This is a genomic window from Streptomyces sp. GDS52 (assembly GCF_052246875.1).
In the GTDB taxonomy this organism is placed as follows: domain Bacteria; phylum Actinomycetota; class Actinomycetes; order Streptomycetales; family Streptomycetaceae; genus Streptomyces; species Streptomyces cathayae.
Genome location: NZ_CM125966.1, coordinates 794,602 through 907,120 on the forward strand (window position 1 = coordinate 794,602; position 112,519 = coordinate 907,120).

Here is a 112,519-nt window from a genome sequence, read left to right on the forward strand (position 1 = left end):
TCGTCGAGGCGCCGGACCACGGGCACGAGACCACCTCGGAGGCGTACAGCTATCTGATCTGGCTCCAGGCGATGTACGGCAAGGTGACCGGTGACTGGTCGAGGCTCAACGAGGCCTGGGACATCATGGAGCGGTACGCGATCCCGACCCACGCCGACCAGCCGACCAACGCCTTCTACAATCCCTCGAAGCCGGCCACGTACGCGCCGGAGCACGACACCCCGAACGAGTACCCGTCGCAGCTCGACTCGGGTGTCTCCGTCGGCCCCGACCCGATCGCGGCCGAGCTGAAGTCCGCCTACGGCACGGACGACGTCTACGGCATGCACTGGATCCAGGACGTCGACAACGTGTACGGCTACGGCAACTCGCCCGGCAAGTGCGAGGCGGGTCCGGCGGACACCGGGCCGTCGTACATCAACACCTTCCAGCGCGGACCGCAGGAGTCGGTGTGGGAGACCGTCCCGCAGCCCACCTGCGACGCCTTCAAGTACGGCGGCGCCAACGGCTATCTGGACCTGTTCACCAAGGACGCCTCGTACGCCAAGCAGTGGAAGTTCACCAACGCCCCGGACGCCGACGCACGGGTCGTGCAGGCCGCGTACTGGGCGGACCTGTGGGCCAAGGAGCAGGGCAAGGGCTCCCAGGTCTCCGCGGTCGTCGGCAAGGCCGCGAAGATGGGTGACTACCTGCGCTACGCCATGTACGACAAGTACTTCAAGAAGGTCGGCAACTGCACCCGTCCGTCCTGCCCGGCCGGTACCGGCAAGGACGCCTCGCACTACCTGCTGTCCTGGTACTACGCCTGGGGCGGTGCCACCGACACCTCGGCCGGCTGGGCCTGGCGCATCGGCTCCAGCCACGCGCACGGCGGCTACCAGAACCCCCTGGCGGCGTACGCGCTGAGCAACCACGCGCCGCTGAAGCCGAAGTCGGCGACGGGCGCGGACGACTGGGGCAAGTCGATGCAGCGGCAGCTGGAGTTCTACCGCTGGCTGCAGTCCGACGAGGGCGGCATCGCGGGCGGCGCGACCAACAGCTGGGCGGGCCGGTACACGTCCCCGCCGTCCGGCACGCCGACCTTCTACGGCATGCACTACGACGAGAAGCCGGTCTACCACGACCCGCCGTCCAACCAGTGGTTCGGCTTCCAGGCGTGGTCGATGGAGCGGGTCGCCGAGCTGTACCAGCAGACCGGCAACGCACTCGCCAAGTCGGTCCTCGACAAGTGGGTGGACTGGGCGCTGTCCGAGACCACCGTCAACCCCGACGGCTCGTTCCTGATGCCGTCCACGCTCCAGTGGTCGGGCAGGCCCGACACCTGGAACGCGTCCTCGCCCGGCGCCAACAGCGGGCTGCACGTCACCGTCGCCGACTACACCGACGACGTCGGGGTGGCCGCGGCCTACGCCAAGACGCTGACGTACTACGCCGACCGCTCCGGTGACACGGAGGCGGCGGACACGGCGAAGGCGCTGCTGGACGGCATGTGGGAGAACAACCAGGACGCACTCGGCATCGCCGTCGAGGAGACCCGCGCCGACTACCACCGCTTCGACGACCCGGTGTACGTCCCCAGCGGCTGGAGCGGCACCATGCCGAACGGCGACAGGATCGACTCGTCGTCGACCTTCGCGTCGATCCGGTCCTTCTACCAGGACGACCCGGCCTGGTCGAAGATCGAGTCCTACCTGGCGGGCGGAGCCGCGCCCACCTTCACGTACCACCGGTTCTGGGCCCAGGCCGACATCGCCCTGGCCATGGGCTCGTACGCGGAGCTCCTCGAATAGCCCCCGCCGGCGCTCCGTGTGCCGGCCCCGGCACCTGACGCCGGGGCCACGGCGGCCGGGCGGGTCCCCTCGCGCACGGGGGACCCGCCCGGCCCTCGCACGCCGCCCTCTCTCTTCCCGTGCCTCTTTCCCTGCCTCTCCCCCCACCCCGAGGAAGGACCTCACCGTGCGAAGAACCCGCGTCCTGACGGCCGTGCTCGCACTGGCGGCCGGCCTGCTCACGGGCGGCCCGCCCGCCCTGGCCGCCGACGCCCCGGAGCCGGCCACCACCCTCGCCGCCGACACCTACACCTGGAAGAACGCCCGCATCGACGGCGGCGGCTTCGTGCCGGGCATCGTCTTCAACCGCAGCGAGAAGAACCTGGCCTACGCCCGTACCGACATCGGCGGCGCCTACCGGTGGCAGGAGTCGACGAAGACCTGGACCCCGCTGCTGGACTCGGTCGGCTGGGACGACTGGGGCCACACGGGCGTGGCCAGCATCGCCTCCGACTCCGCCGACCCCGACCGGGTGTACGCGGCGGTCGGCACGTACACCAACGACTGGGACCCGGGGAACGGCGCGGTGCTGCGCTCCACCGACCGGGGCGCGAGCTGGCGGAAGGCCGACCTGCCGTTCAAGCTGGGCGGGAACATGCCGGGCCGGGGCATGGGGGAACGCCTGGCGGTCGACCCCCACCGCAACAGCGTGCTGTACCTGGGCGCGCCCAGCGGGAAGGGGCTGTGGCGGTCGACGGACTCGGGGGCGAGCTGGTCGCAGGTGACGGCCTTCCCCAACCCGGGCACCTACGTGCAGGATCCGGGCGACACCTCCGGATACGCCAGTGACAACCAGGGCATCGTCTGGGTCACCTTCGACGAGTCCACGGGCACGCCGGGAAGCGCGACCAGGACGATCTACGTCGGGGTGGCCGACAAGGAGAACGCCGTCTACCGTTCGACGGACGCGGGCGCGACCTGGCAGCGCCTCGCCGGCCAGCCGACGGGCCACCTGGCCCACAAGGGCGTCCTCGACGCCGAGAACGGTCACCTGTACCTGGCCTACAGCGACACCGGCGGCCCGTACGACGGCGGCAAGGGCCGCCTGTACCGGTACGCCACGGCGACCGGCGCCTGGACGGACATCAGCCCGGTGGCGGAGGCCGACACCTACTACGGCTTCAGCGGGCTGACGGTGGACCGGCAGCGGCCGGGCACGGTCATGGCGACGGCGTACAGCTCCTGGTGGCCGGACACCCAGATCTTCCGCTCCACGGACAGCGGTGCGACCTGGACGCAGGCATGGGAGTACACCTCGTACCCGAACCGGGAGAACCGCTACACCATGGACGTCTCGTCCGTGCCGTGGCTGACCTGGGACGCCCACCCCTCACCGCCCGAACAGAGCCCGAAACTGGGGTGGATGACCGAGGCGCTGGAGATCGACCCGTTCGACTCGGACCGCATGATGTACGGGACGGGCGCGACGGTCTACGGCACGGAGAACCTCACGGACTGGGACGACGACGCCACGTTCACCGTCACGCCCATGGTGCGCGGGCTGGAGGAGACGGCGGTCAACGACCTCGCCTCTCCTCCCTCGGGCGCCCCGCTGCTCAGCGGGCTCCTCGACATCGGCGGCTTCCGGCACACGGACCTGACGAAGGTGCCGTCGATGATGTTCACCCAGCCCGCCTTCACCGCCACCACCAGTCTGGACTTCGCCGAGGCCGGCCCGGACACGGTGGTCCGGGTGGGGAACCTGGACTCGGGCCCGCACATCGCGTTCTCGACCGACAACGGCGCCCACTGGTTCGCGGGCACGGACCCTTCGGGCGTCAGCGGCGGCGGTACGGTCGCGGCGGGCGCCGACGGCAGCCGCTTCGTGTGGAGCCCGCAGGGCGCCGGGGTGCACCACACCACCGGCTTCGGCACCTCGTGGTCGGCGTCGAGCGGCATCCCCGAGGGAGCGGTCGTCGAGTCCGACCGGGTGGACCCGAAGACGTTCTACGGCTTCACGTCCGGGAAGTTCTACGTCAGCAAGGACGGCGGCGCCACCTTCACCGCCTCCCCCGCGACCGGGCTGCCGAGCGGTGACAGCGTGCGGTTCAAGGCACTGCCGGGTGCGAAGGGCGACATCTGGCTGGCCGGCGGGGCGAGCGACGGTGCGTACGGGCTGTGGCACTCCACCGACGGCGGGCAGAGCTTCACCAGGCTGCCCGGTGTCGACGAGGCGGACACCGTCGGCTTCGGCAAGGCGGCCCCCGGCGCGTCGTACCAGACCGTCTTCACCAGCGCGAAGATCGACGGCGTGCGCGGCATCTTCCGCTCGACGGACCAGGGGCGGAGCTGGACCCGCATCAACGACGACGCCCACCAGTGGGGTTGGACGGGTGCGGCGATCACCGGCGACCCGCGGGTGTACGGCAGGGTGTACGTGGCGACCAACGGCCGCGGGATCGTGTACGGCGACACCTCGGACACCGGGGGCGGGGACGACGGCGGCTCAGGCACCGATCCCGGCCCGGATCCGGAGCCTGAGCCGACGGGTGCCTGCGTCGTGACCTACGAGATCACCAACCAGTGGCCCGACGGTTTCCAGGCCCAGGTCCGGGTGACCAACACCGGGTCGAAGACCTGGAACGGCTGGTCGCTGAGCTGGTCGTTCACGGACGGCCAGCGGGGCTCCCAGCTCTGGAACGGGGCCCACACACAGTCCGGTTCGGCGGTGACGGTGCGCAACACCGACTGGAACGGCACCGTCGCGGCGGGTTCGTCGGTCGGCTTCGGCTTCACGGCGAGCCGTTCGGCGGCGAACCCGGACCCGGCCGCCTTCCACCTGGACGGGCGGGCCTGCACGGTGACGTGATCCGGCGGGGAGGACGCCCACGGGGCACGTGCCGCGGACCGCTGCGAGCTGGTCGAGTTCAACGGCGAGAACAACCACGTCCACCTGCTCGTGAACTTCCCGCCGAAGGTCGCCCTGTCCAAGCTGGTCAACAGCCTCAAGGGCGTCAGTTCCCGCAGGCTCCGCCAGGAGTATCCAGAACTGGTCCAGCACTACTGGCGCGCACAGCGCCTGTGGTCCGGCTCCTACTTCGCCGGGTCGGCCGGCGGGGCTCCGCTGTCAATCGTGAAGCAGTACATCGAGCAGCAGAACCGGCCCGTCTGAGCCCAGGTCGACAGTGCGGACCCATGCGCACAGCGCGGGTCAGAGCACTCCTCAGAATCGCTTCACCACCGGGCTGAAGCCCGATGCACTGCGATTAGAGCCGGTAGCGGTCCCGGGACTCCCGCAGCAGCTTCTGGGTGTGCTGGGTGGTGGCGGCCCGCGCCACCATGTGGTCCAGCACCTCCAGATGCGCCGAGACCTCCTTGCGGGAGTCCAGGTACAGGGCGCCGGTCAGGTACTCGGTGACCACCATGTCCGGCAGCTCCGGCTCGGCGAAACGGAACAGCGAGAACGGCGCATACGTCCCCGGATGCGGGCCGTCGGCGAACTCGGCGACCTGGAGCGTGATCCGGTCCCGCTCGGACCACTCCAGCAGCTTGTCGAACTGATCGCGCATCACCCGGCCGTCCACGCTCACCGGCCGCCGCAGCACCGTCTCCTCGATGATCACCCACAGGTGGGGCGGGTCCGGCCGCTCCAGGAGCCGCTGCCGCTCCAGACGCAGCGACACATGCCGCTCGACCGCCTCCGGCCCCTGGTTCCCGATCGTCCCGGCCTCCAGGACGGCACGCGCGTAGTCCTCCGTCTGCAGCAGCCCCGGCACGAAGTGCGGCTCGTAGGACCGGATGATGCGGGCGGCGCCCTCGAGACTCACATACAGGCTGAACCAGTCGGGCAGCACGTCGTGGAACCGCTGCCACCAGCCCGGACGGTTCGCGTCCTCCGCGAGCCCGATGAACGTGGCCGCCTCGCTCTGCCGCACCCCGTAGGCCGTCAGCAGGATCTGGACGTACGGGATCTTCAGCGCGACCTCGGCCGTCTCCATCCGCCGTACGGTCGCGGGTGCCACCCGCAGGACCCGGGCGGCCTCCTCACGGCTGAGGCCCGCCGTCTCCCGCAGTTCCTGCAGCCGCCTGCCGAGCACCACCTGGCCCACGGTGGGTGCGGCCCGCCGTTCACTCACGCCACGTCTCCCCAACGCCCCCGGACACCGGTTCAGGCCCCCGGACATCGGTTCAGTCTGCCATGCCGGACCGACCCTCTCACGGGCCGCGGGCCGGCGCCCTCGTTCCCGGCGGTCCCGGTCCTCGGCCGGGAAGGCACCGTACGGGGGAGCCGCACCGCCTTGACCAGGGTCTCACCGCTCCTCCTGTGGCACGCTGGGACAGAGCCCCGCCACCGCAGGAACCGGCCCGCAGGAGACCGAAGAGGAGCGCGCCCATGTCCGACGAACCGCTGTCGCCGCAGGAGATCGAGGAGCGGCTGGCCGACCTGCCGGGCTGGGCGCTCGACGGCGGCCGCCTCACCCGCTCCTACCGGCTCGGCTCCCACTTCGCGGCGACGGCGATGGTCGTCCACGTCGCCCGGGTACAGGAGGAGCTGAACCACCACTCCGACCTCACCCTCGGCTACAACACCGTGTCCCTCGCCGTCCAGACGCACAGCGCGGGCGGCGCCGTCACCGAGAAGGACCTCGAACTGGCGTGCAGAGTACGGGACTTGGCAACCGGTCACGATGCACACTGAGGTGTGTGCTCGACTACGACGAGGAAGCGGAGCGGTACGACGCCTCACGCGGCGGTGAGCCCCGGGCCGCCGCGGCCGCGGCGGCGGTACTGGACCTGATACCGGCCGACGCGCGGGATCTGCTGGACACGGCCTGCGGCACCGGCATCGTGACCCGGCGCATCCCCGCCGCCCGGGACGGCCTGCGCGTGACCGGTGTCGACCTCGCGCCGGCGATGGCCCGGAGGGCGGCGGCCCGGCTGCCCGGTGCCGTGGTCCGCGCCGACGGCCGCCGACTGCCGTTCGGCGACGCCCGGTTCGACGCCGTGGTCAGCGTGTGGCTGCTGCACCTGCTGTCCGGCCCGAAGGACGTACGGGCCATCGTCGGCGAGTGCGCCAGGGTCCTGCGGCCCGGCGGGGTCTACGTCACCACCGTCGACAAGGGCGCCTCGCACAACGTGGGCAGCGACATCGACGCCGTCCTCGCCGCCCGCCCGCGCAGCCCGGTGCACGACGCCGCCGCACACGTGACGGCCCACGCCGCCGAACACGGCCTGGTCCCGGCCGGACAGGGCGTGTTCCGGGGCCACGGCCAGGGCCGCAGTCCCCGCCGTACCATCGCCGACCTGCGCCGCGGCTGGTTCGTCACCCTGCCTCCCGGCGATCCGCGCGCCGACGGCTTCGCCGCCGCCCTCGCCGCCCTCCCGGGCCAGGACCGCCCCCGCCCGGACCCGGTCTTCCGGCTACGGGCGTACCGGAAGCCGCCGGTGCCCGGGAACGGGTGAACTCCCGTGCGGGGGGGCGGCGACCCGGGCGGGGCCGGTGGTGACTGAGGGGCGAAACCCCTTCGTCCTTTCTGGAGGTCCGTCTCGTGCAGCATCCCCACAGGCAACGCGGACGCCGGTTCGCCCTCCCCGCGGTCCTCACCGCCGCGGCCCTCGCCGCGGCCGGGCTCACCGGCCTCGGCACCGGCACCGCCGAGGCCGCCACTGCACGGCAGGTCAAGAGACTCGACCGGGGTGTCGTCAGCGTGTACAACGGCAGCGGAAACCTGGTCAGCCGGCGCCGGCCCGGCACCGTCCCGGACAACGTCTCCTTCACCGTCCACCGGGCCGGTACGAAGGTCAACTCCAGCCCGGTCACCGGCTCCACCACCTTCTTCCACTCCGGCGCCCCCTCCCACGCCGACTAACACCGTCCGCGCCGTCGCGAACGGCGTCGAGCAGGGCGACTCTGTGCACGCCGTCCAGTTCCGCGGCGGCTACCGGCTCTAATCGCAGTGCATCGGGCTTCAGCCCGGTGGTGAAGCGATTCTGAGGAGTGCTCTGACCCGCGCTGTGCGCATGGGTCCGCACTGTCGACCTGGGCTCAGACGGGCCGGTTCTGCTGCTCGATGTACTGCTTCACGATTGACAGCGGAGCCCCGCCGGCCGACCCGGCGAAGTAGGAGCCGGACCACAGGCGCTGTGCGCGCCAGTAGTGCTGGACCAGTTCTGGATACTCCTGGCGGAGCCTGCGGGAACTGACGCCCTTGAGGCTGTTGACCAGCTTGGACAGGGCGACTTTCGGCGGGAAGTTCACGAGCAGGTGGACCTGGTTGTTCTCGCCGTTGAACTCGACCAGCTCGCATTCGAAGTCCTCGCAGACGGCCCGCATGATCTCCTCCATGCGCGTCAGGTGGGCGTCCTTGAAAACCTTGTGCCGGTACTTCGTCACGAAAACCAAGTGCACGTGAAGGACGAAAGTACAGTGTCTACCAGTACGGATGTTCTGATACACGGTCATAACCCAACTTTAGTAGGGTGATCGGCATGCAGCTTCGGTACAGCTTCCGCCTGTACCCGAACGGTCCTCAGCGCTCAGCGCTGGCCAGGGCGTTCGGGTGTGCGCGGGTGGTCTACAACGATGCGCTCCGCGCCCGTGAGACCGCCCGCGCCGCAGGCGAGGCGTTCTTGAAGACGGGGGACCTGTCCAAGCTGCTGATCACCGAAGCCAAACTCACCGAAGAACGCGCGTGGCTCGGTGAGGTCTCCGCCGTCGTGCTCCAGCAGGCCCTGCGGGACCTGGACACCGCGTACCGGAACTTCTTCGACAGCCTCAGGGGCAAGCGCCCGCGTATGGGCGCGCCCCGCTTGAAGAGCCGCAGGGACAACCGGCAGGCTGTACGTTTCACTGCGAACGCCCGTTGGAAGATCACCACCGGCGGGGACCTGTCCTTGCCGAAGGTCGGGGACGTGCGGGTGAAGTGGTCCCGCAGTCTTCCCTCGGTCCCCTCCACGGTGACCGTGGTCAAGGACGCGGCCGGAAGGTACTTCGCGAGCTTCGTTGTGGAGACCGGGCCCGTCACGTCGGCCGAGAGCGATCAGGCCGTCGGCATCGACCTGGGGCTGGGGCACTTCGCCGTCCTGTCCGACGGCACGAAGATCGAAGCTCCTCGCTTCCTGCGCCGGGCCGAGAAGAAGCTCAAGCGCGCACAGCGGGCCCTCAGCCGCAAGGCGAAGGGCTCGAACAACCGGGACAAGGCCCGCATCAAGGTCGCCCGCGCTCACGCGCAGGTCGCCGACGCACGGCGCGAGTTCCACCACCAGCTCTCCACCCGGCTGATCCGCGAGAACCAAGCGGTCGCGGTGGAGGACCTGGCGGTGAAGGGACTCGCCCGTACACGCTTGGCCAAGTCCGTGCACGACGCCGGATGGTCCGCGTTCGTGACGATGCTGGAGTACAAGGCCGCGAAGTTCGGCCGCGGCTTCCACCGCATCGGACGGTTCGAGCCGACCTCCCAGGTCTGCTCGCAGTGCGGCGTCAAGGATGGCCCCAAGCCCCTCCATGTCCGCGTATGGGAATGCGGAGCTTGCGGGACCGTTCTGGATCGGGACATCAACGCGGCGGTCAACGTCGCCATGGCCGCCGGACTGGCGGTGTCAGCCTGTCGAGCGCAGATAAGACCGGTACTCGTGCCGGCACAGCGCGTTGAAGCAGGAACCCACCGAGACGGTCAGGCGACCGTGGTAGGAATCCCCGGCCCCTAGGCCGGGGAGCGGAAGTCAATGAGTACCGCCGCGCCCCTCCTTCCCGCGGTCCCCGTCACCTCCGCCGTTCTCGTCGTCGACGATCTCCGCGTCGACGACGCCCTCCTCCTCCTGCGGTGAGGTGTGCTGCCCGGCGTCACCGGTGGACGCCTGCTCCGCCTGGGCGTACATCGCCTGGCCCATCTTCTGGCTGACCGCGGCGAGCTTCTCGACGCCGGCGCGCAGGGCGGCCGTGTCGGCGGACTGCTCCAGCAGGGGCTTGAGCTCCGCGACGGCGGCCTCGACCTCGGACCTGGTCTCCGCGGGGATCCGGTCGCCGTTGTCCCGGATGAACTTCTCGGTCTGGTAGACGAGTTGCTCGGCCTGGTTACGGGTCTCGGCGGCCTCGCGGCGCTTGCGGTCCTCGTCGGCGTACTGCTCGGCCTCGCGCATCATGCGGTCGATGTCGTCCTTGGGCAGCGCCGAGCCGCCGGTGACGGTCATCTTCTGCTCCCGGCCGGTGGCCATGTCCTTGGCGGAGACGTGCATGATGCCGTTGGCGTCGATGTCGAAGGCCACCTCGATCTGCGGGACGCCGCGCGGCGCCGGGGGCAGACCGGTCAGGTCGAAGACGCCGAGCTTCTTGTTGTACGCCGCGATCTCGCGTTCGCCCTGGTAGACCTGGATGCCGACCGAGGGCTGGTTGTCCTCGGCCGTGGTGAAGGTCTCCGAACGCCGGGTCGGGATCGTGGTGTTGCGCTCGATCAGCTTGGTCATGATGCCGCCCTTGGTCTCGATGCCGAGGGACAGCGGGGTGACGTCGAGCAGCAGCACGTCCTTCACGTCGCCGCGGATGACGCCCGCCTGGAGGGCCGCTCCGACGGCGACCACCTCGTCCGGGTTGACGCCCTTGTGCGGGTCCTTGCCGGTGAGTTCGCGGACCAGGTCGGTCACGGCGGGCATCCGGGTGGAGCCGCCGACGAGGATGACGTGGTCGACCGCGGAGAGCTTGACGCCTGCGTCCTTGACGGCCTGGTGGAAGGGCGTCTTGCAGCGCTCCAGCAGGTCGGCGGTGAGTTCCTGGAACTGGGCCCGGGTGAGTTTCTCGTCCAGGTGCAGCGGACCCTCGGCGGAGGCCGTGATGTAGGGCAGGTTGACGGTGGTCTCGGAGGAGGAGGACAGCTCGATCTTGGCCTTCTCGGCGGCCTCCCGCAGCCGTTGCACGGCCATCTTGTCCTTCGCCAGGTCGACGCCGTACTGGTTCTTGAAGCGCTGGGCGAAATGGTCGAGGAGTCGCTGGTCCCAGTCGTCGCCGCCGAGGTGGGTGTCGCCGTTGGTGGCCTTCACCTCGATGACTCCGTCGCCCATCTCCAGGAGCGACACGTCGAAGGTGCCGCCTCCCAGGTCGAAGACGAGGACGGTCTGCTCGCTCTCCTTGTCCAGGCCGTACGCGAGGGCCGCCGCCGTGGGCTCGTTGATGATCCGCAGGACCTTCAGCCCGGCGACCTCCCCGGCCTCCTTGGTGGCCTGCCGCTGGGCGTCGTCGAAGTACGCCGGGACGGTGATCACGGCGTCCGTGATGTCCTCGCCCAGGTAGGCCTCCGCGTCCCGCTTCAGCTTCTGCAGCACCCGGGCGGACAGCTCCTGCGCCCGGTAGCGGGTGCCGTCCACGGAGCCCTGCTCGGGGAAGTGCCACTGGCCGTCGCCCATGTGCCGCTTGACCGAGCGGGCGGTGCGGTCGACGTTCGTCACGGCCTGTCGTTTGGCGACCTCGCCGACGAGCACCTCGCCGTTCTTGGCGAAGGCCACCACCGAGGGGGTGGTGCGCGCGCCCTCCGCGTTGGCGACGACGGTCGGCTCACCGCCCTCCAGCACGGCCACCACCGAGTTCGTGGTTCCCAGGTCGATTCCGACCGCACGTCCCATCGTTGTCCCCTTCCGCCAGGGCACACCTCTTCGGACCTCAAGGTATCCAGCACAAAACTTGAGCGGGCTGTTGTCAATAGTTTATGCGGGCTGTTTGTCAACCGCTCGTTCGGACGGCCACACGGCGCAGGCCGCCCCGGCGGGGGCGGCCTGCGGGTGTACTGCGGTGTGCTGCGGGGCGTGGAGACGACGGGTCAGGAGAGCTTCGCCGTCAGCGTGATCTCGGTGCCCTTCAGCGCCTGGCTGACCGGGCAGTTGACCTTGGCGTCCTCGGCCGCGGACTGGAAGGCGGCCTCGTCCAGGCCGGGGACGGTGGCCTCGACGGTGAGGTGGATCCCGGTGATGCCCTCGCCGGGCACGAAGGTGACGTCGGCGGAGGTCACCAGGCGGGTCGGCGGGTTACCGGCCTTGTCGAGGATGTTGGAGAAGGCCATCGAGTAGCAGCTGGAGTGCGCGGCGGCGATCAGCTCCTCGGGGCTGGTCTTTCCGTTCGCCTCCTCCGCGCGCGACGCCCAGGTGACCGGCTGCTCACCGATGCTGCCGGAGGAGTCGAAGGTGACGACCCCGCTGCCCTTGAAGAGGTTGCCTTCCCAAACGGTGTGTGCGGAGCGCGTGGCTGCCATGACGCATCCTTTCGAAATGTCCGGCCGTGTGTCCGGTCCGTACTCTGTCCGGGGCCGCCCGGGTCACCGGGATTCCCGACCCCATCCGATCACACTACGGCCCGGCTCACCCGCAGGACCGGCTCCCCGGCCGGAAGGCCGGCCCGCCCGGGGTCAGGCCGCGCGCTCCTGGCCGGGGTAGGTCGGACGGGCGAAGTCGCCGGACTCGGCCAGCCAGCGGCGCAGTACCCGGTGGACGTGTTCGGCACCGACGGGTCCGGCTGCGCCGGCGACCGCGGGGGACAGCGCGACCGGGGACAGCAGGAAGGGACGGGACTGGGCGCCGCCGAGGCCTCCGTGGGAGCCGATCTGCTCCTCGAAGGCGTGGACCTCGCCGGTGGCGGGGTCGTGGAAGGAGTTGACCATGATGTCGGCGGTGTGCGGGAAGGAGTGGGTGCGGCGCACGGCGTCGGCGGCGTACGGCCCGAACGCGGCCAGGGGCCCGGGAGCGTCGTCGAGTGCGTCCAGGGGGATCTCCACGCCGTGCGCGCCGAGGACGACACCGCCGTGCCGTTCGCTGCGCACCAGCAGGAAGCCGATGCCGGGGTGGTTGGCGAGGGTCGGCAGCAGTGCCGGATGGCGGGCGTCGATCTCCTCCTTGGTCATCCGGTGCGGCACGTCCGGGAAGGAGACCAGGCCGAGGTTGCCGGAGGCCAGCACGACGGGCTCGGAGCCGCGCGGGGGACGGTACTGCTCGGCGCCCTCCTCGACCGGCCGGTGCAGTGCCGCCCGGACCGCCGCGCGGGCCTCGGCGCCGCTGTGGGTGCGCCGCGCGCGGCGCGGCACGGGCAGCCCGCACCCGGCCCGGACCAGGTCGCCGAGGGTGAGTCCGTAGCGGGCGCGGAAGGTCTCGCCGGGGCTCTGGCCGTGGTCGGAGAGGACGACGATCCGGTACGGGCGGGGGGCGTGCTCGGCGACGTGCTCGATCAGGGCGAGGGAGCGGTCGAGGCGTTTCAGGACCTTCTCGGCGTCCCGGCTCGCGGGGCCGGAGTGGTGGGCCACCTCGTCGTAGGCGACCAGGTCGGCGTAGACGGAGGTGCGGCCGGCCAGCAGGTCGCCCATGACGGCGGCGACGACCACGTCCCGCTGGACGACGGTCGCGAAGGCCCGCACGAACGGGTAGAGCCCGCCGCGGGACACGCGCGGGAACTGCTCGGTCCACCGGGCCCGGGTGGACTGGGCTATCTCGCGGACCACCTCGGCACCGAAGGACAGGGCGGTGCGCACGGCGTTGGCCGGGTCGGAGAAGTAGGCGAAGTAGCCCGAGCGGGAACGGTTCTCCCGGGTGCGGCGGCGTGCGGTGATGGACAGCACCAGGGCCTGTTCGCCGGCGCCGCCGCTGAACAGGTTGCCGCGGCTGGCGCCGTCGTCGGCCAGCAGCCCGGCGTGGCCGGTGTGGCGGGCGGCCCGCCGCTGCAGCTCCACGGCGCTGGTGGGCCGGTTGCAGACCATCACCTCCCGGCGGTCCTTCTCGTACCAGCGGAAGGCGGGGACGTCGTGGTTGCTGCCGTGCAGGATGCCGAGCTGGCTGGCGCCGGTCTGGCTGGACCAGTCGGTGTGCCAGGAGGTGAGGCGGTGGGAGGGGGGACGGGTCTCGCCGGCGCCGAGCCAGCGGGCGACGGTCGGCATCAGGCCCCGGTCGACCGCGTGCAGCAGGACGTCGTGGCCGACGCCGTCCAGTTGCAGGAAGACGGTGCCGTGGGTGGCCGGGACGGGCGGTGCGGAGCCGCGGCGGCGGTAGGCGAGCCGGTAGAGGCGGCGGCGGTAGGCGTCGTCGTCGCGCACCGCGAGGGCGCCTCCGGTGGCGGAGGCGACGGCGGACATCACGGCGGCGACCACGACCGCGGTCTCCCACGCGGCGGTCCCGCTTTCGATCGGGTTGAGCCGCAGTGCCAGCAGCAGCAGTGCGCCGTTGAGGAAGAACACCAGCAGGCCGAGGACGAGGGCCGGTACCAGCAGCAGCAGCCGCACCAGCAGCGGCCACACCAGAGCCGACAGCAGACCGAAGGCACCGGCACCGAGCCCGGCGGTGACCGCGATGTCGGTGGCGCTGTCACCGTCGGCGGAGCGCAGCCGGAAGTCGGGGAGGAGGCCGGCGAGCACCAGCATGGTGAGGGTGGCGACCGCCCACACGGTGACGCTCCGCCCGATCTGACTGGCGATCCGTCGCCACCGCACGCCACCCACGCCCAGTCCACCTCACGTCCCGGCTCGTCGCCGCCACCAGCCGGGGTGGCCCGCGAACCGGCCCCTGCCCGTACTCACCCTGCCACAACGCCCGGAAGTGCCGATTCGTCCCCGATGGTCCTCGGCGAACGGGCCGCGGGGCGGTTCAGCGGCCGTCGTAGCCGGCCGTCGGCATCGACAGCCGGCGGTGCACCCGGGCCTTCATCGCGGCGTCGTACGACGGTTCGGCGTGGCCGACGGTCTCCACCCGTACCCCGCGCCGCGCGCACTCGGCGGTGAACTCCTCGACGGAGGCCAGGGCGCTCTCCAGCACCCGGCGGCTGGGCGTCACGAACAGGTCGGTGCCCGGCCGTACGCCGTCCCACAGCAGGCCGTGGTCGAAGCGCACTCCCCGCACCAGCAGTTCCCGGGCCACCACGTAGCCGCGTTCGCGGGCCCAGTGGGCGCACATGGCGTGCTGACTGCGGGAGTCCACGAGGAAGGGATCGACGTCCAGTTCCGCCAGCGGTGTCAGACTCGCGATCGCCGTCACCCGCACCGGCCCCATGGCGCCCCCTCACCTCCGGACTGCGTCGCCGACCCTACTCCTGCGCGTAGGCTTCGGGGAGTCGCGGAGGGAGGCGAAGAGGTGCCGGTGGAGATCACCTGGTGGGGTCACGCCACTTGCACGGTCGAGGACTCGCACACCCGCGTGCTCACCGATCCCCTGTTCGCCCGTCGCCTCGCGCATCTGCGGCGGCGGCGCGGTGCCGTGCCACCGCCGGGCGCCCGGCACGCGGACGTGGCGCTGGTCTCCCATCTGCACGCCGATCATCTGCACCTGCCCTCGCTGGCGCTGCTCGCCCCGGGCACGCTCCTGCTCGTGCCCCGGGGCGCACACCGTGCGGTGCCGAGGCTGCGCCGGCTCACGCACCTCGAGGTGAGCGAGGTGGCGCCCGGCGACGTGCTGGCGGTCGGCCCTCTGGCCGTACGGGTCGTGAGTGCCCGGCACGACGGGCGGCGGCTGCCGCTCGGACGGCACCGGTCCCCCGCGCTCGGCTACGTCGTGGAGGGCGAGGCGCGCACGTACTTCGCGGGCGACACCGGCCTGTTCGACACGATGGCCAAGGAGGTCGGGCCGGTCGACGTGGCACTGCTGCCGGTGGGCGGCTGGGGCCCGTACCTCGGCGAGGGGCACCTGGACGCGGGGCGCGCGGCCGAGGCGCTGGCCCGGCTCGAGGCGCGCAGCGCGGTGCCGGTGCACTACGGCACGTACTGGCCGATCGGCATGGACGCCGTGCGTCCGCACGAGTTCCACTCACCGGGCGACGAGTTCGTACGGTGGGCGGCCGAGCAGGCGCCCGGGGTGCCGGTGCACCGGCTGGGGCACGGTGAGCGGCTCCGTCTGGAGGGCCCACGGTGACGCTGCCCGCCGCCCTGGTCCAGGCGGCCGGTGCGCCCGTGTCGGCCCTGGCCTCGACGGCCGCCCCGGTCCTGGTGTTCGCCGCGTCGACGACGGTGGCTCCGGTGTCCACCGAGCAGGCGATCGGGTATCCCTCGCTGTTCCTGCTGGTGCTGATCGGTGCGCTGGTGCCGGTGGTGCCGACCGGGGCGCTCGTGAGTTCGGCGGCGGTGGTCGCCTTCCACCGGACGGCGCCGCTCTCGATGCTGCTGGTGTTCGCGACGGCGTCCCTGGCCGCGTTCCTCGGGGACGTCGCCCTGTACTGGCTGGGGCGGCGCGGGATGCGGTCGCGGAACGGTTCGCGCTGGCTGGAGGCGATCCGGGCGCGGGCGCCGGAGGACCGGCTGGCGCAGGCGCAGACCAAGCTCGCCGAGCACGACGTGACGGTGCTGGTGCTGTCCCGGCTGGTTCCGGCGGGGCGCCTTCCGGTGATGCTGGCCTGCCTGATCGCCGAGTGGCCCCTGCGCCGCTTCGTCCGCGGCAACCTGCCGGCCTGCCTGGCCTGGGCGCTGACGTACCAGTTGATCGGGATCCTCGGCGGTTCACTGTTCGAGGAGCCCTGGCAGGGCGTGCTCGCGGCGGTCGTCCTGACCGTCCTGATCAGCGTGACCCCGAGCCTGTGGCGGCGCCTGCGGGGCTGACCACCACCGGTCGGGTCCTTTCGGGTGCTCCCGGCTCCTCCCTGATCTTCCCCGGTCCTCCCCGGTCCTGACGGGAGGACTCCTATCGCCGGGCTTCGTCGCGGAGGCCGTCGAAGACCGTCCTCAGACGGTCCAGCGCGCGGCGCACGTGCGGAAGTTCCAGCGGCGCGGACGAGGCGAGGCCTTCCGCCCGCTGCTCGGCGGTGTCGCCGAGCAGGGGCGCGGTGGACAGCCGTACGCGCGGTGCCTCGAGGTCGTCGCCGAAGCGGTGGCCGCCCGGCGCGGGCATGCCGAGCCGGGCGGTGAGGAAGTCCTCCAGTTCCTGGGCGTCGCCCACGCCGTGCGCGGTGAGTGCGGGCGCCAGCGGTGTGAGGTCCACGTAGAGGTGCCGTCCGGCCTGCGGGGGGTGGGCCAGGGCTCCCGCGGCGACGACCGCCTCCCGCGCGGCGGCGGCCACCCGGGCGTGCAGGCGTACGGCGGCGGCCGTCCGCGCGGTGACCGCCTCCGGCTCGGCCAGCGCGTGGGCCACCGCGACGGCGACCGGGGCGGCCACCCGTGCGTCGAGCGCGGTCAGTACGTCGAGCACCCGCGCGTGGAGCGCGCCGCCGTCCGCGCCCGCCGGGAAGCGGCCGATCGCGGCGGGCCAGCCGGACGGGAGCAGGGCGCCCGCCAGGTCGGTGACCACGGTGACGTGTTCGGGCAGCATCTCAGCGGGGCTGAGCAGCACGGTCTCGCGCGGTGCGTGCAGGGTGTCCCGCCAGGTCTCGTCACTGACCAGGTGCAGCCCCTCGGCGACGGCGGCCTCGATGGTCTCGTGCAGCAGTTCGGGCGGGGCGACGGTGGCGGTGGGGTCGTCGGCGACGGAGAGCACCAGCAGACGCGGGTCACCGCCCTCGGCACGCACCCTCCGCACGGTCTCCAGCAGGGCGTACGGATCGGGGACGCCGCCGCTCTCGTGGGGCGTCGGCACCGGGAAGGCGGGGCGACCGAGCAGCCGGGCCTCGGGGGCCCACCAGGCGGCGCAGGGCCGGGGCACCAGCACGTCCCCGCCGATGGCCGCGGTGAGCGCCATGAGGAGGGCGGGCGCGCCGGGGGCGACGGCCACCCGGTCGGGGGCGGCGGGCAGACCTCGCCGGTCGCCGTGGCCGCACGCGGCCTCCAGCAGGGCGGGGCCGCCGCCGACCGGCTCGGCCTCCGCACGGGACGCGGCGGCGGCGAGGACGGCGGAGAGTTCGGGCAGGACGGGCAGCCCGTCCTCGGGCAGTGCCGGTCCGAAGCGAACAGGGCCGTGCCCCCCGGGGTCCGTCCGCCGCATACGCACCTCCGCGCAGTGTCTGGTGACCCGGCGTGCCCACGGGGGTCATCCGGGCCGGTCACCCCGGTCAGTACCCACGGTGCCACTTCGCGCGGACGGCTGCGGGCCGCTCGGGGAACATCAGCGGCCCGTACGCGCGGTCCTGTCGCGGTACAGCCGGTGGGCGGCGGCGCCGAACGCGCCCGCGACCAGCAGGCCGCCCGCGGCCAGGGCGGGGACGGAGTCGGTGAACCCGCCGCCCGTGCCGGCGTGGACACCGCCCGGAACCACCGTGCCCCCGCAGCGGGCGCGCTCGCGTTCGGGGCAGTGCGAGGGGGAGGGTGAGTGCGAGGGTGAGGTGGCGCCGGAACCGCCGGGGTGGCGGGCGACGGTGAAGGAAGCACTCCACGGTTTGCCCTTCTTCCCCGGCGCGGCGGGACACCTGCCCTCGACGGTCCGCGCGGAGCCCTTGCCGGCGGGGGCGGCCTCGTCGACCGCGGAGAGCGGATCGATGTCGTAGAGCGGGTCGGCCTCGTTTGACGGGCCGGCTTCATCCGACGGGCCGGTTCCTTCCCGGGGGTCGGGGCCGTCCAGGGGGTCGGTCTCTTCCAGCGGATCGAGCTCGTCGGACGGGCCGGTCTCGTCCTGCGGGTCGCCGCCCGGTCCCCCGGCGCCTCCGGCGCTCCGGAGGTCCGCGGTGCCCCGGTAGGCCGGGCCGGACTCCTCCTCGTCGGAGGCGGGCACCTTCTTCAGTTCGACGATGCCCTTGGCGAAGGCTTCCGAGGCGGCCTCGAGGGTCTCCGGCGGGCGGCCGCCGGCCGGATCGCAGAGGACCGAGACGGTGACGGTGCCGCCCGGGGCCGGTCTGCCCGGAGTGACCTCGGCGGACGGATCCGCGGACGGAGCGGCGAACGCGGCCGGTGCGAGCGCGCCGAGTACGGTGCCGGCGACGGCGGCGAGGGACAGGGCGCGGGCGGTGCGGCGCATGGTGCGGGCTCCTTCGGGCGGCGGCCGGGGCCCGGCGATCCCGTTCGCAGACGTCGCGCCCCGTACCCATCCCAGCCCGTCGGCCGCGGCACCGCGCGCGGCCTGCCGCCGTCGGAGGGGCGGGTGCACCCGAGTGGGTGAAGGGCCGGGCACCCGGCGCGCTCCGGGCCCGGCCGGTCGGTCAACGGCTGTCGGCGCCGTCCCTGTCGTGCGGCGCGGGGAGGCCGTCGGGATCCTGTTCCCGCACACCGGTCAGCACGAGCTCCTCGTAGCGGCCCAGCATCAGCAGCACGCCGAGCATGAATATCGGAATGAGCACGGCGAGCACCGCCATGGCCGGTCCTTCCGCAGGGGGCGCGGGGGGTGAGGGGGCCGGGTCTCCCGTCGTTCGCGGGACAAACCCGGCGGTACCCGGCGCCCGGCGGTGACGATCCGCCCGCCGAACCCCGTGTCGGTGTCCGTCGGCCGGGTACGCGGTGCAGACCCCGAACCATCTGGAGAGAGACATGCAGCGAGGCAGTGACCGGCTGAGCGTTCACCGCGACGACGAGATGAAGCACGAACTGCAGGGTCTGCTCAGGTCAGGGCATCCCACCCGGACCGAGGAGTGGAACGACCCGGAGCCGTTCGCCGAGGACGACCCCGCGGTCGCGCACGGCCCGGTGACGCCGAACCGTGGACCGACGTCGCTGGAGTCGGTGCGGCTGGAGCTGGCCCGGCTCCTGAGCCGGGGGGCGTTCCCCGCGGGTCCGCGCGAGCTGATGCGCACCCTGGACCGGCGGTACGCGCCCGACACCCTCGTCGAGGCGCTGGGCCGGCTGCCGCGACAGGCCCGCTACGACAGCCTCCAGGAGCTGGCCGAGGCACTGACGCGGCCCCAGGAGACGAGCAGCCCGTAGCCGGTCGGTCCTGACGGACCAGAGCGTCTTGCACGAACTGCACGAACTGAAGGAAAGGACGTAGTCCCCCATGCGTATCGCATTCCTCGTCGCGACCGAGGGCGTCGAGCAGGTCGAGCTGACCGAGCCGTGGGAGGCGGCCCTCGGCGCCGGTCACGAACCCGTGCTCGTGTCGACCCGGCCGGGCGAGATCCAGGCGTTCGACCATCTCGACAAGGCGGACACCTTCCCGGTGCAGGAGGTCGTCGGCGAGACGTCCGCCGACTCCTTCGGCGGGCTGGTGCTGCCGGGCGGGGTGGCCAACCCGGACCTGCTGCGCACGGACGAGAAGGCCGTCGCGTTCGTCCGGGACTTCTTCGGACAGGGGCGGCCCGTCGCCGCGATCTGCCACGCGCCCTGGACCCTCATCGAGGCGGACGTGGTCCGCGGGAGGGAGCTGACCAGCTGGCCGAGTCTGCGGACCGATCTCCGTAACGCCGGTGCCACCTGGGTCGACGAGCAGGTGAAGATCTGCGACCACGAGTCCGCCAAGCTGGTCACCAGCCGCAAGCCGGACGACCTCGAGGCGTTCTGCGAGGCGTATCTGAAGGTGTTCGCCGCGGAAGCGGCCTGAACGACCTGAACCGCTTGAACGGCCTGAACGAGCCGGGACCCGCGCCCCGCGGGTCCCGGCTCCTCACGGGGTCCGTCAGGTGCCCGGGTCCACGGGTGTCGCCCTGTCCGCGCCGCTCCGTTCCCGGGCCCCCGCGCGGGTGCGGCCCGCCGCCACCGGGCGGCGCGGATGACGGCGGAGGTACTCGCCCTCCAGCTGCGCCATACGGTCGTTGTGGACCCGCAACGCGTCGTCGGAGCCGTGCAGCAGCGTGTCGTGACGCGTGCGATGGATGTTCTCCAGCTCCTTCATGAGCTGCTGGTCGTCCAGGCGGTTCGGCTCGACTCCGGCCATCGTGATGCCCCGCTCGTCGTAGGCGTAACCTGCGGTCCGGATACCCGCCCGGGGAGGCCACGGGACCCGCGTCCCTGCACCCACTCTACGAACATCCCGGTCCCCGAACATCCCGGCCGGCTCCGGGGCCCGAAGGCGCGGCGGGGGCCGCTACCGGGCCCGTTCCACGCGGCGCTCGTCCCACACGGGTTCCGGGGCCTCCCGGACCCTGCCGTCACCGCCGAAGACCAGGTAGCGGTCGAAGGAGCGGGCGAACCAGCGGTCGTGCGTGACGGCCAGCACCGTGCCCTCGAACGCCTCCAGGCCCTCCTGCAACGCCTCCGCCGACTCCAGGTCCAGGTTGTCGGTCGGCTCGTCGAGCAGCAGCGCCGTCACCCCCTGGAGCTCCAGCAGCAGGATCTGGAACCGGGCCTGCTGACCGCCGGAGAGACGGTCGAAGGTCTGCTCGGCCTGGCCGGTCAGTTCGTAGCGGCGCAGCCGGGACATGGCGGCGCCCCGGTCCTGGGCGTGCTCCTTCCACAGGACGTCCAGGAGCGTGCGGCCCTCCAGCTCGGGGTGCGCGTGGGTCTGCGCGAAGTGTCCGGGGACGACACGGGCGCCGAGCCGCCAGCCGCCCGTGTGCGCCACGTCGTCCCCGGCGAGCAGGCGCAGGAAGTGCGACTTGCCGGAGCCGTTGGAGCCGAGCACGGCGACCCGTTCGCCGTAGAAGACCTCCAGGTCGAACGGTTTCATCAGACCGGTGAGTTCGAGCTGCTCGCAGGTGACCGCGCGCACTCCGGTGCGGCCTCCCTTCAGGCGCATCCTGATGTCCTGCTCGCGCGGCGGCTCCGGCGGCGGGCCGGCCTCCTCGAACTTGCGCAGCCGGGTCTGGGCCGCCCGGTACCGGGACGCCATGTCGGGACTGACGGAGGCGGCCTGCCGGAGGTTCAGCACCAGCTTCTTCAGCTGGGCGTGCTTCTCGTCCCACCGCCTGCGCAGTTCCTCGAAGCGGGCGAAGCGTTCGCGCCGGGCGTCGTGGTACGTGGCGAAGCCCCCGCCGTGCACCCAGGCGTCGGCGCCGGTGGGGCTCGGTTCGAGGGAGACGATGCGCCGGGCGGTGCGGGCGAGCAGTTCGCGGTCGTGGGAGACGAGGAGCACGGTCTTGCGGGTCTGTTCGAGTTGCTCCTCGAGCCAGCGCTTGCCGGGGACGTCGAGGTAGTTGTCGGGCTCGTCGAGGAGCAGGACCTCGTCGGTGCCGCGCAGCAGCGCTTCGAGGACCAGGCGTTTCTGCTCGCCGCCGGAGAGGGTGCGCACCTGGCGTTGCTGCGCCTTGTCGTAGGGGATGCCGAGTGCGGCCGTCGTGCACATGTCCCACAGCGTCTCGGCCTCGTAGCCGCGCGCCTCGGCCCAGTCGGCGAGGGCCTGCGCGTACCTCATCTGGGCGCTCTCGTCCCCGGCGACGTGCAGCGCGTGCTCGGCCTTGTCGACGGTGCGGGCGGCCTCGCGGATGCGGGGCGTGGCGACGGAGACGAGGAGGTCGCGCACGGTCGTTCCGTCCCGTACGGAACCCACGAACTGGCGCATGACGCCGAGGCCGCCGCTGACCGTGACGGAGCCGCCGTGCGGCTTGAGTTCGCCGGCGAGGAGGCGCAGGAGTGTCGTCTTGCCCGCGCCGTTGGGTCCCACGAGGGCGGTGACGGCCCCTTCGCCCACACGGAAGGACACGTCGCCCAGGAGCGGCCTCCCGTCGGGGAGGTGGTACTCCAGGTACGCGGCTTCGAGATGACCCATGGGACGCGATTGTCCGGGGCGTCGGCGCAGGGGGCAAACGGTTTTGCCGGCCGGGCGGGCGGGGCGCCCGGCACACATCGGTCCGCCCGGAATATGAGACGCGGGTCTCAGGATACGGCCGGAGTGCGTATCGTGACGGTCGTTCACGGAGATCGGGTACGCCATGACCGGACGACGAGAAGGGACGGGCTCACCATGCCTCCATCACGGGAGACCGCCGTCTACACCCACGGGCACCACGAGTCGGTGCTGCGGTCGCACACCTGGCGGACCGCGGCCAACTCGGCGGCGTACCTCCTCGGGGTACTGACGCCCGGCATGCGGATCCTGGACGTCGGTTGCGGGCCCGGCACCATCACCGCCGACCTGGCCGGGCTCGTCCCCGACGGACACGTCACCGGTCTCGACCGGGCGCCGGGCATCCTGGAGCAGGCCGGTGCCACGGCGGCCGGGCGCGGCCTGACGAACACGGCCTTCGCGGTGGGCGACGTGCACGCGCTGGACTTCCCGGACGACACGTTCAGCGTGGTGCACGCCCACCAGGTGCTCCAGCACGTGGGGGACCCGGTGCGGGCGTTGCGCGAGATGATGCGGGTGACCAGGCCCGGCGGGTTCGTCGCCGTCCGGGACGCGGATTACGCGGCGATGACCTGGTACCCCCTCTCCCCGGGCCTGGACGACTGGCTGGACCTGTACCGGCGGGTGGCCCGGGCCAACGGCGGCGAACCGGATGCCGGCCGGCGGCTGAAGTCCTGGGCGCTGACGGCCGGGTTCACGGACATCACCGCCACCTCGGCCACCTGGACCTACTCGACCGCCGAGGAGCGGGCCTGGTGGAGTTCCCTGTGGGCGGACCGCACGGTGGCGTCGGACTACGCCGAGCGGGCCACCGGGCAGGGCCACGCCACCGGCGGACAACTGCGGGCCGCCGCGGCGGCATGGCGGGAGTGGGGCACGCGGGAGGACGGATGGTTCAGCGTGCTGCACGGAGAAATTCTCTGCCGCAAGGATGCCTGAAACGAGAATTCCGGGTCATCAGAAAGGCAGGAGGTTGACACTATGGTTCCCATTCTGCTGGTTCTGCTTCTGGCCCTGGTTCTTTTCGGCGCCGGTTTCGCGGTGAAGGTGCTCTGGTGGATCGCGTTGGCGGTTCTCGTCGTGTGGCTGCTGGGATTCTTCATGCGCAGCACATCGGCGAGCGGCGGCAGGGGCCGCTGGTACAAGTGGTGAGACGGCGGACGGTCCGGTGACGGAAGGTTTCCGTCACCGGACCGTCCGGGGACTCAGTGAATCTTTGCCAGTAACGGATCATGACGTTGCGTGATCGTTCAGATGGTGCGGTCGTACTCGAGCTGGAGCAGGACGAGGGCTGCGGCGGCGATCTGCGTGATCCGGCTGGGGTCGAGGCTGACCCTGCGCAGGGCCTTGAAGGTGGTCTTGAGCAGGGAGTTGGCGCGCTCGCAGACGCCGTGGATGCCGCGGATGACCTTGTTGTAGGTCTGCTGGGTCTCGGTCAGCTTGCCGCCCGCGGGCTTCTTGTGCGGGTGGCGGAAGCCGTCGCCGGCGTTCTCGTAGCCGAGGTCGACCAGGGTCGGCATGTCCAGCTCGGCGGCGATGCGGCCCAGGCCGTCGATCAGGCCGTGGCGGCGGGCGCAGGTGGTGTCGTGCTCGCGGCCGGGCCGGACCGGTGAGACCCAGATCGGCCAGCCGTCCGGGGTGGCGATGACCTGCACGTTTCCTCCGTGGTGCTGGTGCTTCCCGGACCACCACAGGTCCGCGCCGTTGGGGCCGGGGGCGGCGACGCGGTCGGTGCGGATGATGGTGCCGTCGAGGTTGAGATGCGTCAGCCCGGCCGCCTTCGCGCGCTCCAGCGCGGTCGCGAGGTCCGGTGCCCCGGCGGACAGCACGGTCAGTCCTTCGTGGAGGTAGCGGTAGGCGGTGGAGGTCGACAGTCCGTTGTCGCAGGCGAGTTGGGACAGGCGGGTGCCGTCGGTGAACCAGCGCAGGATGAGCACCGCCTGCTTGAAGCAGCCCAGTGCACGCCGTCCCTTGCGGGTCCTGGCCGCGATCCGGTGGTCGTGCAGCAGTCGGGCCAGGTGCTCGGCGGTGGACCGCTTCACATCGAGTACGGCGGTGTATGTGACACTGGTCGGCACGTAAGGCCCCTCGGTCGGATCTTTCTGTCGCAAGATCGTTCCTACCAGGGGCCTTATGCCTGCCCGGACTTGGGGATGCCACGGGCCGCAGTGCCAGCATCGCGATCACAGCGAGCAACCACCGCTTACCGGGAAGGGCTCAGTCCCGCGGCAGCAGCGGTCCGAGCGGCCCGAGGTCCAGATTCAGGTCCTCGGGCCGCAGTCCGTACCGGTCACGCAGTTCCGTCATCCGCTCCTCGAGCAGCATCAGGGTGAGCCCGATGCGCTCCTCCTGCTCCTCCGTCAGGTCTCCCTCGTCGAACCGGCGTACCGCCTGGCGCTCCATGAGCTGGCGCAGCAGTTCCACGACGGTGAGCACCAGTTTGACCAGGTCACGTTCGACCGTGTCCGGTTCCAGGTCGAGCCGGTTGCGCCGGCCGTGCCCCGCGCGCCGGCCTTCGTGCGGCTCGCCGTGATGATCATCGGGGGTGGCCGTCAACGCGACTCCTCGAAGGGCGACGGAACGTTCGCGTTCACCGAGCTGATGAGCGCGTTGAGGTCGATACGGACCAGATCGACGTCCGCGATGCGCAGCGTGATGTCACCGGTGATGACGACTCCGCCGGCCAGGAGCCGGTCCAGCAGATCCACCAGGGCTATCTCCCGGCGCTCGACCACGGTCACGGCCGCTCCCCCTCGGCCGATTCCTCTCCGGCGGACTCTTCCCCGGCGAATGAATAGGCCGCCCAGGGGCCGGTGAGCTCGACGCGTATCCCGGGTGTCCCGTCCTTCGTCCGCTCCACCCTTTCCACGAACTTCTCGGATTCCGCTCGCGGCACGAGATAAGCCGCATTCAACACGTTGCGACCCGACGCACCGGAGAGCGTGGGATTCTGCGGAGCGTGCAGCCGGGAATCCTCGGCGCAGCCGGAGAGCGTCTCGTGCAGCCGGGTCGAAAAGGCCTCGGCCTGCTGCCACAGGTCGTCGTGCGATTTCGTCGCCATGCGCCGTTGGCGCAGGTAGTCCCGGCCCGACGTGGGCTTTTGCGCCGGCGGTGCGGCGGTGTCCGCCGGCCGTTCCGCCTCGATGAAGACCTTCACGCCCCATTCCACCCGGCCGTCCAACCGGTCCAGCGTCCGCAGGAAGCCCTCCTCGCGCGCCTCCATCATCGTCCGTACGCCGCTGTCGTCACGGAACACGGTGCCGAGCCGCAGCGGCAGCGGCGTGGTGACGGTGGTGAGCGCGTCGATGACGCCCTGGTGGGCGCGGGCGACCTCGGTCAGCCAGTCGAGGTCCTCCAGATGCTCATGGAGGGGCTCCTCGGCGAAGTCCGCCTCCGGCACATGGCTGACGACGGCCACCAGGCCGTGATGGGGCAGCAGCCGGGGCGGATCACCCGCCACACCGGTCAGCTGTGCCTGGAGCGGTGTGCCGAAGGGGCGGCAGATGGCGTAGACGTACCGCAGTCCGGTCACGGGCCCTCCTCCTGCGGCCGGTCGGTCTCCCGGTGACGGCCGGTCTCCTGCGGCCGGTCGGTCCCCCGCCGGCGGCCGGCCTCCAGCGGACGGTCCGTGTCCGACGAACGGCCGGCCGCCAGCGGACGGTCACCCTCCAGTTCGGCCAGCCGCTCACGCAGCTCGGCGTTCTCCCGGGCCAGTTCGGAGCGACGGGCGCGGGAGGAGAGCGCCGGGTCGGTCTCCCACCAGTCGATCCCCATCTCCTTCGCCTTGTCGACGGAAGCCACGACGAGCCGCAGCTTGATGGTGAGCAGTTCGATGTCGAGCAGGTTGATGCGGATGTCGCCCGCGATGACGATGCCCTTGTCGAGCACCCGCTCCAGGATGTCGGCGAGATTGGCGCCGCCACCCTGCCCATAGGGCTCGGGGAGCCGACGGGGCGTCGTCATCGACGGCTCCCGCCTTCGGCGTACTCGGGCTCGTCCTCGGGCTCATACTCGTCCTCGGCCTCGTCCTCATCCTCGTCCTCGTCCGCGCCTTCGTCCTCTTCCTCGTAGGCGTCCTCGTCCTCCTCCTCGTAGCCGCCCTCGGCCGGTTCCTCGTCCGCGGCTTCGTCTGCTTCCTCCTCTTCGTCGTACTCGCCCTCGGCGTCCTCTGCGCCCTCGGCTTCCTCTGCGCCCTCGGCGTCCTCGCCCTCCGGCTCCTCGTCCCCGGGCGGCGACTGTTCCTCCTCCTCTTCGGCGATGGCGTCCTCGTGGCTGCGGACGACCTCACCGTCCTGGATCTCGCCGCGCCAGCTGTCCTCGGCCTCACCCTTGAACGTGATGAAGCGGGCGAAGTTCTTCAGGTCGAGCCGGGCCCGGCGGCCCTGGGCGCGCCAGATGTTGCCGGTCTTCTCGAAGAAACCCGAGGGGTAGTACTCGATGACCAGCAGGACCCGGGTGAGTTTGTCGCCGAGGCTGTGGAAGGAGACGACGCCCTTCGTCGTGCCCTTGGCCCCCTCGGAGGACCAGGCGATGCGGTCGTCGGCGATCTGCTCGGTGGTCTGCGCCTTCCAGCTGCGGTTGGACCACAGAACCTTGACCTGCCAGTCCGAGGTGGTGTCGTCGGACTTGTTGGCACTCTTGACGCCCTTGGCGAAGGTGCTGAAGTCCTGGTACTGCGTCCACTGGTCGTAGGCCGTGCGCAGCGGGACGCCGACATCGATGTGCTCCATGATGACGGTGGGCTTCTTGCCCGCGGAGCGCTTGCGCTTGCTCTTGCCACCGCCGCCGCCCAGGCCCTTCAGGGCACCCATCACGTTGTCCTTGGCCCGCGAGGCTCCCAGTTCGACGGCGCTGCGCAGGGGGCTCTTGCCCTCGGCGAGTTTGCGTCCGCCGTCGAGTGCGAGCTTGGCGAAACCCGGACTGTTGCCCTCGGCGATGTCGGTGAGTTTGCCGGTCGTCTCGCCCAGCTTGCGGCCGACACCGGTCAGCAGGCGGGTGGCCTGGGCCGCGAGGTAGTCCTGCAGTTCCGCCTTGAGGTGGTCGGCGGCCTCGCTGTGGGCCAGGTCGGCCAGCGGGTTCTTCGTCCCCTCGCGCACTCCGTCGCGCGCGGCGGAGGTGGCCGATCCGAGTGTCTCGGTCATCACTCACCGCCTCCCTTCGAGGTGCGTGAACGGGCGCCCCGGGACGAACCCGTCCGCGCGGCGGCGGCCTTCTCGGCAGCCGCCTTCCTCCCCTGAGCGGCCTTCTTCGCGGGGGGCGCCTTCTTGACGGTCTTCCTCGCGGCCTCCTTCGACGGCGCCCTCTTCGGCGAGTCCTTCTTCGACGAGGCCTTCTTCGCCGGCCGCTCGGACTCCGGTTCCGGCTCCTCGCCGTCCGGTTCCTCGTCCGTGGCGTCCACGTCGTCCGTGTCATCCGTGTCGTCCCCGGCCTCGCGACCCGAACCGGCCAGCTGCTCGCGCATCTCGGCGGTACGGCCGTGCAGTCTGTCGGCGAGGGAGTCGAGCTGCCGCTCGACGAGTGCCCCGGAGGCCGCCTTGCCGGCGCCGCGCAGGTCGCCGCGCAGCTGATCCCCGAGCTCCTTGAACTGCGGGTTGTTCTGCAGCTGCGAGGAGACCAGGTCCGTGATCATCCGCGGTCCGAGGTTCAGCTTCTTGCCGGCCACCAGCCCGCCGACGGCGACCGCCGTCTTCAGCTTCTTCGTCCGTCCGAGGAGGTATCCGGCCCCTATCGCGAGGCCGAGCGCTGTCCGATTCATCGTGGTGCCGTCCCGTCCCCTGTGGCGCTGGTGCGCATCGCGGTCTCCAATCGGTCGAGGAGTTCGTCCTCCTGCCGGTCGAACTCCTCCTCGGTGATCTCTCCGGCCTCCAGCTGCTCCTCGAGCCGCGCCAGTTCGGCACGGATCGCGGCGGGGTCGTAGTAGATGCGCTCCGCCTCGCGCAGCACCTGCTGGATGACCCAGCCGCTGCCGCGCGCCGGGGCCAGCGGAAGCAGCAGCACTCCCGAGATCAGGCCCATGTCGTCACCCCATTCCGGCGTCCGCCCCACCCGCCGTGGCGCCCGCCGGTTCGGCCGGGCCGGGCTCCACGAAGCTGTACGGGGGCAGCGGGCCGTTGAGCCGCACCTCCAGGTGCGGCATGTCCTCGCGGACGCGGTCCAGGGCGGCCATGAATTCCCCGGCCGTGTCGCGCGGCACCAGGAAGGAGACGTTGGCGAGCCAGCCCGTGGACTCGGGACCCACGCTCACGGCGTCGGCCGCCGGTTCCAGGGCACGCCGCACGGCGACGCCGTCCTCGGCCTCCTGGGCCCTGACCGCCTCGGCGACCATCTCGCCCAGGCGGATCTTGTCGTCGTAACTTCCACCGCCGGACTGCCGGTTGGCTTCCGCGAGAGCGCGGAGCTCCGGGTTGCCGGCCATCACGTGGTGGAGTACGGCCTCCTCGTCGTGATTGGCCTTGACGTTGTACTCGACCCGGCCGTCCAGCGCCCGCAGCCGCTCCTTGTAGTGCTCGGCACGCTCGGCGAGCACGGTGGTGACGGAGTCGTCGTCGGGGGCGACGCTGCCGAACCGCATCGGCAGCACACAGCCGGCCGCGCCGACCTCGGCGAGCACGTTCTGGTGGGCGAGCAGTTCCCTTCGTTTGGGGCGCAGGTCCTCGGGGGCGTCACTGACGACGGCCGCCAGCTCGCCCTCCTTCAGGACCCGCACCGGACCTGCCGGGTCGCCCACACCACTCGTGTGCTCGGGGGGGCCGGAATACGTACTCGCCGTGATGCCGTAGACGTAGGTGCTCACTCCTGCTCCTCCTTCCGGCGTGCCGAGGTGCTCTTGCGGGCCCGCGGACGGGACTCGGCCTCCCGCTCGGAGCCCTCTCCGCGTGCCTGCTGGAAGGCGTCGGAGATGGTCTCGGCGGCACCGGACAGCGCTCCCTTGGACTTGCCGCGGGCACCGGACTCGGTGACCTGGCCGACCACGTCGGGCAGGCCCGGGCTCTTGCGGGGTCCGGCCTCCAGGTCGAGCCGGTTGCACGCCTCGGCGAAGCGCAGGTAGGTGTCGACGCTGGCGACGACGACGCGGACATCGATCTTGAGGATCTCGATGCCGACCAGGGACACGCGCACGAATGCGTCGATGACGAGCCCCCTGTCCAGGACGAGCTCGAGCACGTCGTAGAGGCCGCTGCTGCCGCCTCCACCACCGGACTGTTGTGCCGGTACGACTGTCATGCCGGTTGTTCCTCCTTGTGTGAGTTGCCTGCCTCGCGCGCCGTGTCCGTCGTGCCGACGGGCCGGAAGGGGCCGGCCGGGCGGCCTACCGGCCGCCGGACCTGCGCGCGTCGGACCGCCCCCGCTCATAGCGGCGGACCCGCCGGTAGCCGGTGAGCTCTCCGTCGGGCCCCAGCTCCACCTGGTAACTCGCCATCAGGCTCATCGTGTCGGGCACACGCTCGAGCTCGAGGACCTCGACCTCCAGCGCCCAGCCCTCCTCCGTCTGCTCGAAGGACGACACGGACTCGGCTTCCATACCGGTGAGCTCCGCGAGCTGCCCGCGCGCCTGGCGCAGTACCTCCATGGGGCTCGGCCGTTTGGTCGCTCTGGTGTTTTCCGCAGACTTGCGGGGTGCGTGAGCCTCCTGTGGTTCCTGTGAACCTCTGGAGTCTCCGGTGTTCCTTGCGTTCGTCATGAGCGCCTCCTCCTCCGTGTGGCCACAAGTCCCTTCACCAAACCTCCGGAGGCTCAACCGATTGCCGCGGTCACGCTCCGTGTCCGGTCGTCCGGCCGGGCCGGGCCGCCCCGCAGTGCGGCCAGCCGCCGGCGGGCCGGCCCCAGGGCGCGGCCCCGGCGCGGCAGACCGGCCCAGGGGTCGGTCCGCAGCTGTTCGACGGCGTCGGCGACGGTCCAGCGGCGGGCGTGCAGCTTCGGATCGTCCAGCTGGTCCCAGGAGACGGGGGCCGCGACGGGGGCGCCGGGCAGGGCCCGGACGGAGCCGGGCGCGACCGCGGTCTGCGCGTAGGCGTTGCGCTGCACGTCCAGGTAGAGCCGGTCGCCGCGCTCCTTCTTGCGCGCGGCGGTGGTGAGCCGGTCGGGGTGGGCGTCGACGAGGGTGTCGGCGACCTCGCGGGCGAAGGCGCGCACGTCGTCGAACGCGTCGTCACCGTTCAGCGGCACGATCACATGGAGGCCCCGGGAGCCGGTGGTCATCAGCGCCGTGGGCAGCTTCAGCTCGTCCAGCAGCTCCCCCAGCAGCCGCGCCGCCTCCCGCACCGTCCCGAAGTCGTCCTCGGCGGGATCGAGGTCGAAGACCAGCCGGTCCGGACGGTTGATCCGTTCGATCGGGGCGGCCCGGGAGAGCCAGCGGTGGAAGGTGATGCTCGCCTGGTCGACGAGGTACAGCAGGGTCGCCGTGTCGTCGCACACGGTGTGGCACACCGTGCCGCCCTCCTTGGCGACCGCGACGCGGGTGATCCATTCCGGGTAGCTCTCGGGGGTGTTCTTCTGCATGAACGTGGGCCCGTCGAGGCCGTCCGGGCGCCGGTCCAGCATCAGCGGGCGGCCCCGCAGGTGCGGCAGCATGAACGGGGCGGCGGCCCGGTGGTAGTCGACGAGGTCGCCCTTGGTGTACTCCTCGGCGCCCTCACCGCCGGGAAAGAGCACCTTCCCCGGCCGACGGATCCGCACGGTGCGACGGCCGGCCCGTACCGGCCGCACCCCCTCGGCGTCGCTCACGGCGTGATCCTCTCCTCCGTCCCGTCGCTCACGGCACGATCGCCCCCTCCACCAGCAGCCGCCCGGCCACCGCGATCGACTCGGCGTCGATGCCCGCGGCGCGCAACTGCTCCTCGGGGGAGGCCGACCCCGGCATGTCGCGGACGGCGAGCCGCACCAGGCGCGGGACGGGCCGCCCGTCGGTGAAGGCGTCGAGGACCGCGTCCCCGAGCCCGCCCTCCGGGTGGTGATCCTCCACCGTCACCAGACAGCCGGTCTCCTCCGCCGCCCGGCGCAGCGTGTCCCGGTCGACGGGCTTGACCGAGTACAGGTCGATCACCCGTACCGCGATGCCCTCGCCCGCCAGGGCGTCCGCGGCGGCCAGGGCCTCGGGCACCGTGACGCCCGCCGCGAGCAGGGTCAGCCGGTCCTCGGCCGAGGAGCGCAGCACCTTGCTGCCGCCGACCGGGAACTCCTCGTCGGGGCCGTAGAGGACGGGGCCCTCGCCGCGCGAGGTGCGCAGGTAGCGGATGCCGTCGAGGTCCGCCATGGTGGCGACCAGGCGTGCGGTCTGGTTGGCGTCGCAGGGGTACAGCACGGTCGAGCCGTGCACCGCCCGCATCATCGCCAGGTCCTCGAGACCCATCTGGCTGGGCCCGTCCTGGCCGATGGCGACACCGGCGTGCGAGCCGACCAGGTTGATGCCGGAACCGCTGATCGACGCCATGCGGATGAAGTCGTGGGCGCGGGTGAGGAAGGCGGCGAACGTGGCCGCGTACGGCACCCAGCCGCGTGTCGCCACGCCGACCGCCGCGGCGACCAGCTGCTGCTCGGCGATGTAGCACTCGACATAGCGTTCGGGGTGCTCCTTGGCGAAGAACTCCGCACGGGTGGAGTCGCCGACCTCACCGTCCAGGGCCACGATGTCGCCGCGCACGGTACCGAGGGCGGCCAGCGCCTCGCCGAAGGCGTTGCGCGTCGCCACCTCCTCGCCCTTGTCCCACCGGGGCGGATCGGCCTGTCCGGTGTGCACGGCGTGCAGCGCGCGGGCGTCGGCCGGCTCCCGCACCCTCAGCCGCAGGTCGCGCGGGCCGCCGAGTTCGGCGATCGCCTCGTCGGCCTCGGGCAGCGGTTTGCCGTGCAGGCCCTCGCGGTCCTGGACGGACGCGACCCCCTTGCCCTTGAGGGTGCGGGCGAGGATCACGGTCGGCTGCCCCCTGGTGGAGGCCGCCTCGCCGTAGGCGCGGTCGACGGCGTCGATGTCGTGGCCGTCCACCTCCACCGTGTGCCAGCCGAAGGCCGCGAAGCGGCGGGCGTAGGCGTCGAGGTCGTGACCGTGCCGGGTGGGGCCGCGCTGGCCGAGCCGGTTGACGTCCACGACGGCGGTGAGGTTGTCGAGGTTCTCGTACCCGGCGTGCTCGGCCGCCTCCCACACGGAGCCCTCCGCCAGTTCGCTGTCCCCGCACAGCACCCACACCCGGTAGCCGGACCGGTCGAGCCGCTTCCCGGCCAGTGCGATACCGACACCGACCGGCAGTCCCTGGCCGAGCGACCCGGTGGCCGTCTCGACCCAGGGCAGCCGCCTGGGCGTGGGATGCCCCTCGAGTCGGCTGCCGAGCTTGCGGAAGGTGAGCAGTTCCTCGTCTTCGATGGCCCCGGCCGCCTTGAAGGCGGCGTACAACAGGGGCGAGGCGTGCCCCTTGGAGAGGACGAAACGGTCGTTGCCGGGGTGGTCGGGGTGGTCGAAGTCGTAGCGGAAGTGGCGCGCCAGCAGGACGGCCATCAGGTCGGCCGCGGACATCGAGGACGTGGGGTGCCCGGAGCCCGCAGCGGCTGCCGCGCGGACGCTGTCCACTCGCAACTGCTGTCCGAGCTCGACGAGTTCACCGGTTTTCATGAGTCTCCTTCGGCCTGATCACGGGGATCGGCGGGGTCGGCTGGGTAGTCGGTGCGCTTGACGGGGCCGGGGGAGGCGTGGGAGCCGGCGGGCGGCCGGGGACCGGGCCGGCTCTTCGCGGGCTCGCCTCCGGGCCGGCTCTTCGCCGGCTCCCCACCCGGCTGCTTCCTGGCCGGCTCGGCGGTCTCGTCGCCGGACCGCTTCCGTTCCGGGCCGGACGGCACCCGGGCGAGTTCCGGGGACGCCGTGTCCAGCGGCACCGACCAGGACCGTACGAGCCCCAACTGCACCGCCTGACGCGGCAGTACGGCGTCCAGCAGCCAGTCGGCGGCGACGCGCACCCGGTTGCCGGGCATCGCCGCGAGGTGGTAACCGCGGGCGACCGCTCCGGCCACCGGACCGGACAGATTGACACCGAGCGGATTGGCCGCCGCCTTGACGCCACCCAGGTCCACCACGAACCCCAGGTCACGGTGGCGGTAGGCGCGCGACTCACCGTCACCGAAGGAGGCGGCGATGTTGTGCGCGCAGACCTCGCCCTGCCGCCAGGCGTGCTGCGCGGTCATCGGGGTGTACCGGCCGGGCTTCTCCAGATCGGGCACCGCCGCCGCGTCACCGCAGGCGAACACCTCGGGCCGCCCCGGCACCCGCAGGTGCGGGTCCACCAGCAGCCGCCCGCGTTCCATGGACAGCCCCAGCGACTCGGCGAGCGGATCGGGCCGCACGCCCACGCACCACACCAGCGTCCGTGTGTCGACGAACTCGCCGTCGGTCAGCAGCACTCCGTCGTGCGTGGCCTCCTTCACGGAGGTCCCCATCCGTACCTCCACCCCCCGTTCGCGCAGCACCCGGTCGGCGGTGGAGGAGAGCCGTTCGTCGAGTTCGGGCAGGACCCGGTCGGCGATGTCCAGCAGCAGCCAGCGCGGGCGCAGGCCCGTCCGCAGGGGGTGATTGTGCACCTGCGCGTCGCTGAACAGCTTTCCGTGCGCGGCGACTTCGGTCCCGGTGTAACCGGCGCCGACCACGACGAAGGTGCACCGGGCGGCGCAGCCCGCGGGGTCGTCGGTGGCGGCCGCGAGTTCCATCTGCCGGGTCACGTGGTCGCGCAGATACAGCGCTTCGGGCAGACCGCGGAAACCGTGGGCGTGCTCGGCGACGCCGGGGATCGGCAGCAGCTTGTTGACGCTGCCCGCGGCCAGCACCAGCCGGTCGTAGGAGAGGGTGCCGCGGTCCCCCTCGGGGCCGGTGTAGCGCACGGTCCGCCGGTCGAGGTCGATGCCGTCGGCCTCACCCAGCACCAGTCGTACGTGCGGCAGCGTGCCGGAGAGGGAGACGGTGACCCGGCGCGGTTCCAGGATGCCGGCGGCGACCTGGGGCAGCAGGGGCAGATACAGAAAGTAGTCGGTCGGATTCAGCAGGGTGATCTCGGCCCTTCCCCGGGCGAGCCGGGACAGGGTGCGGGCCGTGCGGTATCCGGCGAAGCCGGCACCGATGATCACGATGCGGGGTCGACTCACGGTTCGCCTCCAGCGCTGTCGTCGCATGGCTCGGGAGACTTCCGCGTTTCCCCCGCCGCGACCGCCAAACGTCCACCGGCCCGCGCCCCGCGCCTCCGGCGCTTTCCGGCCTCCCGGAAGTCCGGCGTGATCCAGACGAAAAACCCTAGGCTCGTCCTATGGAGATACTGGGTGCCACGCTGCGCGTCTGCGTCGACGACATCGAGACCGCGATCCCCTTCTACGAGCGGCTGGCGGGAGGCAAGGCGCTCCGCTTCGAGCGGGCCGGTGTCCACGTGGCCGCGGTCGGCTGTTTCCTGCTGATGAGCGGTCCCGCGGCCGAACTGGACGTGCTGCGCAAGGTGGCGGCGACCAACGCGGTGCAGGACGTCGAGGAGGCCGGTCGGGTACTCGCGGAGATGAGCGCGGACATCGTCGCGGGCCCGCTCCCCACCCCGGTGGGCCGCAACCTCATCGCACGGCACCCGGACGGGGCGGTCTACGAGTACGCGGACCGCCGCGCCACCGTCTGAGTCACGCGGTCCGAGTCACGCGGTCACGGTGTGGGGCGCATGCCGACCTGCCGGGCCATGCAGCGTGGTAGGCCCTCCTTGTCGCGGTCCTCGATGCGGTGTGCCCGTCGAGGGGCGCAGGACGGGCAGGGAATCGTCCGGGCCCAGGGTGCGGCGGGCAGGGGCGCCGCAGCACGCCGGATATCGTCACAGTCATCCATGGAAGCCGCGGCCGCCCGTCCGAACAGGGGCGGGACGCGCCGACCGGGAGAATGGCGGCGCGGACAGCGGGTCAGTGGGGCCCGCGCATCTCCTGGGTGAGCGCCCAGCGTTCGTGGTCGCGCCAGGCCCCGTCGATGAAGAGCATGTCCGGTGAGAAGCCCTCCAGGCGGAACCCGCAGCTGCGGGCCAGGGCGATGGAGGCGGCGTTGGCGGGCTGCACGTTGATCTCCAGCCGGTGCAGCCGCATCGGCCCGAACGCGTGCCGTACGACGAGGTCCAGCCCTTCGCGCATCAGGCCGCGCCCCGCCGCGTGCGCGAACGCGCCGTAGCCGAGGGCGCCGCTCTGGAACGCGCCGTGGACGATGTTGTTGATGTTGATGAAACCGGCGATGGAACCGTCGGCCTTCTCGCAGACCAGGAAGCCGGCCTTGGCGGGGTCCCGGATCAGCTGCTCGGCGTACGCGGAGTACGCCGCGGCGTGGTCCGGCGGGAACAGCCAGGGGCGGTGCAGGTCCTTGCTCTCCCGGGCGCGGGCGGTGAACTCCGCGCTGTCCGCGTGGGTGAGGTGCCGTATCCCCACGCGGGGGCCCTCGGCGAGGTGACGGGAGGCGGTGTGCGGCACGGTGCGACCCTACCCCGGGCATACCGGGCACGCCGGGGCCGCCGGACGGGCTCAGCTCAGTGCCGGTTCGTCGAGTGTCAGGGTGCCCGCCTCCGCGTCGAGTTCGGCCGGGACGCCGAAGGGGACGGTGAGCGCCCCGTCGCAGTGACCGAAGCCGAACCGCTCGGCCACGGGCACGCCCAGGCCGCCGAGCCGGTCGGCGAGCAGGGCCCGCACCGTCTCGTACGGCCCGCACTGCGCCCAGGAGCCGAGCAGCAGCCCCGCCACCCCGTCGAACCATCCGGCCCGCAGGAGTTGGGTGAGGTACCGGTCGAGCCGGTACGGCTCCTCCCCCACGTCCTCCAGGCACAGCAGCCCGCCGCGCGCGGAGCCTCTGGCGTGCGGGGTGCCGAGGTCGGCGGCGAGCAGGGCGAGGCAGCCGCCGAGGGTGACGCCCCGCGCCCGCCCGGGGACCAGCGCGGTGCCCTCGGGGGAGGTGAGGGTGCGGACGGTCTCCGGGGCAAGGAGGGTCGCCTTCAGGTGGTCCTGCGCGCGTGCGTTCTTGACGAAGTCGATGCCCGCCGCCATCGGCCCGTGCAGGGTGACCAGGCCGAGCCGGGTGGCGAACGCCTCGTGCAGGGCGGTGATGTCGCTGAACCCGACGAACACCTTCGGCCCGGCGGCCCGCATCGCCGTCCAGTCGAGCAGGTCGGCCACGCGCTGCGCGCCGTAGCCGCCCCGGGCGCACATCACCACGTCCACGGCGGGGTCGCACCAGGCGGACTGCAGGTCGGCGGCCCGCTCGGCGTCCGTGCCGGCCAGGTAGTCGAAGTCGCGGTGCCGGCCCAGGACATGGGGGGCGACCACCGGGTCGAGGTCCCAGCCGCGCAGCACGTCGAGACCGGCCTGGAGCCGCTCCTCGGGCACGGGCCCGCTGGGCGCGACGACGGCCACCCGGGCCCCGGGACCGGGCCGGGGCGGCCGCAGCAACGGCTCGACCCTGCTCATTCGGTGAGCTCCAGTACCGGCACGCCGCGCACCGTCAGGCCGAACACCTGGGCGTACAACGACAGTTCCGCCTCCAGGGCGCGCACCATGGTGTCCGCGCGCCGGAAGCCGTGCCCCTCGCCCTCGAAGGCGATGTACGCGTGCGGCACCTTGCCGCCCTCCAGCCGGGCCAGGAACCGCTCGCACTGCGCGGGAGGGCAGATGACGTCGTCCAGGCCCTGGAGCAGCAGGAAGGGGACGGTGAGCCGGTCGGCGTGCGCGGCGGGCGAGCGTTCGGCGTACCGCTCGGGGACCTCGGCGCGCGGGCCGATGAGGCTCTCGAGGTACTCGGACTCGAAGTCGTGGGTCTCCCCCGGGCCCCAGCCCGTCAGGTCGAGCACCGGGTAGAGGATGGTGCCGCAGGCGTAGACGTCGGTCGTGGTGAGGGAGGCGGCCGCGGTCCAGCCGCCGGCGCTGCCGCCGCGGACGGCGAGCCGGTCGCGGTCGGCGGTGCCCTCGTCGGCGAGGGCGAGCGCGACGGCCGCGCAGTCCTCGACGTCGACCACGCCCCACTGCTCGCGCAGCCGTTCGCGGTAAGCACGTCCGTATCCGGTGGAGCCGCCGTAGTCGACCTCCACGACGCCGATGCCGCGTGAGGTGAGGTAGGCGATCCCCAGGTCGAGCACGAGGGGAGCCCGGCCGGTGGGTCCGCCGTGCGCCCGGATCACGTACGGCGGCAGTTGGCCGTCGGGCGCGACGCAGTCGGGGTGGTGCGGCGGGTACACGTGGGCGTGGATCTCCCGGCCACCCGGACCGGTGAAGGTGCGGGCCTGCGGGTCGGGGTAGTGGGCGGGGTCCACGGCGTCCTTGTGCGGGGCGCCGATCACCCGGGTCCTGCCGGTGCGGGTGTCCAGTTCCACCACCTCGGGGGCGCTGCGGGGCCCGGCGCCGACGGCGACGACCCGCTCTCCGTGCGCCGCGAGCGTGGGCGCGAACTCGGTCCAGGGCCCGGCGGCGTCGACGACCTCGCCCGTCTCGGGGTCGAGTATGCCGAGCGCGGTGGCGCCCCGGCCGTGCACGACGGCGATCAGACCGCTGTCCAGCGGGGTGAACCAGCGCGACCCCGGCTGCCACAGCGGGCCGCCGAACTCCTCCTCGCGCGGGCAGACCGGTTCGCCGTCGCGGTAGAGGTTCCACCAGCCGGTGCGGTCGCTCGTGTGCAGCAGCCGGCCGTCGTGCGTCCAGTCGGCCTGGGCGATGGACTCGTCGGGGCCGCCGGCCACGGTGCGGGCGTGGTGCAGGGTGCCGTCGGGTGCGGCCTCGGCGAGACGCAGTTCGGTGCCGTCCCACGGCATGCGCGGGTGGTCCCAGGCCAGCCAGGCGACGTGCCGCCCGTCGGGTGACAGTCGCGGACCGGTGACGAACCGGTGCCGGTCGTCGGTGAGTTCACGGACGGCGCCGCGGTCCTCGGCGGCCGAGCCGTCCAGCGGTACGGCGGCCAGGACGCGGCGCACCTCGCTCGGTCCGTCGCCGGTGAACTCCTCCAGGACGCACCACACCTCGCCGCGGTCCGGCAGCAGCGTCGGCTCGGCCCAGCGCAGCCCCTGCCCCACCGGGGAGAGCGGGGTCAGCGGACGCGGCTCACCGCCGGGTTCACAGCGGTAGAGGCGCTGGTCGGCGAAGTTCACGAAGACCACGAGAGGGTCGTCGTCCCGGACGAACCCGGCCCAGGGCCGTCCGCCGTACTCGACGACCCGGCTGCGCACGTTCCACGGCGCCGGCAGCACGGACTCCTCGGTTCCGTCGGAGTGCCGGCGCACCAGGGTGCGCCGGCCGCCCTCGGCGGGCCGGGGCTCGGTCCACCACACCTCGTCCCCGACGAACCCCACGAACTCGGGCTTCCCGTCGTGTGCCGCGGCCGTGGCCGCGTCGATGGGCGAGGGCCACTCGCCGTAGGGCAGGGTCTGCACCGTTTCCCCCATTTCGCTCAGACCGTCCGCAGGAACCGGTCGAGGACGCGGACACCGAAGTGGAGCGCCTCGACCGGGACGCGCTCGTCGACTCCGTGGAAGAGGGCCTGGTAGTCGAAGCCCTCCGGCAGTTTCAGCGGGGCGAACCCGTAACCGGTGATGCCGAGGCGGGAGAACTGCTTGGCGTCCGTGCCGCCGGACATGCAGTACGGCACGGGGTGCCCCTCGGGTGCGAACTCCTGCACGGCGGCCCGCATCCGCGCGAACGTCGTCGAGTCCAGCGGTGCCTCGAGAGCCGGCTCGCGGTGCTCGAACTCCCAGTCCACGTCCGGCCCCGTGAGCCGGTCCAAGGTGGCGCGGAACTCGTCCTCCCCACCGGGCAGGAACCGTCCGTCGATGTGGGCCACGGCCTGTCCGGGGATCACGTTGAGCTTGTAACCGGCGTCCAGCATCGTCGGGTTGCTGCTGTTGCGGAGGGTGTGCTCGACGAGTTTCGCCGCCGGGCCCAGCTTGGTGAGCAGCGTGTCCACGTCGGACAGGTCGGGGTCGACGCCGTACAGGGCGGCGAGTTCGGTGAGTGCCGCACGGACCGTCGGGGTCAGCCGCAGCGGCCACTCGTACTCGCCTATGCGGGTGACCGCGGCGGCGAGGCGGGTCACCGCGTTGTCCCGGTTGACCTTGGAGCCGTGCCCGGCCCGCCCGCGCGCGGTCAGCTTCAGCCAGGCCGTACCGCGCTCCCCCGCCGCGATCGGGTAGAGCTGCCGGCCGGCGCCGTCGTGGACGGTGAAGGCGCCCGATTCGCTGATCCCCTCGGTGCAGCCCTCGAAGAGCGCCGCGTGCCGGTCGGCGAGGAACCCGGAGCCGTCCTCGGCGCTGGCCTCCTCGTCCGCGGTGAACGCGATCACGATGTCGCGCCGGGGCCGCACGCCCTGCCGTGCCCAGGCCCGCACCACGGCGAGGATCATCGCGTCCATGTTCTTCATGTCGACGGCGCCGCGGCCCCAGACCACCCCGTCGCGCACCTCGCCGGAGAACGGGTGCACGCTCCAGTCGGCGGCCTCGGCCGGTACGACGTCGAGGTGGCCGTGGACGAGGAGCGCGTCGGCCGTCGGGTCGGTGCCCGCGAGGCGCGCGACGACGTTGGTCCGGCCGGGGGTGCGCTCCAGCAGCACCGGCTCCAGGCCCGCCCCGGCGAGCCGCTCCGCCGCGTACTCGGCGGCGGGCCGCTCCCGGCAGTCGCCCCCGCCCCTGTTGGTGGTGTCGATCCGGATGAGTTCGGAGGTGAACGTCACGACCTCGTCCAGGGCACGTTCGTCAGCCATACTGCTCCTCCACCGCGGCCGAGGCGATCGTGGTGACCGCCTTGAAAGTGCGGATCCCGTCGTGCATGGTCCCGCTCGTGTACGCCACCTTCCGCTCGCCGGCGCGGATCACGCCCGGCACCACGGTGACGGCCATCGCCAGGTGCTCCGCGTCGAACTCCACCTCGACGGTGAAGGGGCCGGCCGCCACCGGCTCCCGGCGGCCCGCCAGCGCGGCGGCCTCCTTCGCCGCGGCCCGGATGTCGGCGGCCGTCCGGGCGGGCGTGCGGCACACGGCCGCGTACCGCGACACATGGTCCTTGACCGCGACCTTCAGCGCCCCCGGCGCGTAGCCGAGGGCGTCCTCGCAGGCCACGTCGTCGCCGGTGACCAGGACGACCGGCACCCCGTACTCGGCGACCACGGCCGCGTTGAGCAGGCCCTCGCTGGCCCGTTCGCCGTTCAGCCACACTCCGGTGATGGAGTTGGCGAGGTAGGTGTGCGCGAGGACGCCCTCCATGCCGGCTCCCGCGTGGTAGCCGATGAACGCGATGCCGTCCACGTCGCCGTGCTGCACGCCCTCCACCATGGACAGCGACTTGTGCCGCCCGGTGAGCATCTCGGCCCGCTCGTCGAGCCGCTCCAGGAGCAGGTTGCGCATGCTCCAGTGCGCCTCGTTGATCAGCACCTCGTCGGCGCCGCCGTCGAAGAAGCCCCGCACGGCGGCGTCGACGTCGGAGGTGAACATCGACCGGCAGCGCTCCCACTGCGGTGTGCCCGGCAGCACGTCGGCGGGCCAGGTGACGCCGGTGGCGCCCTCCATGTCCGCGCTGATGAGGATCTTCATGCGCTCACGCTACGTCGTGGTGCCGAAGCGCGGCCAGGCCTGTGGAAAACTCTCACCGGGCCAGACCAATGACGGCCCGCTCGCCTCGCTGAGGGATTCCTGGGTGTGGTGCGCAAGCCGCCGACAGGACGGTTCTCGCGCCCCGCCGCAGACGGGCTCGCAGACCTGGTGGTGCGGCAGGAGTTCACACATGCCGGAGACGGCCGGCGGTGCGCTCCCGCAGAAGCAGCCACGGCTCGGCGGTGGAGTCGTCCGCGGCGCGGGCTGCGTGGCCCTCGAGGAGGGTGCGACAGGCGGCGGCTCCCGCTCGGCCGGTGGCCGTCGGGCGGTCGGAGTCGGTCGGGCGGTCGGAGTCGGTCGGGTCCGCAAGAGATCGGGCCATGGCCTTCCATGCCTTGTCCGCGTTCGGTGCGGTGGACACTGCGCCTCCCCGGAAAACCGGAAAATGGGGTCAGGAAGTCAGGAAGTGACGTGCGTGGACACGCGCGTGAAGCCCCGGCAGGGGCTCACGGCCCGCTCGAAGGCGTGCGGGAGGCTCCGGGCACCGGGGGGACCGAGCGGGCGCGGATCTCGTGGAACGCGATCCGCGCACTCCGGTGTGCCGGAGGTACGGGTGGTCACCGTCTCCGCGCCGGACAGCGCGGCGTCGGCCCGGCCGTGTCCGCAGTCCGGTGCGAGGTTCTCCCCGCGCATGACACCTCCTCGGCAGCACTGTCCCACAGAATAGAACAAACGTTCCCTTGATCGGGTGAGCGACATCTTCGGTCACTCTCCCGATCAGTTCCGGACTCCCGATTTGGGGGCCGGGCGAGGGGGTGATTGGCTTGCCCCGACCCTTTGAGCACCCTGAGAACTCATGTCCTGGAGGAAATCGATGGCGCAGGTCGAGGCCACTACGGAGCGGATCGTCGCGGCGGACGCGGAGACGGTGTTCGACGCCATCGCCGACTACAGCGGCACGCGCGCGAGGCTGCTGCCCGAGCAGTTCAGCGAGTACGAGGTCCGGGAGGGCGGCGACGGGGAGGGCAGCCTCGTCCACTGGAAGCTCCAGGCCACCAGCAAGCGCGTCCGCGACTGCCTCCTGGAGGTCACCGAGCCGAGCGACGGCGAACTGGTCGAGAAGGACCGCAACTCCTCCATGGTCACCGTCTGGCGCGTCACCCCGGCCGGCGAGGGCAGGTCCCGGGTCGTCGTGACCACCACGTGGACGGGTGCGGGCGGCATCGGCGGCTTCTTCGAGAGGACCTTCGCACCCAAGGGGCTCGGGCGCATCTACGACGCGCTGCTCGCCAGGCTGGCCGCCGAGGTCGAGAAGTAGCCGCCGCTTCAAGAAGCCGGTCACGAGGGGAGGTTGGCCCCCGGGCCGCTCTCCTCACCGGTTCGGGTGATCTCCGCACCGACCTTCCGCATGCCGTAACTCGTCGCGCTTGCTCGTAGTTGTCGCTTTTACGCGGGAATTGTGTGGCAGCGCGACGAGGGGAGCGGCACGTGGGCGGTACCGGCGGGATCACTCTGACGCAGGACGAACCGGTCGCGGCGGCGATCCCGTCGGCCGAGCGCCCGCCTCCGGAACGGACTCACGGGCCGGGTCCGGAGCCGGCCTTGGGGTACGGCGCGGAGTACGGTCCGGAGTACGCCGCGCAGTACGACGCGCAGTACGGCCCGGATGACGACGCGGAACCCGGTGCGGAGCCCGATCAGGGGCCGGTGGGCCCGGCGTTGAGCCGGCGCAGGGTGCGGCTGGTGTTCTTCGCGCTGATGCTGGCGCTGCTGCTCGCCGCCCTCGAGCAGATGATCGTCGCCACCGCCCTGCCGAAGATCGTCGGCGAACTGCACGGCCTGGACCGGATGTCCTGGGCGATCACCGCCTATCTGCTCACCGCCACCATCGGACTGCCGATCTACGGCAAACTCGGCGACCTGTTCGGCCGCAAGGGCGTCTTCCAGTTCGCGATCGTCGTCTTCGTCGTCGGCTCCGCGCTCGCGGGCCGGGCACAGACCATGGACCAGCTGATCGCCTACCGCGCGGTGCAGGGCGTCGGCGCGGGCGGGCTGATGATCGGCGTCCAGACGATCATCGCGGACATCGTGCCCGCACGGGAACGCGGCCGGTTCATGGGCCTGATCGGTGCCGCCTTCGGCCTCGCCTCGGTCGCCGGGCCGCTGCTCGGCGGCTACTTCACCGACCATCTCTCATGGCGCTGGTGTTTCTACTTCAACGTGCCCTTCGGCGTCCTGACCCTGATCGTCGTCGCCCTGGTGCTGAAGCTCCCCAAGCCCTCCGCCAGGCCCCGGCTGGACGTCCTCGGCGCGCTGCTGCTGGCCACGGCCTCCACCTGCCTGGTGCTGCTGACCAGTTGGGGCGGGAGCGAGTACGCCTGGGACTCACGCGTCGTCCTCGGTCTCGGCGCGGGCGGCGCGGCGGCCACCGTGCTCTTCCTCGTCGTCGAGCGCTTCGCCGCCGAACCCCTCATCCCGCTCCGGCTGTTCAGGGATTCCGTCTTCAACGTCACCGCCCTGGTCGGGCTGGTGATCGGCGTCGCCCTGTTCGGCGCGGCCAGCTACCTGCCGACGTACCTGCAGATGGTCGACGGGGCCACGGCCACCGAGTCGGGCCTGCTGATGCTGCCCATGATGGCCGGCATCGTCGGCGCCTCCATCGTCTCGGGGCAGCTCATCAGCCGGACCGGCCGCTACCGGAGCCACCCCCTGCTCGGCGCCGTCCTCTCGATCGCCGGCATGTGGCTGCTGTCCCGTCTCGAACCCGACACTCCCCGGCTGCACTACAGCATCTGGATGGCCGTCCTCGGCGCCGGCATCGGCATGGTGATGCCCGTCCTGGTCCTCGCCGTGCAGAACTCCGTGCGCCCCGGCGACCTCGGCACCGCCACCAGCGCCAACAACTACTTCCGGCAGATCGGCGGCAGCGTCGGCGCCGCGGTCTTCGGCACCCTCTTCACCGGCCGGCTCACCGACGCGCTCGCCGAGCGGCTCCCGGCGGGGGAGGGCGCGGGGCTGCCCGACGCCGAGTCGATCACCCCGCAGCTCGTGCACGCGCTGCCGCCCGCACTGCGCGACCTCTACATCCAGGCCTACGCCGACGCCATGCCGCGCATCTTCCTCTACCTGGTGCCGGTGCTCGTCCTCGGTCTGTTCATCACCTTCTTCCTCAAGGAGAAACCCCTGGTGTCCCACTACGCCCCCACCGCCGGCCCGACAGCGGAAACGCCGCACACGGCGGCCCCCGTGCCGCCGGCCAGGTCGCCGCACGCCGCGGGCATCGCCGTCTGCGGCACCGTCCAGCATCCGGACGGAACCGTGGTACCGCGCGCCGCGCTCACCCTCATCGACGTCGCCGGGCAGCAGATCGGGCGGGGCGCGAGCGGTGCCGACGGGCGGTACGCGCTGGCCACCCCCGGCCCGGGATCGTACGTCCTGATCGCCGCCGCGGGCGGGCACCAGCCGCAGGCGGTCTCGGTGACCGTCGGCGAGCGGCCCGTCGAACTGGACGTCGTCCTCGGGGGCGCGGGCCGCCTCGCCGGCTGTGTGCTCACCGCCGACGGCTCGCCCGTACGGGACGCCATCGTGACCCTGACCAACGTCCACGGCGAGGTCGTCGCCACCACCCGCAGCGGCCGGGAGGGCGGCTACGAGATCACCGAGCTGGTGGCCGGTGAGTACACCCTCGCCGCGAGCGCGCCCGCGTTCCGCCCGGCCGCACTCCCCGTCACCGTCCAGGCCGCCCGGGAGACCCGTCAGGACGTCGAACTGGCCGGCGGCGCCGTGCTGCGCGGCACCGTGCGGGCCGGCGGCGGGCGGGCCGTGGAGGACGCGCGCGTGACCCTGCTGGACGCGGCGGGCAACGTGGTCGACACCCTCACCACCGGACCGGACGGAACCTTCCGGTTCGTCGACCTGTCGTCCGGCGAGTACACCGTCATCGCCGCCGGCTACCCGCCGGTCGCGACCGTGCTCCAGGTCGCCGGGGGCGGCCGCACCGAACGGGACCTGCAACTGGGCCACGAGGACTGAGAAGACCGAGAGGACCGAGAGGAGTGCTCACGGGCTGGACCCGGATGCCAACCCGGTGGGCAATTCCCGTATTGCCTCACATCGCCACCAGCCGTGGCCGTACGGTGGTGACGGCGGTACAGATCTTGGGAGCCGTGGGGAGAGAGGGCCTGGGCCATGGACCGTGGCACCAAGCGGGACGCACCGGTCGACCAGGGAGGCCAGGACGGCGAGTCGACCGAGGCCCTCGGCGCCGGCCGCATCCCGCTGGCCGTCGTCGTGGTGGACCGCGACGGGCTCGTCTCGCACTGGGGTGCGGGAGCGCGGCGCCTGTTCGGGCTCGCCAAGGATGACGCCCTCGGCCGCTCCGCCGCCGATCTGCTGCCCGTCTCCGGGGCCCTCCCCGACGGCGGCGAGGGGGAGGGCGGGCCGGGCGCCCGGCCCGGTTCACCCGGCTCGTACGGTTCGTACGCAGCCTCCGACGGTCCCGGCCCTGGCCTCGAGTCCTCCCTCGACCAGGGCCTCTCCTATCCGGCCGCGGGCCGTGCCCGCCTCGCCGCCACCGCCGACGTGCCCCGGTCCGGCCGGGTCGACGTGCTGTGGTGGGCCTACCCGCTGATAGGCCCCGGGCGTGAACGGCTGCTGGTGCTCGCCGCCGACGCGGAGGCGCTGCACGGCGAGGAGACGGAGGTGTTCCAGCGGATCGCCCCCGGATTCGCCCTGCACACCGACTTCCCCGGCTCCGCGGACCTGGCCCGCCGGCTCTCCGAGATCCTGCCCAGCATGAGCGTCGAGGAGAGCGCCCGCATCGTCACCCAGGTCCTCGAACTGGGCTATCCCGTGCTTGAGTTCAGCCAGAACGACCGGGTGCCCGTCACCCCCGACTGGGGGGTGCCCCGGCGCGCCGAGCGTACGGCGCGCCGGGAGCGGGCGGCACGGGCCCGCGCGGCCGGCGAGCCGATGCCCGAGGAACTGCGGGGCGAGGTCGAGGACCTCGAGTACGCCGCCGTCCGCGAGCACCTGGAGTTCCTCAACGAGGTCAGCTCCCGGATCGGCACCTCCCTCGACCTGTCGCGGACCGTCGTCGAGGTCAGCAAGGCCGTCGTGCCCCGCTTCACCGACGTCGCCGGCACCTATCTGCGGGAACAGGTCGTCGCCGGCGAGGGGTTCGACGAGGGCGTGCCCGACACCACCACCCTGTGGCACCGGGTCGCCCTCGAGCACACCGACGAACCCGGCCGCTGGGACGACGTCGTGCCCGTCGGCGAGGCCATGCCCTTTCCGGCCCACACACCGTTCTTCCGGTGCATGACCACGGGCGAGCCCGTCCTCGTGCCGCGCATCACCGAGGAGATGGGCCACGCCATCGCCTCGCAGTTCGAGAAGCGCGACATCCGCCCGCTGATCACCGGCCGCTCCATGCTGGTCGTGCCGCTGAAGGCACGCAACGCCGTGCTCGGCTTCATGATCCTGCTGCGCCACCCGAAGCGGCGGGACTTCAACGACATGGACCGGGTCACCGGCGCCGAACTCGCCGCCCGCGCGGGCCTGGTGCTCGACAACGCGCGCATGTACACGTACCAGGAGAACGTCGCCGAGACGCTGCAGGAGAGCATGCTCCCGCACATCCCGCCGCGCATGGCGGGCTGCGACATCGCCACCCGCTACCTGCCGGGCACCCTGCTCGGCCGGGTCGGCGGCGACTGGTTCGACTCGGCGAAACTGCCCGGCGCCCGCACCGCGTTCGTCGTCGGCGACGTCATGGGTCATGGCCTGAACTCGGCTGCCATGATGGGCCAGTTGCGTACGGCCGTGCAGACCATGGCGGCGCTGGACCTGCCGCCCGCGCAGTTGCTGCGCAATCTCGACGACCTCGCGCAGCGGCTCGGCGACACCTACCTGGCGACCTGCCTGTACGCCGTCTACGACCCCATCGCGAGCGAGCTCCACCTCGCCAACGCCGGGCACCTCCCGCCGGTCCTGGTCCGTGCGGCGGACGGCCGCAGCGAACTGCTCGACCTGCCCACCGGCGCCCCGATCGGCGTCGGCGGAGTGCCCTTCGAGGCGGTACGCGTGCGGGTGGAGCCCGGCGACCGGCTGGTGATGTGCACGGACGGGCTGGTCGAGGTGCGCGGCGAGGACATCGGTGCCGGCCTCGCCACGCTGTGCGCGTCCGCCGCCCACCCGGCCGCGTCCATGGACGCGGCCTGCGACACCATCATCCGCTCCCTCGCGGCGACGTTCTCACAAGCGGGGCGCGGCGGCCGCAAGGACGACGTGGCCCTGCTGATGGCACGTCTGAGCGGCATCGAGCCCGACCACGTCGCCGAGTGGCGGCTCGTCCCCGACCCGTCGGAGGTCGCCCGGGCCCGCGCCATGGTCCGCGAGCAGCTGCACGCGTGGGGTGTGGGCAAGCCGGCCGGCCATGCCGAGCTGATGGTCAGCGAACTCGTCACCAACGCCGTACGGCACGCCCACGCCCGGCCCGTCGCCCTCCGCCTCGTCCACGGCGACACCCTGCTGTGCGAGGTCGAGGACGACGACCACGAACTGCCGACGCTGCTCGACGCCGAGCCGACGGACGAAGCCGGGCGCGGCCTGCGGGTGGTCAGCACGCTCGCGCGGGAGTGGGGCACCAGCCGGACCACCTCCGGCAAGACCGTGTGGTTCGAACTGGCCCTGCCGCGCCGATGACCCTGCCGCGCCGGTGACCCTGCCGCGCCGCCGAGCCGACGCGAACGAGGCGTGAAGGAATGCGCCGTGTGCCGGTCCGCGCGCCGCCCCACCCGCGCGGAGCTGCCCCACCGCGTCCGGCCCGCCGGGGCGGCCGAGCCGCCGCTCCCCGGATCCCCCGGGCCCGGCCCGCCCCAACTCTCCCTCCTTCGGACGCGTTCGAGGGCATCGGGCAACCCGATCGGGTCACGTGTCGCGAGAACGCGTTCATCCGGGGGCGCATTCCGGGACGATGCCGCGTGGACCGTGAGTCCCTCGGTTCACCGACCCCCCGCCCTGGGAGGCCCCATGAGGAAACGCGCAGCAGTGCTGTGCAGTGCCGCCGCCGTCGTGGCCGGGAGCCTGACGGCCCTGCCCGCCGAAGCGGCCGCGCCGAGCGGCGCCGACGCGTTCCGCGCGGCGAAGCCGGTGTGGAAGGAGTGCGGCACCGAGAGCCATCCGACGCTGCAGTGCGCGTCCGTCGAAGTGCCGCTCGACCACGCCCGTCCCGACGGACGGAGGATCACGCTCGCGCTGTCCCGCGTGCCGCACACCGCGAAGACGTACCAGGGGCCTCTCCTGGTGAACCCGGGCGGCCCCGGCGGCAGCGGGCTGACGCTCGCCGGGTTCGTCGCGGCCTCGCTGCCGAAGGAGGTGGCCGCCCAGTACGACGTGATCGGCTTCGACCCGCGCGGTGTGGGTGCGAGCAAGCCCGCGCTGGACTGCGCGCCGGGCCACTTCGGCCCGGTGCGGCCGAACCCGGTGCCGAGCACACCCATGGTGGAGCGGGCCAACCTCGAACGCGTGAAGTCGTTCGCCGACGCCTGCGGCAAGAAGTACGCGGATCTGCTGCCGCACGTGAACACGGTCAGCTCGGCCCGCGACATGGACGTGATCCGGCAGACGCTGGGCACGCAGCAGATCAATTACCTCGGCTACTCCTACGGCACCTATCTGGGCGCCGTGTACGCCAAGCTGTTCCCGGAGCGGGTGCGGCGCCTGGTCCTGGACTCGATCGTCGACCCCACCGAGGTGTGGTACGACTCCAACCTGAGCCAGGACCGCGCCTTCGACGAGCGCCACCACGCCCTCATGGCCTGGATCGCCGAGCACGACGCCACCTACGGGCTCGGCACCGACGCGAAGAAGATCGAGGCCAGGTGGTACGCGATGCGCGCGGCCCTGGCCGAGGAACCGGCCGACGGCAAGGTGGGCGCCGCCGAGCTGGAGGACACCTTCCTCCCGGGCGGCTACTACAACGGCTACTGGCCCTACCTGGCGGAGGCGTTCGCGGCGTATGCGAACGACGGCGACGCCGAGCCGCTGATCCGGACGTACGAGGCCTTCGGCGCGGTCGACGCCGCCGGCGACAACGGCTACAGCGTCTACACGGCGGTCGAGTGCCGGGACGCGTCCTGGCCGCGGGACTGGCGGCAGTGGCGCAAGGACAACCGGGAGGTGCACGAGGAGGCGCCGTTCATGACCTGGAACAACGCCTGGTACAACGCACCGTGCGCGTTCTGGCCGGCCCCGTCGCTGCGGCCGGTGGACATCGCCAACGGGAAGCTGCCGCCGACGCTGCTGTTCCAGGCCACCGGCGACGCGGCCACTCCGTACCGGGGCGGTGTGACGGTCCACCGGCTGCTCGCCCGCTCCAGCCTGGTGGTCGAGGAGCACGGCGGCAACCACGGCGTCACGCTGAGCGGCAACGCCTGCCTCGACGGGCATCTGGCGGCGTACCTGACCGACGGGACCGTGCCACGCGGTCCCGGGCAGGCCGACGCGGTGTGCGACGCCCTGCCCGATCCGACGCCTCGGACGTCGAAGGCGACGCCGGGCACGGCACGCGGTTCGACCCTGCACGGCCTGCTCGGCTTCCGCCGCTGAGCGATTGAGCCGCTGAGCCGCTGACGGGCCGACCGGCCGAGGGGCGCCGGCGTCGGCGTCGGCGTCCCTCGGCCGGCCCCGCTACCTCTGGCCGGGGATGTGCGGTCCGGATGCCCGGCGTTGCCGGGGGATCCGGGCCAGGGCGTGGACCGCCGCCTCGGCCAGCGCCGGGTGGGCGAGGGCCTCGTTCAGGACGGGTTCGGCGCGGGCGTCGCCGAGTTCGCCCAGCCCGTCCACACACGCGAGGGCGACCCGGCGGTACGGGTCGTGGGGGCGCAGCCGGCGCCGCAGGGTGGTGATCAGGGCGGGCACCGCTTCCGGGGCGCGCAGTTCGACCAGCAGGCGTACCGGGTGCAGGGCGTAGGCGACACGGAGTTCGTTGGTGGCGAGCGCGGCGGCGGCGCGGGCGGTGCGCGGATCGCCGAGCCGGGCCAGCGCGTACGCGGCGGCGGCGCAGCGCGGGGGGTCGCGGTGGTTGAGGAGGAGCACCAGGGACTCGAAGGCCCGCCGGTCCCCCGCCGACCCCAGCCGGAAGGCGGCCAGTTCCCTGGCCCACAGCGGCTGCCCGGGTTCGGTGAGCGCGGCGGCCAGGGCGTCGGGGTCCTCGACCGCCAGGAGCCGGTCGAGGTCCGCCGAGCCGGACGCCTCGGCCCGTAAGCGCTCCGTGAGCGAACGCAACTCTTCGTCCATGCACCAGAGGTTAGGGGTCGGGGAGGCCGGTCGGGACGTACATCACAAACACCGGGGGCTGGCGCGCTCGTTACCCGCAAGTTAAGCTCAGAGGAGCGAGTGACCCACTCGTGTTCTGCTTCTCGTTTCTCCTCACGGTGGTCTGGTGACGCAACCACGGTGAGTGCAGTCGGTTCGGTACTCGTGTACCGCAGTACGGCTCGGCCCCGGGACAGGGCCGGTCGGACCGCCGTCTCCGGGCGTGTACGCGCCCGCCGCGACGGCACCGGGCGTGTGCGCTCGCAGCCCGGCATCACCCGCACTCCGCACGCACCCCGGTGCGCCCTCGGCGCATCCGGGCGCGGTTTCCGTCGTCACCCTCATTCCTGGAGTCCCTCGATGGCCACTCCCCTGTCCCCCCAGTCCGGCGCTCCCGCGTCCCCGTTCAGGACCGTCGCCGTCGTCGGCCTCGGCACCATGGGCACCGGCATCGCCGAGGTCCTGGCCAAGGCCGGCCGCACGGTCGTCGGCGTCGACATCAGTGCGGCCCAGGCCGCACGGTGCGTCGCCACCCTGGAGTCCTCGACCGCCCGCGCCGTGGAGCGCGGACGGCTCAGCGCGCAGCAGCGCACGGACCTCCTCGCCCGCGTGACCACCTCGACCGACCTCACCACGGCGGCCGACGCCGATCTGGTGATCGAGGTGGTGCCGGAGTCGTACGGGATCAAGCAGCAGATCTTCCGTGAACTCGACGCCGTCGTGCGGCCGGAGACGATTCTGGCGACCGGTACCAACGCCCTGTCGGTCACCCGCCTCGCCGCCGAATCGGCTCGCCCCGAGCGCGTGTTGGGCCTGCACTTCTTCAACCCCGCCCCGGCGATGAAGCTGGTGGAGGTCGTCTCCTCGGTGCTGACCGCGCCGGAGGCGGTCACCGCGGTCACCGATCTCGCCCTGGACCTGGGCAAGGAGCCCGTCGCGGTGGGCGACCGGCCCGGATTCGTCGCCGACGGGCTGCTGTTCGGCTACCTCAACCAGGCCGCCACGATGTACGAGGCGCACTACGCCTCCCGCGAGGACATCGACGCGGCGATGCGGCTGGGCTGCGGTCTGCCCATGGGTCCGCTGGCGCTGCTCGACCTGATCGGCGTGGACACCGCGCGTACGGTCCTGGAGGCCATGTACGCGGAGTCCCACGACCGGTTGCACGCGCCGGCCCCGATCCTCAAGCAGCTGAGCGAGGCGGGGCTGACGGGCCGTAAGGCCGGGCGTGGCTTCTACACGTACGAGGAGCCGGGCAGTGCCGTCGTCGTGCGGGACGCGCTGACCCCCCTGGCGGGCGGTTCCCCCGTCGCGGCCCGGCCGGTCCGCTCGGTGGGGGTGGCGGGCTCGGGCACCATGGCCTCCGGTATCGCCGAAGTGTTCGCGAAGGCCGGCTACGAGGTGGTCCTGGCCGCCCGCAGCGACGAGAAGGCACAGGGCGCCAAGGCGCGTGTCGGCACGTCCCTGGCGCGCTCCGTCGACAAGGGGCGGATGACCGCCGAGGTCGCCGCCCAGGCCCTCGAGCGCATCCGGCCGACGAGCACCTATGACGACTTCGCCGACGTGGACCTGGCGGTCGAGGCGGTCGCCGAGGAACTGGAGGTCAAGCAGCAGCTGTTCGCCGCGCTGGACAAGGTCTGCAAGCCGGGCGCGGTGCTCGCCACCACCACCTCGTCCCTGCCCGTGATCGCCTGCGCCCGGGCCACCTCGCGTCCGCAGGACGTGATCGGCATGCACTTCTTCAACCCGGCACCGGCCATGAAGCTGGTCGAGGTGGTCCGCACGGTGCTGACCGCCGACGACGTCCACGCGACGGTGCACGAGGTCTGCCGGACGATCCGCAAGCACGCCGTGGACTGCGGCGACCGGGCCGGGTTCATCGTCAACGCGCTGCTGTTCCCGTATCTCAACAACGCGGTCAAGATGGTGCAGGAGCACTACGCCTCCCTCGACGACATCGACGCCGCGATGAAGCTGGGCGGCGGCTACCCGATGGGCCCCTTCGAGCTGCTGGACGTCGTCGGGCTGGACGTCTCGCTCGCGATCGAGAAGGTCCTGCACCGCGAGTTCCGCGACCCGGGGCTCGCCCCGGCGCCGCTGCTGGAGCACCTGGTGGCCGCGGGCTGCCTCGGCCGCAAGACCGGCCGTGGCTTCCGCGAATATGTCAAGCGCTGAGCAGCACCACCTGGACGACTGGTTCCGCGGCGCCGCCCAGTGGGGCGGGCTGCTGGACCCCGGCCGGTTCGCGCAGCCCACGGGCCGCACGGCTTCCCCGCCCCCGGAGGGCGGGGAAGCCGCAGGTCCCGCGCGCCGGGCCGCGCCCATGCAGTACGTTCGGGGCATGTCCCAGCCCGCCAAGTCCGCCCGTACACCAGCCACGACCGAGCCGCCGGAGCGTTCCGCAGGCAGTCGCGCAGCCGCCCAGCGGCTCAAGATGCGCCGGGAACTGGCGGCCGCCGCGATGGAGCTGTTCGCGACCAAGGGGTACGAGGCCACCACCGTCGACGAGATCGCGGCCGCGGCCGGGGTCGCCCGCCGCACCTTCTTCCGGCACTTCCGCTCCAAGGAAGAGGCGATCTTCCCGGATCACGACGACACCCTGGTGCGCGCCGAGGCGGTGCTCAACGCCGCGCCGGCGCACGAGCATCCGCTCGACACGGTGTGCCGCGGCATCAAGGAGGTCATGCGGATGTACGCGGCGCGGCCGGAGATCTCCGTCGCCCGCTACCGGTTGACGCGCGAGGTGCCCACGCTGCGCGAGGCGGAGATCGCCTCGGTGGCCCGTTACGAGCGTCTCTTCACCCGTTATCTGCTCGGCCACTTCGACGAGCACGCGAACGACGAGGACACCGGCGACGAGCCGCTGCTGGCGGAGGTCGCGGCGTCCGCCGTGGTCACCGCGCACAACCATGTGCTCCGGCGCTGGCTCAGGGCGGACGGCCAGGGCGATGTGGAGGCGGAGCTCGACCACGCCTTCTCGATCGTCCGCAGGACCTTCGGGAGCGGGATCATGGCGGGCCGCCGCGCCGCGCCGCCGAAGCCGCCCGCCGCGTCGGTGTCCGACCGGGGCGAGGTGCTGGTGACGGTCGCCCGCACCGACGCCCCGCTCGACGAGGTGATGCGGACCATCGAGCAGGCCCTGAAGGAGCGCTGAGAGAGCCGGGAGAACGCCGAGGGGCACCCGGCGCCCACTGAGCACCTCTCACCGCTGTGACGACGGCCACCCCCACGGGGTGGCCGTTTTGCCATGTCAGAGCCCCTTTTGACGCCCTCTCCGCACACCATTCGATCGATCATCGCTCATTTGTCACGTAAAGATTTCATCTGAGACCGATTACTGGCACCCAGTGCCTTGCGCCCTGTCACGCCGTGCCATACGTTGAAGGAGTCCGGGCGGCCGGCGCGCAGCGACCATTCGTGCGCCGGCTGTCCCAGCAAGCCTCTCCCAGGCCTGCCCGCCCGGATGCCTGCGTCACAGGCACCTCCCGCGCCACAAAGCGCTGCCGAAGCACCACCCCCGCCGAACCGACGGCATCCCCTCCACCCCTCAGCAGCACCGACGTAACCCTCAGCGCCCCTCCCTCATCAGGGCCGCTCACCGCCGGAGGCAACACCGTGACCGTCAAGGACATCCTGGCCGCGATCCAGTCGCCCGACTCCACGTCGGAGGACTTCGCCGCCCTGCCGCTGCCCGAGTCGTACCGTGCGATCACCGTGCACAAGGACGAGACGGAGATGTTCTCCGGCCTCGCCACCCGCGACAAGGACCCCCGCAAGTCGATCCACCTCGACGACGTGCCCGTGCCCGAACTCGGCCCGGGCGAAGCCCTGGTGGCCGTCATGGCCTCCTCGGTCAACTACAACTCGGTGTGGACCTCGATCTTCGAGCCGATGTCGACGTTCGGCTTCCTGGAGCGCTACGGCAAGGTCAGCGAGCTCACCCGGCGCCACGACCTGCCGTACCACGTCATCGGCTCCGACCTCGCGGGCGTCGTCCTGCGCACCGGCCCCGGCGTCAACGCCTGGCGGCCCGGCGACGAGGTCGTCGCGCACTGCCTCTCCGTCGAGCTGGAGTCCTCCGACGGGCACAACGACACGATGCTCGACCCCGAGCAGCGCATCTGGGGCTTCGAGACCAACTTCGGCGGCCTCGCCGAGATCGCCCTGGTCAAGTCCAACCAGCTGATGCCCAAGCCGGGCCACCTCAGCTGGGAGGAGGCCGCCGCCCCGGGCCTGGTCAACTCCACCGCCTACCGCCAGCTGGTCTCCCGCAACGGCGCCCAGATGAAGCAGGGCGACAACGTGCTGATCTGGGGCGCCAGCGGCGGCCTGGGCTCGTACGCCACCCAGTTCGCGCTGGCCGGCGGCGCCACCCCGATCTGCGTCGTCTCCAGCGAGCAGAAGGCCGAGATCTGCCGGAGGATGGGCGCCGAACTGATCATCGACCGCAGCGCCGAGGACTACAGGTTCTGGTCGGACGAGCACACCCAGAACCCGCGCGAGTGGAAGCGCCTCGGCAAGCGCATCCGCGAACTCACCGGCGGCGAGGACGTGGACATCGTCTTCGAGCACCCGGGCCGCGAGACCTTCGGCGCCTCGGTGTACGTCACGCGCAAGGGCGGCACCATCGTCACCTGCGCCTCGACCTCCGGCTACGACCACCAGTACGACAACCGCTACCTGTGGATGTCCCTGAAGAGGATCATCGGCTCCCACTTCGCCAACTACCGCGAGGCCTGGGAGGCCAACCGCCTCATCGCCAAGGGCAGGATCCACCCGACGCTCTCCAAGGTGTACTCCCTCGAGGACACCGGCCAGGCCGCGTACGACGTGCACCGCAACATGCACCAGGGCAAGGTCGGCGTGCTGTGCCTGGCCCCCGAGGAGGGGCTGGGCGTGCGCGACGAGGAGATGCGCGCGCGGCACGTCGACGCCATCAACCGCTTCCGGAACATCTGAGGGCCGTCGGATGACAGAGCGTCAGAACGCGCCGCAGGCGCGAAGGGAACGGGACCGGCCGTGGCTCATGCGCACGTACGCCGGTCACTCCACGGCCGAGGCGTCCAACGAGCTGTACCGGCGCAACCTCGCCAAGGGGCAGACGGGCCTGTCGGTCGCCTTCGACCTGCCGACCCAGACCGGGTACGACTCCGACCACGTCCTCGCCCGCGGCGAGGTCGGCCGGGTCGGCGTGCCGGTCGCGCACCTCGGTGACATGCGCCGGCTGTTCCAGGACATCCCCCTGGAGCAGATGAACACCTCGATGACGATCAACGCCACGGCCATGTGGCTGCTGGCGCTCTACCAGGTCGTCGCGGAGGAGCAGGGCGCGGACGTCACCAAGCTCCAGGGCACGACCCAGAACGACATCGTCAAGGAGTACCTGTCCCGGGGGACGCACGTCTTCCCGCCGGGGCCCTCGCTCCGTCTGACGACGGACATGATCGCGTACACGGTCTCCCACATGCCCAAGTGGAACCCGATCAACATCTGCAGCTACCACCTGCAGGAGGCGGGCGCCACGCCGGTGCAGGAGATCGCGTACGCGATGTCCACCGCGATCGCCGTGCTGGACGCGGTGCGCGACAGCGGCCAGGTGCCGCAGGAGCGCATGGGCGACGTCGTCGGCCGCATCTCCTTCTTCGTGAACGCGGGCGTCCGCTTCGTCGAGGAGATGTGCAAGATGCGCGCCTTCGGCCGGATCTGGGACCGCATCACCCGTGAGCGGTACGGCATCGAGAACCCCAAGCACCGCCGCTTCCGCTACGGCGTCCAGGTCAACTCCCTGGGCCTGACCGAGGCGCAGCCGGAGAACAACGTCCAGCGGATCGTGCTGGAGATGCTGGCGGTCACCCTCTCCAAGGACGCCCGCGCGCGTGCCGTGCAGCTGCCGGCCTGGAACGAGGCGCTGGGCCTGCCCCGGCCCTGGGACCAGCAGTGGTCGCTGCGCATCCAGCAGGTGCTGGCGCACGAGAGCGACCTGCTGGAGTACGAGGACATCTTCGAGGGCTCGAAGGTGATCGAGGCGAAGGTCGACGAGCTGGTCGAGTCGTCGTTCGCGGAGATCGAGCGCATCCAGGAGATGGGCGGCGCGATGGCCGCCGTCGAGTCCGGCTACCTGAAGTCGCAGCTGGTCGCCTCGCACGCCGAGCGCCGGGCCCGGATCGAGTCGGGCCAGGAGAAGATCATCGGCGTCAACGCCTTCGAGGGCACCGAGCCGAACCCGCTGACCGCCGACCTGGACACCGCGATCCAGACCGTCGACCCGGCGGTGGAGGCGCGCGTCGTCGCCGCGCTGCGGAACTGGCGCGACACCCGCTACCAGCCGCCTTTCAACCACCCGCGCCCCTGCAAGGCGCTGGAGAGGCTGAAGGAGGCCGCGCGCGGCACCGAGAACCTCATGGAGGCCACCCTGGAGTGCGCCCGGGCCGGCGCCACGACCGGCGAGTGGGCCGGGGCCCTGCGCGAGGTGTTCGGCGAGTTCCGCGCGCCGACCGGCGTCTCGTCGGCGCCGGTCGCGGTCGCCGCCGAGGAGGGCTCGGCCCTGTCCGAGGTGCGCCGCAAGGTGGACCTGACGGCCAGGGACCTGGGCGTCGGCAAGCTGCGGTTCCTGGTCGGCAAGCCCGGCCTGGACGGCCACTCCAACGGCGCCGAGCAGATCGCCGTGCGGGCCCGCGACGCCGGGTTCGAGGTGGTCTACCAGGGCATCCGGCTCACCCCGGAGCAGATCGTGGACGCCGCCCTCGCCGAGGACGTGCACGCGGTGGGCCTGTCCATCCTGTCCGGCTCGCACGCCCAGCTCGTCCCGGACGTGCTGGAACGCCTCCATGTGGCCGGTGCCACAGATATACCGGTGATCGCCGGTGGCATCATCCCGAACGGTGACGCCGAAGAACTGCGGGCCGCGGGAGTCGCCGCGGTCTTCACCCCGAAGGACTTCGACATCACCGGCATCATCGGCCGGATCGTCGACGAGATCCGGAACGCGAACAAGCTCGACCCCCTGGAGGTCCCCGCATGACGACCGTCAACCGGCTCCGCCCCCGGCGCTCCTGCCTGGCCGTACCCGGCTCGAACCCGCGCTTCCTGGAGAAGGCCCAGGGCCTCCCCGCCGACCAGGTCTTCCTGGACCTGGAGGACGCCTGCGCGCCGCTGGCCAAGCCCGAGGCGCGGCACACCATCGTCAAGTTCCTCAACGAGGGCGACTGGACCGGCAAGACCCGCGTCGTGCGCGTCAACGACTGGACCACCGAGTGGACGTACCGGGACGTCGTGACGGTCGTCGAGGGCGCCGGCCAGAACCTCGACTGCATCATGCTGCCGAAGGTCCAGGACGCCCAGCAGATCGTCGCGCTCGACCTGCTCCTCACCCAGATCGAGAAGACGATGGGCTTCGAGGTCGGCAAGATCGGCATCGAGGCGCAGATCGAGAACGCGCAGGGCCTGAACAACGTCAACGAGATCGCGCAGGCCTCCCCGCGCGTCGAGACGATCATCTTCGGCCCGGCCGACTTCATGGCGTCCATCAACATGAAGTCGCTGGTCGTGGGCGAGCAGCCGCCCGGCTACCCGGCGGACGCCTACCACTACATCCTGATGAAGATCCTGATGGCCGCCCGCGCCAACAACCTGCAGGCGATCGACGGCCCCTACCTGCAGATCCGCAACGTGGACGGCTACCGCGAGGTCGCGCAGCGCGCCGCCGCCCTCGGCTTCGACGGCAAGTGGGTGCTGCACCCGGGGCAGGTCGAGGCCTCGAACGAGATCTTCTCGCCCTCCCAGGAGGACTACGACCACGCCGAGCTGATCCTGGACGCGTACGACTACTGCACCTCCGAGGCGGGCGGCAAGAAGGGCTCCGCGATGCTCGGCGACGAGATGATCGACGAGGCCAGCCGCAAGATGGCTCTGGTCATCTCCGGCAAGGGACGCGCGGCCGGCATGCAGCGCACCAGCACGTTCGAGATCCCGGAGGCGTGACGGCCATGCAGTTCGGACGCACCTACGAGGAGTTCCAGGTCGGCGCGGTGTACAAGCACTGGCCGGGCAAGACGGTCACCGAGTACGACGACCACCTGTTCTGCCTGCTCACCATGAACCACCACCCGCTCCACATGGACGCCAACTACGCCGAGAAGACGACGGACTTCGGCAAGAACGTGGTGGTCGGCAACTACATCTACTCGCTGCTGCTCGGCATGTCCGTCCCGGACGTCTCCGGCAAGGCGATCGCCAACCTGGAGATCGAGTCGCTCCGGCACGTGGCGCCGACCTTCCACGGCGACACGCTCTACGGCGAGACGACCGTGCTCGACAAGTGGCCGTCGAAGTCGAAGAACGACCGCGGCATCGTCCACGTCGAGACCAAGGGCTACAAGCAGGACGGCACCCTCGTCTGCGTCTTCCGCCGCAAGGTGATGGTGCCGACCGAGACGTACATCAAGGAGCGCGGCGGCGAGCAGCCGGGCCGCCCGGAACTCAAGCAGCAGGAGAAGTAGGCCATGGCCCGTCTCGCCCAGACCGCCGGTCTGACCGACGTTCAGCAGGAGATCCTCTCCACCGTCCGCGACTTCGTGGACAAGGAGATCATCCCGGTCGCCACCGAGCTGGAGCACCGCGACGAGTACCCGCAGCAGATCGTCGACGGCCTGAAGGAACTCGGCCTGTTCGGCCTGATGATTCCCGAGGAGTACGGGGGTCTGGGCGAGTCGCTGCTCACCTACGCGCTGTGCGTGGAGGAGATCGCCCGCGGCTGGATGTCGGTGTCCGGCATCATCAACACGCACTTCATCGTGGCGTACATGCTCAAGCAGCACGGCACGCAGGAGCAGAAGGACCACTTCCTGCCCCGCATGGCGGCCGGCGACATCCGCGGCGCCTTCTCCATGTCGGAGCCGGCCCTGGGCTCGGACGTGTCGGCGATCACCTCGAAGGCGGTCAAGGACGATGGGGGCCCCTCCCGCTCGAGCGGAGCCGAGAGTGGGGGAGCGTACGTCCTGAACGGCCAGAAGATGTGGCTGACCAACGGCGGTACGTCGTCCCTGGTGGCCGTTCTGGTCCGCAGTGACGAAGGACACCCCGAGGGAACGGCGCCCCACAAGTCGATGACGACCTTCCTGGTGGAGAAGGAGCCCGGCTTCGGCGAGGTCCGCCCCGGTCTCACCATCCCCGGCAAGATCGACAAGATGGGCTACAAGGGGGTCGACACCACCGAGCTCATCATGGACGGCCTGCGGATTCCGGCGGACCGGGTGCTCGGCGGGGTCACCGGCCGCGGTTTTTACCAAATGATGGACGGCGTGGAGGTCGGCCGCGTCAATGTGGCGGCGCGTGGCTGCGGCGTCGCCCAGCGTGCCTTCGAACTCGGTGTCCGGTACGCCCAGCAGCGTCACACTTTCGGCAAGCAGATCGCCCACCATCAGGCCATTCAGTTCAAGCTCGCGGAGATGGCCACCAAGGTGGAGGCCGCGCATGCGATGATGGTGAACGCCGCACGCAAAAAGGACTCCGGCGAACGAAACGACCTGGAAGCGGGGATGGCCAAGTACCTCGCGTCCGAGTACTGCAAGGAGGTCGTCGAGGACGCCTTCCGGATCCACGGCGGGTACGGCTTCTCCAAGGAGTACGAGATCGAGCGCCTCTACCGGGAGGCCCCGATGCTGCTGATCGGAGAGGGCACCGCCGAGATCCAGAAGATGATCATCGGTCGCAGACTGCTCGAAGAGTACCGGTTCCAGGGCTGAATGTCCGGATACGGGGCGTTTTCTCGGAATAGTGGATCACGCCCCGTCAGCACCCCCCGGCCTTCGACTCGACTGCCTGGCTTACCCAGTTGTCACCCGGAGCCGCTACGATCGCCGGAAAGCCGCCGTCCCCCGTCAGTGCGCGGCACTATCCGCTACGAAGGTCATCCATGCCCCACAGCAAAACCTCTGCATCTCGCGACAGCCTCGCCGGTGTACGCCTCGCGCGCGGAGCGTCGCCGTGGCTTCTGCCGACCGTCGCCACCGCAGCCGTCAGCCTGGTCCGTGCCCGCCGCTCGGGTGCCGCCAAGGCCGTAGCCGTTCCCGCCACCGCTCTCGCGGCGGGGATGCTGTGGTTCTTCCGCGACCCCGAGCGCGAGATCGCCCGGGGCCGGGTCATCTCGCCCGCCGACGGTGTGGTGCAGAGCATCATGCCGTGGAAGGACGGCCGGACCCGTGTCGCGATCTTCATGAGCCCGCTCAACGTCCACGTCAACCGGGCGCCGCTGGCCGGCACGGTGACGTCGGTCGAGCACGTTCCCGGTGGCTTCGTTCCCGCCTTCAACAAGGAGAGCGAGAACAACGAGCGCGTGGTCTGGCACTTCGACACCGAGCTCGGTGACATCGAGATGATCCAGATCGCCGGCGCGGTGGCCCGCCGTATCGTCCCCTACCTCCCTGAGGGCACCAAGGTCGAGCAGGGCGAGCGGATCGGCCTCATCCGGTTCGGCTCCCGGGTGGATCTCTACCTGCCCGAGGGCGTCGAGATCGACGTCGAGGTGGGGCAGAAGACCGTGGCAGGGGTGACTCGAATTGACCGTGATTGATCCTGAGACACAGGCCGGCTGGGTGCCCGACGTCGACGAGGAGGACGACGAGGAGGAGATGCCTCTCTCGCTCCGCCTGTCGATAGCGGACACCCTCACCCTCGGCAACGCCACCTGCGGCTTCATGGCCGTGTACTTCACCACCACCGGCATCCTGATCCCGCACCTCACGGGCAGCCAGGAGTCCGGCATGGCCCGCCACAGCGCGGCCACCGCCGTGATCCTGATGCTGTGCGCGGCCGTCTTCGACCTGTTCGACGGTCTGGTGGCCCGGAAGCTGCGCTCCTCCCCGATGGGCGCGGAACTGGACAACCTCTCGGACCTGATCAGCTTCGGTCTGGCACCGGCGTACTTCGTCCTGGTGTACGGCATGGTCGCGGACGACGCGCACCAGAGAGTGGCCGCGGTCGGCGCGATCGTGGTGCTGCTGGCGGTGGTGCTGAGGCTGGCGAGGTTCTCCTGCGTCACGGTCAAGGACGGCACCTTCCAGGGCATGCCGTCGCCGTTCGGCGCGCTGACCGTCGTCTCGATCGTGCTGCTGGAGCTGCCGTTCGTGGCGACGGTACTGGCGATCCTGGGCACCGCCTGGCTGATGGTGAGCCGGGTCGAGTACCCGAAGCCGCGGGGCCCCCTCGCGGTGGCGATGCTGACCTGGATCGTGCTGAGCATGGGGATGCTGACGGCCTGGGCCTTCGACGCCCCCAGCGGCCAGCTGCTGCTGCAGACGGGGTGCGCGCTGCAGGTGGTGATGGGCGCGGTGATCCCGTTGTTCGCCACGGCCCGCCGGGTGAACAACTTCCGTGGCAACCGCCGCGAGGCGCGGGCCGCGCAGTCGTGACGGCACCGCGAAGGGCCCCGAACCGTTCCCCGGTTCGGGGCCCTTCGCTTTTCGGCGCGGCCGGGCGGCCTCAGCTCAGGAAGTCCCGGGCGATCCGCTCCGCGGTCCGTTCCAGGATCGGCCCCGCCTGCGCGATGCACGTCGCCACGTCCGGCTCGAGATCCGTCAGCGCGTACGCCCGCCGGATCCCCGCCCGCCCCAGCACCTCCGGCGGCAGGGTGAGCCGCCCGCACACCGCGACGACCTCCTTGCCGGCGGCGCGTGCCGCGGCGGCGACCCCCGCCGGGGCCTTGCCGTGCAGGGTCTGCTCGTCCAGCGAGCCCTCACCGGTGATCACCAGGTCGGCCCGCTCCAGCGCGGGCGCGAAACCGAGGACGTCCAGCATCACCTCGATACCGGGCCGGAACCCGGCCCCGAGGAGCAGCGCGCCGAACCCGATGCCGCCGGCCGCGCCCGCGCCCGCCGAACCGGCGAGTTCCGCGGCGGTCTTCACCCCGGCCGACTCCTCCAGCACCCGCACGAAGTGCCCGAGCGCCGCGTCCAGCCGCTCCACGTCCTGCGGCGAGGCACCCTTCTGCGGCCCGTAGACCGCCGGGGCGCCCTTCGGCCCGGTCAGCGGGTTGTCGACGTCGCTGGCGAGCACGAACCCGACCCGCCCCAGACGCGGGTCCAGGCCCGACAGATCGGCCGAGGCCAGCTCGGCGAGGCCGCCGCCGCCCGGCGCCACCGGCTCACCGCCGGCCTTCAGGAAGCGGGCGCCCAGCGCGGCCAGCATGCCGGCACCGCCGTCCGTGGTGGCGCTGCCGCCGACCCCGAACACCAGGGTGCGCGCGCCCGCGTCCAGCGCGGCCCGCAGCAGCTCGCCGGACCCGTACGTGGACGCCGTCAGCGGTGCGAGCACGCCGTCCGGAAGCCGCTGGAGCCCGCTGGCCTCCGCCATCTCCACCACGGCGGTGTCGCCGCGCAGCGCGAACACCGCCGTCACCTCGTCGCCGACGGGGCCGGTGACCCGTACCTCCCGCCGGTCGAAGCCGGCCGCGATCGCCGCCGCCACCGTGCCGTCACCGCCGTCGGCCACGGGCAGCGCCTCGACCTCGAGGCCGGGCACCACCCGGCGCAGCCCGGCCGTCACCCGCTCGGCGACCTGCACGGCCGTCAGCGACCCCTTGAACTTGTCCGCGGCGACGAGCACCCGCCGCGCTGGCTGTGCCGGCTGTGCCGATCGAGTACCGCTCACTGCAGCGTCCGCCACTTTCGCAATCCCCTTGCTCTCCGAATCCCGTACACGGGTCGGGGCCGGTCGCGCGCCCCTGCGACCCTAACCGGCGGGCACCCGCGGCGTCGCCCCCCGGACCGGCGGGCACCCGGCCGGGAGGGCACGGTCGGGAAGCCCAGCCGGGAAGCCCAGCCGGGAAGCGCAGTCGGGGCCGGAATCGGGTACACCGGACCCATGACCGCTGTGGAGACGGAACCGGAGCTCGCCGACCGCGTCCTCGGGGGCTGGCTGGGCCGGATCGCGGGCAACATGCTGGGCAAGCCGGTCGAGCAGGGCGAGGTGTGGACCCGTGAGCGCATCGACCGCTACCTGCGCCGGGCGGCGGCCCTCCCCCTCGACGACTACCTGCCCGGGCCGCTCACCGAGGGCGACCGCCGTGACCTGCGCCCCGAGTGGCGGTCCTGCGTCCGCGGCCGCGTCCACGGCAGCTGCCGGGACGACGACGTCGACTACGCGATCCTCGGCCTGCACCTGCTGGAGACCCACGGCTTCGGCTTCAGCACCGAGCAGGTGGGCGACCTGTGGCTGTCGCGGCTGCCGTACCTGCAGACGTTCACCGCGGAACGCGCGGCGTACCGGAACCTCGCGAACGGCCGCAGGCCGCCGCTGACGGCCACCTACGACAACCCGTACCAGGAGTGGATCGGCGCCCTGATCCGCGCCGACATCCACGGCTGGACGTCCCCCGGCGCGCCGCGCCGCGCGGCCTCGCTGGCCCGCCGGGACGCGGTGCTGTCGCACACCGGCAACGGGGTCTACGGCGCGATGTGGGCGGCGGCGCTGATCTCGGCGGCGTTCACGGCGTCCACGGTGCGCCGCGCCGTGGACGAGGCGCTGGCGGTGATCCCGGCGGGCTGCCGCCTGGCCCGCACCGTGCGCAGGGTGTGCGCCCTGCACGACACCGGGCTGGCCTGGGAGGAGACGCTCGCCACCGTCGAGGAGGAGACGGCGGGCCTCGGCTGGATCCACACCGTCCCGAACGCCGCCGTCCTCACCGCCGGCCTGCTGTACGGCGACGGCGACTTCACCCGCACCATCGCCCTGACCGTCCGCGGCGGCCTGGACACCGACTCCAACGGGGCGACGGCGGGCTCGGTGGCCGGCGTCCGGTGCGGTGCGCCGGCCGTCCCGGAGCAGTGGAAGGACCCGCTCCGGGACACGGTGCGCAGCGCGGTCCTCGGCTTCGACGGGGCGCGTATCAGCGAGCTGGCGGAGCGCACCCTGCGGCTGGCCCGGACGGCGGCCTGATCCCGGCTCCGAAAGAGCGGGACACGGGCGGTGCGGCCGGCGGCTCCCGTGTCTCGTGCGGCTCCCGTGTCCCATGCGGCTCGTGCGGCTCGTGCGCCCCGGCGCGTGCGCCGTCCGGTGCCGGTGCCGGGACCGGGGTGTGCTGCCGTGCGCCCGGGTCGGGCCGCTCCGTCGCCACGGTGGCGTCCCCCGGCGCCATTACCCTGCCGGTATGACCACCACGCAGGACGCTCAGGACTTCGCCGCCTACCTCGCCTCGCTCCCCCGGATCTTCGCCGGCGCGGCCGCCCTCTTCCGGGACGGTGAGGGCCGGGTGCTGCTCGTCGAGCCGAACTACCGGGAGGGGTGGACACTGCCCGGCGGCACGATCGAGTCGGACGACGGGGAGACCCCCCGGCAGGGCGCGCGGCGCGAGACGGCCGAGGAGATCGGGCTCGACCGGCCGCTCGGGCGGCTGCTCGCGGTGGACTGGGTGCAGTGGCCCGGACAGCCCCCGATGGCGGCGTACCTGTACGACGGCGGGGTGCTCGACGCGGACGACCTCGCGGCGATCCGGTTGCAGGAGGAGGAGCTGCTCTCCTGGCGGCTCGTGCCGCGCGAGGAACTGGCCGAGTATCTCCAGGGTGCCCTGGGGCGCCGGGTAGCGGCCGCCCTGGACGTCCTCGCCGACGGCTCGGGCACGGCGGAGCTGGAGAACGGGCACCGGATGAACTGACCTGTGCCCGCCCGTCGCCCCGCCCGCCGATATCCGCTCGCCGTGACGGACGGCGGCCCCTACCCTCGGCTGCATGAGCAAGCCCCTCGTCGCCCTTCTCAGCGGTGCCGGCGTCAGCACCGACTCCGGGATCCCCGACTACCGAGGCCCGAACGGGCTGTGGCGGCGGGATCCGGAGGCCGAGAAGCTCGTGACGTACGCGTACTACATGGGCGACCCGGACATCCGCCGCCGGTCCTGGCGGATGCGGCGCAAGAACCGCGCGCTCGCGGCCGAGCCGAACGCCGCGCACCGGGCCGTGGCCGAGCTGGAGCGGTCCGGGGTGCCGGTGCGGGTGATCACGCAGAACGTGGACGGGCTGCACCAGCTCGCCGGCATGCCGGCCCGCAAGGTGCTCGAGCTGCACGGCACGGTACGCGGTGTGGTGTGCACTCACTGCCATGCCCGAAGCCCCATGGAGGACGCGCTCGCCCGGGTCGAGGCCGGCGAGGAGGACCCGCCGTGCCTGGTGTGCGGCGGGATCCTCAAGTCGGCGACGGTGATGTTCGGCGAGCGGCTCGACCCCGTGGTGCTCGGCGACGCACTCGCGATCAGCAAGGCCTGCACCGTCTTCATCGCCGTCGGCACCAGCCTCCAGGTCCATCCCGCCGCCGGCCTCGCGGGCGTCGCCGCCGACCACGGCGCCCGGCTCGTCATCGTCAACGCCGAGCCGACGCCCTACGACGACCGCGCCGACGAGATCATCCGGGAGCCGATCGGCACGGCCCTGCCCGCGCTGCTCGGCCGGATCGCGGCCTAGCCCGGATCGCCGCTCAGAACAGGGCCGTCCCCCGCTCGAAGTCCAGCAGACGCTGCTTGCGCGCCAGGCCTCCGCCGTAGCCGGTGAGGCCTCCGCTCGCACCGATGACGCGGTGACAGGGGACGATGATGCCGATCGGGTTGCGGCCGTTGGCGAGGCCGACCGCGCGGGAGGCCTGGGGGTTGCCGAGGGCATCGGCGAGCTGTCCGTAGGAACGGGTCTCGCCGTACGGGATGCGTGTCAGCTGCTCCCAGACGCGGCGCTGGAACGGGGTGCCGTGCAGGCGCAGTTCGAGGGTGAACTCCTTCGACTCGCCCGCGAAGTAGGCCTTCAGCTGTTCCTTCGCCGCGGGGCAGACGGTGTCGTCTCGGTCTCCGAAGGTCTCCTCCCGGGGGCGGTGGCGCTGGTCGGTCATGTAGAGGCCGCACAGGACGCCGTCCTCGGCGACGAGCGTCAGGGGGCCGTAGGGGCTGTCGATCACAGTGTGCTGTTTCATCGGCGGTGACTCTCTGTTGCTCAGGGTTTCCTCGGAGTTTCTTCAGGGTTTCCTCAGGCCGGCAGGAAGTTGATCGGGTGGTCGTCCGTCGCCCACAGGTACTGGACCGCGTACGCCCGCCAGGGCCGCCAGGCCGCCGCGCGTGCGGTGAGCGCGGCCGGGGTGGACGGCAGGCCGAGTTCGCGGGCGGCGCGGCGGATGCCGAGGTCGGTGGGGAGGAAGGCGTCGGGGTCGCCCAGGGCGCGCAGGGCGATGACGTCGGCCGTCCAGGGGCCGAAGCCGGGCAGGGCGAGGAGTTTCTCGCGGGTCTCGGGCCAGTCGCTCCCGACGCCCAGCCGGAGGTCGCCGTCGGCGAGTCGGCGGACCAGGGTGGTGAAGGTGGTGCGGCGGGTGCGGGGCATGGCCAGGGTCTCGGGATCCAGGTCGGCCAGTGCCTCGGGCGGCGGGAAGAGGTGGGTGAGGCCGCCTTCGGGGTCCGGGTCGTCCACCGGCTCGCCGTGCGCGACGACCAGCCGGGCCGCGTGGGTGCGGGCGGCGGCCGTGGAGACCTGCTGGCCGAGCACGGCCCGGAGGGCGAACTCCGCCTCGTCGACCGTACGCGGGACCCGGCGGCCGGGCGCCTTGTCGACCAGCGGTGCGAGCACCGGGTCGGTGCGCAGCCGGTCGTCGACGGCCACCGGGTCGGCGTCCAGGTCGAGCAGCCGGCGGCAGCGGCTGATGGCGACGGTGAGGTCGCGCGGGTCGGTGAGGGTGAGGCGGCAGGCGATGTGGTCGGGCCGCGGGGCCAGGGCCACGACGCCGTGCCCGTACGGCAGCCGCAGCGTGCGCCGGTAGGCGCCGTCCCGCCACTCCTCCACGCCGGGTACGGCGGTCGCGGCGAGGTGGCCGAAGAGGTTGTCGGGGTTGAGCGGGGCGCGGAACGGCAGGCGCAGGGACAGCGCGCCGGGAGTGCCGCCGGGGGCGCTCGTGGGGGTGCCGGGAGTGCGCCGCGGCGCACGGGCACGCAGGTCGCTCGGGGCGAGGGCGAAGACCTCGCGCACCGTGTCGTTGAAGGAGCGGACGGAGGAGAACCCGGCGGCGAAGGCGATCTCCGTCATCGGCAGGGCCGTCGTCTCGATGAGCAGCCGCGCGGTCTGGGCGCGCTGGGCCCGGGCGAGGGCGAGGGGGCCGGCGCCCAGTTCGGCGAGCAGTTGGCGTTCCACCTGCCGGGTGCTGTAGCCGAGCCGGGCGGCGAGGCCGGGCACGCCCTCCCGGTCCACGGTCCCGTCGGCGATCAGCCGCATGGCGCGGGCCACTGCGTCGGCGCGCTGGTTCCACTCCGGGGATCCGGGGCTGGTGTCGGGGCGGCACCGCTTGCAGGCCCGGAATCCCGCCTGCTGGCAGGCCGCCGCGCTCGGCTGGAAGACCATGTTCTCGGGCTTGGGCGGTACCGCCGGACAGCTGGGCCGGCAGTAGATGCCGGTGGTCAGGACGGCGGTGAAGAACCAGCCGTCGAACCGCGCGTCCTTGGACCGGACGGCCCGCACGCAGCGTTCGGTGTCGGTGTGCATCCCCTTCTGCATGGGTCCAGCATCGGGGACGGAGCGGGCGGGGTCTCGCAGGAATCCGTCATGAACCTCGGTCGGTCTCGCCTATGCCGTCCGAGGCGGTGCCGGATGCGTCCACCAGGACCCACCAGGACGGGGACGACCTCGCGGAGGTCGCCCCCGTCTTCCGGGCCCACCGCCGGACCTTCCATGGCCGTCGGACGGGTCAGCCGACCGGTGCCGGCTCCGCCGGTGCCTCCGGCGTCTCCTGCGGGTCGCCGCTGATCGGCAGGACCTCGGCGTCGGAGGCCCGCACGAGGCGCGGTCCCGCCGGTCCGTACACCCCGCGCGGCTCGGGGAACAGGGCGAGGAGGGCCAGGTAGAGCACCGCCGCGAGGACCAGGCCGACCGGCAGCGAGATGTCCATGCCGTCGGCCAGGTTGCCGAGCGGTCCGACGAACTGGCCGGGCAGGTTGGTGAAGAGCAGGGCCACCGTGGCGGAGACCAGCCAGGTGGCCAGGCCGCGCCAGTTCCAGCCGTGGCTGAACCAGTAGCGCCCGCCCGTGCGGCGCTGGTTGAAGACCTGGAGCGCCTCCGGGTCGTACCAGCCCCGGCGGGTGACGTAGCCGAGGGCCATCACGATCATCCACGGCGCGGTGCAGGTGATGATCAGGGTGGCGAAGGTGGAGATCGACTGCGTGAGGTTCAGCCAGAACCGGCCGACGAAGATGAACCCGATGGACAGGACGCCGATGAGGATCGTCGCCTGGACGCGGCTGAAGCGGGTGAAGACGCTGCAGAAGTCCAGTCCGGTGCCGTACAGCGCGGTCGTGCCGGTGGACAGGCCGCCGATCAGCGCGATGAGGCAGAGCGGCAGGAAGTACCAGCCGGGCGCGATCGCGAGCAGGCCGCCGACGTAGTTGGGCGCGGCCGGGTCGAAGTACTTCCCGGCCTGGGTGGCGATGACCGACGCGGTGGCCAGACCGAAGACGAACGGCAGCAGGGTGGCGATCTGGGCCAGGAACGCGGCGCCCATCACCCGCCGGCGGGGCGTCGCGGCCGGGATGTAGCGGGACCAGTCGCCGAGGAACGCGCCGAAGGAGACCGGGTTGGAAAGCACGATCAGCGCGGAGCCGATGAAGGACGGCCAGAACAGCGGGTCGGCGGTCGAGGCGAAGGCGCCCGCGTAGCCGGGGTCGAAGTCGCCGGCGAAGGCGAAGGCCCCCAGCACGAACAGGGCCGAGGCCGCCACCACGGCGATCTTGTTGACCAGCAGCATGAAGCGGAAGCCGTAGATGCAGACCACGAGCACCAGACCGGCGAAGACCGCGTACGCCGCGGCGTACGTCAGTGTCGACTCGGGCACCCCCAGCATCCGGTGCGCGCCGCCGACCAGGGCGTCGCCGGAGGACCACACCGAGATCGAGAAGAAGGCGACCGCGGTGAGCAGCGCGAGGAAGGAGCCGACGACTCTTCCGTGCACTCCCAGGTGGGCGGAGGAGGAGACGGAGTTGCTGGTGCCGTTGGCGGGTCCGAAGAGCGCCATCGGCGCGAGCAGCAGAGCGCCCGCCACCAGGCCGAGCACGGTCGCCGCGAGCCCCTGCCAGAAGGAGAGGCCGAACAGGATGGGGAAGGAACCCAGCACGCACGTCGCGAAGGTGTTGGCGCCGCCGAAGGCGAGCCGGAACAGGTCGAGCGGACGGGCCGTACGGTCCTCGTCCGGGATCTGCTCGACACCATGAGTCTCGATTTCGGTGACCGAGGTCGCCATGGGCTCTTCACCTGCCGTTCGTGCCGGGGGACGGCTCCACAGTCTGAGCCCCTTGCTGACCTGCGACAATGGTGGCAATCACAGAGAGATAGCCTCATATATGTGGCCACCGACAAACTCACCGTCGAGGATCTGCTCTCCTTCCCCGCCCTCCAGCTGTCGGTGAAGGCGGGCCGCAACGGCCTCGGCCGCTCCGTATCGTGGGCGCACGTATGCGAGTTGGACGACCCGACGCCCTGGCTGCTGGGGGCGGAGGTCATCATGACGACGGGGCTCGCGATCCCCCGGAGCGCCGCCGGGCAGCGCCGTTTCCTGGAGCTGCTGGACGACGCCGGGGTCTCCGCGCTGGCCCTGTCGGCGCAGCTGCACACGCCCCCGCTGCACGACGTTTTCTTCCGGACGGCCGAGGAGCGGGACTTCCCGGTGCTGGAGGTACCGCTCGCCGTTCCGTTCATCGCGGTGTCCCAGGAGGTCGCCGCTGCGGTGCAGGACGACGCGCGGCACCGGCTGGGCGCACAGCTGCAGGTCTTCGGCTCGCTGCGCTGGCTGGTCGCCGAGGACCTCGACACGCCGTCACTCCTGCGCCGCCTCGAACGTCTGTCCGGGTACGACGTGTACCTCTGCACCCCGCAGGGCCGCCCGCTGCTGCCCGGGGTGCCCACCCCCGACCCGGACGTCCTGCCCTCCTCGGTGGACGCCCCGCCGACCGTCCCCGGCGGCTTCGTCCTGCCCGTGCCGGCGCCCGGCGGCCCGGCGGGCTTCCTGGTGGCGTACGAGCGGCAGGGCGCCCAGCCCGCCGGTCTGGCGGTCGTCCAGCACATCGCCACGGTGGCGGCGCTGCAGGTGGCGATGGTGCGCAACGAGCGCGAGACGCTGCGCCGCGAGGGCGCCGAGACCCTGGCGGAGCTGCTCCAGGAGGTGCTCGACCCGGCGGCCGCCCGCCGCCGGCTCGCCCGGCACTCCATCGAGGGCGACGCTGCCCTGTTCGTCGTCCGGCACACCCCCGACGAGGCGCTGCTGCACTGCCTCGAGGACCACCCCCACCTGCTGCTCACCCGCGGCGGAGACCGCTATGTGCTCGGCGCTCCGGAGCTGGCCGACGCCGTCGGCGGGCTGCCGGCCGTGGCGGCCGGGATGAGCCGCCCCTTCCGTCCCGGCGCGGCCCTGAAGGTCGCCCAGCGCGAGGCCCTGTGGGCGGTGGCGAAGGCGGTCGAGTCGGGCCGCCCGCTGGTCCGGTACGGCGCCGACGCGACGGGCCGCTGGCTGCCCGAGGATCCCGCGGTGCTGAACGCGCTGGTCGACCACGTGCTCGGCGAGGTGCTGCGCTACGACGCGGCCCACGACTCCCAGCTGCTGGTCTCCGTCCGCACCTGGATGGAGCGCGACCGCCGCACCGAGACCGCCGCGGCGGCGCTGCACATCCACCCGAACACGCTCGCCTACCGCCTGCGCCGCTTCGGCGTCCTCTCCGGCCGCGACCTGTCCTCCACCGGCGCGCTCACGGAGGTGTGGCTCGCCATCCAGGCGGCGGGCGCCCTGGGCCTCACCGACTGACGCCCGCCGCCGGAGGGCCCCGCCGGGTGTCGCGGGCCGGACGGTGCCCTCACGACGGGCCCTGGCCCCTTCCACTGCTTCCGCTGCTTCCACTGTCCGGGGCCGGCCCGGTCACCCGGGTCCGGGCCCACGTCAGGAGCTCGGGGTCGTCCAGGGAGGGCACCCACAGGTCGGCCCCGCCCTCGTCCCCGTCGTCCGGCCGGGGGCCGACGCCGAGCACCCGCAGTCCGGCCCGGCGGGCCGACTCCACACCGGTCAGGGAGTCCTCGACCGCCAGCGCCCGCTCGGGGCGGACCCCGCACAGCCGGACCGCCTCGGCGTAGACGTCGGGCCACGGCTTGGGCCGCACCGCCTCCGCCGCGGGCGCCCCGCCCGGGCCGTCCGCCTCCCGCGGCGCCCCGGACGGAACGACGACGTGCCGGAAGCGCTCCCGCAGTCCGGCCCGGGCGAGGCTCTCCTCGACCACCTCCAGCGGGCAGTTGCTGGCCACCGCCAGGGGCAGCCGGCTGGAGAGCAACCGGACCAGTTCGACGGCTCCCGGCATCGTCACCGGGTCGTCGGCGACGAGGGACAGGAAGTTCGCGAGGAGCGACGCGGTCAGGTCGGCCGTCAGCTCGGGCTTGCGCACCGACTCCGCCATCAGCCGCCCGCAGTCGGCGTAGTGCACGCCCTTGGCCTGCTCCGCGAACCCCGGCGGGGCCTGGAGCCCGAAGTTCCGGAAGGCCAGGCGGCGGGCTTCCTGCCAGTGGCGTTCGCTGTCCATCAGCGTGCCGTCGCAGTCGAAGACGACTGCTTCGGGGGACCAGTCGAGCAGAGGGTGTACCGGAGTGGTCACAGCTGCCTCCTGAAGGGGCGGGCGGTCACACGCGGCGTGACCGCGATCCGGGTCTGACGGTGTCTCGTGCCGGGTGCGCCACAGATCGGCGCACGTCAGGGAGCAACCGGAATACGGAATTGCGCGCATTCCTGACGTTCGGCAATAAACGGAAACATCACGACCGTTACGTTATTTCCGCTCCGGAGGGTGCGGCAATGACCACAAGGAGTTATCGACGGTGAGGGTGACCGGGGTGTATGGCCTCACGGACCCCGACCGGGCCGGCCGGAAGTACGATCCGTCAACGAGGCTCCACCATGCGGAAGTTGAGGCATATTCACTGGGCAGCCCGCGCCGGCGGCGCCGGACCGCACAGCCACCGCGCGAGGCCGGAACAACAGCGGACCGGCCCCATTACCACTCGCCCGCGTTCATCCTCGAAAGAAATGCGTAATTACCGCGTGAGCGTGACCCTTATTTGCTCCCGGCGTACGCGGGCGCACTACATTCGTCGTTGTCGGAGAAATTGAGCGAAGGTGGACAGGACGTTGCAGGAACGGGCCAGAGCAACCCGCAGAGCACTCCTGGAAGCAGCCGCCTTCCTCTTCGCCGAACGCGGCTACGCGGGCACCAGCGTCAACGACATAAGCAGCAGGTCGGGGCGGACCAGCGGCTCGGTCTACTTCCACTACGCCAGCAAGGAGGGCATCGCCCTCGCCGTGGTCCAGGACCGTTTCGCCACCTGGCCGGACCTCACCGCACGGTACACGGACGAGACGGTCCCGCCGCTGGAGCGTCTCGTCGCCCTGAGCTACGACATCGCCCACGCCCTCTCCGGGGACCCCGTCACGCGCGCGGGCGCACGCCTGTGGGCCGAACGCGAGACCGTCAACACCGCGCTCCCCAACCCCTTCCTCCTGTGGACAGCCGCCACCACCCGCCTCCTCGCCCAGGCGCGCAGCACCGGCCACCTGGCGCCCCACGTCCGCCCCGCCCGCACCGCCCGCACCCTGGTCCGCGCGTTCTTCGGCCTCTGCTCCCTGACCGAGGCGCTCGAGGGCGCGGCCACCGTCCCCGACCGCCTCACCGACTGGTGGCACCTGACCCTCCCCTCACTCCAGCCGGCCCCTCTTCCCACCGCAGCCCCGGGTGAGGCGCCGAGGGTCACGTGAGGCTCCGGGGTGCCGTCGCGCACTCGGCCCATACGGTCTTTCCGGGCCCCGGGCGGTCGCGTACACCCCAGTCGACGGCGAGCGCGTCGACGAGAACCAGCCCACGACCACCGCCCTCGTCCGTGCCGGGGACCCTGCGCGCCGGCAGGGCGGGATGGGTGTCGGACACCTCGATCCGGATCAGGCCCTTGCCGTCGTCGTGGACGAGACGGAGGGCGAAGTCCCGCCCCGGGACGCGGCCGTGCAGAACCCCGTTCGCGGTGAGCTCCCCGACGACGAGGACGACGGTGTCGTGCACTTCGGTGCCGTGCGGGAGGCCCCACTCGGTGAGTTGGTGCGCGGCGAGCAGCCGGGCGAGGCGCGCACCGCGCCGGGTGGCGGAGAAGCGCTGTGCGAAGGAGCGCGCCGGAGCCGGCGTCGGGGTGTGAGGAGCTTGCATGAGGGCCAGCCTGCTGGTTGCTGACGCCCCGTCGGCAGGTCCGCCCCTGATACAGCTCCCGCTGTACTGGTGCACACGCTGGACCGGACTGCTCGCCGTGCGTGACGATGTGCGTGCCGAGCGTGGCGCAGCGCGCCCGGCACATGGCACGGCACGCGTTCGGGTCCGGCACGGACAACGAGGCCCGGCGGCACAGGGGAAGGCGGCTGCGATGGCGACGGACAACGGCGGCGGGGCGGGCGGGGGCGGGAACTGCGAGCCGGAACTCTCGGACAGCTTGAAGACCTTCGGCGCGGTCCTCAAAGTCCTACGGGAAGAAGCCCGCCTGACGCAGGAGCAGTTCGCACCGCTGGTGCGGTACTCGACTGCGTACATCGCCAAGATCGAGCAGGGGAAGCGCTTCCCGCCCCGGGACCTGCTGGACCGCTCGGAGGAGATTCTGGGCGCGACCGCGGCACGCGTCCTGGCAGCGGCGGCACGGAGCCTGACCCGCAAGGCGGGGCTGGCGTCCTGGTTCCGGCAGTGGGCGGGCATCGAGGAGGAGGCCATCTCGCTGTATGCGTACGAGTGCCGGGCGATTCCGGGGTTGTTGCAGCCTGAGCCGTACATCAGGGCCATCTTCGAGCGGCGGCTGCCACCCCTCTCGGAGGATCAGATCGAACGCCAGGTCACCGCGCGCCTGGAACGGCAACAGCTCCTGACCGAGCGGCCGAACACAGCCTTCAGCTTTGTCATCGAACAGGCTCTTCTTGAACGGCACATGGGCGGACCAGAGGTCGCGCGTCAGTTGCTGGACCACCTGCTGAAGGAAGGCGTTCGACGGAACGTGGAGATCCAGGTGATGCCCTTGCGGCAGTACGATCACGCCGGGATCGACGGCCTGATGTACCTGGCGGAGACACCTCAGCATGAGTGGGTGGGCTACTCCGAAGGTCAGCAGTCAAGCATCTTGATCACGTCACCGAAAGACGTCAGCGCGATGCTCCAACGCTATGGCAAGCTGCGTTCGCAGGCCCTCGGCCGCGAAGCCACAGCAAGCCTGCTGGAGCAGATGCGAGGAGCACTATGAGTACCACTGAACTGACCTGGTCCAAGAGCAGTTACAGCGGCAGCTCTGGCGACAACTGCATCGAGGTCGCCGTGCGGACCGAGACAGTCCTTGTCCGCGACTCGAAGGACACCCGGAGACACTCCCTGGCCGTCTCCTTCGGCGCCTGGTCGGCGTTCACGGCGCTGGCAGCCGACTCGCGCGTCTGAACCTCCGGTGGGGCAGCGCCCCTCGTTGCCCCACCGAACCTCTCACGACTACTCGACATCCAGCACGAACTGCTTCGCTGCCTCGCTCCGAGCCGAGCCCCGCTCCAGCACCCGCAGCCTCGCCCTCCCGCGGGTTTCAGTTGGTGCGGAGGCCGGTGCGGGTGCCTCGGCGGGCGCGAATTTCGCGCAGTGACAGCACGAGGGCGGCAAGGTTGAGAGGGAACGCGACGGCGTTGGCGATCTGTGGAATGTCGACGGCACGCAGCAGGCTGGCGGTGGTCGCGATCAGGAAGAGGGCCAAGGGGAGGTATCTACGCCATGTGGGGAGGTCTCGCATCCGGGCAACGGTGACCGAGCACCAGAGAGTGAGGCAGAAGCCCGTGATGCCCAGGGCAGCGATTGCGATCAGCACAGGGAGGTTGCCTTTCCAGGAGGCCGCTTCGGTTGGACGTGACGGCCTGCGCGGTGAGTGTGCGAAAGGGGAGTCCCCGTGACAGTTCCACGAGGACCCCACACTATGGGCTACCGGCGTACCGAGGTCAGCCGCGTGCTTGACCCCGCATAGACATCGAGGTGGCACGGTCGCCCAAGGAAGACGTTCTCGACCTGGCGCTCAGCAACTCCTGCGGGTTCGAAGATCAGAATGCCGTCCTGGCGATCGCCCGGGCATGACCGGACGGGGGCGCCACAGCCGGACGCAGCAGACGAGGTGCCCGCGACGCGGACGTGGCCCGTTCTCGTCCGTTGATTCAGTTTTCCCAACACATGCTGTAACACTGACGGTTGGTACACCACACGATCTTCACCGTGCGCCCGAGAGCACTCACCCGATCCCGAAAGGCAGCACGCCATGCCCCCTTCCGAGACGGCAGCCCTCAGCCCCGCCACCCTCCTGGCGGCCATGCCCTTCGCGACACAGCTGGGCATCGAACTCCACGAGGTCGCCCCCGGCCGGACCACAGGCAGTCTGCCCTGGTCCCCGGAGGCCTGCACCGCGGGCGGAATCCTGCACGGCGGAGCCCTGATGGCGCTGGCCGACTCCGTCGGCGCGGTCTGCGCCTACCTCAACCTCCCGCCGGGCGCCGGGACGTCCACGGTCGAGTCCAAGACCAACTTCCTGCGGGGAGTGGCCTCCGGGCGGGTCCACGCCACGGCCCGCCCCCTGCACGTCGGCGGCACCCTCGTCGTCGTGCAGACCGACCTGCGGGACGACGAGGACCGACTGGTGGGGCAGACCACCCAGACCCAGATCGTGCTCGCGGCGAAGGACGGCGCCACGAACTGACCCCGCCCGCCGGGCCGGTGTCGTCCCCACCGCGAACGGCGGGGACGACGGAAGGTGCTCACTCCGGGCGACGGCCCAGGGCGGTGTCGGGGTCGGCGCCGCCCCAGCTGCTGGGAGTCCGCCACAGAACACGGACGCCGAAGACGTCACGTACGGTGTCGGCGGCCCAGTCCTCGGCAGGCGGCTCGCACAGGACCAGGTAGAGGCTGTGGGCCGGCGCGGACAGTGTGTGCTTGATCTCGAGGAGGCGGGTCGCCCCCGAGCGGAGGTCCTCGTAGGCGGAGCGGCCGGCGCCCAGGACCTCGTAGACGAACAGGCCTCGGTCCGTGTCGCAGGAGACGTCGACGACCGGGGAGTCGGTCGGCTGGAGGTCCGCCCACAGCAGCTCCGACTTCAGTGCGTGGCGCACCGCCTCGTGCTTCTTGCAGGTGCGGTCGGCGGCGGCCGAGGTCTCCAGGGCGCGCAGGAAGCCTTCCTTCGTGGTCACGGCCGGTCCGGCGGGTGCTTCTTCGACGGTGGTCACGGGTTCGGTTTCCTTCTGCTCGAAGCGCTCGGACTGTTCGGGCTGCTCGGACTGCTCTGGCTCATGGGTGGCGGGGTCGGTGGTGTTCTCGGGGGCCTCTTCCGCGGCGTCGGCGAGGCGGGTGCGGAGCGTCTGCCGTGCTTCGGCCAGCGCCTCGGCCCAGCCGGATTCCGCGAGTTCGGTCCGCAGCCGGCCGGTGTCCAGGGTGCTGTCCTTGAGCGCACGGTGGGTGCGGGACGCGAGGTCGCGCAGCATGCCGAGGCGCTGCCGGTCCGGGGAGCCGAGGACGTGGTGGACGTCCACCCAGTCCGCCTGGTCGCGGCGGAGGATGCGGTTGGCCATGCCCTGAAGGTCCGACAGCCGGGCGCGGGCACCGTCGAGTACGTCTTCGTCGCCGGCCACCAGGTCGTCGAGCACGCCGAGCGCGGCCGCGTAGCGTTCGGCCATCTTCGGCGAGACGGGCTGGCGGCCCCGCCGGTCGGCGGTGAGCACGCTGTGGCCGGTCTCGTTGGCGAAGACCCAGCAGTCGAGTTCGTCGCCCGGGCGGGGAGGGGCGGAACCGTGCCTGACGGTCAGGACGAGCGGGCGGTCGGTCTCCGGAGAGAGCGCCTTCACCTTGTAGCGGCCGCCCGGGCCGGGGCCGAGGACCCGGACGCGGATGTCGGCGCCGATCTCGGGAACGTCGTCCGCTTCCGTGCCGGATCCCGTCTCGGTGGAGGGGGGTCGGGGGACGGTGTCCGTGTTCGTGAGCACCTCCGGGAGCGGCGAGGTGTGCAGCACGGTCAGGCTCTGTGTGCTGCGGGTCAGCGCGACGTAGAGCTGCCGCAGGCCGGCCGGGCCCCGGTCGGCGATGACGGCGGGCTCGATGACCAGGACGTGGTCGTACTCCATGCCCTTGGCCTGGGCGGCGGCCAGGACGGACACCGATTCGCGGTCCGTGCCCGTGCTGTCGTCGCCCTGCTCGAGGTGGCGGCTGATCTCGTCGAGCCAGTGCGAGTCGTCGGGGACGATGACGGCGACGGAGCGCCGGGTGCTCCCGTCGCTGGTGCCGGCCAGCCGGGTCGCGTGGGCGACGGTGTCGTCGAGGAGCTTCCACGGCTCGGTCGCCACGGTCCGTACGGCGTCCTCGCCCGCCTCTCGCACGGCCTGCGGGTACGGCAGTCCGGGAGCGACCGCGCGGGCGAGGGGTGCGACGAATTCCATGATCTCGGCCGGCACTCGGTAGCTGGTGTTCAGCTCGGCGACCCGCCAGTCCCCGTGGTCGGACAGAAGGGTGCCGAGAGGGTCCCAGCTGAGGTGGGTGTGGGGGCCGGTGGCCTGGGCGAGGTCGCCGAGGACGGTCATGGAGCCGCCGACGGCGCAGCGGCGGCGCAGCGCGCGGGCCTGCAGCGGGGTGAGGTCCTGGGCCTCGTCGACGACGATGTGCCCGTAGCGCCGGGGCGTCTCCCCGTCGATGAGGAACCGGAGCTCTTCGAGGCAGACGCGGTCGTCGAGGGTCCAGGGATCGGCGTCGGCGGTGGCGGCCCGTGGCCGGTGGAGTGCTGCCTGCTCGTCGCCGTCGAGGATGCCGTCCGCGCAGGCGCGCAGGAGGTCGGGCGAGTCGTAGAGGCTGCGCAGGGCCTCCCTCGCACCGGGCGACGGCCAGAGGCGTTCGACGAGCCGCTCGACGCGGCGGTTGCGTTCGAGGTCACGGCGGATCGTGCCGTCCTGGCCGCGGCGCGGGGCGACCGCGGTCAGTTCCTGCAGGAGGCGGTCGACGAACAGACTGCGGAAGCGGTCGCGGCGCTGCCGGTAGGGGCCCTCGCCGTCGCGTACCTCGTCGAGGAGCGCGAGGACCTCGGACTTCGGCACGCGCAGCGTCGTACTGCCGGCGGTGACGACGACGGCCGGCTCGTCGCCCTCGTAGGAGGGTGCGGTGGTGAGGTCGTCGAGTGCCTCGGGACGGCAGGCGCTCTCGACGCGGCGCCGCAGCACGGCCGCCATGCGCTCGTCGGACTTCACCCGCCGCGCCTGCGGGGTGTCGGTGCCGAGGATCTCGCCGTCCCACAGGCGGTTCAACTGGACGGCGTTGACGTCGCGCGTGCCGAGGGTGGGCAGCACCTGGCCGACGTAGTCGAGGAACCTCTGGTGGGGACCGATGACGAGGATGTCCTGGGCCTTGAAGTGCTCGTTGTTGACGAGCCAGGTCACCCGGTGCAGACCGACGGCGGACTTACCGGTACCCGGACCGCCCTGCACGACGAGGATGTCGGACGGGGAACCGGTGACCAGGTCCATCTGGTCGCGACGGATGGTCTCGACGATGTCCCGCATCCGGCCGCTGCGCGAGCGCTGCAGCTCGCGCAGCAGGAAGTCGTCCGGCTGCGGCGGCTTACGGCGCTGGATGCGGGCGACGTCGCCCGGTGTCCGGGACGGCCGGCGCTTCTCGCGCTGCTCCGCGCCCGGCTCCGGGGGGACCACGAGAGGCGTCTCGGCTGCAGCCGCCTGACTGTCGGCCTCGATCATGTCGTCCGCGGCCGGCCGCGGAGGCGGAACGAGAGCGGGCGGAGAAACGGTCACGGCGGCGATTTCGTCGAAGTAGCCCTTGACGACACGCTGCACACAGCGCAGCTGCCGCCGCAGGGACACCTCCCCTGGAGCCTCGGGCAGGGCCTCGGCCCACCTCTTCGCGAGCGGGCTGGTCCACAGCAGGACCACGAGTTCCTTGTCGGAGTCGTGGACGACCCGTCGGCCGATGTACCAGGGACGGGGGTTTCCGCCGGGCTCCTCCGGCGCGTCGACACGGGAGAAGACCAGTGCCTCGTCACCGAGTCCGCCGTACGCCGCGGCCCGCGCCTCCGCCTCCTTGCGGTTGGCGATGCCGTCCTTCCCGCTCGCCGATGCCGTGGCGGCCGATGCCCCGGTCATCTCGGCCAGCCTCGCGGTGTAGCAGTCGTACGCGTGGTCCACCGCCTTCTGCTCGGCGGCGATGACCTCGTCGTGCATGGTGGTGCCCATGTGCGTCCTCCCTGCGGGCGCCCGCGGGCGCCGCTACGGGCATGCCGCCCGTACCCCTCCGAAAGACTTATCAGAACCCTGACCATGGCAAAAGCTCAGGGGACCACTTCCTGGGCCGGCTTCCCGACTTCGGCGCAGTGCTGGGCGAGGGCTGAGGCCTCCCGAGCTTCAGCTCGCAACCCGGGACTGAACGTCGCCGAGAGCCGGAAGGCGGGAATTCTCCGCCTGTGTGCGCACCCGTCAGGTGTGCACACCTGTTCCCCTTCTGCCAGGGCCCAACGTCCCTGCCCCCCGGGGCCCTTGGGGCATATGTCCCTGATGCCATACTGACCTGCGTTTCCTCCCGCCGGAAACCGGCGGTTCGGCCTCTGTTCGTTGTCGAGCCGCCTCACCCCCTCGACACGTCGCTCAAGGAGCCCAGCCATGTCCCGACTCTTCTGTCCGCTCCCGGTGAGGGCCTCGCGCCGACCGGACCGGTGGGCTCCCGGTCCGGTCGCCGATCGGGGCCGGACCGGACCCGGCTCCGTGCGGATACCCGTCGTCGGGCCCGAGACGGGAAGGGTCCGCTGACCATGGGCGTGGAAGACAGGACGTACCACACACTCCTCGCCCGGCACGACGCGATGCGGCTGCGTCAGCGGTTGCTCTCCCCCGGGAGCGCCCCGGACATCGGCCGTGGCAGCCGTGGCGGCCGTCCCCCGGCCGAAGAGACGTACGACGCGGCCGCGGACCAGCAGATCATCCTGCGTGACCTGGACCTGGTGGCTCCGCTCGACGAGCTGATCGACGACCTGTACCAGGCGCTGTTCGCACGGCACCCCTCACTGCGGTCGCTCTTCCCCGACGCGATGGCGTTCCAACAGGCTCATCTGGCGCGGGCGTTCTGGTACCTGATCGAGAACCTGCACCGCCCTGAGGAGATCACCGGGGCCTTCACCCGGCTCGGCCGCGACCACCGCAAACTCGGCGTACGCCCTGCGCAGTACACGGCGTTCAAGGACGCGTTGCGCGAAGCGCTGCGGAGCCGTGCGGGCGAGTACTGGAGCCCCGGGCTCGAGCAGGCCTGGATGCGGATGCTGCAGCTCGGCGTCACCGCCATGGTCCGGGGCGCGGAGGCCGCACTGCACGAACCGCCGTGCTGGCGCGCCACGGTGACTTCCCATCGGCTGTACGGGCCGGACCTGGCAGTGCTCCGCCTCCTGCCGCACGAGACGTTCCGGTACCGGGCCGGCCAGTACACCACGCTGGAGTCCGCCCGGCTGCCGCACACCTGGCGTCCGTACTACCTGGCCGACGGGCCCGGTCCGGACGGGGAGCTCGAGTTGCACGTCCGGCGCAGTGGCCCCGGCGGGGTCAGCGAGATGCTGGTGCGCCACACCGCACCCGGGGACGAGGTACGGCTCGGGCCGCCGAAGGGCTGCCTGACGCTCGACGCGGAGCCCCTGGACACCTTGCGGTTGGTCGTCCGGGACACCGGCTGGGCCGCGATGAAGGCACTGCTGCAGGAGCTGGACAGCAGCGTGCGGCGGTCGTCCGCACACCGTGTGCGCCGCCGCGTACAGCTCTTCCTGGGCGCCGACTCGCTGTCCGACCTCTACGACCTCGGGTATCCGACGGGTCTCGAACAACGCCACTCCTGGCTGACCGTGGTCCCGGTGCCGGGCGGGGCGCCGACCGGGGGCAGGTACGACCGGTTGCTCCACGCGGTGGCCCGGAGCACCCCCCTCACGGAGGGGCGCACCCTGATCGCCGGGCCGCCGGACATGGTCCGTGCGGTGGCGGCCGGACTCGTCCACGCCGGGCATCCCGCCGAACGCATCGTCCACGACCTGTTGCCGACCGGTCCGCGCGTCCTGCCACGGTTCACCCAGGGGCACGGGTCGGCCGGGGACTTCATGCCCCCGGGGCAACAGGTCCCCGTCTGAACGGCCGCCGTGACAGGCAGCTTCTTCTTCGGCGTCGGCCCGGACGGTCTGTCACCGAGACGGTGGCGGGCCCGAGCCGCCCGCCCTGGGGCCGTCGGAGGGGACCTGCAGGTGTCGGACTCGTCACCCGTCAACCGTTGCCCCCTGCTCGCACGGCTCCCGGGCGCCCGGGCACGCGCTCCGGCGGGATCCCCGGCCGGTCCTTCGGCAGCAGCACACGCAGGGCACCCGGCCGAATCCCACACATGCGGGGAACCGACGAAATGCGCTGGTCAGGGGAGACGGATGGGCTCCTCGGGACACAACCCCGCGCTCATCAAGATCATTTCTCGTGAAGCAGGTGGGTGCCCGCCGAAGCGATGTCGAGCCGCGGTAGCAGTCCCTCGGGCACGTGGTCCGTGAGGGTTGTTGCCCCGGAGGGTTGCCGTGCCGGTGAGCTGAGCAGGGTCGGAGAAGCTCGCTCGGGGAGTACCGCATGCGCCACGAACCCCCGCCGTCTCCACCGAGCGACATGAGGCCGATCGGGTGACGATGAATGTGTACTGACGTGACCACGCTGCTCCCAGAAGGAGGCAGGCGTCATGACATCTCCTTCCGAATCCGCAGGTCCCGTTCCCCCGCGCGGCACCGAGCCGCGCACGCGCGAGACACCGCAAACGCAAGAGACGCCCCTGGTCGAAGGCATGGGCGCCCTGGCGAACATCGGCTGGCAGCTCCTGCTCACCATGGGCCTCGCCACCATCGCCCTGGGCGTCCTCGCCCTCGTCTGGCCGGGCGCGACCCTGCGAGTCGTCGGCGTGCTCTTCGGCGTCTATCTGCTGGTCACCGGTGTCTTCCAGCTCGCCGCCGCCTTCGGCGTCCACGTCCGCCGACATCTTCGCGTACTGCACTTCCTCACCGGCGCGGCCTCCATCCTGCTGGGACTGATCTGCTTCCGGGGCACCCTGCAGTCGATCCTGCTGCTCGCCCTGTGGATCGGCTTCAGCTGGCTGCTGCGCGGCACCCTGGAGACGGCTGCGGCGGCCTCCGCCCCGGACATGCCGGCACGCGGCTGGCACGTGGCCTTCGGCATCATCGGTGCCATGGCAGGCATCGTGATGATCATCATGCCGTTCGCCTCGATCGCGACACTCACCCTGGTGGTCGGCGTCATGGCCATAGTCCTCGGCCTGACCGAGGTGGTCCGCGCCATCAGGACGCGTGTCGAGATCGGCCATCTCGCACCGGACACAACCACCCAGCGGCGACCCCTGTTCCACGCCCGTCCGCACCCCCAGCACTGATCGGCGGAACCGGAGCGGCCGGCCGCGGCGAGTGGCGAAGAACTTCCCGCCCGGATCGGCACAGCCCCGGTCGGCGTCGTCCGCCGCCGGGCGGCGGACGACCGCGTGGTGAACTCGCGCCGACGGTGGGGCAACGGATCGCTTCGGCGTCCGCGCGCCGCTCGGCATCACCTCCCAGCGCACCGCCGTCCGCCACGATCGCGGCTGCGACGTGCTTCCCGGCGCACCGCCTGCTCCGGTCAGCCGGTGTGACGGCCATGAGCGGCTCGCCGGGCAGCTGAGGCCATCCGCCGGACGGCGGCCCAGCCCGGCGGCCGCCCGGCGGGCGCTGCGCCCGGCCGATGGCGGGGAACCCGTACCCGCAGCGTCCGGGTACTGATCCGGCACCGCACGGGAGTCGGCAGGGTGACGGCTTCGCCGTCCAGCCCGGCGGGAACCCCCGCGATGTCGGCGTGGACGACGACGTCGTCAGGTGTGGCGAGACGGGTCAGACCGTGCGTCTGCCCGCTTCGCAGGCGGGCGGCCGTCTCGCCGGGCGTCTCCGCCCTGGCGGCGAGGACTCACAGGAGCCCGGAGTCCAGCTGCGCACGCCTGTCGAGCCCGGCCGGGTCATCGGCCTGGTAGGGGTTGTTGCTCACCAGCACGGCATCCGGTCCCTCCACGGTGAGCAGCCCGGTGTGCACCACCAGGTGCGGACCCTGGTGGCGGGCCAGGAATTCCGGGAGGATCCGCACCGTGGTGCCGATCTTGTCCTCCCGATAGGCCGGGTCCTGCACCAGGGCGGCATACGCACCGAACGACACGTTGTTGACGAACACCCGCTCGCCCGCGAACCCGAGATCCACACGCAGCTCGACGCCGTCCGTGAGAGCCTCCAGCGCGGCCGAGGGGTCCGCACGGTCCAGGCCGAGGTCCATCGCGAAGTGGTTGCGGGTACCGGCCGGAACGACCAGGAAAGGAAGACCGCTCTCCGCGGCCACCCCGGCGACAAGTGCCTGCGTGCCGTCTCCGCCGGCCACCCCCAGCAGATCCGCACCGTCCTCCACCGCGCGTCGGGCGACCACCGCGAGGTCCTGAGGCCGGGAAGGATCGAGCAGGAGAACCTGAGCCCCCCACGCACGGGCTTTTTCCGCGATCCGGAACCGGCCCGCCTTCCCTCCCCCCGAGCGCGGATTCACGATCAGGTACGGCCGCCGCACAGCGGCCACCGGTCGGGGCGCGTTCTCGGTCACGGCAAGAGCCGACCAGCCGCGTTCATCGGCCCGGCGCACCTCACTGGCGGCAGCAGGGCTGCCGCGATCACGCCCGCAGCTGACGGCGCCGTCCCCCGCCGGGCCGACAGCCCGGCGATCGCACCTGCGGCCACCGCCACCATGACACTTCCTTCGACAGTCACGGCCTACGGCACCAGCTTGCAGCTCGGCCTGGGCATCCGCACCTGGGACGTACGTGGTCGACCCGCCACCGCCGTCAAGGTCCACCGCGCCCTGGACCGGTCCCCGCAACGCCTCCACCGCCGGGCCGACGCCGCATCCCCCACCTGCGTGCGTCGGGGTCGGACGGCGCACGGATCAGGAGGTGGATGAGCCACGGAAGCGCGCTCGCGTAGAAGGCCCGCTACCGCTCCCACTGCACGGCATCAGCCACCAGGCCAGGGTCAAGGGCGAGGAACGGGAAGCCCTTGAGGTGCTCCGCGGCCTGCTCGTCGGGACGTTCAGGTGCCGGCCAACGGTCTGGATGCTCCCCTTGTCGTGGTGTCCTCTTCAGCCGCGGCGTACGGATGAGAGCCGGCCGGGGCCTTCTCCGGCGCCGGCCGATCGAGGCGGTCGATGCCCAGGACGTGATCGGCGGCCCAGCGATGGGTGCCGGCGCCACCGTGGCCGGACACGGCCGCCTCGGGGGCGATTCATGGGGGACGGCCGAGGCATCCGCTGCTTGTGTCCGCCTCCTCCCCTGGCGGCCGGCGGCGACCTGCCGCAGTTCGTGCCAGAGGCCGGCACGTGCGGCAGCGCAGGGAAATCACCGCTCACCGGGCGAGGAGGTCTCCTCGTTTCCCGTGACCGGGGCTGGGCACCCAGTGCCCATGGCGGCACGTCCGGTTCCGGTGCGAACCATCCTCGCCACCATCGGCCTGGTGCTCGCCACCTACGTCGTACTCGAGCTGGTGGTGCAGGCTCGCCGGGTCTTGATCTGGGCGGTCATCGCGTTGTTCCTGGCCGTCTCCCTTCATCCGGCGGTCGAGGCGCTGCAGCGACGGGTGCCGAGGTGCCGACGGCCGGTGGCCACCTTGCTGGTCTTCTTGGCCGCGGCCGCGGCCGTCGGCGCGGTGGTCGCCCTGTTCGTCATCCCCCTGGCTCAGGAGGCAAGCCGGTTCGCCGGTCGTCTGCCCGCGATGATCAGGGACGCCCGGGCCGGCCGCGGGCCGGTCGGTAACCTGCTGGAGCGGACGCACGCTCTGCAGTATGTCCAGCAGCATCAGGCACAGATCCGCGCGTTCGCCACCGGACTGAGCACGCCCGCCTTGAAGTTCATCCGCAGCACCACGACCACCGCGGCCGGCGCTCTCACCATTTTCGTCCTGGCCTATCTGATGGTGCTGGAGGGCCCCAAGGCCATAGATCGGTCCCTGGCCCTCGTGGACGAGGCACCCGCGGCCCGCATACGCCGCGTCGGAGCCGCGTGCGCCCGCACCGTCAACGGCTACCTGACCGGAAACTTGCTGATCAGCGTCATCTGCGGGCTCCTGACCTACGTCGTGCTGCTGGTTTCCGGAGTGCCGTTCGCCGGCCTGCTGGCCCTCTTCGTCGCCCTGACCGATCTCATTCCCCTGGTGGGGGCCACCATAGGGGCTGTCGTCGCCTCCGCAGCAGCGTTCGTCCACTCCCTGCCGGCCGGCATCGGAGCCATCGTCTTCTTCATCGTCTACCAGCAGGCCGAAAACCACCTCCTGCAGCCGGTCATCCTGTCTCGGACGGTGAAACTCAACCCCCTCACCGTGCTGCTGGCCACCCTGATCGCCGCCGAAGTCGCCGGGATCCTCGGTGCCCTGCTGGCGATTCCCGTCACCGGCATCATCCAAGTCGTCCTCGGTGACCTCTGGGCTCACCGCGACGGTCGGCCGCTGAGGCTGCCGATGCGGGCGGACACCAGCCCCGAGAACGTCGACCGGTCCGACCCCGAATGACCGCCACGTGGAATCCGGCCGCCAGATCTTCGGCAAGAATATCGTCGGCTGCTTCGCCAGAGGCCGGGCTGTCCCGGCACTTACCCATCGGCCTCGCCCTCAGCGCCTCTTGCCTCACCGGTTTCGTCCTCCCCTTTGACCTGCTCGTCGCCTGCATACCGGTTATCAGCTCGGTCGGAGTCACCGTGGACGCGGCGATGGCGACCGGGCTGGCGCATCGGCAACGCCGAACTGCTGGTTCCACGCTTCATAAGCCGCACGACTCACCACAAGACCTGCGCGTATGTGACCAAGGCCGAATCCTGCCGTACAGCACGAATCTCCGTGGTGGATCGTGCCGCGACGACAACCTCAGGCGGAGGCCCGGCCAAGCACACACGTCAGCACCGTACGAGGGTCAGCCCACCTGCGAGGCGAACGCCTCGTACGCCCAGCGGTCGAAGAGGACGAACACGACCTCCTCGACGTCCGTCTCCACAGCCCGCACCGTCTCGACGGCGATGCGCGCCCCGTCGTCCAGGGGCCAGCCGTAGCCACCGGTGGACACGGCCGGGAAGGCGACCGTGCATGCGCCCAACTCGTCGGCCACGCGGAGGGATTCGCGGTAGCACGAGGCCAGCAGCTCCGAGCGGTCCTCCTCGCTGGTGAACACCGGGCCCACCGTGTGGATCACCCAGCGGGCGTTCAGGGCGCCCGCGGTGGTGGCGACGGCCCGGCCGGTGGGCAGGCCGTCGCTGTGGAGGGAGGCGCGCAGGCGGCGGCACTCCTCGAGGATCGCGGGGCCGCCGCGGCGGTGGATCGCGCCGTCGACGCCGCCCCCGCCGAGGAGGGAGGAGTTGGCCGCGTTGACGATGGCGTCGACGTGCTGGCGGGTGATGTCGCCCTGGACGAGGGTGAGGGTGGTGGTCATGACCGGCGCAGCCTCCTCCAGACGGCCTTCGCCGCGTTGTGTCCCGACATGCCGTGCACGCCGGGGCCGGGCGGGGTGGCCGAGGAGCAGATGAACACGGCCGGGTGCGGGGTGGAGTACGGGAAGAGGGAGAGCTTGGGGCGCAGCAGGAGCTGGAGGCCGCTGGCCGCGCCGGAGGCGATGTCGCCGCCGACGTAGTTGGCGTTGCGGGCGGCGAGTTGGGGTGGGCCGGCGGTGGCGCGGGCCAGGACGCGGTCGCGGAACCCCGGGGCGAAGCGCTCCAGTTGGCGTTCGACGGTGTCGGTGAGGTCGCCGGTCCAGCCGTTGGGGACGTGGCCGTAGGCCCAGAAGGTGTGCCGGCCGGCCGGGGCCCGGGTGGGATCGGCGACGCTGGGCTGGACGGTGATGAGGAACGGCCGCTCGGGGGCGCGGCCCTCGCGGGAGGCGGCGCGCAGGGCGGTGCCGATCTCGGAGCTGTCCGCGCCGATCTGCACGGTGGTGGCCCTGCGGGCCTCGGGCGCGGTCCACGGCACCGGGCCGTCCAGCGCGTAGTCGATCTTGAAGACGCCGGGTCCGTAGCGGTAGTTCGCGTAGTGGTCGCCGAAGCCGGCGATGCGGGCCAGGGCGGTGGGCGAGGTGTCGAAGACGTACGCCCGGGCCGGGGGCAGGTCGTCCAGGCGCTTGACCTCGTAGTCGGTGTGGATCGCGCCGCCGAGGTCCTTCAGGTATCCGGCGAGGGCGTCGGAGATGGCCTGGGAGCCGCCGCGGGCGACGGGCCAGCCGCGGGCGTGCGCGGCGAGGGCGAAGACCAGGCCGATGGCGCCGGTGGCGAAGCCGCCGAGGGGGGCGATCACATGGGCGACGAGGCCGGCGAACAGGGTCCTGGCCCGCTCGTCGCGGAAGCGGCGCATCAGCCAGGTGGAGGGCGGCAGTCCGACGAGGCCGAAGCGGGCGAGGGTGACCGGGTCGCGGGGCAGCGCGGTGAGCGGCAGGGACATGAAGTCGCGGGCCAGGGTGTCCCATCGGGGCAGGAAGGGTGCGACCAGGCGGCGGTACGCACCGGCGTCGCGCGGGCCGAAGGAGGCGGCCGTCTCGCCGACCGACCGGGACAGCACGGCCGCCGTGCCGTCCAGGAAGGGGTGGGCCATGGGCAGGTCCGCGTGCAGCCACTCGAGGCCGTAGCGCTCCAGCGGAAGGGTCCGGAACGCGGGTGAGTTGATGCCCAGCGGGTGCGCCGCGGAGCACGGGTCGTGCCGGAAGCCGGGCAGGGTCAGTTCCTCGGTGCGGGCGCCGCCGCCGACGGTGCCCCTCGCTTCGAACAGCGCGACGGAGAAGCCGCGCCGGGCCAGCTCCGCGGCGGCGGTCAGTCCGTTCGGCCCCGCTCCCACCACGACCACATCGAGCATCGACACCACCTTCGGGCTCCTTCGTCAGCCGACGGCAACCGGAGGGTCAGGATATGCCGGTGGGCCGGCACCGCCCCGGGTCCGGGGCAACATCCACCGGGGCCCGGGGCGACGGCGCCTCGGCCGGCCGTGCCGCCGGCCGGGGGGTCAGGCCCCGCCCGACAGCAGTCCCACCACCCTGCGGGCCGTGGCCTCGTCGCGGGCCGCGGTGAAGGGGAGGTCGTTGCCGCCCGTGATGCGGAAGGGGTCGCCGGCGCGGGTCAGGTGGGCGCCGCCCGCCTCCTCGACGAGGAGCAGGCCCGCCGCGTGGTCCCAGGCGGCCTCCCAGCAGAACGCCGTGCTGTCCGACTCGCCGCGGGCGACGGCCAGGTACTCCAGTCCGGCCGAGCCGCAGGAGCGGGGCGCCACGCCGTCCGTCCGCAGGCCGAGGAGGGAGCGCTTCTGCTCTTCCGTGGTGAAGTCCGGGTGGGAGGTGGCCACCCGCAGGTCGCGGCCGGGGTCCGGGGAGCCCGCGTGCAGTCGCGTCCCGTCCAGGAAGGCGCCCTGTCCGCGGACGGCGGTGGCGAATTCCTCGCGGGCGGGGGCGTAGGTCCACGACGCGTGGATCACTCCCCCCTGGGCGAGGGCGACCAGGGTGCAGAATCCGGTGTCGCCCTGCACGAACTGCCGGGTGCCGTCGACGGGGTCGACGATCCACACCGGCGCCTCCCCGCGTATCCCCTCGTACGACGCCGGGTTGTCGTGCACCGCCTCCTCGCCCACCACGACGGAGCCGGGGAGCAGGGCGCGCAGCGCCTCGGTGAGGTACAGCTCGGACTGCCGGTCGGCGTCGGTCACCAGGTCGTGCGGGCCGGACTTGCGGTCGATCTCGTGGTCGGCGAGCCGGCGCCAGCGCGGCATGATCTCCTGTGCGGCCGCCTTGCGGACGGCTTCCTCCACGTCGACGGCGTACCGGGTGAGAAACTCTTCGATGGTTTCGTTGTCCTCGATCATGTGCTCCATCAGAACATGTCCCACTGACAAACCCCACCTGCCTGGTGCACTCCAGGTGGTAACCACATGAATATGGGCCCTCGGCCCGGGAGAGTATGGGCTCGGCGGCCCACCGCACGGCCCCGCGCGCCGCTCGGCCCCGCGCACCGCACGGTCCGGGGCGTCGAGCCGGCCGAGGGCTTCCGCATCAGGCGCGATCAGCCGCGACCAGCAGAGGTCAGTCGCGGCGCAGCAGGGCGAGTTCCCCGTTCATCTCCGCGAGGAACCGGACGATCACGGTGAGCTCCTCGGGTGTGAAGCGGCCCCGCGCGATGTCCGTGCTCCGCGCGAGCGGCCGGAAGTAGTCCCTGATCAGCCCTCTGGCCGGCTCCGCGAAGTGCAGGTGGACCACGCGGCGGTCGTCGGCGGCCCTGACCCGCTGGATGTGTCCCACCCTCTCCAGCCGGTCGATGCACGCGGTGACGGCGCCGGAGGTGAGGTTGAGCTGTCTGCGCAGTCTGCCCGGCGTCATGGGCTCGGTCGAGCCGTCCTGGCCGGCGTCCAGGATCGCGACCAGGGCCTGGACGTCGGTGGGATGCAGGCCGTGCGCCTGGGCGAACTCGTGGGCGACGCGGTTGAACTCGTTGTTCATCCGGCGCAGCAGGACGGCGAACGACTGCAACCCCGTGGGGTCGTCTCCGGGAAGAGGTACCGAAGGGGCGCCTGAGTCATTCATGATCCCAGTATAAGATCACTCGACAATCGAGATACTCATTCATCGACTTACCTCTTCCACTGTGAGGAACCCTCATGAGAACCGCACCGCGCCGGGCCCGCTGGCTCCTACCCCTCGTCCTCCTGCTGGTCTGGCTGGGTGTGGGCGGAACGCTCGGGCCCTACGCGGGCAAGCTGGGCGAGGTGGCCACCAACGACCAGGCGTCGTTCCTGCCGCAGAGCGCCGAGTCCACCCAGGTCCTCGAGGCCCGTGCGGCGTTCGCCCAGGCCGAGACCCTCCCGGCCATCGTGGTCTGGACGGCGGACGGGGCCCGGGTCACCGAGGCGCAGCGGGCGGCCGCCACCGAATCCGTCGGCGCGCTCGCCGGAAGCCCCGGTGTCGTCGGCAGGCCCTCGCCCGCCCTGCTCTCCGACGACGGCCAGGCCCTGCAGGCCGTCGTCCAGCTCGAGCCCGGCCTGGACGAGGAGTTGCCCGCGGTCCTCGGGGAGGTGCGCGCGGCGGCGCAGCAGGTGCCGGGCACCGAGGCGCAGATCGCCGGCCCGGCGGCGAGCCAGGCCGACCTGTCGGACGCGTTCGCGGGCATCGACGGACTGCTGCTGGGTGTGGCGCTCGCCGCCGTGCTGGTGATCCTGCTGCTCGTCTACCGCAGCGTCCTGCTGCCGTTCGTGATCATCCTCGGCTCCGTCTTCGCCCTGGGACTGGCCTGTGCCGTGGTGTACGCGCTGGCGCAGCGGGACATCGTCCAGGTCGACGGGCAGGTGCAGGGCATCCTGTCCATCCTGGTGATCGGCGCCGCGACCGACTACGCCCTGCTCCTGGCCGCGCGCTTCCGCGAGGAACTCGCCGTGCGCGGGGACCGGGCCGCGGCCGCCCTGGTGGCGGTGCGGCGCTCGTTCGGTGCGATCACCGCCAGTGCCGCCACGGTGGCGCTCGGGCTGCTGGCCCTCCTGGCGAGCGACCTCACGAACAACCGCGCGCTCGGACCGGTGGGCGCCATCGGCATCGTGTGCGCCGTGCTCACCACGCTCACCTTCCTGCCGGCCGTGCTGGCCCTGCTGGGCCGTACCGCCTACTGGCCCACTCGCCCGAAGGCGTCGGACGCGTCCGCGGAGGGCCACCCGGTGTGGCTCCGGGTGGCCGCGCGGGTGAACGCGCGTCCGCGCTTCGTCTGGCTCGTGACCGGACTCGTCCTCACCGCCCTGGCGGCCTTCTCCCCCACGCTGTCCGCCAAGGGGGTGCCGCTCGACGAGATCTTCGTGAACGACGCCCCCTCCGTCGCCGCCCAGGAGACGGTCGGCAGGCACTTCCCCGGTGGCTCGGGCAATCCGGCGGTCATCATCGCCGACGCCGACCGTGCCGACGCGGTGACGGCCGCCGCGAAGGACACCGAGGGCGTGGCATCGGCCGGCGCGGTCTCCGCCTCGGGGCGGCCCGGGGCCGGTGAGCCGCAGGTCGTCGACGGGCGGGTGCGCATCGACGCCACGCTCGACGCGGCAGCGGACAGCGACGCGGCCAAGGAGACCATCGAGCGGCTGCGCGAGAACGTGCACGCGGTCCCGGGGGCCGACGCGCTGGTCGGCGGGTACACGGCGCAGCAGTACGACACCCAGCAGACCGCCGCGCACGACCGCACGGTGATCGTTCCCGTGGTGCTCGGCATCATCCTGCTGATCCTGATCGTCCTGCTGCGCTCGCTGCTCGTACCGGTGCTGCTGGTGGCGACCGTCGCGCTGAACTTCCTGGCGACGCTGGGGGTCTCCTCCCTCGTCTTCGAGCATCTCCTCGGGTTCAGCGGCACGGACGCCTCCGTCCCGCTGTACGGATTCGTGTTCCTGGTGGCCCTCGGCGTCGACTACAACATCTTCCTGATGTCCCGGGTACGCGAGGAGGCACTCGCGCACGGCTCGCGGCAGGGTGTGCTGCGCGGGCTGACCACGACCGGCGGGGTGATCACCTCGGCGGGTGTGGTGCTCGCCGCGACGTTCGCGGCCCTGATGGTCATCCCGTTGGCGTTCCTCGTGCAGATCGCCTTCATCGTGGCCTTCGGTGTCCTGCTCGACACGCTCGTGGTCCGCTCGCTGCTGGTGCCCGCGCTCGTGATCGACATCGGGCCCCGGGCGTGGTGGCCCAGCGTCCTGGCCCGCGGCGACAGTCGTCCGGAGGAGGAGCCGCAGACGGCGGACCGGCGGCCGGCGTAGCGGCGGCCGAGGCCGCGGTCCGTCCCGTACGGGATCTCCCCGTGTGACGTCCGTTCCCCGACGCGCCGGTCTCCGGCATGCTCCGGACGGAATGCTCCGGGCGGAATGCTCCGAGCGGCATGCTCCAGACGGAGGGGAGGGGCGGTATGCCGGTGTCGGTGGTGGTGGCGCTGGGGTTGACGGGGCTCGTGGGAGGCATCGGTATCACCGCTGTCGGCCCCGGTGGGGTGCTGCCCACGATCGGGCTGTTCACCCTGACCGGCCTCTCCCCCGCCGAGGTGGCCGGTACCTCCATCGTCACCCATGTCGCCACCGGCGTGCTGGGCACCGCGGCCTACACCCGTTCCGGCCAGTTGCGCGAGCCGGGAACACGCCGCGTCGCCGGGATCCTGGCCGGCACGGCCGTGCTCGGGACTCCCGTCGGGGTACTGCTCAACTCCCTCGTGTCCACTCGTACGTTCGGGGTGGTGCTCGGTGTGCTCGTGGCCGTGGTGGCCACCCTGGTGTGGCACCGCGAGCGCCACCGGCCCGCAGCCGCGCCCGCCCGCCCGTCCACACCCGTGGTGGCCGGACTCGGGTTCGTCGTCGCCGTCGTCTCCGGCGTCGTCGGCATCGGGGGCCCGATGCTCACCGTCCCGCTGCTGGTCGCGCTCGGCGTGCCCGTGCTGGAGTCCCTGGCCTCCGCCCAGGCCCAGTCGATCGTCATCGCCGGGGTGGGCACCGTGGGCTATCTCGCCCACGGTGCCGTCGACTGGCCCCTGGCCGCCCTGATCGGCGTCCCGGAACTGGCCGGCGTGCTCCTGGGCTGGCGGATCGCCCACGCCCTGCCCGCCCGCAGCCTGAAGTACGCGCTCGTCGTCACGTTGTTCGCGCTGGCGCCCTACCTCGTCCTGCACGGCTGAGGGGGTGCGTCCCGGTGCCGGGCGGAACGCGTCCGTACGCGCCACACCGGAGATGCGAACTGGAGTGCGCTACAGCACTGTTGGGACGTAAGTTGTGCGGAACACACCTGTTGGCTGAACACACCTGCCTCGGCTGAGAGACGGACCGTACCCATGAGCGACCCTGCGACGACGCCCGGACCCGCTGCGCACCAGAAGATCGACACCTCGGTGCCGCATTCGGCCCGGATCTGGAACTACTGGCTGGGCGGGAAGGACAACTATCCCGTCGACGAGGAGGCGGGCGACGCGTACACCGCCGTCTTCCCCGGCATCGTCACCATCGCGCGCAGCAGCCGGGCCTTCCTGCGCCGCAACATCACGTACCTGGTCTCCGAGGCCGGCATCCGGCAGTTCCTGGACATCGGGACCGGCCTGCCGACCGCCGACAACACCCATGAGGTCGCCCAGCGCATCGCGCCGGAGAGCAGGATCGTCTACGTCGACAACGACCCGATGGTCCTGGCGCACGCTCGCGCCCTGCTCTACTCCACCCCCGAGGGTGCCACCTCCTACGTCGACTCCAGCGTGCTGGACCCGGAGCGTGTCCTGGCCGCCGCCTCGGAGACGCTGGACTTCAGCCGGCCCACCGCCCTCATCCTCAGCAACATCCTGGGGCACATCGCCGACTACGACCAGGCCCGCTCCATCGTCACCCGGCTGATGGACGCGCTGCCGTCCGGCAGCTACCTCTCCGTCAACGACGGTTCCCGGGGCGTCGACCCGGGCTTCGAGCAGGCCCAGGACGGCTACAACAAGAGCGGCGCCATCCCCTACAACCTGCGCACCGTCGACGAGATCACGTCGTTCTTCGACGGTCTGGAGCTCCTGGAGCCCGGCGTCGTCTCGGTCCCCCTGTGGCGTCCGGAGGCCGAGACCCCCGACTCCGCGCTCATCGCCGAGCACGGCGGTCTCGCCCGCAAGCCGTGACCCGCTGACGCCCCGTGCGGTCGCGGTGGGAACACCGCGACCGCCCGCGTCCGGCGCTCCCGCGCTGCCGCGCTGCCGCGCTGCCGCGCTGCCGCAATTCGCCTGAACGCAGGGGAAGTACGGCAAACCGCCGCTCCCGCCGGTACGCCCCTGTCACCCTCCGCCCACGGAGCGAGTTCGCCCTTCCACCCCACCCGGAAGCGTGTGAGACTGGCGTCCCGTCCGCTGTGCGGGCCCCCTTCCGCACCGACCCCCACGAGAAGTGCGACGTGCGTTCTTTTCCTCTGCCGATAGCGCTGGCCGCGCGCCTGTCCCCGGTGGTCGTCCTCGCCGCTGCGGGCTGGGCACTGTCCTCCGGACCGTCCTCCGAGCCGCAGGCGGCGGAGAAGAGAACGGCCGGGGGAACGCCGACCCAGTCCGCCTCCGCTCCGTCGACGACGACGGTGCCCATGACGTACACCGCCGCTCCCGTCCCCTGCGGCAGCGTCGCCGAGAAGACCGTCACATCCCTCGTGCCGGGGGCCAAGGCGTCCGGCAAGGAGATCAAGTCCACCGACTCCAAGCTGCGCAGGACCTGTTCCTGGAACGCGCTCGAGGGCTACGAGTACCGCTGGCTCGACGTCTCCTTCGAGGTTCTACAGTCGGACGACGCGGCCGAACAGTCCTACGGGAGACGGCTGAAGGACAAGAGCGGCGGCGGCCCGGTCCCCGGGCTCGGTGACGCGGCGTACTCCGTCGTGAACCTCGCCACCCAGGACAAGCAGCAGACCCGTGAGGGCGTGGTGGTGGCCCGCGCCTCCAACGCGCTGGTGATCGTCACCTACAACGGCAGCGACTTCGAGTCGAAGAAGGCGCCCTCCACGGACGAGATCAACAAGGGCGCCATCAAGGCCGCCAAGGAGGCGATGGCGACGCTGCTGGAGGGGCGGGGCTGACCCGGCCCGTCCTCGAAGCACGCCGGGCGCCGCAGGCCTCCGACAGAAGACCGGAATTCATGGTTCCGTGACATCCCTCACGCACGTCCTCGATCTACGCAAGCCGCTTAGTAGGACCCGCTCCGGCGACATGGGGGATTTATCCGTCTTGACATGAAAGAGGGGCGGGCCGAGGCGGACGGTGATCCGGCGGGCGGCCCGGGTCCGTGGTTCGTGCGCCGGGCGGCGGCTCCTGACGAGGCGGCAGGCATCCCGACGGGCCCGTCGCGAGCAGGTCGGCATGGTCTTCCGCTTGCCGCAAGACCCCCGCAGACCTACGAAGCGCAGTAGTGCAACAGCCCTTTGCGCCCCGCGTCGGGCCGTCCCAAGAATGACCAGTCTCCGGACAACAGGGGTGAGGTCATTCATGGGAAAGCATCGTCGTCAGCGGCGGTACCGGCGGACGGTCGTCACGGCAGTCGCCATGGGCGCCGTGGGGATACCCTCGGTCGCCCTGGCCTGTGCCGACTGGCCCGGCAGCGGACAGCGGCAGCAGGACACCGCCGCCCCCGCCGCGGCCGAGGACAGGTGGGGCGACGCCGACCGGCACCACCGGTGGGACGGCAAGCCGCACGGCGGGCCCACGGCGGCGCCGTCGCACACGCCGACCGCCACCGCGGACGCCTCGAAGGGCGGGGCGCCGCGGCACAGCGGCGCCGAGCCGACGCACAACCCGAAGACACACAAGACGAAGGCGCACAAGCCGAAGAAGACGGTCCGCGAGGCATCCGTCGCCAGGCCCACCACAGCGGCTCCGAAGCCCACCACGGCCGCCCCCGAGCCCACCCCCGCCGCCCCGAGCCCCGCCGCGACCGGCGGTGCCGCGGCCTCCGGAGCCGTCGCCGAGGTCGTGGAACTCGTCAACGCCGAGCGCGGCAAGGCCGGCTGCTCCCCGGTGAAGGTGAACGCCACCCTGACCGAGGCCGCGCAGAACCACAGCGCGGACATGGCGTCGAGCCGCACCATGTCGCACACCGGCTCGGACGGATCCTCGCCCGCCGACCGCATCACCCGCGCCGGCTACACCTGGAGCACCTACGGCGAGAACGTCGCCTACGGCTACTCCTCTCCCGAGCAGGTGATGGCCGGCTGGATGTCCAGTCCCGGTCACAAGAAGAACATCCTCAACTGCTCGTTCGAGGAGATCGGTGTCGGTCTCGCACAGCCCGGCTCCTACTGGACCCAGAACTTCGGCACGGCCCGGTAGTCGCCGCAGGGGTCGCAGGGACCGGTCAGCGGCTGAGGGCCGGGATGACCTCTGCGCCGTACGCGTCGATCGTCGCCTCCTGCGCGTCGTGCATGTCGTACACGGCGAACTGGTCCACACCCAGCCCGCGCAGCGCCTCCAGCTTCTCGATGTGCGCCTCGGCCGGGCCGAGCAGGCAGAACCGGTCGACGATCTCGTCGGTGACGAAGTCCGTGGACGGGTTGCCGGCACGCCCGTGGTGGCTGTAGTCGTAGCCGTGCCGTTCCTTGATGTACGACGTCAGCGCCTCGGGGACCAGGTCCGAGTGCTCGCCGTAGCGGGCGACCAGGTCCGCGACGTGGTTGCCGACCATGCCGCCGAACCAGCGGCACTGGTCGCGGGCGTGCGCCAGATCGTCGCCGACGTACGCCGGGGCGGCGACGCAGACGGTCACGGAGGCGGGGTCGCGCCCCGCCTCCGCGGCCGCGGCCCGTACCGCCTTCACCATCCACTCGGTCAGATACGGGTCGGCGAGCTGCAGGATGAAGCCGTCGGCCTTCCGCCCGGCGAGGGCGAGCGCCTTCGGCCCGTACGCCGCCATCCAGACCGGCAGCCTGCCGTCCCTCACCCACGGGATCCGCAGCGGCTGCCCGTCGACCTCGGCCTCGCGCCCCTCGGCGAGGTCGCGGATCGCGTCGATCGCCTCACCCAAGCGGGCCAGGGTGCTGGGTCTGCGTCCGGCGACCCGCATCGCGGAGTCGCCGCGGCCGATGCCGCAGACGGTGCGGTTGCCGAACATGTCGTTGAGGGTGGCGAAGGTGGAGGCGGTGACCTCCCAGGTGCGGGTGGCCGGGTTGGTGACCATCGGGCCGACCTTCAGCCCGGTGGTGCCGGCCAGGATCTGGCTGTGGATCACGAACGGCTCCTGCCACAGCACGGCGGAGTCGAAGGTCCAGCCGTGCGTGAAGCCGTTGCGCTCCGCGCGCCGCATCAGGTCGACCACCCGCGAGGCCGGCGGATCGGTCTGCAGAACGAGTCCGAAGTCCATGCGCACCGCTCCTGGCTCCTAGTAGAGGTACTGGCAGGTGGAACGCGGGGTGTAGACGCCGTGTCCGGCGCGTCCGGTGTACTCCCGCTCGGTGATGACCGGTTCGCCGCGCGAGAGGACGGTCTCGACGCGGCCGGTGACGCGTGTGCCCTCGTACGCCGAGTAGTCGACGTTCATGTGGTGCGTCTTCGCGGAGATGACCTGCTCGGCGTGCGGGTCGTAGATCACCACGTCGGCGTCGGCGCCCGGGGCGAGGGTGCCCTTCTTCGGGTAGAGGCCGAACATGCGGGCCGGGGTGGCGCAGGCGATCTCGATCCAGCGGCGGCGGGTGAGGTGCCCGTCGACGACGGCCTGGTGGAGCAGGTCCATCCGGTTCTCCACGCCCGGCATGCCGTTGGGGATCTTGGAGAAGTCGCCGCGGCCGAGGTCCTTCTGGCCGGTGAAGCAGAAGGGGCAGTGGTCGGTGGAGACCACCTGGAGGTCGTCGGTGCGCAGCGCCCGCCACAGGGATGCCTGGTGTTCCCTCGGCCTCAGGGGTGTGCTGCACACGTACTTGGCGCCCTCGAAGTCCGGCTCGGCGAGGTTGTCGGTGGACAGGAACAGGTACTGGGGACATGTCTCGCCGAAGACGTTCAGGCCCTCGTCACGGGCCCGGGTCAGCTCGGCGACCGCCTCGGCGGCGGAGACGTGCACGACGTACAGTGGGGCGCCGGCGACCTGGGCGAGCCGGATGGCACGGTGGGTGGCCTCGGCCTCCAGCAGGGCCTTGCGGACCTCGCCGTGGTAGCGGGGGTCCGTCTCGCCGCGGGCCAGCGCCTGTTCGACGAGCACGTCGATCGCGATGCCGTTCTCGGCGTGCATCATGATCAGGCCGCCGTTCTCGGCGGAGCGCTGCATGGCGCGCAGGATCTGGCCGTCGTCGGAGTAGAAGACCCCTGGATACGCCATGAATTGCTTGATTTTCGTTCCGCCGCCCCCTCACACGTCGTATCGCCATCGTCGCAGGTCATGGGCGATTCCGGGAGGGTTGCGAGGGCTGGATCGAAGGTACCGGTGATGTCGAGCTCGGGAAGGATGTACAGCGGCGGCACCGGCGTTCCTTCATAGTCGCCCAGCGCGCGCACCGCGGCTCCCCAGGAGCCGTCCTTCAGATACCCCAGGACCCGCTGGTAGATGCTGTTCGGCCGGTGGCCCTGCAGAACCTCCTCGGGCAGGTCCTTCCACTGCAGCCCGTGACGCACCTTGTAGAGGGATGCCTCGAACGCCACCCGAGGCGGAACGATGCGAGTCTTCTTCCTGGGGACCGGAAAGCACGCTTCAACCCGCTTCCATTCATCGTCCGTCAGCTCCGGGGGTACGAGCAGCCCCCGCTCCTCGAACCATCCCTCGAAGGGGCAACCAACGTTTCGTAGCATTCCGGGAACGTGGCTGGTGACGCGAACTTCGATGTCGACAAGATCAAGCAGATCCAACCTCTCGGCGAATTCCAGAGCACCGAGTCGGGGAGTCACATCAAGGGCCTGCTCGACGACCTCGTGAACTCGCTCCTCCCGCTGCTGAACCTCCAAAAGGCGTTCAGCCGCATCCGCCCTCAGATCACGAAGCCGGCGCTCCTTGCTCTGAAGCTCATCCTTCACCTCTGCGATGGACGCCTTAATCTCCAGTTCCGTCTCGGCATCGTCGCTCTCATCCGCGGCCAGGACTTCGGCCAAGGCGACAAGCTTCTTCTTCCGCAAGCGCTGGCTTCGCTCCAGTTCCTCGTCGAGAGCGGCAAGGCGCTCCTCGTACAACTGCGCTTCTCCGGGCACGTCCCCAAGCCACTCTTCAGCGAGGGCCCTGAGCTTTTCCGGATCCCCAGCGTGCGCACCGCCTCGCGCCAAACGACATCCTCTTGTCTGCGGTAGCGCTCCCCGTGCCGGTGCCGCCGCGCATCACGGATCCGGTGAAGTCGGTGGTGAATGAGGTGCCGGCGTCGATGCCGGGCGGTCCGACCGTCGCAGTGCCGTTCACCTTGGACAACCCGTAGCCGCCGGCACAGGTGTTGCTTCCGACGTGGCTGCCTCTTCGAGCCGGTCGGCGTGGAGAGCACGCCTCCGCCCACCGTCACGTGGGTGTCCCCGATGGAGTCTTCGGCCACGCCACCGCCCGTCAGGGCGGGGGCCTGCTGCGGCTGGACCGAACTGCCCGCGCCTCGCCGGAGGAAGTCGCCCGGGCGGCTCGGCTCGCGGCGACGTTCCGGACTCGGCGCCGACGAGCGTCGTCCACCGGCACGCGACAAGCGGGTCGGGTCTGCGGACACGGGCGACGGCACGGCCGCTGTCCGGGAACTGCCGTGCCGTCCCCCGCGGGTCAGTGGGACTCGGCCAGCCCCAGCGCCACATCGACGATCATGTCTTCCTGGCCGCCGACAAGGCCGCGCTTACCGACCTCCACGAGGATGGTGCGCACGTCGACGCCGTACCGCTCGGCCGCAGTCTCGGCGTGGCGCAGGAAGGAGCCGTAGACGCCGGCGTAGCCGAGGGTGAGGGTCTCGCGGTCGACGCGCACCGGACGGTCCTGCAGCGGACGCACCAGGTCGTCGGCGGCGTCCTGCAGCCCGAACAGGTCGCAGCCGTGGGCCCAGCCGTTGAGATCGGCCACGGCGATGAACGCCTCCAGCGGGGTGTTGCCCGCACCCGCGCCCTGGCCCGCCAGCGAGGCGTCGACCCGGGTGACGCCCTCCTCCACCGCGATCATCGAGTTGGCGACCGAGAGGGAGAGGTTCTCGTGGGCGTGGACGCCGATCTCGGTCGCCGGGTCGAGGACGTCCCGGTAGGCGCGGATGCGGTCGCGGACGCCGTCCATCATCAGACGGCCGCCGGAATCGGTGACGTAGACGCAGTGCGCGCCGTACGACTCCATGAGCTTGGCTTGCCCGGCGAGCGTCTTGGCGTCGGTCATGTGGCTCATCATCAGGAAGCCGGACACGTCCATGCCCAGCTCGCGGGCGGTGGCGATGTGCTGCGCGGAGACGTCGGCCTCGGTGCAGTGGGTGGCCACACGCACCGAGCGGACGCCGAGCGCGTACGCCTGCTTGAGCTCCTCGATGGTGCCGATGCCGGGCAGCAGCAGCGTAGTGAGGCGGGCGGTCTTGATGTGGGCGGCGGCGGTCTCGATCCACTCCCAGTCGGTGTGGCTGCCCGGACCGTAGTTGAGGGAGCCGCCGGCGAGGCCGTCGCCGTGGGAGACCTCGATGCCGTCGACGCCCGCGGCGTCGAGCGCGGCCACGATCCGGCCGAGCTGCTCGGGCTCGATGCGGTGGCGGATGGCGTGCATGCCGTCCCGCAGGGTGACGTCCTGGATGAAGAGCCTGTCGACGGTCATGCGCCCGCTCCCTGAAGTTCGTTGCTGTGGGCGGCCATGGCCTCGGCCATGCGGACGGCCGCGCTGGTCATGATGTCGAGGTTGCCGGCGTAGGCCGGCAGGTAGTGGGCGGCGCCCTCGACCTCGAGAAAGACCGACACCTGGTGGGTGACCGGGTCCGAGGTCAGGGTGTGCACCGGCTGGTCGGCGGGTACCGGGGTGATCTGCACCTGTCGCTTGAGCCGGTAGCCGGGCACGTACGCCGACACCTGCTCGACCATCGAGGCGATGGAGGCGCGGATCGCCTCGTGTGTGACCCTTTCCGGTGCGTTCACCAGGGCGAGCACGGTGTCCCGCATGATCAGCGGGGGCTCGGCCGGGTTGAGGATGATGACGGCCTTGCCGCGCCCCGCGCCGCCGACCCTCTCGATGGCGTGGCTCGTGGTCTCGGTGAATTCGTCGATGTTGGCGCGGGTACCGGGGCCTGCGCTCTTCGACGCGATGGACGCGACGATCTCCGCGTACGGCACCGGAGCCACCTGGGAGATCGCGGCGACGACCGGGATCGTGGCCTGACCGCCGCAGGTGACCATGTTGACGTTGTCCGCAGCAACGTGCTCGGTGAGGTTGACCGCGGGGATCACCATCGGGCCGATCGCGGCTGGTGTCAGGTCGATGAGCTGCTTGCCGTGCGGGGCGAGGACGGCGGCGTTGGTCACATGGGCCTTGGCGGACGTGGCATCGAAGACGATCTTGATGTCCTCGAAGCCGTCCATGCGGACCAGGCCCTCGACACCCTCGGCCGTGACCGGGACGCCGAGCCGCCGGGCGCGGGCGAGCCCGTCGGAGGCGGGGTCGATGCCGACCATCGCGCCTGCCTCCAAGGTGTCGGACAGGCGCAGCACCTTGATCATCAGGTCGGTGCCGATGTTGCCCGAGCCGATGATGGCCACCTTGGTCTTCATACGGAGGTTCCTTCGTCGGAGTCGGAGAGCGCGTCGCCCTCGGGGGACACGGGGAAGCGGACGGAGACGGACCCGAGGCCGCTGATCTCGGCGGTGAACGTGTCACCGGGCTCGGCGACGACCATCGGGCCGAGGGCACCGGAGAGCACGACCTGGCCCGCGCGCAGCGGGTCACCGACCCCGCGTGCGGTCCGCGCCAGCCAGGCGAGCGCCGTCAGCGGATCGCCGAGGCAGGCCGCGCCGTCACCGCTGGAGACGGTCTCACAGCCCCGGGTGAGCGTCATGGCGGCGGTCACCGGCTCGAACTCGGCCATGGTCTTCGTCGACGACCCGAGCACGTACAGGGCGCTGGAGCCGTTGTCGGCGACGGTGTCGCCGAAGGTGATGTCCCAGCCGGCGATCCGGCTGTCGACGATCTCCAGGGCCGGGACGGCGTACGCCACGGCGTCCCGGATCTGCTCCGCGTCCAGGGGGCCCTCGGCGAGGTCCGCGCCGAGCACGAACGCGATCTCGGCCTCGACCTTCGGCTGGAGCAGCCGCCCGGTCGGCACGAGGGTGCCGTCGGCGACCTGCATGTCGTCGAAGAGGACACCGAAGTCAGGTTGGTCCACGCCGAGTTGGGCCTGGACGGCGGGCGAGGTGAGGCCGATCTTGCGTCCCGTGACGCGCGCGCCGGTCTCCGTACGGTGTGCGGTGAGCAGCTCCTGGACGGCGTACGCCGCCTTCACGTCGTCGCTGCCGATCAGGTCGCGGACCGGGGAGCAGGGCACGCGGTCGGCGGCGGCTGCCAACAGGCGCTGAGCCGCCTTTGCCACGGCGTCGCTGCCACGGGGAGTCTCGTTCATGCCCTCAGCTTGGAGACTCGAGGCCCGCGACGCCCAGGAAAAAGTTCCGCGCGACGGAACACGGGCCTGTCCGCCGGGCAACACCGGGGGGTCAGTGCCGCAGGAGTTCCTCGCGTCGGCCGAGGGTGGCGGTGATGCCGCCCGCCGCCGCCCGGATGCTGTTGGCGTGCCGGGTGGGCCGGAAGCGGTGCACGGGGCCCGTCACACTGACCGCGCCCACGATCTCGTCCGACGGGCCGAAGATCCCGGACGCGACGCAGACGATGCCGACCGCCGACTCCTCGTACTCGAACGCGACGCCCTTCGCGGCGATGTCGGACAGCTGGCGCGTGAGGACGTCGACGTTGGTGATGGTCCGGGGGGCCCGGCGTTCCAGTGGTCGGCGCAGCACCGACTCACGGACATCGGCGGGTGCGTGGGCGAGGAGGACCTTGCCGAGGGCAGTGGAGTGCAGCGGCATGCGCCCGCCGAGCCGGGAGGGGGAGTCAACCTGCTGGTGCCCGCCCATCTTCGCCACATAGACCACCTCGGCGCCCTCGCGGATGCCCAGGTGGACCAGTTCGTGCGTGCGCACGTACAGGTCCTCCATGAAGGGGGTCGCCACCTCCAGCAGGCCGCGCTCGACCGAGGCGCGCATCCCCAGTTCGAAGACCAGGCTGGACAGACGGTAGCGGCCCTGTACCCGGTCGAGCAGGCGCGCGGCCACCAGATCGCCGAGCGTGCGGTGCAAAGTGCCCTTGGGGAGGCCGGTGCGACGCTGCAACTCGGCGAAGCCGAGGGTGTTGTCCTCGACGCTGAACGCCTGCAGCACGGCGAGTGCCTTGCTCAGCACACCGCTCGGTGCGGCCCCGCCCACGCCTGCCTCCACTTCTCGCCGCCGCGCGTGTCCCTCCACGTTATGGCCTGCCTGCGTGATCCGATTCTATGGCGATCGGATCACGCAGGGCGTGGGCGGAGGTGCCAGGCCGTCATCGCGCAGCCGTAGACTGCCGGAATGAGTGACGATCAGGTGGCCTCGAGCATGCGAGGGAGCGAGACCGCCCGGGGCTTGACGGCGCAGGGCGGCGTCCAGGGAAGGACCGCCGGCTCCCAGACACTCGCCCGCGGCCTGCTGGCGCTGGAGGCGATCGCGGGTCAGTAGAGGGCCGAGCAATGCTCAAGACCTGTGGATCGGCCTCGGGTCGGCACGCGAAGGGCGTACCTTCCCGAATTGATCCTGTGACGGTCATCGAGTAGGCCGACGTTCGCTGCGTCGGTCGGGAGGGCACGCCCGTGCTCACGGTAGTCAGACGAAGACGGAACGACGCCACACGGCTCCCTGATTGACGAGATCGTCCGCGAGGGCGCGAGGCGGACGCCGGCCGCCGCCCTGGAAGCAGAAGTCAACTCCTATATAGCTGAGTTGGCCGGTCAGCGGGACGATTCCGGCCGCCGTCTGGTCGTGCGCAACGGCTTCCATCAGCCGCGGAAGGTGACGACCGCGGCCGGGGCGATCGAAGTGAGGGCCCCGCGGGTCAACGACAAGCGCATCGACGAGGCCACCGGTGAGCGCAAGCGGTTCTCCTCGACGATCTCCCCCAGCCTTCGGCCGGGAGGTGCCCCCAGCCGCCCTGGGCCCGCAAGTCCCCGAAGATCAGCGAGGTGCTGCCGCTGCTCTACTTGCACGGTCTGTCGTCCGGGGACTTCGTGCCCGCGCTGGAGCAGTTTCTTGGCTCCTCCGCCGGCCTCTCACCCGCGACAGTCACGCGGCTGACCGCGCAGTGGCAGGCCGACCACAAGGCGTTCATGGAACGCGATCTGTCGGCCACGGACTACGTTTACGTCTGGGCTGACGGCGTTCACCTGCGCATTCGCCTGGAGGAGGCGAAGGCCGCCGTCCTGGTCATGGTCGGCGTGCGGGCGGACGGCACCAAGGAACTGATCGCGATGACCGACGGCTACCGCGAGTCCTCCGAGGCATGGGCAGGACTGATGCGGGACTGTGCCCGCCGGGGCATGCGTGCCCCCGTCCTGGCCGTCGGCGACGGAGTGCTCGGCTTCTGGAACGCGTTGAACGAGGTGTTCCCCGCGACCCGCCATCAGCGGTGCTGGGTGCACAGAAGCCGTAAAGAATCAAGGTGCTGCTTTGCAGGGACAGGCTCGTTGTCAGGGCATGGCGGTTCCGGAGGAGATCTGTTCCCGACTCCAGTGCAGATTCTCAGTGTTGTTGCCCCACTTGAACGAGTGGCAGCGGCGGCTGGCCCTGGTTACCGAAGCCCGGTTGCTCGGGCACGGCGGCGTACGGGCGGTAGCGCGGATCGCGCAGGTCAGCGAGACGACCGTGCGTCGTGGAGTATCAGAGCTGGAAGCGGGGGCCGGGCCGCTGCCGGACGGCCGGGTGCGTGCACCAGGCGGAGGCCGCAAGCGGGCTGAAGCCAACGATCCTGCCCTGCTCAAAGCCTTGTTGGGCCTGGTCGAGCCGGACGAGCGGGGAGATCCTCAGTCTCCGCTGCGGTGGACGACGAAGTCGCTGCGCAACCTGGCCGGGGAGCTGACCCGGCAGGGGCACCCGGTGTCCGCGCCGACGGTGGGCCGGCTGCTCAAGCAGGAGGGCTTCAGCTTGTTGTTTGACCTCGGGTGTCACCCGAGGTCAAACAACAAGCTTAGCCACCGTCGATGGAGCCGACGTCGGCGTCGGTGTTCTGAAACGAGCGTGTTCAGGTCGCGCGGACGTCCCGGCAGCGATCCTGGATCATCGACCGGTGTACTGGCCGGCGCGCTTCTCCGTCAGTGCCGTCATGGCCTCGTCATGGTCGGCGGTGTGGTGCGAGATGGCCTGCATCGTGGCCGAGAGCTCCAGCACCGTGGCGAGCGGATTGAGCTGAGACTCCCGCAATAGCCGCTTGGCCATCCGCGTCGAGTGCGCCGGGTTCTTCGCTACACGGCGTGCCAGTTCGTGCGCCGCAGGGAGAAGGTCCTGGGGGTCGACGACGCGGGTAACCAGCCCCCATTCCAGCGCAGTGGCCGCGTCGACCCGGTCGCCGGTGAGGGCCATCTCTGCTGCCCGCTGGGGACCGATCGCGTGCGTGAGGAACCACGCGCCGCCGTCTCCGGGGATAATGCCGAGCTGCACGAAGCTCTCGGCGAACCAGCCTTTGGTGGAGGCGATTCGCAGGTCGCACATCATCGCCAGGTCACAGCCCGCACCAACCGCCGGTCCGTTGACGGCGGCGATCATCGGAACCTCGCTGGCCTGCATGGCGAGTGGAAGGCGTTGGATGCCGCGGCGGTAGCCGTTGCGCAACTCCCACGGGCCGCCCGCGAACATGCCGGTCTTGGCCCGCATGTCGGTGACGTTGCCGCCAGCCGAGAAGGCGGACCCTGCACCGGTGAGCACCACGCAACGCACGTCGAGGTCCGCGTTGACGCGATCGAGGTTCGCTTCGAAGGCGTCGATCATGTCCTCCCCCGAGATCGGGTTCCGCTGCTCGGGCAGATTGATGGTCCAGGTCTCCACGTGGTCCTGGCGTTCGATCAGCAAGAGGTGGTCCATCAGGCGTGTTCCCTTCTCCGGGGGCGGGACTCGGAGTCGATACGGGCGGTCCCTCAGTTCGGGCGGGCCACCAGCTTGCGGTGCCGCGATCGGGGCCCGTGCCGACGCAAGATCACCGATCATACTGGTTTATGGTGGCCGTTACGTACTTACGTAACTGTGGTCACCTCCTGGCTCCTCGCGCAGCCCGTCAGCGCGCGTCGCGGCGCCTGCACTCACCCCCGGGCGTGCCAGATCGCCGCGTGCCTGCGCAGCGCGTCCGCGATCTCGTCCTGATGCGGCACCAGGGCGCTTCGCGGGCCGACGACGCCCACCGCGGCAACGACGCGCCCACGCTCACGCACCGGTACGGCGATGCCGTCGAGGTCGGGGTTCTCCGCCGCGCCGGGCAGAACGAGCACGCCCCCGGAGCGGATTTTGTCCATGGCTCCGAGGAATCGCTCTACCCGATCACTGTCCTCGGGCCCAAGGGTCTCGAGGTAGGCCCACAGGTCGCGCTGCTCCCAGTCCGCGAGCAGCAGCCAACCCGTCGAGGTGCGGATGAGTTGGCGCCGGATGAACCGCTCCGCGAGGTAGGCCGTGCGCGGTTCGGTGGAGCAGTGGTCGAGATAGACCACGTCCGCTCCGACGGCCACCGCAACGACGGCGGTGTTGCCCGTCTCGGCGTGCAACGCCAGAAGGTCGTCGTGGCCGACCCGATGGACGGCCGGCCGGCCGGCCAACAGGTTGATGAAGTACGGCGCCACGCCCAGCTGATAGACGCGCCCTCGCTCGTCGAGATACCCGGTCGCCACCAGTCCGTTCACGAGCCCCTGCGCAGACGAGACCGGCGCGTCGAGGCGACGGGCGATCTCGGTCAGGGACAGGCCGTCCGACCGCGCGACGGCCTCCAGGATGGCCGCTACCCGATCCACCATCCTGTGGCGCGGGCGCACCCGCGTAGGCCGCTCCGACTCTCCCATCCGATCTCCTCGCTCGCTTTGGGCGCCCATGCTCTCGTACGCGACGGCGCTCCGTTGCCATCCCCACCGTGCCTGCCACCGTTGACCCGGCAGGTGGGCACGTGTATAACAGTACACGAATTTACGTAGTTACGTATCTTGCACCTCATACTCGTAGGACGGTTCCTTGTGCCTTCGCTCATGCCCGCTCCGGTCCTCGAACCCGAGGCGCTGATCGATCTGCGGCTGGAAGTGCGGGAGTTCCTGGGCTCACAGCTCGCCGCCGGCGCCTTCACCCCTGACGTTGACAGCTGGCTCAGTGGGTGGGACATCGAGTTCACCCGCGCACTCGCCCGCCGCGGTTGGCTGGGCATGACGATCCCGAAGGAGTACGGCGGTCACGGTCGGAGCTTCCTCGAGCGGTTCGTCGTGACCGAGGAGCTCCTCGCCGCGGGCGCGCCGGTCGCCGCCCACTGGATCGCCGACCGCCAGGTCGCTCCGACGCTGCTGCGCTTCGGGAGCGAGACCCTCAAGAACACCTACCTCCCACGCATCGCGGCCGGCGAGGTCTTCTTCGGCATCGGCATGTCCGAGCCCGACTCGGGTTCGGATCTCGCGAGCGTACGCACCCGAGCCGAGCGCGTGGACGGTGGTTGGCGGGTCCACGGCACCAAGCTCTGGACCTCTGGCGGCCACGAGGCCGACGCCTTCATCGCACTCGTGCGCACCTCACCGCCGACCGCGGCGAATGATCGGGGCGACCGCCACTCCGGCCTCAGCCAGCTGCTGGTCCAGCTCAAGGACCCGGGCGTCCAGATTCGGCCGGTCATCTCGGCGAACGGCCAGCACCACTTCAACGAGATCGTCCTGGACAGCGTGCACGTCGCCGACGACCACGTCGTCGGCGAGCTCGGCGCCGGCTGGAGCCAGGTGACCTCGGAGCTCTCCTACGAGCGGAGCGGCCCTGAGCGGTTCCTGTCCACCTACCCCCTGGCAGCCGCCATCCTCGGGCGCGACGACCTCATACTCGACACGGCCGAGGCGGGACGCGTCACCGCGCGGCTCGCAGGCCTGCACCAGATGTCGCTCTCCATCGCCGCCGCTCTGCAGCGTGGTGAGCGCGCCGATGTGCCGGCTGCACTGGTCAAGGTGCTCGGCACCACACTCGAGGGCGACCTCGCCGACCTGGTCGATCTCAGCCTCCCGGCCGGCTCCACCGATCCCGCCGCCAACCTGACGCGGCGCGCGGTGCAGCAGCGCCCGGGGTTCACCTTGCGTGGTGGCACCAACGAGATCCTGCGCGGCGTCATCGCCCGCGGCCTGGGAATGCGCTGATGAGCGGCATCGAGACGACGGACAGTGGGACGACCCAGAACATGACAGAGCCGATGAACCAGACGCCGACCACCGTCGATCCGGACCTGCGCGCGATGATGCGCGACGTCCTCGGCGGTGACATGACCGAGCGACTGTCCCAAGCGATCACCGGCGTCAAGCTGGACAAGACGCTGTGGCGCCAGCTCAGCGATCTCGGCCTTACCTCCCTGACCGCGCCCGAGGCGGAGGGCGGGTCGGGTGCGAGCTGGCTCGAGGCGGCCGCCCTCCTCGGCGAAAGCGCCGCCGCGGCGCGACACCTGCCGCTCGCCGAGACCGATCTGCTCGCCGGATGGCTGCTGCGTACGGCCGGGCTACCGGTCGAGGACCCGACCGTTCCGCGGACCGTCGCCCTGCTGGACGAGGGAGGCGCGGCCGACTCCGTCCCGTGGCTTCAGGACGCGGAGAGGGTGGTCGTGGTCGCGCCGTCGGGCCACGACTTCTCCGTCGTCGAACTCGGTGACACGGAACTGCGGTCGATCACCGAGACCGCTCCCGCGCCCACCAACTCGGGCCAGCAGCGAGCGCACCTCCGACTGATCGGTCCACTGCCCGCCGGCACGGCCGTGCCGGCCGCGATCGTGGAGCAACTGCGGCTGCGCGGCGCATTGGCCCGAGCAGCGCAATGTGTCGGGGCCATAGACCGCGCGGTGGACTTGTGCATCGAGCACACCTCGGTCCGTGTTCAATTCGGCCGGCCGCTCGCGAGGTTCCAAGCGGTCCAGCAGCTGGTCGCCGACGCCGCGGCGCAGGCTGCGCTGGCGCGGGCGGCGGTGGACGCTGCGGTGCTCGAAGCTGCCGCCACCGACCTGGCCGGTGGCGCCGCCCCCGGCAGGGTCGCTGTCGCCCGCTCGTGCGTCGGCCACGCGGCGTCAGTCGTCGTGCGCAACGCGCACCAGGTCCACGGCGCGATCGGCACCACTCAGGAGCACCCGCTGCAGCTTTTCACCTTGCCGGTGCTCGACTGGCGCAGCGAGTTCGGCACCACCCGCTCCTTCGACCGCCGGCTTGGCGAGCTCCTGCGCCGCGACCCGACCGCCCTGTGGGATGTCGTGCTCGGCCGAGGGGGCGCGGCATGACAGCCTCACTGCCGCTCGAGGGCGTCCGCGTGCTCGACCTGAGCACGGTGTTCATGGGGCCGTACGCCGCCCAGATCCTCGCGGGTTGGGGTGCCGAAGTGATCAAGGTCGAGGCGCTCGAGGGCGACCAGGTGCGCGGCATCGGCGACGTCGGCCGCACCGGTCTGGGTCCCATCTTCATCAATGCGAACGGTGGGAAGCGCTCTCTGGCGCTCGACCTTAAAGCGGCGGGTGCCCGCGAGGTGCTCCATGCGCTGGTACGCCGCACCGATCTCCTCCTGCACAACGTGCGTCCGCCGGCGGCTGCCAGGCTCGGCATCACCTGGGAGGACCTGTCTGTAGTGAACCCCAGCCTCGTGCACTGCGCCTTCCGCGGCTACGGCGCCGGCGGCCCGTGGGCGGACCGGCCGGCGTACGACGATGTCATTCAGGCGGGCAGTGGAGTCGCGATGGCGCAGGCTGTCGGCGGTGCCGAGCCGGCGTACTGGCGCTCTGCCGTCGCCGACAAGGTGATGGGCATCTACGGCGCGGCAGCCGCTTGTGCGGCGCTGCGATCACGGGATGTCACCGGCGAGGGGCGCGCGGTCGAGGTCCCGATGTTTGAGGCCATGGCCGCCTTCATGTTGCTGGACCGCCAGGGTGGCTGGGTCACCGACCCACCGAACGGCCCGACCGGCTACCCCCGCACCGACTCGCCGCACCGCCGGCCCTACGCCACCAAAGACGGCTACCTCGCGGTGATGATCTACGCCGACAAGCAGTGGCTCTCCTTCTTCCGGCTCATCGGGCGTACCGACCTCGGCGACGACCCCCGCTTCCATGACATCAATGCCCGCACGCGGCACATCGACGAGCTCTACGCCCTGCTGGCAAATGAGATTGCGACCCGGACGACGGCGGAATGGGAGGCGGCCTTCGAGGAGGCGGACATCCCGCACGGACCCGTCAACACGATCGAGGACCTGTTCAGCGATCCGCAACTGGTGGCCACCGACTTTTTCCAGACCATCCACCAGCCCGGCATGGGACCGGTGCGGCTGGCTCGCTCACCCATCGACATGGGCGTTCCGGCCGCTGCGCCCCGACCCGCACCCCGGCTGGGCGAGCACACCCGCGAGATCCTCGCCGAGGCCGGGTTCGCCGCCGAGGAGATCACCCAGTTGCACGACGACCGTGTCGTCGCTTCGGCTGACTGAGCGCGCGTCTGCTGGCTGCACATCGATTCTTCCAAGGGCTCTGACCGGGGCCAGTGATAGCTGGCCCCGGTCAGAGCGCGAGTCCACCCACGCGATGTTGCCCTCGCTCCCGAGGCGCAGGCCGAGCAAAGGCTCGTCCCAGCATCAAGATCCTGGGCTCGGATAAACTGCCCCTGCCCAGGGCCACCATCTGCTGCTCCCCCTCACGGCGCCAGCCAGTCGCACCGAACGGTCACAGCCGACGCGATGGTCGAAGCTCTGCTCGAAGAGCACTCGGCGCGCCGCGCCCGGGCCGTGTGTCGGTGTGAGGTCTCAGGACTTCCCTGACGGTTTGTCGTCAGGAGATCCTTGACGGTCCTTCTGGGTGCCCATGCCTTTGACGTAGAGCCTGGTGATCGGTCCGGGGTTCTCGCGGGGCCGGACTGCGAGTTCGCCCTCGCCGTGCAGGATCCGGTAGTGGGTGTCCTCGATGACGACGGTGACGATCTTTCCGGCATGCCGCGGGCCGAGCTTGATGAACTGGCCGTTGATCATGAAACGGCCGCTCGCATGCACCTTCCGCTGGGCCCGGACGGCCCCGGCCGGCAGGGGCGGAGGGGCAGCGGGGACGTCGCCGTCCGCGCCCCGCGGATCTGCCCCAGACGGTCGGCCGGAACGGGACGGGGCCCCGTTCCCCTCAGCGCGTCGTCGGCGATGGCGTGCACGAGGCGCCCGTCCAGCCGGAGGGTGACCGTGCGGCCGGCGAGGGCGAACCCGACCTGGTGGCGGCCGCCGGCCAGGCAGAGGATCCCGTCGCGCAGCACCTTGCGGTCGACCTCGACCGGTTCGCCGGCGGCGAGGACGGCCGTCCCGCTGCCGGTCCTGGGCAGCGCGGCGGGTGCGGGCTCGGCACCGGCCGGGCGGGCGCCGTAGCGCATGGTCAAGTAGGCGATGTCCTCCGGCCGCAGCCGGGACGGGACGGTGGTGACCAGGTGCCCGTCGAGGAGGAAGCGGACGCTGCGGTGGTTCGCCCAGACGGTCAGCGTCCTGCCGGCCAGCGCCTGGTGGATGCCCACCCGCTGCCTGCCCGTCCCCAGGGTGATCTCGCCGCTGGGCGGCACCCGCACGTCGCACTCGACCGCGGTCCCCTGCGGCGGCAGCACCGGCACTTCGACGACCTCGACGGACAACTCCGGCTCGTCCAGCGTCTGTTCGGGAGGCTCGTCGTTCCGGCGGACGGGGGTGTGGGGCCGGAAGAGACCGACGGGAGTGACCATGTCCAGCGCCTGGTGCGGACGCTGGTGGTTGTAGGCGTGCACCCGGCCGTCGATCCCTTCCTGGGCGGCGGCCAGCGACTCGAACGGCACCACATGATCGAGGAACTCCTCGCGCAGGGTGCGGTGAAAACGCTCGATCTTGCCCGTGGTGGTGGGCGAGCCCGGCTCGGCCAGCCGCTGGGTGATGCCGTTCTCCCGGCAGATCCGCTCGAAGAGCACCTCCACCGGCTGGGGACGGGTGTGCCGGCCGGTGAACTGCTTGCCGTTGTCGGTCAGGACCTCGAACGGCACCCCGCAGCGGCGCATCGCCGCGGTGAAGGCCGAGCACACCGCGCGGGCGCCGGGCACGGCCACGACGGAGGCGATCACGACGAACCGGGAGTGGTCGTCGATGCCGGCGACCGTCCTGCACTCCCGCCCGTCGGCCAGCGGAACCCCGCCCACCAGGTCCATCTGCCACAGGTGCATGGGCGCCTCGCGCTGCCACCGGCGGTACTTGCGCGGATACCGCTGTTCCCGGACGCGCACCAGTCCGTTGCGGGACAGCACCCGGTGGACCGTGGCTCGCGACGGCGCCGGCTCCAGCCCGCGGCGCGCGAGTTCGTGCGAGATCCGGCGGGCGCCCCACCGGGGAGGCCGGCGGCGCAGCTCGCAGATCTCGGCTTCCGCCTCGGCGGACAGACGCGTGGGACTGTTCCGCGGGCGCCGCGAGCGGTCCAGCAGGCCGGGCATGCCCTCCTGCTCGAACCGACGCCGCCGGCTGTGCAACGTCTGACGCGAGGCGCCATACCGGGCCGCGACCTCACCGGTCGGAGACCCGCCGAGCACTTCGCGGACAGCCCGGCAGCGGTACTCGACCAACTGCTGTACATC

Annotated in this window: 99 protein-coding genes and 6 pseudogenes (2 of these 105 running past the window's edge); 49 read left to right on the forward strand and 56 right to left on the reverse strand. The window is 71.6% G+C overall.

What is annotated here, in order from left to right; genetic code table 11:
* From ACTWJ9_RS03610 to tnpA (ACTWJ9_RS03620), 3 genes and pseudogenes are all read left to right on the forward strand, one after another.
* Nucleotides 1-1,790: the 3' portion of a glycoside hydrolase family 48 protein gene (locus ACTWJ9_RS03610; RefSeq protein WP_443295189.1), read on the forward strand. Its footprint begins 1,126 nt before the window's first position; 1,790 of the gene's 2,916 nt are visible here — the last part of the coding sequence; its start codon lies beyond the left edge, outside the window; its stop codon occupies nt 1,788-1,790.
* A gap of 166 nt (nt 1,791-1,956) precedes the next feature.
* Nucleotides 1,957-4,638, forward strand: a complete 2,682-nt coding sequence (locus ACTWJ9_RS03615) for a cellulose binding domain-containing protein (protein ID WP_443295190.1) — start codon at nt 1,957-1,959, stop codon at nt 4,636-4,638.
* A gap of 45 nt (nt 4,639-4,683) precedes the next feature.
* Nucleotides 4,684-4,941 (forward strand): annotated as a pseudogene (gene tnpA, locus ACTWJ9_RS03620) (IS200/IS605 family transposase); the annotation flags it as partial.
* Between the two features lie 94 nt (nt 4,942-5,035).
* Here the strand turns inward: tnpA (ACTWJ9_RS03620) and ACTWJ9_RS03625 are convergent.
* Complete coding sequence (locus tag ACTWJ9_RS03625) at nt 5,036-5,905, reverse strand: helix-turn-helix domain-containing protein (RefSeq protein ID WP_279332576.1); 870 nt, start codon at nt 5,903-5,905, stop codon at nt 5,036-5,038.
* Between the two features lie 257 nt (nt 5,906-6,162).
* On the opposite strand from ACTWJ9_RS03625, the gene ACTWJ9_RS03630 reads away from it, so the two are divergent.
* The 3 genes and pseudogenes from ACTWJ9_RS03630 to ACTWJ9_RS03640 form a co-directional block, all read left to right on the forward strand.
* Nucleotides 6,163-6,468: a 4a-hydroxytetrahydrobiopterin dehydratase gene (locus tag ACTWJ9_RS03630; protein WP_279332577.1), complete on the forward strand. Its 306-nt coding sequence runs from the start codon at nt 6,163-6,165 to the stop codon at nt 6,466-6,468.
* Between the two features lie 5 nt (nt 6,469-6,473).
* A complete protein-coding gene (locus ACTWJ9_RS03635; protein WP_388705067.1) occupies nt 6,474-7,232 on the forward strand; it encodes a class I SAM-dependent methyltransferase in 759 nt (252 codons plus the stop codon).
* 86 nt (nt 7,233-7,318) lie between these two features.
* Nucleotides 7,319-7,715: pseudogene (locus ACTWJ9_RS03640) on the forward strand (rhamnogalacturonan lyase); the annotation flags it as partial.
* Nucleotides 7,716-7,815: 100 nt separating this feature from the next.
* Here ACTWJ9_RS03640 and tnpA (ACTWJ9_RS03645) read toward each other — a convergent pair.
* A complete protein-coding gene (tnpA, locus tag ACTWJ9_RS03645; protein ID WP_387035643.1) occupies nt 7,816-8,232 on the reverse strand; it encodes an IS200/IS605 family transposase in 417 nt (138 codons plus the stop codon).
* 26 nt (nt 8,233-8,258) lie between these two features.
* Between tnpA (ACTWJ9_RS03645) and ACTWJ9_RS03650 the strand changes: the two genes are divergently transcribed.
* Nucleotides 8,259-9,476 (forward strand): RNA-guided endonuclease InsQ/TnpB family protein, encoded by a 1,218-nt coding sequence (locus ACTWJ9_RS03650; protein WP_279332580.1) that lies wholly within the window; start codon nt 8,259-8,261, stop codon nt 9,474-9,476.
* A gap of 15 nt (nt 9,477-9,491) precedes the next feature.
* On the opposite strand, the gene dnaK is transcribed toward ACTWJ9_RS03650, so the two are convergent.
* The 4 genes from dnaK to ACTWJ9_RS03670 all read right to left on the reverse strand — a co-directional run bounded on the left by dnaK (nt 9,492) and on the right by ACTWJ9_RS03670 (nt 14,777).
* A complete protein-coding gene (dnaK, locus tag ACTWJ9_RS03655; protein ID WP_279332582.1) occupies nt 9,492-11,381 on the reverse strand; it encodes a molecular chaperone DnaK in 1,890 nt (629 codons plus the stop codon).
* Between the two features lie 194 nt (nt 11,382-11,575).
* Entirely contained in the window at nt 11,576-12,004 is a 429-nt protein-coding gene (locus ACTWJ9_RS03660; RefSeq protein WP_279332583.1) for an OsmC family protein, read from the reverse strand.
* 153 nt (nt 12,005-12,157) lie between these two features.
* Nucleotides 12,158-14,230: a phage holin family protein gene (locus tag ACTWJ9_RS03665; protein WP_279332584.1), complete on the reverse strand. Its 2,073-nt coding sequence runs from the start codon at nt 14,228-14,230 to the stop codon at nt 12,158-12,160.
* Nucleotides 14,231-14,375: 145 nt separating this feature from the next.
* Entirely contained in the window at nt 14,376-14,777 is a 402-nt protein-coding gene (locus ACTWJ9_RS03670; RefSeq protein WP_443295191.1) for a hypothetical protein, read from the reverse strand.
* 81 nt (nt 14,778-14,858) lie between these two features.
* Between ACTWJ9_RS03670 and ACTWJ9_RS03675 the strand changes: the two genes are divergently transcribed.
* A complete protein-coding gene (locus ACTWJ9_RS03675; protein ID WP_279332586.1) occupies nt 14,859-15,632 on the forward strand; it encodes an MBL fold metallo-hydrolase in 774 nt (257 codons plus the stop codon).
* Between the two features lie 47 nt (nt 15,633-15,679).
* Nucleotides 15,680-16,312 carry a DedA family protein gene (locus ACTWJ9_RS03680; protein ID WP_387035650.1) on the forward strand — a complete coding sequence of 211 codons (633 nt, stop codon included), beginning with the start codon at nt 15,680-15,682 and terminating at the stop codon, nt 16,310-16,312.
* A gap of 82 nt (nt 16,313-16,394) precedes the next feature.
* Here the strand turns inward: ACTWJ9_RS03680 and ACTWJ9_RS03685 are convergent, their stop codons facing one another.
* From ACTWJ9_RS03685 to ACTWJ9_RS03695, 3 genes are all read right to left on the reverse strand, one after another.
* Nucleotides 16,395-17,627, reverse strand: a complete 1,233-nt coding sequence (locus tag ACTWJ9_RS03685) for an aminotransferase class I/II-fold pyridoxal phosphate-dependent enzyme (RefSeq protein WP_279332587.1) — start codon at nt 17,625-17,627, stop codon at nt 16,395-16,397.
* A gap of 120 nt (nt 17,628-17,747) precedes the next feature.
* Entirely contained in the window at nt 17,748-18,593 is an 846-nt protein-coding gene (locus ACTWJ9_RS03690) for a hypothetical protein (protein ID WP_279332588.1), read from the reverse strand.
* Nucleotides 18,594-18,774: 181 nt separating this feature from the next.
* Nucleotides 18,775-18,927 carry a hypothetical protein gene (locus tag ACTWJ9_RS03695; protein ID WP_279332589.1) on the reverse strand — a complete coding sequence of 51 codons (153 nt, stop codon included), beginning with the start codon at nt 18,925-18,927 and terminating at the stop codon, nt 18,775-18,777.
* A gap of 172 nt (nt 18,928-19,099) precedes the next feature.
* On the opposite strand from ACTWJ9_RS03695, the gene ACTWJ9_RS03700 reads away from it, so the two are divergent.
* The gene (locus ACTWJ9_RS03700; protein ID WP_279332590.1) at nt 19,100-19,492 is read left to right on the forward strand and encodes a DUF2795 domain-containing protein; all 393 of its coding nucleotides are present in this window, start codon (nt 19,100-19,102) and stop codon (nt 19,490-19,492) included.
* 70 nt (nt 19,493-19,562) lie between these two features.
* Entirely contained in the window at nt 19,563-20,105 is a 543-nt protein-coding gene (locus ACTWJ9_RS03705; RefSeq protein WP_387035636.1) for a type 1 glutamine amidotransferase domain-containing protein, read from the forward strand.
* A gap of 75 nt (nt 20,106-20,180) precedes the next feature.
* On the opposite strand, the gene ACTWJ9_RS03710 is transcribed toward ACTWJ9_RS03705, so the two are convergent.
* Together ACTWJ9_RS03710 and ACTWJ9_RS03715 are read right to left on the reverse strand one after the other, a co-directional pair.
* Nucleotides 20,181-20,438 (reverse strand): DUF6158 family protein, encoded by a 258-nt coding sequence (locus ACTWJ9_RS03710; RefSeq protein ID WP_279332592.1) that lies wholly within the window; start codon nt 20,436-20,438, stop codon nt 20,181-20,183.
* 150 nt (nt 20,439-20,588) lie between these two features.
* Entirely contained in the window at nt 20,589-22,208 is a 1,620-nt protein-coding gene (locus ACTWJ9_RS03715) for an ABC-F family ATP-binding cassette domain-containing protein (protein ID WP_279332593.1), read from the reverse strand.
* Nucleotides 22,209-22,403: 195 nt separating this feature from the next.
* On the opposite strand from ACTWJ9_RS03715, the gene ACTWJ9_RS03720 reads away from it, so the two are divergent.
* Both ACTWJ9_RS03720 and ACTWJ9_RS03725 read left to right on the forward strand, forming a co-directional pair.
* On the forward strand, nt 22,404-23,225 hold the full coding sequence (locus tag ACTWJ9_RS03720; protein WP_279332594.1) for a methyltransferase domain-containing protein: 822 nt from the start codon (nt 22,404-22,406) through the stop codon (nt 23,223-23,225).
* A gap of 42 nt (nt 23,226-23,267) precedes the next feature.
* The gene (locus ACTWJ9_RS03725; RefSeq protein ID WP_279332595.1) at nt 23,268-23,438 is read left to right on the forward strand and encodes a hydrophobic protein; all 171 of its coding nucleotides are present in this window, start codon (nt 23,268-23,270) and stop codon (nt 23,436-23,438) included.
* Between the two features lie 98 nt (nt 23,439-23,536).
* On the opposite strand, the gene ACTWJ9_RS03730 is transcribed toward ACTWJ9_RS03725, so the two are convergent.
* From ACTWJ9_RS03730 to ACTWJ9_RS03795, 14 genes are all read right to left on the reverse strand, one after another.
* Nucleotides 23,537-24,364, reverse strand: coding sequence for an HARBI1 family protein (locus ACTWJ9_RS03730; RefSeq protein ID WP_279334668.1), 828 nt, complete (start codon nt 24,362-24,364; stop codon nt 23,537-23,539).
* Between the two features lie 139 nt (nt 24,365-24,503).
* On the reverse strand, nt 24,504-24,761 hold the full coding sequence (locus tag ACTWJ9_RS03735; protein ID WP_109376648.1) for a gas vesicle protein K: 258 nt from the start codon (nt 24,759-24,761) through the stop codon (nt 24,504-24,506).
* Nucleotides 24,762-24,838: 77 nt separating this feature from the next.
* Nucleotides 24,839-25,027: a gas vesicle protein gene (locus ACTWJ9_RS03740; RefSeq protein ID WP_055570463.1), complete on the reverse strand. Its 189-nt coding sequence runs from the start codon at nt 25,025-25,027 to the stop codon at nt 24,839-24,841.
* Complete coding sequence (locus ACTWJ9_RS03745; protein ID WP_279332596.1) at nt 25,024-25,818, reverse strand: GvpL/GvpF family gas vesicle protein; 795 nt, start codon at nt 25,816-25,818, stop codon at nt 25,024-25,026. The genes ACTWJ9_RS03740 and ACTWJ9_RS03745 overlap by 4 nt, the downstream gene beginning before the upstream one ends.
* Nucleotides 25,815-26,249 carry a gas vesicle protein gene (locus ACTWJ9_RS03750; protein WP_279332597.1) on the reverse strand — a complete coding sequence of 145 codons (435 nt, stop codon included), beginning with the start codon at nt 26,247-26,249 and terminating at the stop codon, nt 25,815-25,817. Before ACTWJ9_RS03750 ends, ACTWJ9_RS03745 begins: the two co-directional genes overlap by 4 nt.
* Nucleotides 26,246-27,427, reverse strand: coding sequence for an SRPBCC family protein (locus ACTWJ9_RS03755; protein ID WP_443295192.1), 1,182 nt, complete (start codon nt 27,425-27,427; stop codon nt 26,246-26,248). The genes ACTWJ9_RS03750 and ACTWJ9_RS03755 overlap by 4 nt, the downstream gene beginning before the upstream one ends.
* Nucleotides 27,427-28,041 carry a DNA primase gene (locus ACTWJ9_RS03760; protein ID WP_443295193.1) on the reverse strand — a complete coding sequence of 205 codons (615 nt, stop codon included), beginning with the start codon at nt 28,039-28,041 and terminating at the stop codon, nt 27,427-27,429. The genes ACTWJ9_RS03755 and ACTWJ9_RS03760 overlap by 1 nt, the downstream gene beginning before the upstream one ends.
* On the reverse strand, nt 28,038-28,301 hold the full coding sequence (locus tag ACTWJ9_RS03765) for a gas vesicle protein GvpG (protein WP_384199597.1): 264 nt from the start codon (nt 28,299-28,301) through the stop codon (nt 28,038-28,040). Before ACTWJ9_RS03765 ends, ACTWJ9_RS03760 begins: the two co-directional genes overlap by 4 nt.
* Nucleotides 28,302-28,305: 4 nt before the next feature.
* Nucleotides 28,306-29,079, reverse strand: coding sequence for a GvpL/GvpF family gas vesicle protein (locus ACTWJ9_RS03770; protein WP_443295194.1), 774 nt, complete (start codon nt 29,077-29,079; stop codon nt 28,306-28,308).
* Nucleotides 29,076-29,510 carry a gas vesicle structural protein GvpA gene (locus ACTWJ9_RS03775; protein WP_388705099.1) on the reverse strand — a complete coding sequence of 145 codons (435 nt, stop codon included), beginning with the start codon at nt 29,508-29,510 and terminating at the stop codon, nt 29,076-29,078. Before ACTWJ9_RS03775 ends, ACTWJ9_RS03770 begins: the two co-directional genes overlap by 4 nt.
* Before the next feature lie 85 nt (nt 29,511-29,595).
* Nucleotides 29,596-29,967, reverse strand: coding sequence for a gas vesicle protein GvpO (locus tag ACTWJ9_RS03780; RefSeq protein ID WP_279332603.1), 372 nt, complete (start codon nt 29,965-29,967; stop codon nt 29,596-29,598).
* Between the two features lie 53 nt (nt 29,968-30,020).
* Entirely contained in the window at nt 30,021-31,010 is a 990-nt protein-coding gene (gene ligD / locus ACTWJ9_RS03785) for a non-homologous end-joining DNA ligase (protein WP_443295195.1), read from the reverse strand.
* A 28-nt stretch (nt 31,011-31,038) separates the two neighbouring features.
* Entirely contained in the window at nt 31,039-32,886 is a 1,848-nt protein-coding gene (locus tag ACTWJ9_RS03790) for a transketolase (protein WP_279332605.1), read from the reverse strand.
* Nucleotides 32,883-34,403, reverse strand: coding sequence for an NAD(P)/FAD-dependent oxidoreductase (locus ACTWJ9_RS03795; protein ID WP_443295196.1), 1,521 nt, complete (start codon nt 34,401-34,403; stop codon nt 32,883-32,885). Before ACTWJ9_RS03795 ends, ACTWJ9_RS03790 begins: the two co-directional genes overlap by 4 nt.
* 158 nt (nt 34,404-34,561) lie before the next feature.
* Between ACTWJ9_RS03795 and ACTWJ9_RS03800 the strand changes: the two genes are divergently transcribed.
* The gene (locus ACTWJ9_RS03800) at nt 34,562-34,915 is read left to right on the forward strand and encodes a VOC family protein (protein ID WP_279332608.1); all 354 of its coding nucleotides are present in this window, start codon (nt 34,562-34,564) and stop codon (nt 34,913-34,915) included.
* Between the two features lie 271 nt (nt 34,916-35,186).
* On the opposite strand, the gene ACTWJ9_RS03805 is transcribed toward ACTWJ9_RS03800, so the two are convergent.
* From ACTWJ9_RS03805 to ACTWJ9_RS03830, 6 genes are all read right to left on the reverse strand, one after another.
* Nucleotides 35,187-35,738: a GNAT family N-acetyltransferase gene (locus ACTWJ9_RS03805; RefSeq protein ID WP_388705106.1), complete on the reverse strand. Its 552-nt coding sequence runs from the start codon at nt 35,736-35,738 to the stop codon at nt 35,187-35,189.
* A gap of 51 nt (nt 35,739-35,789) precedes the next feature.
* Complete coding sequence (locus tag ACTWJ9_RS03810) at nt 35,790-36,725, reverse strand: S66 peptidase family protein (protein ID WP_387035613.1); 936 nt, start codon at nt 36,723-36,725, stop codon at nt 35,790-35,792.
* A complete protein-coding gene (locus ACTWJ9_RS03815) occupies nt 36,722-38,686 on the reverse strand; it encodes a prolyl oligopeptidase family serine peptidase (protein ID WP_279332611.1) in 1,965 nt (654 codons plus the stop codon). Before ACTWJ9_RS03815 ends, ACTWJ9_RS03810 begins: the two co-directional genes overlap by 4 nt.
* Before the next feature lie 5 nt (nt 38,687-38,691).
* Entirely contained in the window at nt 38,692-39,996 is a 1,305-nt protein-coding gene (locus tag ACTWJ9_RS03820) for a M20/M25/M40 family metallo-hydrolase (protein WP_387035610.1), read from the reverse strand.
* Entirely contained in the window at nt 39,989-40,822 is an 834-nt protein-coding gene (locus ACTWJ9_RS03825; RefSeq protein ID WP_279332615.1) for a M55 family metallopeptidase, read from the reverse strand. Before ACTWJ9_RS03825 ends, ACTWJ9_RS03820 begins: the two co-directional genes overlap by 8 nt.
* Nucleotides 40,823-41,006: 184 nt before the next feature.
* On the reverse strand, nt 41,007-41,243 hold the full coding sequence (locus ACTWJ9_RS03830; protein WP_443295197.1) for a hypothetical protein: 237 nt from the start codon (nt 41,241-41,243) through the stop codon (nt 41,007-41,009).
* A gap of 453 nt (nt 41,244-41,696) precedes the next feature.
* On the opposite strand from ACTWJ9_RS03830, the gene ACTWJ9_RS03835 reads away from it, so the two are divergent.
* From ACTWJ9_RS03835 to ACTWJ9_RS03850, 4 genes are all read left to right on the forward strand, one after another.
* Nucleotides 41,697-42,140 (forward strand): SRPBCC family protein, encoded by a 444-nt coding sequence (locus ACTWJ9_RS03835; protein WP_279337860.1) that lies wholly within the window; start codon nt 41,697-41,699, stop codon nt 42,138-42,140.
* A gap of 170 nt (nt 42,141-42,310) precedes the next feature.
* Nucleotides 42,311-44,854 carry an MFS transporter gene (locus tag ACTWJ9_RS03840; protein ID WP_443295198.1) on the forward strand — a complete coding sequence of 848 codons (2,544 nt, stop codon included), beginning with the start codon at nt 42,311-42,313 and terminating at the stop codon, nt 44,852-44,854.
* Nucleotides 44,855-45,010: 156 nt separating this feature from the next.
* A complete protein-coding gene (locus ACTWJ9_RS03845) occupies nt 45,011-47,527 on the forward strand; it encodes a SpoIIE family protein phosphatase (protein WP_443295199.1) in 2,517 nt (838 codons plus the stop codon).
* 327 nt (nt 47,528-47,854) lie between these two features.
* Nucleotides 47,855-49,432 (forward strand): alpha/beta hydrolase, encoded by a 1,578-nt coding sequence (locus tag ACTWJ9_RS03850; RefSeq protein WP_443295200.1) that lies wholly within the window; start codon nt 47,855-47,857, stop codon nt 49,430-49,432.
* Nucleotides 49,433-49,513: 81 nt separating this feature from the next.
* On the opposite strand, the gene ACTWJ9_RS03855 is transcribed toward ACTWJ9_RS03850, so the two are convergent.
* Nucleotides 49,514-50,122, reverse strand: a complete 609-nt coding sequence (locus ACTWJ9_RS03855; RefSeq protein ID WP_443295201.1) for an adenylosuccinate lyase — start codon at nt 50,120-50,122, stop codon at nt 49,514-49,516.
* A 378-nt stretch (nt 50,123-50,500) separates the two neighbouring features.
* Here ACTWJ9_RS03855 and ACTWJ9_RS03860 point away from each other — a divergent pair, with 378 nt between their 5' ends.
* The 9 genes from ACTWJ9_RS03860 to pssA all read left to right on the forward strand — a co-directional run bounded on the left by ACTWJ9_RS03860 (nt 50,501) and on the right by pssA (nt 61,548).
* Nucleotides 50,501-52,315 carry a 3-hydroxyacyl-CoA dehydrogenase family protein gene (locus ACTWJ9_RS03860; RefSeq protein WP_279332624.1) on the forward strand — a complete coding sequence of 605 codons (1,815 nt, stop codon included), beginning with the start codon at nt 50,501-50,503 and terminating at the stop codon, nt 52,313-52,315.
* 166 nt (nt 52,316-52,481) lie between these two features.
* Nucleotides 52,482-53,294 (forward strand): TetR family transcriptional regulator, encoded by an 813-nt coding sequence (locus tag ACTWJ9_RS03865; RefSeq protein ID WP_279337861.1) that lies wholly within the window; start codon nt 52,482-52,484, stop codon nt 53,292-53,294.
* Between the two features lie 461 nt (nt 53,295-53,755).
* Nucleotides 53,756-55,099: a crotonyl-CoA carboxylase/reductase gene (gene ccrA, locus ACTWJ9_RS03870; RefSeq protein WP_279332625.1), complete on the forward strand. Its 1,344-nt coding sequence runs from the start codon at nt 53,756-53,758 to the stop codon at nt 55,097-55,099.
* Nucleotides 55,100-55,109: 10 nt separating this feature from the next.
* Complete coding sequence (locus ACTWJ9_RS03875; RefSeq protein ID WP_279332626.1) at nt 55,110-57,161, forward strand: protein meaA; 2,052 nt, start codon at nt 55,110-55,112, stop codon at nt 57,159-57,161.
* Complete coding sequence (locus ACTWJ9_RS03880; RefSeq protein ID WP_279332627.1) at nt 57,158-58,120, forward strand: HpcH/HpaI aldolase/citrate lyase family protein; 963 nt, start codon at nt 57,158-57,160, stop codon at nt 58,118-58,120. The genes ACTWJ9_RS03875 and ACTWJ9_RS03880 overlap by 4 nt, the downstream gene beginning before the upstream one ends.
* A 5-nt stretch (nt 58,121-58,125) precedes the next feature.
* Nucleotides 58,126-58,638, forward strand: coding sequence for a MaoC family dehydratase (locus ACTWJ9_RS03885; RefSeq protein WP_279332628.1), 513 nt, complete (start codon nt 58,126-58,128; stop codon nt 58,636-58,638).
* 3 nt (nt 58,639-58,641) lie between these two features.
* Nucleotides 58,642-59,883 carry an acyl-CoA dehydrogenase family protein gene (locus ACTWJ9_RS03890; RefSeq protein ID WP_279332629.1) on the forward strand — a complete coding sequence of 414 codons (1,242 nt, stop codon included), beginning with the start codon at nt 58,642-58,644 and terminating at the stop codon, nt 59,881-59,883.
* Between the two features lie 170 nt (nt 59,884-60,053).
* Nucleotides 60,054-60,710 (forward strand): phosphatidylserine decarboxylase, encoded by a 657-nt coding sequence (locus ACTWJ9_RS03895; protein WP_279332630.1) that lies wholly within the window; start codon nt 60,054-60,056, stop codon nt 60,708-60,710.
* A 22-nt stretch (nt 60,711-60,732) separates the two neighbouring features.
* A complete protein-coding gene (pssA, locus tag ACTWJ9_RS03900; RefSeq protein ID WP_388705297.1) occupies nt 60,733-61,548 on the forward strand; it encodes a CDP-diacylglycerol--serine O-phosphatidyltransferase in 816 nt (271 codons plus the stop codon).
* A 70-nt stretch (nt 61,549-61,618) separates the two neighbouring features.
* Here the strand turns inward: pssA and ACTWJ9_RS03905 are convergent, their stop codons facing one another.
* Entirely contained in the window at nt 61,619-62,800 is a 1,182-nt protein-coding gene (locus ACTWJ9_RS03905) for a glycerate kinase (RefSeq protein WP_387035596.1), read from the reverse strand.
* A 198-nt stretch (nt 62,801-62,998) separates the two neighbouring features.
* Here ACTWJ9_RS03905 and ACTWJ9_RS03910 point away from each other — a divergent pair, with 198 nt between their 5' ends.
* The 3 genes from ACTWJ9_RS03910 (at nt 62,999) to ACTWJ9_RS03920 (ending at nt 65,586) form a co-directional block, all read left to right on the forward strand.
* A complete protein-coding gene (locus tag ACTWJ9_RS03910) occupies nt 62,999-64,072 on the forward strand; it encodes an ADP-ribosylglycohydrolase family protein (protein ID WP_388705132.1) in 1,074 nt (357 codons plus the stop codon).
* A gap of 211 nt (nt 64,073-64,283) precedes the next feature.
* Complete coding sequence (locus ACTWJ9_RS03915) at nt 64,284-64,787, forward strand: NUDIX domain-containing protein (RefSeq protein ID WP_387035594.1); 504 nt, start codon at nt 64,284-64,286, stop codon at nt 64,785-64,787.
* Nucleotides 64,788-64,860: 73 nt separating this feature from the next.
* Nucleotides 64,861-65,586, forward strand: a complete 726-nt coding sequence (locus tag ACTWJ9_RS03920; RefSeq protein ID WP_387035592.1) for an SIR2 family NAD-dependent protein deacylase — start codon at nt 64,861-64,863, stop codon at nt 65,584-65,586.
* Nucleotides 65,587-65,599: 13 nt separating this feature from the next.
* Here ACTWJ9_RS03920 and ACTWJ9_RS03925 read toward each other — a convergent pair whose 3' ends face one another.
* From ACTWJ9_RS03925 to ACTWJ9_RS03935, 3 genes are all read right to left on the reverse strand, one after another.
* Entirely contained in the window at nt 65,600-66,082 is a 483-nt protein-coding gene (locus tag ACTWJ9_RS03925; protein ID WP_279332635.1) for a methylated-DNA--[protein]-cysteine S-methyltransferase, read from the reverse strand.
* A 53-nt stretch (nt 66,083-66,135) separates the two neighbouring features.
* Nucleotides 66,136-67,644 carry an AlkA N-terminal domain-containing protein gene (locus tag ACTWJ9_RS03930; RefSeq protein ID WP_443295202.1) on the reverse strand — a complete coding sequence of 503 codons (1,509 nt, stop codon included), beginning with the start codon at nt 67,642-67,644 and terminating at the stop codon, nt 66,136-66,138.
* 190 nt (nt 67,645-67,834) lie between these two features.
* Nucleotides 67,835-69,379 carry a purine-cytosine permease family protein gene (locus ACTWJ9_RS03935; protein ID WP_387035586.1) on the reverse strand — a complete coding sequence of 515 codons (1,545 nt, stop codon included), beginning with the start codon at nt 69,377-69,379 and terminating at the stop codon, nt 67,835-67,837.
* Between the two features lie 102 nt (nt 69,380-69,481).
* On the opposite strand from ACTWJ9_RS03935, the gene ACTWJ9_RS03940 reads away from it, so the two are divergent.
* The gene (locus ACTWJ9_RS03940) at nt 69,482-70,933 is read left to right on the forward strand and encodes a PucR family transcriptional regulator (RefSeq protein ID WP_387035584.1); all 1,452 of its coding nucleotides are present in this window, start codon (nt 69,482-69,484) and stop codon (nt 70,931-70,933) included.
* A gap of 49 nt (nt 70,934-70,982) precedes the next feature.
* On the opposite strand, the gene ACTWJ9_RS03945 is transcribed toward ACTWJ9_RS03940, so the two are convergent.
* Nucleotides 70,983-71,768 carry an HAD family hydrolase gene (locus tag ACTWJ9_RS03945; RefSeq protein WP_279332641.1) on the reverse strand — a complete coding sequence of 262 codons (786 nt, stop codon included), beginning with the start codon at nt 71,766-71,768 and terminating at the stop codon, nt 70,983-70,985.
* A gap of 518 nt (nt 71,769-72,286) precedes the next feature.
* On the opposite strand from ACTWJ9_RS03945, the gene ACTWJ9_RS03950 reads away from it, so the two are divergent.
* Nucleotides 72,287-72,922 (forward strand): ScbR family autoregulator-binding transcription factor, encoded by a 636-nt coding sequence (locus tag ACTWJ9_RS03950; protein WP_443295203.1) that lies wholly within the window; start codon nt 72,287-72,289, stop codon nt 72,920-72,922.
* On the opposite strand, the gene ACTWJ9_RS03955 is transcribed toward ACTWJ9_RS03950, so the two are convergent.
* Entirely contained in the window at nt 72,915-73,361 is a 447-nt protein-coding gene (locus ACTWJ9_RS03955; RefSeq protein ID WP_387035580.1) for an ATP-binding protein, read from the reverse strand. The two genes, ACTWJ9_RS03950 and ACTWJ9_RS03955, sit on opposite strands and share 8 nt — an antisense overlap.
* Nucleotides 73,362-73,572: 211 nt before the next feature.
* On the opposite strand from ACTWJ9_RS03955, the gene ACTWJ9_RS03960 reads away from it, so the two are divergent.
* Together ACTWJ9_RS03960 and ACTWJ9_RS03965 are read left to right on the forward strand one after the other, a co-directional pair.
* A complete protein-coding gene (locus ACTWJ9_RS03960; RefSeq protein ID WP_387035578.1) occupies nt 73,573-74,430 on the forward strand; it encodes a helix-turn-helix domain-containing protein in 858 nt (285 codons plus the stop codon).
* Nucleotides 74,427-74,618, forward strand: coding sequence for a DUF397 domain-containing protein (locus ACTWJ9_RS03965; protein ID WP_387035576.1), 192 nt, complete (start codon nt 74,427-74,429; stop codon nt 74,616-74,618). Before ACTWJ9_RS03960 ends, ACTWJ9_RS03965 begins: the two co-directional genes overlap by 4 nt.
* 136 nt (nt 74,619-74,754) lie before the next feature.
* Here the strand turns inward: ACTWJ9_RS03965 and ACTWJ9_RS03970 are convergent, their stop codons facing one another.
* Entirely contained in the window at nt 74,755-75,030 is a 276-nt protein-coding gene (locus ACTWJ9_RS03970; protein ID WP_387035574.1) for a hypothetical protein, read from the reverse strand.
* A gap of 438 nt (nt 75,031-75,468) precedes the next feature.
* Between ACTWJ9_RS03970 and ACTWJ9_RS03975 the strand changes: the two genes are divergently transcribed.
* Nucleotides 75,469-75,903, forward strand: a complete 435-nt coding sequence (locus tag ACTWJ9_RS03975; protein ID WP_387035572.1) for a PaaI family thioesterase — start codon at nt 75,469-75,471, stop codon at nt 75,901-75,903.
* A gap of 58 nt (nt 75,904-75,961) precedes the next feature.
* Here ACTWJ9_RS03975 and ACTWJ9_RS03980 read toward each other — a convergent pair whose 3' ends face one another.
* Entirely contained in the window at nt 75,962-79,423 is a 3,462-nt protein-coding gene (locus ACTWJ9_RS03980; RefSeq protein WP_443295204.1) for an AAA family ATPase, read from the reverse strand.
* 572 nt (nt 79,424-79,995) lie between these two features.
* Between ACTWJ9_RS03980 and ACTWJ9_RS03985 the strand changes: the two genes are divergently transcribed.
* Nucleotides 79,996-81,348 carry a globin domain-containing protein gene (locus tag ACTWJ9_RS03985; RefSeq protein ID WP_387036888.1) on the forward strand — a complete coding sequence of 451 codons (1,353 nt, stop codon included), beginning with the start codon at nt 79,996-79,998 and terminating at the stop codon, nt 81,346-81,348.
* Between the two features lie 581 nt (nt 81,349-81,929).
* Nucleotides 81,930-82,631, forward strand: coding sequence for an HdeD family acid-resistance protein (locus tag ACTWJ9_RS03990; RefSeq protein WP_387036886.1), 702 nt, complete (start codon nt 81,930-81,932; stop codon nt 82,629-82,631).
* A gap of 560 nt (nt 82,632-83,191) precedes the next feature.
* Here the strand turns inward: ACTWJ9_RS03990 and ACTWJ9_RS03995 are convergent.
* Nucleotides 83,192-84,199: a diacylglycerol/lipid kinase family protein gene (locus ACTWJ9_RS03995; RefSeq protein WP_443295205.1), complete on the reverse strand. Its 1,008-nt coding sequence runs from the start codon at nt 84,197-84,199 to the stop codon at nt 83,192-83,194.
* A 515-nt stretch (nt 84,200-84,714) separates the two neighbouring features.
* Here ACTWJ9_RS03995 and ACTWJ9_RS04000 point away from each other — a divergent pair.
* On the forward strand, nt 84,715-85,815 hold the full coding sequence (locus tag ACTWJ9_RS04000) for an AI-2E family transporter (RefSeq protein ID WP_387036884.1): 1,101 nt from the start codon (nt 84,715-84,717) through the stop codon (nt 85,813-85,815).
* A gap of 397 nt (nt 85,816-86,212) precedes the next feature.
* On the opposite strand, the gene ACTWJ9_RS04005 is transcribed toward ACTWJ9_RS04000, so the two are convergent.
* From ACTWJ9_RS04005 to ACTWJ9_RS04020, 4 genes are all read right to left on the reverse strand, one after another.
* The gene (locus ACTWJ9_RS04005) at nt 86,213-86,725 is read right to left on the reverse strand and encodes an O-acetyl-ADP-ribose deacetylase (RefSeq protein ID WP_387036881.1); all 513 of its coding nucleotides are present in this window, start codon (nt 86,723-86,725) and stop codon (nt 86,213-86,215) included.
* The gene (locus ACTWJ9_RS04010; protein WP_443295849.1) at nt 86,722-88,131 is read right to left on the reverse strand and encodes a phytoene desaturase family protein; all 1,410 of its coding nucleotides are present in this window, start codon (nt 88,129-88,131) and stop codon (nt 86,722-86,724) included. Before ACTWJ9_RS04010 ends, ACTWJ9_RS04005 begins: the two co-directional genes overlap by 4 nt.
* Nucleotides 88,132-88,278: 147 nt before the next feature.
* Nucleotides 88,279-89,124 (reverse strand): inositol monophosphatase family protein, encoded by an 846-nt coding sequence (locus ACTWJ9_RS04015; RefSeq protein ID WP_279332650.1) that lies wholly within the window; start codon nt 89,122-89,124, stop codon nt 88,279-88,281.
* Between the two features lie 217 nt (nt 89,125-89,341).
* Nucleotides 89,342-89,839 (reverse strand): MarR family winged helix-turn-helix transcriptional regulator, encoded by a 498-nt coding sequence (locus ACTWJ9_RS04020; RefSeq protein ID WP_279332651.1) that lies wholly within the window; start codon nt 89,837-89,839, stop codon nt 89,342-89,344.
* 74 nt (nt 89,840-89,913) lie between these two features.
* Here ACTWJ9_RS04020 and ACTWJ9_RS04025 point away from each other — a divergent pair, with 74 nt between their 5' ends.
* From ACTWJ9_RS04025 to ACTWJ9_RS04045, 5 genes are all read left to right on the forward strand, one after another.
* The gene (locus tag ACTWJ9_RS04025) at nt 89,914-92,037 is read left to right on the forward strand and encodes an MMPL family transporter (RefSeq protein WP_443295206.1); all 2,124 of its coding nucleotides are present in this window, start codon (nt 89,914-89,916) and stop codon (nt 92,035-92,037) included.
* 146 nt (nt 92,038-92,183) lie between these two features.
* A complete protein-coding gene (locus ACTWJ9_RS04030; RefSeq protein WP_387036876.1) occupies nt 92,184-92,939 on the forward strand; it encodes a sulfite exporter TauE/SafE family protein in 756 nt (251 codons plus the stop codon).
* 153 nt (nt 92,940-93,092) lie between these two features.
* Entirely contained in the window at nt 93,093-93,908 is an 816-nt protein-coding gene (locus tag ACTWJ9_RS04035; protein WP_387036874.1) for an SAM-dependent methyltransferase, read from the forward strand.
* A 269-nt stretch (nt 93,909-94,177) separates the two neighbouring features.
* Nucleotides 94,178-94,843, forward strand: coding sequence for a hypothetical protein (locus ACTWJ9_RS04040; protein WP_387036872.1), 666 nt, complete (start codon nt 94,178-94,180; stop codon nt 94,841-94,843).
* Nucleotides 94,844-95,249: 406 nt separating this feature from the next.
* On the forward strand, nt 95,250-96,089 hold the full coding sequence (locus ACTWJ9_RS04045) for a CAP domain-containing protein (protein WP_387036870.1): 840 nt from the start codon (nt 95,250-95,252) through the stop codon (nt 96,087-96,089).
* A gap of 25 nt (nt 96,090-96,114) precedes the next feature.
* Here ACTWJ9_RS04045 and ACTWJ9_RS04050 read toward each other — a convergent pair whose 3' ends face one another.
* The 7 genes and pseudogenes from ACTWJ9_RS04050 to ACTWJ9_RS04080 all read right to left on the reverse strand — a co-directional run bounded on the left by ACTWJ9_RS04050 (nt 96,115) and on the right by ACTWJ9_RS04080 (nt 103,124).
* Nucleotides 96,115-97,116 carry a TIGR03842 family LLM class F420-dependent oxidoreductase gene (locus ACTWJ9_RS04050; RefSeq protein WP_388705161.1) on the reverse strand — a complete coding sequence of 334 codons (1,002 nt, stop codon included), beginning with the start codon at nt 97,114-97,116 and terminating at the stop codon, nt 96,115-96,117.
* An 18-nt stretch (nt 97,117-97,134) separates the two neighbouring features.
* Nucleotides 97,135-98,088: pseudogene (locus ACTWJ9_RS04055) on the reverse strand (amidohydrolase family protein); the annotation flags it as partial.
* Nucleotides 97,983-98,531, reverse strand: a complete 549-nt coding sequence (locus ACTWJ9_RS04060) for a transposase (RefSeq protein WP_443295850.1) — start codon at nt 98,529-98,531, stop codon at nt 97,983-97,985. The gene ACTWJ9_RS04060 and the pseudogene ACTWJ9_RS04055, both read right to left, overlap by 106 nt.
* A 934-nt stretch (nt 98,532-99,465) precedes the next feature.
* Nucleotides 99,466-100,479: a 4-hydroxy-2-oxovalerate aldolase gene (dmpG, locus tag ACTWJ9_RS04065; protein ID WP_279332658.1), complete on the reverse strand. Its 1,014-nt coding sequence runs from the start codon at nt 100,477-100,479 to the stop codon at nt 99,466-99,468.
* Nucleotides 100,476-101,423, reverse strand: coding sequence for an acetaldehyde dehydrogenase (acetylating) (locus ACTWJ9_RS04070; RefSeq protein WP_279332660.1), 948 nt, complete (start codon nt 101,421-101,423; stop codon nt 100,476-100,478). The genes dmpG and ACTWJ9_RS04070 overlap by 4 nt, the downstream gene beginning before the upstream one ends.
* Nucleotides 101,420-102,268, reverse strand: coding sequence for a 2-keto-4-pentenoate hydratase (locus ACTWJ9_RS04075; RefSeq protein ID WP_279332661.1), 849 nt, complete (start codon nt 102,266-102,268; stop codon nt 101,420-101,422). Before ACTWJ9_RS04075 ends, ACTWJ9_RS04070 begins: the two co-directional genes overlap by 4 nt.
* Before the next feature lie 91 nt (nt 102,269-102,359).
* On the reverse strand, nt 102,360-103,124 hold the full coding sequence (locus ACTWJ9_RS04080; protein ID WP_279332662.1) for an IclR family transcriptional regulator: 765 nt from the start codon (nt 103,122-103,124) through the stop codon (nt 102,360-102,362).
* Between the two features lie 138 nt (nt 103,125-103,262).
* On the opposite strand from ACTWJ9_RS04080, the gene ACTWJ9_RS04085 reads away from it, so the two are divergent.
* From ACTWJ9_RS04085 to ACTWJ9_RS04095, 3 genes and pseudogenes are all read left to right on the forward strand, one after another.
* Complete coding sequence (locus tag ACTWJ9_RS04085) at nt 103,263-103,409, forward strand: hypothetical protein (protein WP_384199495.1); 147 nt, start codon at nt 103,263-103,265, stop codon at nt 103,407-103,409.
* Nucleotides 103,410-103,586: 177 nt separating this feature from the next.
* Nucleotides 103,587-104,368: pseudogene (locus ACTWJ9_RS04090) on the forward strand (IS256 family transposase); the annotation flags it as partial.
* 52 nt (nt 104,369-104,420) lie between these two features.
* Nucleotides 104,421-104,870, forward strand: a pseudogene (locus ACTWJ9_RS04095) (ISAzo13-like element transposase-related protein); the annotation flags it as partial.
* Between the two features lie 129 nt (nt 104,871-104,999).
* Here ACTWJ9_RS04095 and ACTWJ9_RS04100 read toward each other — a convergent pair.
* Both ACTWJ9_RS04100 and ACTWJ9_RS04105 read right to left on the reverse strand, forming a co-directional pair.
* Complete coding sequence (locus ACTWJ9_RS04100) at nt 105,000-105,800, reverse strand: crotonase/enoyl-CoA hydratase family protein (RefSeq protein ID WP_279332664.1); 801 nt, start codon at nt 105,798-105,800, stop codon at nt 105,000-105,002.
* A 215-nt stretch (nt 105,801-106,015) separates the two neighbouring features.
* Nucleotides 106,016-106,762, reverse strand: coding sequence for a helix-turn-helix domain-containing protein (locus ACTWJ9_RS04105; RefSeq protein ID WP_279332665.1), 747 nt, complete (start codon nt 106,760-106,762; stop codon nt 106,016-106,018).
* Between the two features lie 180 nt (nt 106,763-106,942).
* Between ACTWJ9_RS04105 and ACTWJ9_RS04110 the strand changes: the two genes are divergently transcribed.
* The 3 genes from ACTWJ9_RS04110 to ACTWJ9_RS04120 are packed head-to-tail and all read left to right on the forward strand — an operon-like array spanning nt 106,943 to nt 110,390.
* Nucleotides 106,943-108,076: an acyl-CoA dehydrogenase family protein gene (locus ACTWJ9_RS04110; RefSeq protein WP_279332666.1), complete on the forward strand. Its 1,134-nt coding sequence runs from the start codon at nt 106,943-106,945 to the stop codon at nt 108,074-108,076.
* The gene (locus tag ACTWJ9_RS04115) at nt 108,076-109,194 is read left to right on the forward strand and encodes an acyl-CoA/acyl-ACP dehydrogenase (RefSeq protein WP_279332667.1); all 1,119 of its coding nucleotides are present in this window, start codon (nt 108,076-108,078) and stop codon (nt 109,192-109,194) included. The genes ACTWJ9_RS04110 and ACTWJ9_RS04115 overlap by 1 nt, the downstream gene beginning before the upstream one ends.
* Entirely contained in the window at nt 109,191-110,390 is a 1,200-nt protein-coding gene (locus ACTWJ9_RS04120) for a CaiB/BaiF CoA transferase family protein (protein ID WP_279332668.1), read from the forward strand. The genes ACTWJ9_RS04115 and ACTWJ9_RS04120 overlap by 4 nt, the downstream gene beginning before the upstream one ends.
* 312 nt (nt 110,391-110,702) lie before the next feature.
* Here ACTWJ9_RS04120 and ACTWJ9_RS04125 read toward each other — a convergent pair whose 3' ends face one another.
* Both ACTWJ9_RS04125 and ACTWJ9_RS04130 read right to left on the reverse strand, forming a co-directional pair.
* The gene (locus ACTWJ9_RS04125; protein ID WP_279332669.1) at nt 110,703-110,924 is read right to left on the reverse strand and encodes a hypothetical protein; all 222 of its coding nucleotides are present in this window, start codon (nt 110,922-110,924) and stop codon (nt 110,703-110,705) included.
* A gap of 608 nt (nt 110,925-111,532) precedes the next feature.
* Nucleotides 111,533-112,519 (reverse strand): annotated as a pseudogene (locus ACTWJ9_RS04130) (IS481 family transposase) (its annotated part continues 9 nt past the right edge of the window); the annotation flags it as partial.

Coding starts and splice junctions, on each gene's coding strand:
- ACTWJ9_RS03630 (WP_279332577.1), top strand. CDS start 6,163: ATGTCCGACGAACCGCTGTCGCCGCAGGAGATCGAGGAGCGGCTGGCC.
- tnpA (WP_387035643.1), bottom strand. CDS start 8,232: ATGACCGTGTATCAGAACATCCGTACTGGTAGACACTGTACTTTCGTC.
- ACTWJ9_RS03650 (WP_279332580.1), top strand. CDS start 8,259: ATGCAGCTTCGGTACAGCTTCCGCCTGTACCCGAACGGTCCTCAGCGC.
- dnaK (WP_279332582.1), bottom strand. CDS start 11,381: ATGGGACGTGCGGTCGGAATCGACCTGGGAACCACGAACTCGGTGGTG.
- ACTWJ9_RS03660 (WP_279332583.1), bottom strand. CDS start 12,004: ATGGCAGCCACGCGCTCCGCACACACCGTTTGGGAAGGCAACCTCTTC.
- ACTWJ9_RS03670 (WP_443295191.1), bottom strand. CDS start 14,777: ATGGGGCCGGTGCGGGTGACGGCGATCGCGAGTCTGACACCGCTGGCG.
- ACTWJ9_RS03685 (WP_279332587.1), bottom strand. CDS start 17,627: ATGCGGCGGACGGACCCCGGGGGGCACGGCCCTGTTCGCTTCGGACCG.
- ACTWJ9_RS03690 (WP_279332588.1), bottom strand. CDS start 18,593: ATGCGCCGCACCGCCCGCGCCCTGTCCCTCGCCGCCGTCGCCGGCACC.
- ACTWJ9_RS03695 (WP_279332589.1), bottom strand. CDS start 18,927: ATGGCGGTGCTCGCCGTGCTCATTCCGATATTCATGCTCGGCGTGCTG.
- ACTWJ9_RS03700 (WP_279332590.1), top strand. CDS start 19,100: ATGCAGCGAGGCAGTGACCGGCTGAGCGTTCACCGCGACGACGAGATG.
- ACTWJ9_RS03705 (WP_387035636.1), top strand. CDS start 19,563: ATGCGTATCGCATTCCTCGTCGCGACCGAGGGCGTCGAGCAGGTCGAG.
- ACTWJ9_RS03710 (WP_279332592.1), bottom strand. CDS start 20,438: ATGGCCGGAGTCGAGCCGAACCGCCTGGACGACCAGCAGCTCATGAAG.
- ACTWJ9_RS03715 (WP_279332593.1), bottom strand. CDS start 22,208: ATGGGTCATCTCGAAGCCGCGTACCTGGAGTACCACCTCCCCGACGGG.
- ACTWJ9_RS03720 (WP_279332594.1), top strand. CDS start 22,404: ATGCCTCCATCACGGGAGACCGCCGTCTACACCCACGGGCACCACGAG.
- ACTWJ9_RS03725 (WP_279332595.1), top strand. CDS start 23,268: ATGGTTCCCATTCTGCTGGTTCTGCTTCTGGCCCTGGTTCTTTTCGGC.
- ACTWJ9_RS03750 (WP_279332597.1), bottom strand. CDS start 26,249: ATGACGACGCCCCGTCGGCTCCCCGAGCCCTATGGGCAGGGTGGCGGC.
- ACTWJ9_RS03755 (WP_443295192.1), bottom strand. CDS start 27,427: ATGACCGAGACACTCGGATCGGCCACCTCCGCCGCGCGCGACGGAGTG.
- ACTWJ9_RS03760 (WP_443295193.1), bottom strand. CDS start 28,041: ATGAATCGGACAGCGCTCGGCCTCGCGATAGGGGCCGGATACCTCCTC.
- ACTWJ9_RS03765 (WP_384199597.1), bottom strand. CDS start 28,301: ATGGGCCTGATCTCGGGAGTGCTGCTGCTTCCGCTGGCCCCGGCGCGC.
- ACTWJ9_RS03775 (WP_388705099.1), bottom strand. CDS start 29,510: ATGACAGTCGTACCGGCACAACAGTCCGGTGGTGGAGGCGGCAGCAGC.
- ACTWJ9_RS03780 (WP_279332603.1), bottom strand. CDS start 29,967: ATGACGAACGCAAGGAACACCGGAGACTCCAGAGGTTCACAGGAACCA.
- ACTWJ9_RS03790 (WP_279332605.1), bottom strand. CDS start 32,886: ATGAAAACCGGTGAACTCGTCGAGCTCGGACAGCAGTTGCGAGTGGAC.
- ACTWJ9_RS03800 (WP_279332608.1), top strand. CDS start 34,562: ATGGAGATACTGGGTGCCACGCTGCGCGTCTGCGTCGACGACATCGAG.
- ACTWJ9_RS03810 (WP_387035613.1), bottom strand. CDS start 36,725: ATGAGCAGGGTCGAGCCGTTGCTGCGGCCGCCCCGGCCCGGTCCCGGG.
- ACTWJ9_RS03815 (WP_279332611.1), bottom strand. CDS start 38,686: ATGGGGGAAACGGTGCAGACCCTGCCCTACGGCGAGTGGCCCTCGCCC.
- ACTWJ9_RS03820 (WP_387035610.1), bottom strand. CDS start 39,996: ATGGCTGACGAACGTGCCCTGGACGAGGTCGTGACGTTCACCTCCGAA.
- ACTWJ9_RS03825 (WP_279332615.1), bottom strand. CDS start 40,822: ATGAAGATCCTCATCAGCGCGGACATGGAGGGCGCCACCGGCGTCACC.
- ACTWJ9_RS03835 (WP_279337860.1), top strand. CDS start 41,697: ATGGCGCAGGTCGAGGCCACTACGGAGCGGATCGTCGCGGCGGACGCG.
- ACTWJ9_RS03845 (WP_443295199.1), top strand. CDS start 45,011: ATGGACCGTGGCACCAAGCGGGACGCACCGGTCGACCAGGGAGGCCAG.
- ACTWJ9_RS03850 (WP_443295200.1), top strand. CDS start 47,855: ATGAGGAAACGCGCAGCAGTGCTGTGCAGTGCCGCCGCCGTCGTGGCC.
- ACTWJ9_RS03855 (WP_443295201.1), bottom strand. CDS start 50,122: ATGGACGAAGAGTTGCGTTCGCTCACGGAGCGCTTACGGGCCGAGGCG.
- ACTWJ9_RS03860 (WP_279332624.1), top strand. CDS start 50,501: ATGGCCACTCCCCTGTCCCCCCAGTCCGGCGCTCCCGCGTCCCCGTTC.
- ACTWJ9_RS03865 (WP_279337861.1), top strand. CDS start 52,482: ATGTCCCAGCCCGCCAAGTCCGCCCGTACACCAGCCACGACCGAGCCG.
- ACTWJ9_RS03875 (WP_279332626.1), top strand. CDS start 55,110: ATGACAGAGCGTCAGAACGCGCCGCAGGCGCGAAGGGAACGGGACCGG.
- ACTWJ9_RS03880 (WP_279332627.1), top strand. CDS start 57,158: ATGACGACCGTCAACCGGCTCCGCCCCCGGCGCTCCTGCCTGGCCGTA.
- ACTWJ9_RS03885 (WP_279332628.1), top strand. CDS start 58,126: ATGCAGTTCGGACGCACCTACGAGGAGTTCCAGGTCGGCGCGGTGTAC.
- ACTWJ9_RS03890 (WP_279332629.1), top strand. CDS start 58,642: ATGGCCCGTCTCGCCCAGACCGCCGGTCTGACCGACGTTCAGCAGGAG.
- ACTWJ9_RS03895 (WP_279332630.1), top strand. CDS start 60,054: ATGCCCCACAGCAAAACCTCTGCATCTCGCGACAGCCTCGCCGGTGTA.
- ACTWJ9_RS03910 (WP_388705132.1), top strand. CDS start 62,999: ATGACCGCTGTGGAGACGGAACCGGAGCTCGCCGACCGCGTCCTCGGG.
- ACTWJ9_RS03915 (WP_387035594.1), top strand. CDS start 64,284: ATGACCACCACGCAGGACGCTCAGGACTTCGCCGCCTACCTCGCCTCG.
- ACTWJ9_RS03920 (WP_387035592.1), top strand. CDS start 64,861: ATGAGCAAGCCCCTCGTCGCCCTTCTCAGCGGTGCCGGCGTCAGCACC.
- ACTWJ9_RS03925 (WP_279332635.1), bottom strand. CDS start 66,082: ATGAAACAGCACACTGTGATCGACAGCCCCTACGGCCCCCTGACGCTC.
- ACTWJ9_RS03930 (WP_443295202.1), bottom strand. CDS start 67,644: ATGCAGAAGGGGATGCACACCGACACCGAACGCTGCGTGCGGGCCGTC.
- ACTWJ9_RS03935 (WP_387035586.1), bottom strand. CDS start 69,379: ATGGCGACCTCGGTCACCGAAATCGAGACTCATGGTGTCGAGCAGATC.
- ACTWJ9_RS03955 (WP_387035580.1), bottom strand. CDS start 73,361: ATGCAAGCTCCTCACACCCCGACGCCGGCTCCGGCGCGCTCCTTCGCA.
- ACTWJ9_RS03960 (WP_387035578.1), top strand. CDS start 73,573: ATGGCGACGGACAACGGCGGCGGGGCGGGCGGGGGCGGGAACTGCGAG.
- ACTWJ9_RS03965 (WP_387035576.1), top strand. CDS start 74,427: ATGAGTACCACTGAACTGACCTGGTCCAAGAGCAGTTACAGCGGCAGC.
- ACTWJ9_RS03975 (WP_387035572.1), top strand. CDS start 75,469: ATGCCCCCTTCCGAGACGGCAGCCCTCAGCCCCGCCACCCTCCTGGCG.
- ACTWJ9_RS03980 (WP_443295204.1), bottom strand. CDS start 79,423: ATGGGCACCACCATGCACGACGAGGTCATCGCCGCCGAGCAGAAGGCG.
- ACTWJ9_RS03985 (WP_387036888.1), top strand. CDS start 79,996: ATGGGCGTGGAAGACAGGACGTACCACACACTCCTCGCCCGGCACGAC.
- ACTWJ9_RS03990 (WP_387036886.1), top strand. CDS start 81,930: ATGACATCTCCTTCCGAATCCGCAGGTCCCGTTCCCCCGCGCGGCACC.
- ACTWJ9_RS04000 (WP_387036884.1), top strand. CDS start 84,715: ATGGCGGCACGTCCGGTTCCGGTGCGAACCATCCTCGCCACCATCGGC.
- ACTWJ9_RS04005 (WP_387036881.1), bottom strand. CDS start 86,725: ATGACCACCACCCTCACCCTCGTCCAGGGCGACATCACCCGCCAGCAC.
- ACTWJ9_RS04010 (WP_443295849.1), bottom strand. CDS start 88,131: ATGCTCGATGTGGTCGTGGTGGGAGCGGGGCCGAACGGACTGACCGCC.
- ACTWJ9_RS04015 (WP_279332650.1), bottom strand. CDS start 89,124: ATGATCGAGGACAACGAAACCATCGAAGAGTTTCTCACCCGGTACGCC.
- ACTWJ9_RS04020 (WP_279332651.1), bottom strand. CDS start 89,839: ATGAATGACTCAGGCGCCCCTTCGGTACCTCTTCCCGGAGACGACCCC.
- ACTWJ9_RS04025 (WP_443295206.1), top strand. CDS start 89,914: ATGAGAACCGCACCGCGCCGGGCCCGCTGGCTCCTACCCCTCGTCCTC.
- ACTWJ9_RS04030 (WP_387036876.1), top strand. CDS start 92,184: ATGCCGGTGTCGGTGGTGGTGGCGCTGGGGTTGACGGGGCTCGTGGGA.
- ACTWJ9_RS04035 (WP_387036874.1), top strand. CDS start 93,093: ATGAGCGACCCTGCGACGACGCCCGGACCCGCTGCGCACCAGAAGATC.
- ACTWJ9_RS04045 (WP_387036870.1), top strand. CDS start 95,250: ATGGGAAAGCATCGTCGTCAGCGGCGGTACCGGCGGACGGTCGTCACG.
- ACTWJ9_RS04050 (WP_388705161.1), bottom strand. CDS start 97,116: ATGGACTTCGGACTCGTTCTGCAGACCGATCCGCCGGCCTCGCGGGTG.
- ACTWJ9_RS04060 (WP_443295850.1), bottom strand. CDS start 98,531: ATGCTACGAAACGTTGGTTGCCCCTTCGAGGGATGGTTCGAGGAGCGG.
- dmpG (WP_279332658.1), bottom strand. CDS start 100,479: ATGACCGTCGACAGGCTCTTCATCCAGGACGTCACCCTGCGGGACGGC.
- ACTWJ9_RS04070 (WP_279332660.1), bottom strand. CDS start 101,423: ATGAAGACCAAGGTGGCCATCATCGGCTCGGGCAACATCGGCACCGAC.
- ACTWJ9_RS04075 (WP_279332661.1), bottom strand. CDS start 102,268: ATGAACGAGACTCCCCGTGGCAGCGACGCCGTGGCAAAGGCGGCTCAG.
- ACTWJ9_RS04085 (WP_384199495.1), top strand. CDS start 103,263: ATGAGTGACGATCAGGTGGCCTCGAGCATGCGAGGGAGCGAGACCGCC.
- ACTWJ9_RS04100 (WP_279332664.1), bottom strand. CDS start 105,800: ATGGACCACCTCTTGCTGATCGAACGCCAGGACCACGTGGAGACCTGG.
- ACTWJ9_RS04105 (WP_279332665.1), bottom strand. CDS start 106,762: ATGGGAGAGTCGGAGCGGCCTACGCGGGTGCGCCCGCGCCACAGGATG.
- ACTWJ9_RS04110 (WP_279332666.1), top strand. CDS start 106,943: ATGCCCGCTCCGGTCCTCGAACCCGAGGCGCTGATCGATCTGCGGCTG.
- ACTWJ9_RS04115 (WP_279332667.1), top strand. CDS start 108,076: ATGAGCGGCATCGAGACGACGGACAGTGGGACGACCCAGAACATGACA.
- ACTWJ9_RS04120 (WP_279332668.1), top strand. CDS start 109,191: ATGACAGCCTCACTGCCGCTCGAGGGCGTCCGCGTGCTCGACCTGAGC.
- ACTWJ9_RS04125 (WP_279332669.1), bottom strand. CDS start 110,924: ATGATCAACGGCCAGTTCATCAAGCTCGGCCCGCGGCATGCCGGAAAG.